The following is a 113428-nucleotide window of genomic DNA, read 5'->3' as shown; positions in this document are numbered from 1 at the left end:
CCGACCAGACACCGCGATCAAACCCGTCGTGCGCCCGAGTGGCAAGACACTGATTGACCGAGCCGCGAACTGACGTCCGAAACCTATTTATGAAGCTTGTTGGCGCATGCCGCGCAGAATGGCGTGAACGGGAGGACGTCGAGGCGCGCCTCGGAAATGTCCTCGCCGCATTGGACGCATTCGCCGTAGGTGCCCTCCTCGATACGCCGAAGAGCCGCACGGATAGCCGCGATCTCGACCTTGCCCGCGCGCCCTTCCCCCTCAAGCACCTCGTCGGTCTCGCGCTCAACCGCGAGTTCTTCCCAATCCCGCGATTGATGGCTGTCGAGTTCCTCGTCGATCTCGCGCAACTTCTCTTCCAATGCCGCAAGACGCGCCTCCAGTTGCGCCTTACGTTCCAGAACCGCAACCATTTTTGTTCTCCTATCTGCAGGTTCCCGATCTGACACGCTACGCGCCCCACCTGTTTTCGTCATTGACGCAAATCAATGCCAGCAGCCGGGAACTACGCTGGATCATGGTGCAGCGGCGCTAGCGCAACAGGTCGCACCAGCGATTGAGCGCGGCGACCGATCTTCGCCGCCAAAACGGTCTTCGCGGCCTGGCCGTTGCGACCGGCTCCGCCAGGACCCGTCCGGCGCCTTGACCCCGGAGCCAAAGAAGAGGATGGAGAGCCATGGATATTCGCCCCCTTTCCGAGACCTACGCGGTCTCGCCACAGATCACGCCGGAGGACGTGCCCGCTATTGTGGCGGCCGGGTTCCGGACCATCATCTGCAACCGGCCGGACGATGAGATTCCGCCGTTCTTGCGCGCGGAAATGGTTCGCGCGGCGGCTGAACAGGTTGACTTGACCTTCGTCGACAATCCCATCGACTCCCGAGATGTCGGCCGCGAGGCTGTTCGCCTGCAGCGCGACGCAATCGCGAATTCGGATGGGCCCGTGCTCGCCTATTGCGCGTCAGGCACCCGATCCACCGTGGTCTGGATGTTTGGCGCCGCCCGTTCGACCGCGCCGGATACGCTGATAAACGCGGCAATGCGTGCAGGTTACCCGCTAAACCACCTTCGTGAGCAATTGGAGATTGCCGCGCGCATCGAGTGAACTTTGGCGGCGTCACGCGATGTCTGCCGGAAGTCTCGACACCGTCGCTCCTTCAGCGTCCATTCAGCTTTCCGGCGGCGAGGAAAGGCTTGGCAGGTCTGGAAGATCGGGCAGATCCGGCAGGTCAGGCAGATCGGAAAGACCGGGAAGGTCGGATAGATCGGGCAACCCGCCGTCGTCGTTTGAAAGCTCCGCGACGTCAACGGCAGGTGGATTCGCCAGATTGGGTCCCTCATCACTCACCAGATCGGTGCCAGGCAGCGCGACCGTATCAAGCGCCGACACGTCCGGTTCGCCAGGCATGGAAGACATCTCCGCGAAGGGTACCGGATCGAGGCCTGCGATGTCGCCGGAGGTCTCTCCAGGCAGCGCAATTGAAGTGGCCCGACGAGTGTCACCCGCAGGCGGAGCATCTCCAAGTGACCCGATGCGGATCGCTTTATTCCCGCGGCTCTGACCAAGGCGCCCCATAGCACAGGTCCGCCCGCCCGCCGCGATTAGGCGCACGCGGTCGATACTGATTGCGGGAAGCGGGATTTCGTCACCAACCTCGAGATGTGCAACCTCATCGAAGGGAAGCTTGACGCGGTGCATTATCGCCTGAAGACGCACGCCTGCGCCCATGACAGCCTCTCCGAACTCGGTCTGCCATAGGGTATCGCGTTCCGGTCTGGCCGCACGATCCACCGGCTCGCCGACAGCACCCTGACCCTCCGCCGGCAAGGCGAGCATGAGGTTTCCCGCACGGCATCCTTGTTCCAGGTCCAGTTCCAGTCCGAAAATCCGATAGTCGACCTCGTCCAGCATCAGTCCAAGAGGCCGAATGCCTTCCAGATGGCTATGGTACCCGAACCCCGCCGCCCAGCGTGCCTCCTGCCGCCCAAGGAGCGGTGCTTCGAATTCCCGAAGCGCTGCGTCGATCAGATCCGCTGCAAGGGCCGCGTCCGTTCGGGTCACAGGGCGGGTCGGCGGCGTCCTGGGAGCAATTCCTCCCGTCATCTGCATCTCTATCACGGCAGACAGCAGCGCATGGTCGAAACACATGAGGCCCTGCGTCTCTCCCGGCCCTTCGAGCACCGCGATCAGGCCGCCTTCGGGCACCGTTTCAAGGATGTCGGGAAGTCCTCCCACCCGCTCCGACGTCGCCGTGGCAAGCACGGCCATGGATATCGAGGCTTCAGCCGCCTTGCTGAGACCGGATGCGAGCGCGCGGGCGGGCAATACGGCTTGACCGCCCGGGGCAGCGTCCCGCCCGGCGGCAGCCATGCGCCGAAGCACCGATTGCGCTTCTTGCTCGCTCATTGCGACGTCATCCCTCATCCGCGCGCGCGACCGCGGCGGAACCTTTCAGAATCAAGATGCGCCGGAGTCTCTTGGCAAACCGTTAAGGCGGGTCTGATTGCGCGCCTTATTCGGCAGCGCGTGCGGACCCCGCCCCTTCTGCCAGCGGTACACTCACCCGGAATGCCGCGCCGCCCTGCCCCGGCAGGTACTCGATCGCGCCACCAAGGCGCACCATGATTTCCCGGCAGATTGCAAGGCCAAGACCCGCGCCGCCGGCGGCGGCTTGGTCGGACAGGCGGGAGAACTTTTCGAAGATGATGTCCTGGCTCCGGTCCGGAATACCCGAGCCGTTGTCGATGAAGTCGACCACCGCCCGCCCCGCGAGTCGCCGGACGCGAATCTGAAGTTGCGGCCATTCCGCATCGCAATACTTCTTCGCGTTACCGATCAGGTTGATGAACACCTGCGTCAGTCGGTCTGCGTCCGTGACAAGATCGATTTGCTCGTCCGCCGGGTTGCGGAACACCTGCAATCCGTCTTGCGCACGTACCTCCGTCATCGCACCCGTAGCCGCAATCGCCCGGTCTATCAGCTCGTTCAAGCGCGCCGGCCCGAGCGTGAGGCTCACTTGGGCATTCTCCAGAACGCTGAGATCCAGAAGATCGTCGAGCAATCGTGTCAGGCGAATGGCTTCGTCGTGAATGATGCCAGCGTAGCGGACCGTTTCCTGCTCGCTCAGATCACCCTCGCGCAGTATCTCCGCAAATGCACGGACCGACGTCATGGGTGTGCGCAGTTCATGGCTGATCTGGCTCAGAAACGCATCTTTCTGGATGGAGATTTCGGTGAGTTTCTGGTTGGCCTCCCGCAGCTGGCGCGCGGTGCGCTCCAGTTCCTCCGACTGGGCCTCCAGCCGGTTGGAATACTCCAAAATCTGCTGCGCTTCGTCCGCGACACGAATGAGATCCTCAACCAGGACGGACGACGAACCAGCGATTTGCCCGACCATGGCGTGCGCCGTCGCACCGCCGACGCTGGCGGAGAGTTCCCTCTCCAGGCGGGCAAGAAATTCCGGGGTCGTATCGGGTAAGTACCCCGCCTTGCCCTGGGACGCGGCCTCGGACTGGAACAGGGCTTGCGCATCCGAAGCCCCAAGGATCCGCTGAGCCATCATCAACAGGTCCTCCGCCCGGGCGCTGCCCCGCGTCCAACCACGAGCGCCGAGCGTGTGTTCGAACACATTGACAACCTGCGCCCCCTGCAACCGCTCCAACGGCGTCGGGAACGACGCGATGGAGAAGCCGCAATATGCGATCGTGTTCAGCAAGATCGACCAGAACACCGTGTGAATCAGCGGGTCCATCCCGGCGATACCGAAGAGCGCTTGGGGCCGCAGCCAGGAGATCCCGAACGGCCCATGAGCCATCATGACCTCGCTCATTGGACCGGCATCGCCGAAACTCGGCAGAAACAGCGTGTAGGCCCAGATGGTGAAGCCGGTAATCAGCCCTGCCGCCGCGCCAACCCGTGTACCTCCCCGCCAGAACAACCCGCCAAGCAGTGCCGGAAGCACCTGGCTGACCCCGACAAACGAAATAAGACCGATCGAGGCAAGTGCAGCCGAGCCGCCTGAGAACCGGTAGTAAAGATAGCCAAGGGACAATACCGCTCCGATGGAAAACCGCCGCGCCAGCAAGACCACTCGCCGCACATCCCCGGCCATGGTTGCGCCGTCCTTCTGGCGCGACAGGTAAAGCGGCATGACAATATGGTTGGAGACCATGGTCGCCAACGCTAGCGCCGCCACGATAACCATCGAGGTTGCCGATGAGAACCCGCCGAGAAAGGCGAACACGGCAAGACCATGCCATTCCTCGCGGAGCGGTAACGTCAGTACGAAGAGGTCCGGATTGGCTCCCTCCGGCATGGTGGCGAGTCCGACCACGGCAATCGGCACCACGAAAAGGCTCATCAGGCAGAGATATAGCGGAAATGCCCAAGAGGCGACGCCAAGATGCGCCTCGTCGGCGTTTTCCACCACCATTACCTGGAACATCCGCGGCAGGCAGAGGATCGCGGCGGCCGAGGTGAAGATCAAACCAGCCCATCGCGCCGGCACGATCTCCCAGCCCGCGATGGGAGAAGCGTCGATCCGGGCGAGTATGTCCGCCGGTCCCCCGGCCAGCCCCCAGACGACGAACGATCCGACAGCCATGAGTGCCAGCAACTTGACCACCGCCTCTACCGCGATGGCCATAACGACGCCGTAGTGGCGTTCGTTCGTGTTGAGATTCCGCGTCCCGAAGAGAATTGTGAACAGCGCCAGGCCGCAGGCGACCCAAAGCCCGGTCGAGGCAGGATTGGACGGCGTCCAGGTCTCGGCCTCCGTTTCGGCGAACACCCCGAATGAAAGGGTAACGGACTGCAACTGAAGCGCGATATAGGGTGTGGTGCCCACAACGGCCATGACGGTCACCAGCACACCGAGTGCATTCGACTTGCCGTACCGCGAGGAGATCATGTCGGCAATCGAGGTGATCCGTTGGCTGCGTCCCACGCGCACCAGTTTCCGCAAGAGCAGCCACCAGCCCGTGAACACCAGCGTCGGGCCAAGGTAGATCGTGATGAACTCCAGCCCTGACCGCGCGGCATAGCCGACGGCACCGTAGAAGGTCCACGCGGTGCAATAGACCGACAGCGACAGGGTGTAGACCAGCGGCGAGCCTAACCAACCGCCCCCCGTTCGCCGCGTGCGCCGCTCAGCGAAATAGGCGACGGCGAACAGGAAGGCGACATAGGCAAGCGAAATGGCGACGAGCGCATTGAACGACATGGGTCAGCGCTCCTCTTGCTCGCCGGTCTCGTCCGCGCTGCGTTCAGCCCGGTCGACCTCCCTAAGCGGTTCGGAGAGCCGACGTTCCAGGTAGGCTGCCACGACGATGAGGCCGGCCCATACAAGGAACAGATAGACGACGCCGGAAGACGTTCCCTCGCCGGGCGCCCAGATCATCGGAAGGAGCATGAGGATCGCGCCGAGCAGTGGCAACAGGCGCGCCGCGTCCATCACGCGCCGGCGGCGGTAGATGTCGCGCTCGAGAAAGACCGGCTGGTGACTGCGCTCCGCCCCCCCCTGAAACGGCAAGTCCGCCCAATCGTGCCAGCGTTCGGGCGGCGGAACCGATGCGACCGGACCTGTTGATCGGTCGCCCGCGTCCCGGTCCGGCAACCGCGGCCCCGGATCGTCGCTCACCCCCCTACCCTCACACCTGTCCGAGTGCGCCGGCCTTGAGCGCATTGACGGTATCGAGGACCTCGGCATTTGCGAATGGCTTCGTCATGAAGCAGGTCACGCCGTATCGCTCCGCTAACTCGCGGTCGCGCCCTTGCCCCTTGGCAGTAAGCATCAATACCGGCAGGTCGACCGTGGCCGGTTCCGCCCGTAGCTCCTTCAGAATGTCGAAGCCTGACTTGCCCGGCAACATCACGTCGAGCACCAGAACGTCCGGCGGACCTGCCAGTACCTTGTCGACAGCTGAGGCACCATCGACATGGGTGTCCACCGCCCATCCGTCTCTCGACAGAATGAACCGGATTGCCTCAATGATGTTTGGCTCATCTTCGACGAGCAGCACGCGTTTCGACATACGGTCTCCCCCCCGCAAGCGGGTCTTCGTTGCGCGCGCCCGCTTCGCGTTCACTATTGCCGCTTACGGCGGCCAAGTCAAAACACCTGTGCCATGATCGACGGTTCGCGCCTGGCCGCGCAGTCGGAGCGCGAACAAATTCGGCAAGAAGTTCCGATTTCAAACACTTGTGCAGGTTGCGTGTCATCGGCAAGCTCGCTTGGCAATACGAGCATGGTCGCCTCAAGAACCTGTGGTCCGTCGAAGCCCGTCGGTTGACTGGGCTGGCACACCGCAAAGGCCAGAAAGCGGCGCGGGTTGCGTCCTCCCAATTCCACCCATTGACGAACCGGCGACATGGGTCGCGCCAAAGCCTGGTAGAGCGGCCACAGCGGACAGGCCGCCGAGTAGCGCGGCAGCGGGAAGCCTTCGACTGGCTTGCGAAACGTCAGCGTACCTGACCCGTCGCAGGCAACAAGTGCGATCTCCGCCCCGATCCGCTCGGCCGGCAGCGCGGCAATCCGGCGGAACACGGCGGCGAGATCGACGCCGAAACGCATCGCGAGGGCGGCCGGGTCGAAACGCTGCGCCACCGCAGCGTCGAGAAATGCCTCAAGCGGCATTCGCGCCGCATCCCTCCGGTAGTCGGTCAGGTAGGCTTCTGCCAATGCCTGAGCCGCCGAACTTCGCAACGCTTCTGTTCCGCGTACGATTTCGGCGGGTTCGGCAGGCGTGTCGCCCTCAAGATCCGGCACGAAGAATTGTGCATCCCTCAACCAGCCATCCAGCTCCTCCTGCGGTGTTGACCCGGTGAATTCGGTCGAACTCGCCTCGTCCAAGTACCGCACCAACGCCTCCGCGCTCTCGGCGAGCCGGGCGGATTCTTCAGCCATGTTTCGGTGAAACCGCTCGCGCCATTCAGGATCGATATCCCTGGTCTCCGCGAGGATGGTGGCCGTGGAGCGGATTGCTGTCACGGTGGAGATGACCTCGTGCAAGGACGCCGACAGAAATGGATCGTGGGTCATTCGATCCGACAGCACCTCGACTGAGTGCTCCAGCGCTGTCGCGCGCTGGCGTGTGTCGGCCAAGAGCCTTGCCCACCCCGGGAAACGTCCGACAAACTCTTCGAGCCGGGACAGTTCCTCCCCGGCACCCGCATGACCCACGGCAGCCTCTCTGAGAGCGTTTAGAAGTGCCGCCTCCGCCCCTTCGGTCAACGCCGACGGCTCAACACCGAGTTCTCGCGCAATATCTTGAATGAGTTTGCCGCCGATTCTTCGCCGATTGTGCTCGATCAGATTGAGATACGACGGAGAAATACCGACCGATCTTGCTAGATCGGCCTGTTTCCGGCCCATCATCGTGCGCCGCTCCCTGATACGGCTGCCTGTCAGCGAACTGCGCGCCATGAACTTTTCCCCATCTTCCCAACGGCTTTCTGCGCCGCAGTGAGAAATCTTTTACACACACCCACGATCCACTGTCTATTTATTTACAAAAAAAATCTTTTGTCAAAAGGAGTTGTTGCCAGCTTTGACAATACCCGCCGATACTGAAGGAGCCTGTGAACAGGGCGTCCGGCGCGGGAGGTAAGGCTCCGGACACATTCCATTGGGAGGAACACATGTCGAAACTCAACGTGACGCGCCGTGGCGCGCTGAAGTCTGGTGCTGCCGCTGGTGCCGGCCTGGCGCTGCCGACGATCTTCACGGCAAGCTCCGCCAACGCGTTCATGAACGAGCCGACCGGCTCCAGCGTGACACTCGGCTTCAACGTACCGCAGACAGGCCCCTACGCCGACGAAGGCGCAGATGAACTGCGCGCATACGAACTCGCGGTCGAGCACCTGAACGGCGGTGGCGACGGTGGGATGCTCAACACCTTCTCCTCGAAGGTGCTCGACGGCACCGGCATCCTCGGCAAGAAAGTCGAGTACGTGACCGGTGACACCCAGACCAAATCCGACGCCGCCCGCGCCTCCGCCAAGTCGATGATCGAAAAAGACGGCGCCATCATGATTACCGGCGGCTCGTCCTCCGGCGTGGCGATCGCAGTTCAGGGCCTCTGCCAGGAAGCCGGCGTTATCTTCATGGCGGGCCTGACCCACTCCAACGACACCACCGGCAAGGACAAGAAGGCCAACGGTTTCCGCCACTTCTTCAACGGCTACATGTCCGGGGCCGCCCTCGCTCCCGTGCTGAAGAACGCCTACGGCTCCGACCGGAAGGCCTACCACCTGACCGCCGACTACACCTGGGGCTGGACCCAGCAGGAATCCATTGCCGCCGCCACCGAGGCGCTCGGCTGGGAGACTGTCAACAATGTCCTGACCCCGCTGGCAGCGACGGACTTCTCCTCCTACATCGCACCGGTTCTGAACTCCGGCGCCGACGTGCTGGTTCTCAACCACTACGGCGGCAACATGGTCAACTCGCTCACCAACGCCGTCCAGTTCGGGCTGCGCGAAAAGCAGGTGAACGGCAAGAACTTCGAAATCGTCGTGCCCCTCTACTCCCGCCTGATGGCTAAGGGTGCAGGCGAGAACGTGAAGGGTATCTTCGGATCGACGAACTGGCACTGGTCGCTTCAGGATGAGGGGTCCCAGGCCTTCGTGAAATCGTTCGGGACGAAATACGGCTTCCCGCCGAGCCAGGCTGCGCACACCTGCTACGTGCAAACCCTGCTCTACGCGGACGCCGTCACTCGCGCCGGCTCCTTCGCGCCCTGCGATGTCGCCGCAGCCCTCGAAGGCTTCGAGTTCGACGGCCTGGGCAATGGCCCGACGCTCTACCGCGCCGAAGATCACCAGTGCTTCAAGGACGTGCTCGTGGTGAAGGGTAAGGATAACCCGACCTCGGAATTCGACCTGCTCGAAATCGTCGAGATCACCCCGGCCGCACAGGTCACCTACCCGGTCGACCATCCGATGTTCGCCGGCGGTGCGCTCGGCGAGTGCAACAACGGCTGACCTGACGTCGTACAGGACCGCCGGGAGGGAAACTCCCTATCCAGGGATCCTTGCGGGGCTTTTCATAAAGCCCTGCTCCCGGCGGGACTTTCGCCGCCTCGCCCACGGGCGGGGCGCCTTTCCAATCATTCCGCAAGGGTGGGACGATGGACGCCATTCTTCTCCAAATCCTAAACGGTCTCGACAAGGGGTCTGCCTATGCGCTGATCGCCCTCGGCCTGACCCTTATCTTCGGCACGCTTGGTGTCGTGAACTTCGCCCATGGCGCCCTCTTCATGCTCGGCGCGTTCTGCTCGGTCACGCTCAGCCGCCTGCTGACGCTTTCCTTCGAGACGATTGACGAGACGAAAACGGACTTCCTCGGCAACCCAATGAAGGTCAAGACGCCCTATGTGGAGGCTTGGTTCGGCCCAGAAACGGGCGCGGCGATCATCGACTGGGCGGTACCGCTCTCGATCCTCTTTGCCATCCCGATCATGATCTCCATCGGCTTCGCCATGGAACGCGGGCTGATCAAGCACTTCTACAAGCGCCCCCACGCAGACCAGATCCTCGTGACATTCGGACTCGCGATCGTGCTTCAGGAGATCATCAAGTATTTCTTTGGCGCCAACCCGATCCCTACGCCCGCACCCGATGTCTTCAAGGGCAGCTTCGATTTCGGCGTCCTCCTGGGCTTCGATCCCAATGTCATCATCTACCCGTACTGGCGGATGGTCTATTTCCTCTTCGCCATGATCATTATCGGCGGGGTCTTTGCCTTCCTGCAGTTCACCACCTTTGGGATGGTCGTTCGGGCGGGCATGGCCGACCGTGAAACCGTTGGCTTGCTCGGGATCGACATCGACAAGCGCTTCACGATGATGTTCGGCCTTGCGGCTGCTGTCGCCGGTCTTGCCGGCGTGATGTATGCCCCGATCAACTCGCCCAACTATCACATGGGAATGGACTTCCTTGTCTTGTCCTTCGTCGTGGTGGTCGTTGGCGGCATGGGCAGCCTGCCCGGCGCGGTACTCGCTGGCTTCCTGCTCGGCATCCTTGAGAGCTTCGCCTCCATGACCTGGGTGAAAAGCATCCTTCCCGGCATCGACCAGATCATCATCTACCTGGTCGCTATCATCATTCTGCTCACGCGTCCCCGCGGGCTCATGGGCCGCAAGGGCGTGATGGAGGACTAAACCATGCTCGGTCTCGACAAGAAAGACACGACGCTCCTGCTGGTTGTGATTGCACTGGCGATGTTCGCCCCGTTCCTGCTCAACCCCTTCCCGAGCGGCTCCGCGATGGCGCAATTCAACGCCGGCTACCCGGACCTGATGCAGCGCTTCGTGATCTTCGGCATCTTCGCCATCGGCTTCAACATTCTCTTCGGGCTGACCGGGTACCTCTCCTTCGGCCACGCCGCCTTCCTCGGTGTCGGCTCTTATTCGGCGGTTTGGATGTTCAAGCTGCTGTCGATGAACGTCGTCCCGGCAATCCTGCTGGCGATGGTCATCGCGGGCCTCTTCTCGGTCCTGATCGGCTTTGTGTCACTTCGACGCTCAGGGATTTACTTCTCGATCCTGACGCTCGCCTTCGCACAAATGTCCTTCAACCTCGCCTATTCGGTACTTACCCCGATCACCAATGGCGAGACCGGCCTGCAACTCACGCTGGACGATCCGCGCGTGCTCGGCCAGTCGGCGACCGATCAAGGCGGCATCCCGGTGACCAATTTCTTTGGCATCGAAATGCGGGCGACCCATACGCTCGATGTCGGCGCCTGGTCTTTCGACTTCAACGCCGGATACTATCTCTGCGCGATCATCATGATCTTCGCCTTCTACATTTCGTTGCGCATCTTCCGTTCCCCCTTCGGCCTCATGCTGCGCGCGGTGAAATCGAACCAGCAACGGTTGAACTACACCGGACTGAATCCCAAGCCCTACACGCTTGCGGCCTTCATCATTTCCGGCATGTATGCAGGCCTCGCAGGCGGGCTCATGGCATCGATGGACCCGCTCGCGGGCGCCGAACGCATGCAATGGACGGCCTCCGGCGAAGTGGTTCTCATGACAATCCTCGGCGGTGCCGGCACCCTGATCGGTCCGGTTCTCGGTGCCGGCTTCATCAAGTACTTCGAGAACATCTTCTCGAAAATCAACGACAACGTCCTGCACCAGTGGTTCGCGTTCCTGCCAGACGGGATGGAGGACACGCTCGTCTTTCTCGTTCACCCGTTTGTCGGCAAGGGCTGGCACCTGACGCTCGGCATCCTGTTCATGCTCGTGGTGACCTTCCTGCCCGGCGGGCTCGTAGAAGGCGGTCAGCGACTGTCGCGGCTGCTGCGCCGCGGGCGCAAGGACGAGGATGCAGGGCCAGACCCCGAGCATCACCCCAAGGAAACGCCCCATGTGGCCGAATAGGGAGACCTGACAATGGGAATTCTTGAAGTCAAAGGGGTGAACAAGCGCTTCGGCGGCCTGCAGGCCCTGGGCGACGTGAACCTCTCGGTGGCCGAAAACACCGTTCACGCCATCATCGGCCCCAACGGTGCCGGTAAATCCACCCTTCTCAACTGCCTCGTGGGCAAGCTCATCCCAGACACCGGCTCCGTCAGCTTCGACGGCAAGTCGGTGCTGGGCCGCACCCCCTTCGAGATCAACCAGATGGGCATCTCAAGGGTCTTTCAGACCCCCGAGATCTTCGGAGACCTGACCGTGTTCGAGAACATGGTCATACCTGCCTTCGCCCGGCGCGACGGGTCCTTCCGGATGCATGCGTTCGAAAGCGTGTCCAACGAGAAGGATATCTGCATCAAGGCCGAACAGATGCTGGTCGACGTGAACATGCAGGACAAGATTCACATGCACGCGGCCGCCCTCTCCCGCGGCGACAAGCGGCGGCTGGAAATGGCCATGTGCCTTCTACAGGAGCCGCGCCTGCTGCTGCTGGACGAGCCCACCGCCGGCATGGCACGGGCCGACACCAACAACACGATCGACCTGCTGAAAGAGATCAAGGATAGCCGCGACATCACGATCTGCATCATCGAGCACGACATGCACGTCGTCTTCAGCCTCGCCGACCGGATAACGGTGCTGGCCCAGGGCAGCCCGCTGGTGGAGGACGAACCCCATAACATCCGCGGCAACCCGAAGGTCCGCGAAGCCTATCTCGGCGAGGCCGCCTGATGCCCGGCACCCGTTTCTTCTGTCTGAAAATATCCCCGCCGGAGGCTCCCGCAGGCGCCACCGGCACGCCGGCCACCACCTTGCCCGGTCCTTTCAAGGGAGCCCGTAAATGAACGTCAAACCGGACTTTTCCAAGAACGCCAACCTCGCGGCAACCGCGCCCGCGTTCCTCTCCGTCTACGACATGCACGCCTACTACGGCGAGAGCTACATTATTCAGGGCATCTCCTTCAACGTCCACGAAGGTGAAATCCTGGCGCTGTTGGGCCGCAATGGCGCCGGCAAGACCACAACGCTCCGCGGCATCGCCCGCATGGACGATCCGCAAGTCACCCATGGCGAGATCTGGCTCGATCACCAGCACCTGCACACGATGAAGAGCCACCAGGCCGCAAAGGCCGGAATCGGGCTTGTGCCGGAAGACCGTTCGATCATTCCCGGGTTGACGGTCGAGGAGAATCTGCAACTTGCGCAAATCTCCGAACCCGTCGGCTGGACCATCGACCGCCTCTATGACCTCTTCCCCCGACTTGGGGAAAGGGCGAAGCAGGAGGGTGTGACGCTGTCGGGCGGAGAGCAGCAGATGCTCTCCATCGCCCGCGCACTTGCCCGGGACATCAAGGTGCTGCTGCTTGACGAACCCTACGAGGGCCTCGCCCCGGTGATCGTGGACGAGATCGAAAAGACTCTTATCCACATCAAGGAACAGGGCATCACGACCGTCATCGTAGAGCAGAACGCTGTGCGTGCCTTGGAACTGGCCGACCGCTCGGTAATCCTCGACACTGGCTCCATCGTCTTCGACGGGTCAGCAGCCGAAGTCTTGGAAAACGCCGAACTCCGTGCCGAGTATCTGGCAATCTAGCAAGAACGTCTCCGGCTGGGCGGCATCAGAACCGCCCGCCGTCTCCACTGTCGGGCCCCTCGGGGCCCATTTCTTTTTCTGACATGCGTTATTGCTGGCATCAGAGACGAGTTTGACGCCTTTGGCGCGGGCCTCGTCCCGAAATGGTCTATCTGCTTCCCGGAAAATGCCGTTAGCCCGCGCGAAACGAGCATTGTGCCCGCCTCTTGCTTGTCGACCGGCGGATCGCGAGTGATACAAGGTACCCGGTGTCCTGTCGCCAATTTCCGGAGCCAACATGCCCATGTCGTTGCGGCTGCTAGACATCAACCTCCAGAGCGTCCGGGGGATGGCACGGGAATTCATCGATGCGGCCGGGATTCCAGGGGCGTATTCACTCGACCTCATCTACATGTCCGCGGACTATCCGCGAGCTCGGCAAGTGTTCAAGGTCTCCGCAAAGAACCAGGACTACGCCCTGAAACTGGACTACGACTCCCCTCAAACCGGTCGACTGGAGAAGGATTTCAATGTCTTGTCGGAGGTTCATGGCCATTTCTCCGCCTACGAAAGGGTCGCCACTCCGAAACCGCTCTACCTTTCAGCGGACAAGCGGTTCTTCGTAACCGAACTGGTGGGGCGCCGAACGGCCAGCCACGTTATTCAGAAATCCACGAACGATGCGAGTGTCGCGCAGGTTTTTCGGAGAGCCGGACACTGGCTGCATGTCCTGCACGCCAAGTCCGCCCCGCAAACCACCGGCTTTTGGCCAAACTGGATGATTGAGGCCATCGATGTGGCGCTTGCCGAGCAGCCTGTACAGGCAGATCCAGAAGAATACGCGCCAATGATCGAAATGTTGAAGCGCGATTCCGAGGCGCTGACTGGCACCATCGATCTGAAGGTTTTCGGCCACGGGGATTTCCATGGCAGCAACCTCATTCTGGGCAATGGCGTGACCTACGGGCTGGACTTCACCGAAAGCTCCAGCAAGCTCGCGGTTTACGATATTGTGGACTTCCTGAAGGCGGATATCTTCCGGACCGTCCGCCCCCGGGATATCGACAGGAGCGGGTTGTCCAGACACAACAAGTCCATGTTTTTCAAGCTCTACCGCCATCGGGTGAATCCTGAGCTGCTCGACGTTTGCATTCGCGGTCGGCTATTGATCGACTGGCTGACAATAAGTCGGGCGCGGTACGCGGCCAGCGCATTTCAGCGGAAAAAGTTTACCCGTCTACGCGAACGCCTCCTCGCGAGCATGGCGCAGGGCTGACCGTCCCAGTCAACGCCCTTTCGTGCGCGCGCGCCCGCACGTGGGCGTATTGTCGTGCCTCTTGCGGGACAGGCCGTTCGCTACCGGGCTTTTACCCCTCGGGGCGCTGCGGATTCCGCGTTGGCCCAACGCGCGATGCGACCCGCGCGATCAACGCCGCGGTTGTGATCCGGCCCGCCGTATCCTTCACGCCCATCGACGGCTTGTTTTCGGAAGGAGATATTCGGGCAGCGTTGTCCCGCTCGTTTCGATCTAAATCCGAAGTACTTCTTGGCGATTGCGAACTACCACCTGCGTCGTCCTTTACCCTTGGTTCATGTTCTCGCGGAATGATCGGAACAGGTGGGGGTTCCTTTAGACGAGGACTCCGAAAATGATCGCCATCGGCTCACGCCCGTTGACCGAAGCGGTGGGTGGGCTGCAATCCGCCACGCCCAACGATCGGCGGATCGCCCCGATCACCAAAACCGCTCCGACCTCCCGCATGGAGGAATACGCGTCAGTTACGTCGCAAACCGTCGAAACGCAGCAACTCGGCGCTCTGGCCGTCCAGCCTGTTCCGGAGGATGGCCCATCGGAAACTGCACGCACGCAACATGAAGTGGAGCGTTCGGTTGCAATTGTATCGGCATCGGCCACTGGGGACGCAGACGGTGAATTGCCGGACACCATCGATAAGCTCCGGGCCCCCGTGCCCCCGCTGAAACAGATTGTAGAGATCCCGACCGAAACGACCGAGGAGATTCTGCGCCTCCGGGAGGAGGCGCAACTGGCGGCCGAGGAAACAGCCCAGGGCACCGGTCAAGGCGCCAACACTGCTTCGGCCGAGGTGGGCGCAAGCATCGACACCCTACGGCAAATCCAGGCAGCGGTCGCACCCACCGTGGATCTTCACCGCTGATCTCCGAACGCGGCCCACTCCCAGGATTTGACTCCCCCCCAACAAAACAGCGCCGGCCCGAGAGGCCGGCGCTGCGTTGCATCTGAAGTGCGGGATCAGTTCAGTGCCTTGTCCGTGATCTGATGCGTCCAGGCGCCTTTGGGCTCCATGGTGATCACCGGGTCGGACCCGCCACCAAGCAGGGTCTCGACGGTACGGGAGTAATCGGCCTCGTCCAGCGCACCGTTGGACCCCGCCGTAAGCTTGGCGATCTCGCCCATCATCCGCTTCTGGTGAGTCTCGGTCTGGGCACCTGTCTCGTCATTGTCGAGCACGATCATCGCCGCGTCATCGGGGTTTTCCTCTGCCCACTTCCAGCCCTTCATCGAGGCCCGCACGAAGCGCACCATCTTATCCTCGAAGGCCGGGTCGGAGAGGCTCTCTTCCAGCACATAGAGCCCGTCTTCCAGCGTTGCCACGCCCTGGTCCTCGTATTTGAACGTGATCAGTTCCTCCGGCGCCACGCCGGCATCGATCACCTGCCAATACTCGTTATAGGTCATGGTCGAGATGCAATCGGCCTGGCGCTGCAGCAGCGGGTCCACGTTGAAGCCCTGCTTGAGCACCGTTACCCCGCCTTCCGATCCATCGGTCGGAATGCCCAGCGAGGACATCCAGCTCATGAAGGGGAATTCGTTGCCGAAGAACCAAACCCCGAGCGTCCGGTCCTTGAGATCCTCGGGGCTTTCGATCCCGGTATCCTTCCAGCAGGTCAGCATCATGCCCGAGCTTTTGAAGGGCTGGGCGATATTCACGAGCGGCAGTCCCTTTTCGCGAGCGGCGAGCGCCGCCGGCATCCATTCCACGGTGACATCTGCCCCGCCGCCGGCAATGATCTGGGGCGGCGCGATATCCGGGCCACCCGGCTTGATGGTGACGTCGAGCCCCTCTTCCTCGTAGAAGCCCTGATCCGCGGCCACGTAATAACCGGCGAATTGCGCCTGCGTGACCCATTTCAGCTGCAGCGTGACCTCGTCGGCCGCCTGAGCGGTCGTGGCGAGTGCAAGTGCAGATACGGCGGCGGAAAGAAGTGTTTTCATTGGTAGTACCTCCGGGTTGGACTTTCCTGTTGGATAACTTCGGTGTTGTGCGACCTTACCGCCGCCTTCGTTGCGATGGATGCCAAAACGTGACGATGCTCTCTACAAGCGCCACGAAACCATAAAACGCCGAACCGGCAATCGCCGCGACGAGAATTTCGGCCCAGACCATATCGAGCGCGAGGCGCCCGACCTCGGTGGAGATTCGGAATCCCATGCCCTGGATCGGTGAGCCGAAGAATTCTGCGACAATCGCGCCGATCAGCGCCAGCGTGGTGGAAATCTTCAGTCCGTTGAACACGAAAGGCATCGCCGCCGGAAGTCGCAGTTTCAGCAGCGACTGCCAGTAGTTCGCCGCATAGGTCGTCATGAGGTCGCGTTGCATCCGGTCGGTGGCGCGCAGCCCCTCCACGGTATTCACGAGGATCGGGAAGAAGACCATCACCACCACGACCGCCGCCTTGGACTGCCAGTCGAAACCGAACCACATCACGAGGATCGGTGCGATACCGACGATGGGTAGCGCGGCCATGAAATTACCGACCGGCAGCAAGCCGCGGCGGAGGAAATCACTGCGGTCGACCAACAGCGCGACGAGAAACGCCGCCATGGCACCGATCACGTAGCCGCGCAATGCCCCCTTTACAAAGGTCTGCACGAAATCCTTCCACAGGGTTTCGGTGTTGGCCTGAAAAGTCTCCCATATAGCAGAGGGCGCTGGAAGGATAACCCCGGGCACGCCCAGACCCCGCGTAATCCCTTCCCAGACCACCAACAAAGAGGCTCCGAACAACGCTGGCACGACGAAACGTGTAAGGGCCTGATCGCGGCCCTCGCCATTGGCCATTGCAATGTTCAGCGCCGAGGCCGCGATAAGAAAGGCGATCGACCAGCCGAAGATGTTGCTCATTGCGCCATCCCCATCCGCCGCAGGGTTGCGCGCTGGACAGCCCCGATTGCGCCGACCAGAACGGCTGCCAGCAGTGCTGCCGCAAAGAGTGCCGCCCAGATCTGCACCGTCTGACCGTAGTAGGAGCCCGCCAGCAGCCGCGCACCGAGCCCCGCAACGGCGCCGGTGGGCATTTCACCGACGATGGCCCCAACCAGAGCCGCGGCCATCCCTATCTTCATCGAGGTGAAGAAATAGGGCATCGACGCCGGAAGCCGCAGCTTCCAGAACGTCTCGGAGCGGCTGGCGCTATAGGTGCGCAACAGGTCGAGCTGCATCGAATCCGGGCTTCGCAATCCCTTTACCATGCCAACCGTTACCGGGAAAAAGCTCAGGTATGCCGATATCAACGCCTTTGGCAGAAGCCCCGTCACACCCACCGAATTCAACACGACAATGATCATTGGCGCGATGGCGAGGATGGGAATCGTCTGGCTGGCAATCGCCCATGGCATCACCGCCATGTTCATCACCCGGCTATGCACGATCCCCACCGCCAGTCCGACGCCGGCCACCGTGCCGATGACGAAACCGAATACCGTCGCGCTCAGCGTCACCCAGGCGTGGTATATCAGGCTCCGCTTTGAAAAGGCGCGCCCCCGCAGCACCATGCCGCCGGTGGTCTTCCAAAGCTCGGCACCCACTTGATGCGGCGCCGGCAGCCGCGGCCTTTCCTGATTGAGCGTCGCGCTCGCGTGTGAGGGATTGCGGACCACAAGCCCTATGGCGCTGGCGTCCCGCCGCTCGATGGCCGATGGCGGGTTGATCACCGCGCCTGCCCGCTCGGCTTGCGTCAGCGCCTCCTTGATATTCATGGGCACGCAGGCGACGTACCACAAAGCCACAATCGCCGCGACGACGACCAGAACCGGCACGACGGCCCCGGCGACGCCCCGCAGCGCGGCACCGACACCGCTCGCCCCCGCAGGCGTCGACAAAACCGCGTCAGTCATGGGCTACCTCACTCGTCATACGCATGCCCCGCCCTCAGCCCTTCGCGCACCCGATGCGCAATGGCCAGGAACTCCGGCGTGTCCCGGATTTCCAGCGGCCGCTCACGCGGCAAGGTGCTCTCGATAACATCGGTAATCCGCCCCGGTCGCGGCGACATGACCACGATCTTGGTGGAAAGGTACACGGCCTCCGGGATCGAATGGGTGACAAAGCCGATTGTCTTCTCAGTCCGCGCCCAAAGCTCCAGAAGCTGCTCGTTCAGGTGATCCCGAACGATCTCGTCAAGTGCGCCGAAGGGCTCGTCCATCAGCAGGATCTCGGCATCGAAGGCCAGCGCCCGGGCAATCGAGGCCCGCTGCTGCATTCCGCCCGATAGCTGCCAGGGAAATTTGCCGCCGAACCCTTCGAGGTCCACCAGCTTCAATACGCGGGCCACATGCTCTTCCTGAGAGGTCTTGGAATAGCCCATGATCTCAAGTGGAAGCTTGATGTTCTTCGCAATGGTCCGCCACGGGTAAAGCCCGGCTGCCTGGAACACGTAGCCATAGGCCCGGCTCCGCCGCGCCTCGTCCGGGGTCATCCCGTTGACGGTAATCTCACCACCTGTCGGCTGCTCCAACGCCGCCACGACCCGCAGAAACGTCGTCTTGCCGCAGCCCGATGGACCGATGAAGGAGACGAAATCGCCCTTGTTGATCGTCAGGTTCACGTCGCGAAGGGCTTGAACCGGCCCGTCATTCGTCTGGAAGGTAAGGTCCAGCTTGCGGGCCTCGATGACGGGTTGATCCGCTTCCGCCACCCCGGCTCCGGGTGCTGTACGTTCCGTCGGCATACTGGTTCCGATCATGTTCCTGCCTGCTCCATGCGGGCCCTGGGAATGGCGCGCCGCGCAATCTCAGTCACGCTGTGTTCCATAGACGGGGCTCGGCAAACTCCACGCTGTTTCCACCGGGGTCCCGGACATAGATTGAGCGCGCGCCATTCGGCCAGTTGAAGTCCGCTTCGACTTCGATCTCGGCGTCCGACAACCGCTCCCGCATCCGCGAGAGATCCTCCGCCGACATGGCAAAACAAATGTGCCCGGCGCCGGTCGCCCCATGGGTCGGCACCGGCAGGCCACCCGGCGACGGTGGCAGGCGCGTCGCCTCCGCAACGAAGGCCAGCACGACACCGTCGCCGCAGCGGAAGAACACATGCCGGCCGTCGACGCGCGTGATGCGCTCCAGACCGAGCAGAGTGCCATAAAACGCCTCCGCCGCGTCCAGATCGTCGACGTAAACGGCGGATTCCAGTACACCCGATATCGCCGGACCGCCGGTCATCGACAAGCAATCCAGCGATGTAAGGACCGCGACGCGCGGCAGTGATTCCACACGGATGCAGTACCGCCATCCAAAGTCACACCCCGCTCGCCGGGATGCCCGTCCGCTCCACCGGACGCGGCGATGTCAATTCCTTCCAGGTCGACAGCGCCTTGTTGACGGAGCCGGTGGCTTCGCGGGCGACGAACTCGCCGTGGCCCTCCTGCGGCTTCACCTCGCCATCCACCACGGCCACTCGGCCACGGGTCAGCGTGTAGCGCGGCAGGCCCGTCACCTCCTTGCCCTCGAAGACGTTGTAGTCGATGGCCGATTGCTGCGTACCGGCGGAAATCGTCTTGGTCTTTTCCGGGTCCCAGACCACCAGGTCCGCATCGGCGCCGACCAGAACCGCCCCCTTCTTCGGGTAACAATTCAAGATCTTGGCGATGTTTGTTGATGTTACGGCAACAAATTCGTTCGGCGTCAGCCGCCCGGTGTTCACACCATAGGTCCAGAGCATCGGCAGCCGGTCCTCCAACCCGCCGGTCCCATTCGGGATCTTTGTGAAGTCGCCCACGCCGAACCGCTTTTGCTCGGTCGTGAAGGCGCAGTGATCCGTGGCCACAACCGAAAGCGACCCCGATTGCAGCCCCGCCCAGAGGGAATCCTGATGCTGCTTGTTGCGGAAGGGCGGCGACATCACCCGGCGCGCAGCATGGTCCCAATCCTTGTTGAAATACTCGCTTTCATCGAGCGTCAGGTGCTGGATCAGCGGCTCGCCCCAGACCCGCTTGCCCTGCATCCGTGCCCGCCGGATCGCCTCGTGGCTTTCCTCGCAGGAGGTATGCACGACATAGAGCGGCACGCCCGCCATATCGGCGATCATGATCGCCCGGTTGGTCGCCTCGCCCTCTACCTGCGGCGGCCGGGAATAGGCATGCGCCTCAGGCCCCGTGTTACCCTCGGCCAGCAGCTTCGCGGAGAGCTCCGCCACCACATCGCCGTTCTCGGCATGAACCAGCGGAATGGCCCCCAGTTCGGAACAGCGCTGGAACGAGGCATAAAGCTCGTCGTCATTGACCATCAGCGCGCCCTTGTAGGCCATGAAATGCTTGAACGTGGTGATACCGCGCTTCACCACCTCTTCCATCTCGTTGAAGACCTGTTCCCCCCACCAGGTGACGGCCATGTGGAAGGAATAGTCGCAATGGGCGCGGGTGGACTTGTTGTCCCACATCTTCAACGCATCGAGCAGCCCTTGCTGCGGGCTGGGGAGCGCGAAATCCACCACCATTGTCGTTCCGCCGGACAGTGCCGCCCGCGTGCCGCTCTCGAAATCGTCGCTTGAATAGGTGCCCATGAAGGGCATCTCCAGATGCGTATGCGGGTCGATCCCGCCGGGCATCACATAGCAGCCAGTGGCATCCAGCACCTCGTCGCCCGCCAGATTCGGCCCGATTTCGACGATCTTGCCACCGTCGACCTTGACGTCCGCCTTGTAGGTCAGGTCGGCCGTAACGATGGTTCCGTTCTTGATGACTGTGGTCATTCGTTTTCTCCCTGCCGGACGGATGGATACCCCAATACCCGCCCCTTCTTCTGTCCCGAAATATCCCGGGGGTCCGGGGGCAGCGCCCCCGGCCGCGCCGCCTACTCCACGATCTCCGCCGTCTCCAGAACCGCATGGCAGAGCACCTCCGCCCCCGCGGTCGCCCAGTCCGGCGTGATCTCTTCCGCCTCGTTGTGCGACAGCCCGTCCACGCAAGGGCACATGACCATTGTCGCCGGCGCCACCTTTGCCGCCCAGCAGGCGTCGTGTCCGGCTCCGGAGACGAGGTTCATATGGGTGTAGCCCAACCGCTCCGCCGCGGCGCGGACGTTCTCCACCAGGTCGGGCGTGAAGGTCACCGGGTCGAAGTGCCCGACCCGCTCCACCGCGCAGCCGACACCGAGCAGATCACAGATCTGCGCCGCGCGTTCCTCGATCTCGTCGCGCATCCCGTCGAGCTTCTCCTGATCGACGGTGCGGATATCGACCGTGAACACCACTTGCCCCGGCAGCACGTTGCGCGAATTGGGCGAGACATTGATCTGCCCCACCCCGCCCACGGCATTGGGCTGGGCGCGCATCGCCACCTCCTGCACCATCTCCAGAATGCGGGCCATGGCGAGCCCGGCATTCACCCGCATCGCCATGGGCGTGGAGCCGGTATGCGCCTCCTTGCCGGTGAGTGTGAATTCCAGCCACCAGAGCCCCTGGCAATGGGTGACGACGCCGATGTCCTTTCCCTCGGCCTCGAGGATCGGCCCCTGCTCGATGTGCAATTCGTAGTAGGCGTGCATCTTCCGCGTGCCGACCTCCTCGTCACCGACCCAACCGATCCGTTTCAGCTCGTTGCCGAACGTCAGCCCCTCAAGATCCTCGCGCCCATACGCATAGTCGAGCGTGTGAACACCCGCGAAGACCCCCGAGGCCAGCATCGCCGGGGCGAACCGCGCGCCCTCCTCGTTGGTCCAGTTGACCACCACGATCGGGTGCTTGGTCTTGATCGCAAGGTCGTTCATCGTTCGCACCGCCTCCAGCGCGCCGAGAACACCCAGAACGCCGTCGTACTTGCCGCCCGTGGGCTGCGTATCGAGGTGACTGCCCACGTAGACCGGCAGCGCATCCGGGTCTTCGCCCGGCCGCGTGGCAAACATGGTGCCCATCTTGTCGACACCCATCGTTAGCCCCGCCGCCTCGCACCACTTCTGGAACAGCGCGCGGCCGGTCGCATCGTCATCCGTCAACGTCTGGCGATTGTTTCCGCCCGCGATACCCGGGCCGATCTTCGCCATCTCCATGATCGAATCCCAGAGACGGGCGCCATTGATTTTTAGGTTTTCACCGGGTGCAGGCATGTGGTTTCTCTCTTCTGTTCTACGCGCCGCGGATCTCACACAAGAGACTCGCGTGTTCCCCGAAAGGGATATGGCACACAGGGCCTAGTCCAGATTGTTCAACACGGCTCTGAGCGTGCCAAACAACTGGTCGATATGCTCCTTCTCGATGATCAGCGGCGGGCTGAGCGCGATGATGTCGCCCGTCGTGCGGATCAGGCAACCCTTGTCATAGGCGTCGATGAAGGCAGAGAACGCGCGTTTCGTCGGCTCCCCGGCGATCGGTTCAAGCTCGATCGCACCGATCAGCCCCATGTTGCGGATGTCGATCACGTGTTTGCAATCGGCCATGGAATGAAGCGCGTCCTCCCAGTACGGGGCGAGATCTGCCGCCCGCTGGAAGAGACCCTCGTCGCGATAAGTCTCCAGCGTTGCAAGCCCGGCCGCCGAGGCAATCGGGTTGCCGGAATAGGTGTAGCCGTGGAACAGCTCGATCATGTGTTCCGGTCCGGTCATGAAGGCGTCGTGAATCTCCGCCGTCGCCAGGACCGCACCCATCGGAATCACGCCGTTGGTCAGACCCTTGGCCGTCGTGATGAGGTCGGGCATTACCCCGAAATGCTCTGCCGCAAAGCTGGAGCCGAGGCGGCCGAATCCGGTAATCACTTCATCGAAGATCAGAAGAATGCCGTGCTTCGTGCAGATTTCACGGAGTTTTTCCAGGTATCCCTTGGGCGGCAACAGCACGCCGGTCGAGCCCGCCATGGGCTCCACGATGACAGCGGCAATCGTCTCCGGCCCGTGAAGCGTGCAGATCCGTTCCAGCTCGTCGGCCAGATGGGCGCCATGCTCCGGTTGGCCGCGCGTCATGGCGTTTTCCGGAAGATGCGTCGCCGGCAGATGATCGACACCTGTCAACAATGTGCCAAAAAACTTCCGATTGTTGACGATTCCGCCAACGGAGATACCACCGAAATTCACCCCGTGATAACCGCGCTCCCGGCCGATCAGACGGGTACGCTGCCCTTCGCCGCGGGCCCGGTGATAGGCCAAGGCAATCTTCAGCGCCGTCTCGACCGATTCCGACCCCGAGTTGGTGAAGAAGACATGCTCAAAGGGCTCTGGTGCCATGTCCCGAACCGCGGAAGCCAGTTCGAAGACCTTTGGATGGCCCATCTGAAAGGCGGGCGCATAGTCCAACTCCGCCGCCTGCGCCTGGATCGCCTCCACGATCTTCGGCCGCTTGTGACCGGCGTTGCAGCACCAAAGGCCAGCCGTGCCATCGAGCACCTTGCGGCCGTCATCCGTGGTGTAGTGCATTCCCTCGGCGGCAACGAACATCCGCGGTGTTTGCTTGAACTGGCGATTTGCGGTGAACGGCATCCAGAACGCACTGAGATCGTTCGGTGCGGATTTGCGATCAAGCGCCATGATGTCTCCCTGCTGGCGGCCCTTCTTCCGGGGCGGCGGGCGTGAATGTTTGACCAAATGGTCAGGAACACGCTACCACGGGGCAACGAGCAGTCAAGTTCGCGGCATTCGCCGCGTCAACTCAACACGCAGCAGCCCCGGATTTACGGGCGGTTTGATGGATTTTTGAGCGTAGCATGAATCAAAGCAAGACACCGCCCCACATTCCGACTCAGGCGCGCACTCGAATCCAGCGCCGCAACCACAGCGCGATCCTGAACGCGGCGCTGGATGTGTTTTCCGCCAAGGGGTTTCGTGGCGCAACGGTGGACGAGATTGCACAGGCGGCGGGCCTCTCAAAACCCAACCTGCTCTACTACTTCCCAAGCAAGGAGGCGATCCACCTCCAGCTACTCTCGGGCCTTCTGGACGTTTGGCTCGCTCCGCTGCGCGACCTCGACCCGGAGGGCGATCCGATCCCGGAAATCCTCACCTACGTGCGCAGAAAATTGCAGATGAGCCGGGAGATGCCGCGCGAAAGCCGCATATTCGCGAACGAGATACTCCAGGGCGGCACCCATCTGGGCGATACCCTGACGACCGCGCTGAAACCGCTCGTCGACGAGAAGGCGGCGGTCGTCGCGCGCTGGCGCGATACCGGTCGTATCGCCGATGTCCATCCCTATCACCTGATATTCTCGATCTGGTCACTGACTCAGCACTATGCCGATTTCGACGTTCAGGTTCGCACGGTCCTTGGCGACGAAGGCGCCGATCCCTACCCTGAAGCGGAACGCTATCTGGAAACGCTCTTTACCCGGATGCTGACGCCGTAGAAACACCGTAAACGACGAACATGTCGCATCGCCGCCGATACTATCGTGTAGACGGAGAACGCAGCGCGCCGCCCTGCGCAGACCGTGCACGGTTGCCGGCCACCAACGGGCCGGCAACCATAATTCGAGCCAACGATGGGCTACAGGAGAAGATCATCCACCCAAATGGATCCTTCGATCGCGATCGAGAAATCGGCCAGCCCGTCTCCATCGACATCGGCACGCAGAACGCCGCCTTTGAGGCGTAGTTCGCCTTCTTCGCCTGAGAACCCCTTTCGGCCGATCCATTCAAAGTCCTGATCGCCGTCCTCGCTGGCACAAGCGTCAATTCTCCTGAGATCGATTTCGTCCCCATCGGCATCATCGAAAAACACGACATCGCGTTTCGCGCCCACCGCGGAGTGATCGACCGACTTGAACACGTAGCAATCGGCGCCGGCACCACCCTTGAGAATGTCCTTTCCCGCGCCGCCTAGCATCACGTCGTCGCCCGAACCGCCAAGCATTTTGTCCCTGCCCGCACCGCCGACAAGCTTGTCGTCGTCCGCTCCGCCAACGAGCTTGTCGGAGCCCTTGCCACCCTTCAGAAGATCATCGCCATCTCCGCCTAGGACCTTGTCGTCGCCGCCGAAAGCGAAGACTTCGTCATCCCCATCACCGGCGTCGATCTCGTCGGCTTCCTCTGTGCCGTCGATCAAATTGTCGAGTGCTTCCAGACCTTCGTCCAAGAACGTTTCCAAGGCTTCCTCAAGATCATCGAGCCAATCCCCGAGAAGGTCCGCATCCGTATCCGATAGCTCGTCGGACACTCTGTCGACCCAGTTGCCCAATCGTTCCATCAGGGAGTCTAGCCAGTTTTCGAGCCGCTCCTCGTTCTTGTCGATCCAGTCGTCCAGATCCTCGGACACACCCTCGAGCGAGGTTGGCATTGATGATGCCAGAAACGCCTTGAGTTCGTCACCGAGCGCGGCGGTGTCAACTCCGCCCACAATGATTGCCATTTACGTCTTCCTTCACTTCTCCCCCCCCACACGCTCTGGTTGAGTATAAATTGGGCTACTTTCGTGGCGATTCTCGGGCCAGAACCGGAAAATGTCCCGTTAGGTTAACCCACGTCGCGCCAGCAGATTGCGCCTTGCCGGCTAATCTGGCTCTGGGAAATCAAGCGTGGCGAGGTTCTTTTCGGAGGGGGCGATCGAGACTCGTCCTCTCGCACCCCTCCAAGAAATTAACAATATTTTAGAGATAGTTAGCGGGCACCGACTATCTCCTCGGCGGACCCGTGGACCACATTGCGCAAACGCGGTGCGACAGGCATCGCTGGCAATTTCGACTCTCTGGGCACCGAATGCCGCGCTCGTCAGACACCCGGCTTGATCCGCGTGCTGCCGAGCCTAGTACAAAGCAGGCGCGCAGCCTTCGCCGCGCGCCTGCCTGAATTTCAGCGCATTCCGCCGCCTTAACGGCCGCAGATCACTCTTCGTCGAGCTTCTCGACGGCTTCTTTCAGCGCATCCTTGTCGGCCTCGATCTCTTCGATCTGGGCCAATTCAAAGATGTAGTCCACGACCTTGTCTTCGAAGATCGGCGCGCGGAGCTGCTGCTGCATTTGCTGGTTCTGCTGCACGAATTCGAAGAACTCGCGCTCCTTGCCCGGGTACTGGCGCGCCTGGTTCATGACCGCCTGGGTCATCTCGGCGTCCGACACCTGGATCTCGTTCTTGGTTCCCAGCTCGGCCAGCAACAGGCCCAGGCGCACACGGCGCTCGGCCAGCTTGGAATGCTCCTCGGTGGTCTCGATTTCCGGATGGTCGTGGCCTTGCACGTCCGGGTTTTCCTCGTGCCAAAGTTGGTGCGCGATCTGCTTGGCTTCGGCATCCACGAGGGTCGGTGGCAGCTCGAACGATACCAGCTCGTCCAGCTTGTCCAGAAGTCCGCGCTTCATCACCGCGCGGGCAGCGCCGGCATATTCGGCTTCCAGCCGCTCGGTGATCTGGGTCTTGAGCGCATCCAGGCTTTCAGAACCGAATTGCTTGGCCAGCTCATCGTTCAGCTCAGCTGCTGCAGCGGCCTTGACCGCCTTGATCGTGCAGGTGAATTCCGCCGCCTTTCCGGCCAGGTGCTCAGCCTGGTAGTCTTCCGGGAAGGAAACTTCGACAACTTTCTCCTCGCCGACCTTCACACCGACAAGCTGCTCCTCGAAGCCCGGGATGAACTGACCCGAGCCAAGCTCCAGCGGGAAGTCCTCCGCCGCGCCGCCCTCGAAGGCCTCGCCGTCGACCCGGCCCACGAAGTCCATCGTCACCTGATCGCCGTTCTCCGCAGCTTCGCCGTCGGCCCGGTCCTCGAAGTTCTTCGCCTGTTCGGCCAGCCCCGTCAGCGCCTCTTCGACAGAGGCGTCATCTGCCTTCACCACCATCTTCTGAAGCGAGATGGACGAAAGCTCGGGCTGTTCGATCTCGGGCAGTTTCTCGTAGGACATGGAGACGACGACGTCGTCGCCTTCCTTCCAGTTCTCGCCTTCCATCTTGATCTCGGGCTGCATCGCCGGGCGGTCACCGCTCTTCTCGAGCTGCTCGCTGATCGCGCCGTCGACGGCCTCCTGCATCGCTTCGCCAAGGACGCGCTGGCCGAACTGCTTTTTCAGCAGCGCCATTGGCACCTTGCCCTTGCGGAAGCCCTTCATCTCGATCTCGGGCTGGGCCTCGGTCAGCTTCTCGTTGACCTTGGAATCCAGTTCATCCGCGGTGATGGTGATCTGATATCCGCGTTTCAGGCCTTCGTTCAGGGTCTCGGTGACCTGCATGGCTCTTCTTCCTTCCTCATATTCCCTAACACCCGCAGCGCGACACGCCTGACCGCGGGAGACACCGGCAATCCATCCGATCGCCTGCCGCGGCTCAGTTGCCCAATCGTCACGGGCGTTTCTTGCGAAACACCGTTGGTGCGGGTGAAGGGACTCGAACCCCCACGCCTTGCGGCGCCAGAACCTAAATCTGGTGCGTCTACCAGTTCCGCCACACCCGCACTTTGAAACCGGAAGCGACCGCGCGCTGTTTCCAGCACCGCAGCCGCCCGATCCAAATTCGCGCCCTTCTAGCAAGGGTGATGCGGGGATGCGAGAGGAAAAACACCCCTGCAACGGTCCGGCAAAATGTTAACATTTTTGTAGCCGCCGCCCATGCCTTGCCCTAACCTGCTCAAAAAACAATCATTCAGGCCAAGCAGACCCATGAACATACCCTTCTTCGGCGGGGCGACGGCGCGAAAACAGGCGGCGCCATTTCAGTCGAGCCCCGACCGCGCAACCGGCATTACCGGCTCCACCATGCTCTACACGCGTGACGGTGCGATCCCCGCCGAGCACCTGATGCCCGGTGACCGGATCATCAGCCGGGCAAGTGGAGCCGCCACGCTGCGCGCCATCAGCTTCGACACGTTGCACGGCCTCATGGTCCGGATCGGACCGGCCACGCTGGGCCGCGCCCGCCCGGAGACGTTCCTGCTGCTGCCGCCCGATCAGCGTATCGTATTGCGCAGCGCCACAGGCGCGCCACGGGATGGGATCTTCGCAGCGCGCGCACTGATCGATGGGAAAAACGTGAAGTGGCACGAGACGAAGACGCCCGTTCGTGTGGCTCACCTGGACTTCGGCGGGCCACAGATTGTCTATGCGGGCGGGTTGGAGCTGGAGGTCGGCGTCTGAGCCGAACCTGCGCCGCTTGCGGTGCCCGCGCCGTGACCGCATAAGATGGCGCGGAACCTACCCGAGAGCCTGCCATGGACACCGTTTCATCCCTCGACGCCGCTTTCTGGATCACGGCCGGTGCGATCCTCTGCCTGCTGATCCTGTCCGGATTCTTTTCCGGATCGGAAACGGCGCTTACCGCCGCCTCCCGCGGCCGACTCCGCTCCGCGGCGGACAAGGGCGATCGCGGCGCCGAAGCGGCGCTTGCGCTCAAGGAGGACAATGAGCGGCTAATCGGCGGTATCCTGCTGGGCAACAACCTGGTCAATATCCTCGCCACCTCGCTGGCCACCGCCGCCTTCACCCAAGCCTTCGGCGACAGCGGCGTGGCGCTCGCTACGTTGGTCATGACGCTTCTTGTTCTGATCTTTGCGGAAGTCCTGCCCAAGACCTACTCTATCAACGATCCCGAACGCGCGGCCGCCCGCAGCGCGCCGCTGATCGGGCCGGTAATAACCGTGCTCTCCCCGGCCGTGGCCGCCGTGCGCGTGATCGTGCGCGGCGTGCTCAGACTGTTCGGCATGAAGATCGACCCTGACTCCATGTTGTCCGTGCGCGAGGAGATTGTCGGTGCACTGCAGATCGGCCACTCTGAAGGCGTTGTTGAAAAAGAGGACCGCGACCGCCTCCTCGGCGCGCTCGATCTCAGCGAACGGATGGTCGAGGAGATCATGCTTCACCGCAGCCAGATCGAGATGATCGACGCCGAAGCGCCTGCGGAGGAAATCGTCAGCCAGGTGCTCGCTTCCCCCCACACCCGCCTGCCGGTCTTCCGTGGCGAGCAAGAGAATATCGTCGGGGTGGTCCACGCCAAGGACCTGCTCCGCGCACTGGAGCAGATGATGCGCGAGTCGGACTCGTTGGATCAGACTATGGCCGGCTTCGATATCATGGCGGTGGCCAAGGCCCCCTATTTCGTGCCCGAGACCACCACGCTCGACGACCAGATGCGCCAATTCCTGCGGCGGCATACGCATTTCGCGCTCGTGGTGGACGAATACGGCGCACTCGAAGGACTGATCACGCTGGAGGACATCCTCGAAGAAATCGTCGGCGAGATCACTGATGAGTTCGATGTGGATGCCGAACACCCGATCCGCCGGACGGACACCGGCGATTTTCTCGTGGATGGCGCCATGACGATCCGAGACCTCAATCGCGCGAAGGATTGGAACCTGCCTGATGAAGAGGCCAACACCATCGCTGGCCTGGTCATCCACGAGGCGCAGACCATCCCGACGCAGGGTCAGGTCTTCTCTTTCCATGGCTTCCGCTTCGAGGTGGTGGCTCGCGAACAGAACCGGCTAACGCGGTTGAAGATCCGCCCGCTGTAGCCCAACCACACAAAATCGACTGTTCGCACATTGCGCGGGCGGTCGTTGGACGCGCCCGGACATGTCCTTGCGCGAATGCCCTTTGTGACGTGGCCGTTCGGATTCAGACCTGCGCACCCGAATCCATCTTCTTCAGGAAATTCTCCGCCCCATGCAGGATCGCCTGCCGGCGTTGCGCATCCATGCGATCCCAAGTTCGGTACATTGTCGCGATCCGGGGATTGCTTGAGAAACGGGCGCGATGCCGGTTGAGAAAGTGCCAGTAGAGCAGGTTGAACGGGCAGGCATCGTCTCCGTGCTTTGCCTTCACCGAGTAGCGACAGGTGCCGCAGTAATCCGACATCCTGTCGATGTAGTTGCCGGAGGATACATAGGGTTTTGAGGCGAAAAGCCCGCCGTCGGCGAACTGGCTCATGCCAAGGGTGTTTGGCGCTTCGACCCATTCGAACGCGTCAGCATAAACAGCAAGGTACCATTCATGGAGTTGCGCCGGGTCGATCCCGGCAACCAGCCCGAAGTTCCCGGTGACCATCAGGCGTTGAATGTGGTGTGCATAGGCCTCTTCGCGAGTTTGTGCGACCGCCTCGCGGAGACAGACCATGCCGGTTTCGGCCCCCCAGTAGAGCGCGGGAAGGTCTCGCTCATGACCGAGTTCGTTGCGCTCCACGTAGCACGGACCTTCGTGGAAGTAGATGCCGCGAACGAATTCTCGCCAGCCGATGATCTGCCGGATGAACCCCTCGGCCGCGTTGAGCGGCGCATGCCCGGCCTGCCATGCGGTTTCCACACGTCGGCAGACGTCCAGCGGGTCGAGCAGGCCAACGTTGAGATAGGCCGACATCAGGGAATGGTAAAGGAATGGGCGCCCCGCGAGCATTGCATCCTGGTAGTCCCCGAAGGCCGGCAGCGCGGCGTGGATAAATTGCTCAAGGACCGCCTCGGCCTGCGCAGCGTCCGTCGCCAGGCCGAACGGGTGAAGCTGCCCGAAATTGCCACCGAACCGCGTTTCCACCAATTCGAGCACCTCGGCAACAGTGTCGTCATGCTCGAACCGCGACGGCCGGGGCAGGAACATGTCGTCGCTGGCGGGTTTCCGGTTCTCCGTGTCGAAGTTCCATTTGCCGCCGGCTGGCTTGTCGCCCTCCATCAACAACCCCGTCCGGCGCCGCATCTCGCGGTAGAAATTCTCCATCCGCAGCTGCTTGCGCCCCTCTGCCCAGCGGTCGAAATCGGCGTGGCTGGCAATGAAACGGTCGTCCTCGAGGATTTCCAGATCGAGCGGCACGGTCTCCAGCGCCTCGATCAGCCGCCATTCGCCGGGCCGGGTTGCCACGACATCAGTCGCGCCGGTCTCTGAGGCACGCCGCAGGAGTTCGCCAGGGACCGTTCCCGTGTTCTCCGGATCGTCCAGCCTGGTGTAAGCCACCTGCCAGCCGTCCTCACGAAGGCGAGCGGCGAATTTCCGCATCGCCGCAAGGATGAATGCGATTTTCTTGGGGTGATGAGGCACGTATTGCGTCTCTGCCGCGACCTCCGCCATGACGACGAGGTCCTGCGCCCTGTCTGCCTGTCGGAGCGCCGCGATGTTTTCACTCAACTGGTCGCCGAGAACGAGAACAAGCCTCACCACGGCACCTCCTCGCCTGCCCAGTCGAAGAAACGACCCGAATGCTCTGGCCCCACGCCGTCGATCACGCGCAATAGGTTCTCCGCCGCAGCTGCGGGAGCGACCTTTCGATGGCCGGGGTAGTTCTCGGTAAAGGGCGTGGCAACCGTTCCGGGATGCAGCGCGATCACAGCCGCCTCCCGGTGACTGCGCCCAATCTCGATCGCCGCAGTTCGCACGATCTGGTTGGCCGCCGCCTTTGAGGCGCGGTAGGAGTACCAGCCTCCCAATTGATTGTCGCCGATCGACCCGACGCGGGCGGTGAGAACCGCCAGGACCGAGCGCCCTTTGCGTGGCAACAACCGGGGGGCGTGACGCAGGATCATTGCCGGACCGATGGTGTTGACGGCCAGAACATGTGCCATCTGCGCCGCCGAAATCTGGCCGAGCGATTTCTCTGGCTCCGCGCCGTTCGGCGCGAGGACGCCGGATGCGACGAAAAGGAAGTCGAAGGGACCGTGTAGCGCACCCAGAACGCGGTCCACCGAGCCTTGATCGGTCACGTCCAACCCATCCACGCTGCGCGAAACCCCGGTCACGTCCACACCACGGCCTGACAACGAGGTGGTCATCGCGGCGCCAATCCCGCCCGATGCGCCTATGACAAGTGCTGTTTTCATCGCCACACCTTTGATCTCCTGCTCGTCACATAGCGCGCGGTCTCTAAAATGGAATTCGGCGGCAGTTTCATGCGTGTCTGCTCCCGAACGGGAAAGAACATGCTGTCCGGAGTCTGGATTGGCATGTACGAACACAAACCTCGGTGCGCCTCACTCCATGGCGGTCAATTGCGACGGCCGCGTCTTTGCCTCGCAGTGTGATCCGGCAGTGCATCAGCGGCGTAAACATCTCAAAGCAAGGAGGTGAGGATATGCTGCGCATGGCTCTTTTGACGCTACTCATTGGAATCGGAAGCCAGGTGAATTCGAGCCCGGTAGCGGGGACCTTCAATTCAATCGACGGCGGCACCATCTCGCTGGAGGAATGGCGAGGAGATCCTGTGCTCGTCGTGAACACGGCCTCCCGCTGTGGATTCACCCGGCAATACGACGGACTGCAGGAACTCTACGATCAATACCGTGACCGCGGCCTCAAGGTGCTTGCAGTGCCGTCGGACGACTTTCGGCAGGAACTGTCCAGTGCAGAGGCTGTGAAGGAGTTTTGCGCGGTCAATTTCGGCCTCGACCTGCCGATGACAGACATCACGCACGTGCGAGGCGCGCAGGCGCATCCGTTCTACCAGTCGGTGAAATCGAACACGGGATTTGTCCCTCGCTGGAACTTCAACAAGGTCCTCGTCAGCCCCGAGGGCGACGTGGTCAAGACGTGGGGCTCGCGAACAAAGCCGCTGTCTGCCGAGATCACGCGCCAAATCGAGGCATTGCTGAACTGATTTCACACACGTCGAGCGCAACGGGCATTTGCAATGCCCGTACTTTTTTCAAAGCTGCCGCGTCCTCCAATTAACCCAACCCGCCGAAGTGCTTGGATCGTTCGCGGGAAACGGCGCTAAACACCGACGTCGGAGGGCTTCCGACTAATGGAGCCCGAACACTTCTTGTACGCGCTAGATTTGCTTTCTTACGCTCAGCACCCGCGTATTTTTTCGACGTGTGATTGAACCCTTAGAGCTTGCTCGCGCCAAAAACGGTTTGCTCGCGAGTGACGGTCACCCGATGCGGTAGGCGAGCGCATCCGGCAACATCTCAAGTGCCCGGATCGCCCAGGAAAAGGGTGCGGGGAAGTCGGTTCGGAAGCGTTTTGATTTCATCGCCCTCACGATATGCTCAGCGGCTTGTTCCGGCGACATGAGCATTGGCATCTTGAAATTGTTCTTATCCGTCAAGCGGGTACGAATGAAGCCCGGATTGACCAACCGCACAGTGACTCCGGTCCGGCGACAGTCATACCGCATTGTCTCGGCGAGGCTCACCAACGCGGCCTTGCTCGCCCCGTAACCAATGGCAGCTGGCAAGCCGCGGTAGCCCGCGAGAGAACCCACAAGCGTGATATCGCCGGTTCCGTCCGCCATGTACCTCGGGAGAACCTCTCCAAGCACCCGCACAGCACCTTGGTAGTTCACGTCGCACATGTTCAGTGCAGCTTGCGTGTTCCAGTCTTGCGTGGGCATCGGATCGTATGCGCCGGCGTTGTAGATCACGCCGTCGACCGGTCCCGCCGCCTGCGCGGCGTCGCGCACCGAGTCTGCGTCAGTCACATCGACCTGCACCGCCCACGCGTCGGGCAGCGTGTCGGCGAGTTCCTGAAGCCGCGAGAGGCTGCGGGCCGAAAGCACGAGTTGCGCCCCTTCGCGCGCCAAAGCCGTGGCCAGAGCGCGCCCGAGACCCTCGCTCGCCCCCACAAGCCAGTAACTCTTTCCCGATATCGAACTCATTCTGCTGCCCCTAGCGCTGCGCGACTGACACGTTCCCGCCTTTCGCGTGTGAATTCCCGTGCCGGGAGACCGCGCACTTCACGTGGGCCGCACAAGGTCGACACGCCATGCTCAAGTGCGCGCGAACCTCCAGGTTCCCGTACCGTCCGGTGCGCGACGCTGAACCGGTTGGCCGAAAATGAGTGCGGCGCGTCCTCAAGGCAAAAGTCCGAACGCAGAAGACCCAATCCATTGATATGGGTGTTTGTCCGGTGCGCACGACGAACGTGAGAGAAGTGTTGGGCGGTGTTGTTGTTCATGCGCCTGATACGCACCTCACCAGCGATCGGATCGGTCTTTGCGCTCCTCCCCAAATGCGACCCACGCGCCAACACGCCTTCCCCACAACGGCGGGAATGTTTCTTGCACACTTCTGATCCGCAACCGGAAAGCGAACGTATTCAGTCCAAGAAAGAAAACGAGGACTTCATGTTAGACTGCCAATCGGCACCACGGAAACGTATCGCCATCGTCGGCGCTGGCATATCTGGCATGTCAGCGGCCTATTACCTGGGTGCCGATCACGATGTGACACTCTTCGAGTCCTCCGGACGACTCGGCGGTCATGCGCGCACGGTGATCGCCGGGCAAAATGGCGATCAGCCGGTGGATACCGGTTTCATTGTGTTCAACTACGCGACCTATCCCAACCTGACCCGTCTGTTCCGCGACCTCGACGTGCCAGTCACCAGAAGCGACATGAGCTTCGGCGCGAGCATCGACCATGGACGCATTGAATATGGCCTTGGCAACCTGCGCGGATTGCTTGCCCAGCGGCGCAACCTTGTCCGGCCACGCTTCCACGGGATGGTTCGGGATATCCTCCGGTTCGGGAAACGGGCCGAGTTGGCTGCGGATGATGACAACAAGTCCATCGGGGAACTGGTTGATGAACTCCGGCTCGGCACCTGGTTTCGAGATTACTACCTCATGCCCATGTGCGGCGCTATCTGGTCGACACCTGTCCGGGAGGTGGATCGCTTTCCGGCCCGCTCATTGGTCAGATTCTTTCGCAACCACGCCTTGCTCGCAGGCGCGGGAAAGCACCAATGGTGGACAGTTGCGGGCGGCAGCATCGAATACGTGCGCAGGCTCGAAAGGGCCATGCGAGCGAACGGCAGCACGATCCGCTTGAACGCGCGCATCGTGGGCCTGAAGCGTGACGCCTTGGGCGCAACACTCCGTGTTGCCGAAGGTCACGAGGAGCGCTTCGACGAGGTCGTACTCGCCTGCCACTCAGACCAGGCGCTGGCACTCCTCGGCCCGAACGCCACCGCATCCGAACGCGCCCTGCTCGGCGCGATACGCTACCAGACGAACACCGCCGTGCTGCACTGCGACCCGGCACAGATGCCGAAGCGGCGCGACTGCTGGTCAAGTTGGGCCTATCGGTCACAGGATGGGGCCATTGGCGTCACCTACTGGATGAACCGCCTGCAAGCGATACCCGAGCGCGATCCGCTTTTTGTCACGCTCAATCCGCCGGCGGAGATCGCAGAGCACCTGGTGTACGACCGCAAGGACTTTGCCCACCCGGTTTTCGATGGGCCGGCCTTGCAGGCACAGCGCGGCCTGCAACGCATGCAGGGTCAAAACAGAACTTGGTTTGCCGGCGCCTACAACCGCCACGGCTTCCACGAGGACGGCATCGCAAGCGCGCTTCGGGTCGTCCGCAAGATCAACCAGAAGACACAAATGGAGGGTCTCCACCATGAGACTGGCGGCGAGGGCTCTGAAGACCAAATTCCTTTCGACGTGCGAGCAGGTCACTGAGGGTCAATTGACAGTCTGCACGCCCGAAGGCGATGTCCATCGCTTCGGAAGCACGGGTGCGGAAGCCGTTATGGAAATCCGCGACTGGTCTGCCGTCGCCGCCATCGCGGCGCACGGGCAGATCGGACTTGGCGAAGCCTATGTGCAGGGATTGTGGGATACCCCCTCGGTTGAAGGATTGATCACCCTGGCGATGCGGAACCGCAAAGAACTCGGCGCCTACGATCACGCCGCCCCCCTGAACCGGCTTAGGTTTCGGCTGGTCGACACGGCCCTGCGCGCAAACTCCCGCCGCGGCGCGCGTAAGAACATCCGCGCCCACTACGATGTGGGCAACGAGTTTTATCAACTCTGGCTTGACGAGGGAATGACCTATTCCTCCGCGCTGTTCGACGATGCGCCGGCGGACCTGGAAGAAGGCCACCGCCGCAAGAACGCCCGGGCGCTGTCGCGGCTCACCGATGGAGAGAAGCTGCTGGAAATCGGGTGTGGATGGGGTGGTTTTGCCGAGCAAGCCGTCGAAACAGGTCGCCATGTCAGCGGCGTCACCATTTCACGGAACCAGCACAGCTTCGCAGAAGCCCGCCTGGACGGCCGCGCCGATATACAACTCAAGGACTATCGCGAGATCGACGGGCGATACGACAATATCGTCTCCATCGAGATGATCGAGGCGGTGGGGCAGCGATACTGGCCGGACTACTTCGGCGTCATCAAGCGCAGTCTCGCGGAGGGCGGGCGTGCGCTCGTTCAGGCGATTACCGTGCCCGACAGCTTCTTCGACACCTACCGCACATCATCTGATTTCATCCGGCACTACGTTTTTCCCGGCGGTATGTTGCTTTCCGACAGGGTCATCGCCGAACAGGCCGCCGCGGCCGGATTGGCCGTTCGCGACAGCTTCAACTTCGGCTCGGATTACGCAAGGACCTGCCGGATCTGGGCAGAGCGCCTGTCCCGGCAGAAGCGGCGGATCGACGAACTCGGCAACGGAGAACAGTTCTTCCGCAACTGGCAATACTACCTCGAGATCTGTGCCGCCTCCTTTGCCGTCGGGCACACCAACGTCGCGCAGGTCGAGTTGTCCCATGCATAGAACCATTGGCCTATTGCTTCTCCTCCTCCTGGCGCTGCCGCATCCGGCGACCGCGATCGGCTCGGTTCTGCCCGGCGCCAGCGAGCGCGGCGCGGCCGTGTACCGCTATCTCGGGTTTCCCCTCTACGAGGCGCGGCTTTTCACACGCGGCGGAGCGCCGCTCGACTGGAACCAGGATTTCGGTCTGGAACTGCGCTACATGCGCAACCTGACGCAATACGATCTTGTCGAAGGGACCATGCGTGAACTGACCCGGACCGGCGGGGCCCTGCCCGTTCGCGGTCAGTTGGAGGGGTGCTTCGTTGCAGTGCGCAAGGGTGACAGATACCTCGCCGTGACCGATGGCCCGAACCGAGTGGATTTCTGGCTGAACGGCACGCGTACCTGCACCCTTTCGCATCCGCAGATCACGTATCGGTTCATGTCGATCTTTCTCGGCGAAAACTCCCGCTCGAAGAGCTTCACGCGAAAGCTGCGCGGCGGATGAGTGCCAGGGTCCTCATAGGGTCGGCACAGGCGGTGAACCTGTATCCGAGGGTGAGCCTCTACGCGCTCATGCTCGCGTCGGCGGGCATACCGCTCTACATTCACCTGCCACGGTTTGCGTCCGTCAACCTCGGCATCGGCCTGGCGTCTATCGGCGCACTGCTGCTCTCGATACGATTGGTGGACCTGGTGCAGGATCCTCTCATCGGCTGGGCCATCGATCGCTGGCCGGGCGCACAGGTTGGGTTCGCAATGGCCGCCGCCGCAGGCCTTGCCGTCGGGTTTCCGTTGCTCTTCACGCTCGACGCCGGCCCGACGGTGATCTGGCAACTCCTTGCCGTGCTTGTACTCCTCTTTTCCGCCTACAGCCTCGGCTCCATCCTCTTGTATGGCCGAAGCGAAACGCTCGCGGGCAGCCGGGATCCGCGGCAGCTCATGACGCTTGCTGGCTGGCGAGAGGCCGGCATGCTGGCAGGTGTGGTTATCGCCGCCATGGCACCGACGCTGCTATCAGGTGCGGGTGGCGAAGCTGACAGCTACGTCGCGTTCGGGTTTCTACTTGGGATCGTTGCCTGTCTCGTCGCCGGGCTGACCTTGCCGATGTGGCGCCGCCCTGTGCGACCGGGCGCAAGCCTGTCCCTGTCCGGCCTTCGTCGCGCAGGCGCCCTTCGCCTGCTGTCCCTGGCACTGGTCAATAGCCTGCCGGTCGCAATCACCTCGACGCTATTCCTGTTCTTCGTCGAAGACCGCCTGGAACTGACGGGCATGGCCGGACCATTCCTACTGCTCTTTTTCCTCAGCGCCGGTCTAAGCGTTCCGGGCTGGGCACGATTGGCAAACCGGATCGGTGCGCGCTCCGTGCTTCTGCTGGCCATGCCGCTCGCCATTCTCGGCTTCGTCGGAGCTGGCTTCATTGGCCCGGGTAACGCGGCCGCCTTCGCGGTGATCTGCATCGCCTCGGGCGCGGCGCTCGGAGCGGACATGGTCGTGCTGCCCGCCATGTTCTCGGTTGCTCTGACACGATCTGGCCTGAACGCCTCGGCCGCTTTCGGCATATGGTCGTTTGCCGGAAAGTTGGGCCTCGCGCTCGCCGCCTTCCTTGTCCTGCCGGCGCTGGAGGCGAGCGGCTTCGCCCCGGGCACAGACAACACGCCCGACGCAATACGCGCCCTGACCATCGCATACGCAATCATTCCCTGCATCCTGAAACTCTTCGCCATGGCCTTGGTCCTGGCGTTGCCGAACGAGGAGCCCCTTTCATGACCCAGACGTTCATTTTCGCTTTGATCCTGCTCGTAGTCGTCGCCGTTCTGGCCCGCGCGATGCTTCTCAGCTTTCGCGCGCAACGGCCGCGCGACTATGCGGCAACCGCGCCGGAGTTCGATCTGAAACAGGTCCTGAACGGTCCGATCCAATCGGAAGGGCTTATCTATGGTCCGACCGGACGCATGACCAACAGTTTCGTCGCCGAGATGTACGGCGAATGGAGCGGTGACAGTGGAACCCTGACCGAGGTCTTCACCTATTCCAACGGCAACACAATGCAGCGGAAGTGGTTTCTTGAACTCCGGTCGAACAACACATTCGTGGCAAAGGCCGATGATATCGAGGGCGAGGGGCGCGGTGTGATATCCGGATCAACAGTGATGCTGCGTTACCGGATCCGGTTGCCAGAGGATGCCGGCGGTCACGTGCTCGACACAACAGACTGGATGTATCTCATGGCGGACGGGACAATCATGAACCGTTCCGAAATGCGCAAGTTCGGCATCAAGGTCGCGGAATTGATCGCAACGATGCGCCCGGCACAAGTCGACGAAAACCAAACGATTGCCGCCCAGTAGACCGGCGCGACCCGAAAGCGATTTCATGATGAGAAAGAACCTCGCACTTCTCCTTCTTTTTCTCGGTCTCGCCGCTTGTTCCGGCACACCGGGCGAAAACGATGAATTGTTGTCAGAGCGGCAATTGAACCTCGAAGAGTTCTTCGAAGGTCAGACCGTCGCCTATGGGCAGTTTCAGGACCGCTTCGGTACCGTACAGCGGCGATTCACGGTCGACATCGAGGGAACCTGGGACGGTAGCACCCTCAGGCTCGTCGAGGATTTCCTTTACGACGACGGAGAGACCGAGCAACGCATCTGGACCCTGAAAAAGACTGGGGAAGACAGTTGGGAAGGGTCCGCCCCTGGGGTGCTCGGTGTCGCAACGGGAATGGAGCGCGGCGATACCTTCAACTGGCGTTACCGGATCGACCTGCCCGTGCGTAGTGGAACGATGCGAGTCGACTTCAATGACTGGATGTGGCTGCAATCCGAGGACAGGCTTCTCAACCGGGCGTATGTATCACGTTTTGGTGTCCGGCTTGGCGAAGCGATCATCCAGTTCGAAAAACTCTGAAGCGACGCACACAGGCGCTGTGTGGTGTCGCTGTCTCTGGCGCGCGCGCATGACCCCGATCGGGCATCCGCCCGCCCGCGGCCGCCCGATCCGGTTAGACGCCAGCGACGAATGACGCCACGCCAGAGCCTCTTGCGACCGGCAATCGGCGCCCACCCGGACATGGCTTTCAGCGCTCGGCGTTAACGCCCCTTGAAAAGCCCGCCCAGCACGCCGCGCACCACCGCCTGTCCGGATTTCGTTCCGAGCTGCCGGGCGAAGCTCTTGGCAAAGGCCTCGGCCACACTGTCAGTGCGCGATGTACGCCGCACGGGTTTCGATGTGGAGCGGCCCACCCGGCTGCCGGAGTAGCGGCGCCCGGACTGGTATTCACGCTCGGCGACCGACGCCGTCTCCTCGGCGGCCTCGGCGGCTTCTGCCTCCGCCGCGGCCGCGGCCGTCCGCGCCTTAAGCATTTCGAACGCGCTCTCCCGGTCCAGCGCAGTGTCGTATTTGCCAGCCAGTGGCGATGTGGCGATAACCTGTGCCCGCGCCGCCGTATCCAGCGGCCCGAGTTGAGACGACGGCGGGCGAATGAGCGTGCGCTCGGCCATTCCCGGCATCCCCTTCTTCACCAGAAAGGAGGTCACGGCCTCGCCGGTGCCCACCTCGCGGATCGCCGTTTCAATCTCGAAGTCGGGATTATCGCGGTAGGTCTCGGCTGCCTGCTTGAGTGCCCGGCGGTCTTTCGCGGTGAACGCGCGCAGCGCGTGCTGTACCCGGTTGCCCAGCTGCCCGAGAATGTCCTCGGGCACGTCCGCCGGGTTCTGGGTGACGAAAAAGACGCCCACGCCTTTGGACCGGATCAACCGCGCCACCTGCTCCACCTTGTCCACCAGCGCCCGTGGAGCGTCGTCGAACAGCAAATGCGCCTCGTCGAAGAAGAAGACGAGCTTCGGCTTGTCCGGATCTCCAACCTCGGGAAGGGTCTCGAAAAGCTCGCTGAGCAACCACAACAGGAAGGTCGCATAGAGCCGCGGCGCGGCCATCAGCTTGTCGGCCGCCAGGATGTTCACGCGGCCGCGCCCCATGGCATCGGTCAGGAACAGGTCTCCAAGCTCCAGGGCCGGCTCGCCGAATAGCTTCTCCCCGCCCTCCGCCTCCAGTACCAGCAACCGCCGCTGGATCGCACCGACGGAAGCGGTGGATATGTTACCGTAGCGAAGGGAGAGCGCCTTGCGCTCCTCGCCGACCCAGACCAGCAGCGATTGCAGGTCCTTCAGGTCAAGGAGCGGCCAGCCCTGCTCGTCGGCCACGCGGAAGGCGATGTTGAGAATGCCCTCCTGCACCTCGCTCAGCTCCAGCAACCGCGACAACAGGAGCGGACCCATCTCCTCCACCGTGGTCCGGACCGGGTGTCCCTGCGCACCATAAAGATCCCAAAAGGTCACGGGAAACGCCGAATAGGTATAGTCGGAGAGCTTGATGGTTTCGGCCCGTTCGGTAAACGGCGCATGGGTTCCGGCGATGGCCGAACCGGCGGCGGCCAGCCCGCTCAGGTCCCCCTTCACGTCCGACAGGAAGACAGGCACGCCCATTGCGGAGAACCCCTCGGCCAGGATCTGCAAGGTCACCGTCTTGCCGGTGCCCGTTGCGCCGGCAATCAGCCCATGCCGGTTGCCATAGCGCAGCAGCATCTCCTGCGGCACGCCATAGCCCGCTCCGCCCCCGCCCACGAAAATACGATCCATCCATTCGCTCCCGTCGAAATCCCGCCCGAAGATACATTGTTGGACGCGATGCGCCAGAACGGATACCCGAGGCGCTCTGCACCATGGGGTATGCGCGCTGTCTCCGGCGTTTGCGCCGATCCTGCGGCTGCCTGAAAAACCATCACCACCCGTTTTGGCGCTCATAAGCGATCAAAATGGAAGCAGGCGGAAATTTGCCTGTTGACCGCCATTTCCAATCGCCCTAGCGTCTGCCCGTCAAGTCGGCCCGTCCGACAGGGAGTAAAAGAAAACGTGCACAAGCACGTGGGGTTCGCCCCCGAAAAAGGGTCCAGTCGGGCCCTTTTTTTGCCGACCTGCCAAAACTTCGTTTCCCCTGGACATCCCCCGCGCGTTTCAGCCGGCAAGGTCACCACTCAGAGTGCCCGGCATAGGCAAGGATCCGCGTTCGCAAGCGCAGCCAGCAACCGACCGGGGGACTTTCCCACCTGACACCCGGCTCCGTGCATGGTACATGCGGCGGCAAAACAGCGAACCGAATAATTCAACTCGAGCCGTAAAGCGATCATTCCAACATGACACTGCACCTTCCCGCCCGTTTGCCGTCTCTGGCCCTTGCCATCCTGCTGACCGCCGTACCCGCCTACGCCCAGGACACTGCAACCGATGAGACCGCCGCGCCCGCGACCGCCGACACCGCCGAAGGCGACCTCGGGCTCAACATGGGAACGCCAGTGCAGGCCGAAAACGAACTCGGCTCCACTTATATCAAGGACGTGTCCGGCGATTGGGAAATCCATTGCATCCGCACCCAGTTGGAAGCCGATCCCTGCGCCCTGCACCAAGTAATGCGCGACGATGCCGACAACCCGGTCGCGACAATCGAGCTGGTAAACCTTCCCGCTGGTCAGCCCGCCGCGGCCGGGGCGACCATCGTCACGCCGCTGGAGACGCTGCTCACCGAACAGGTCACGCTTTCGGTCGACGGCGGCGCCGGACGTAAGTACCCGTTCAACTTCTGCACCCAGCGGGGCTGCGTCGCGCGCGTGGGCTTCAGCCAGGACGATGTCGCACGATTCAAGCGCGGCAATGCCGGCCAACTGGTCATAGTCCCGCTGGTCGCACCGGACCAGCAGGTCGATCTCTCCATCTCGCTCGCCGGCTTTACGGCGGGTTTCGATCAGATCACCGAGTTGAATGCCGCCAATGAAGCCGCCATCCAGAAGGTGCAGGCGGAGGCCTCCGAGGCAGAGGGCAACGGAAACTGATGCATCTCAAGTGACTGGATATCCGCCGCCCCTATCGGGCGGCGGTTTTCTTTTGGTTTGGGATGTTCGGCAATTGATCGGGGGCACGCGCACTTCCATGCCCCTTCGCGCACGCGCGCTGAAGACGCGCGAGAGTGAGACGTTCGTCGTGTTCATACACAAGCCATCTTAGCGATCAAAACCGCCGGTCGAAACGCACACGGCGCCAGTCGTCCGACTAGTTCTGGATTGATTGCAGGTAGTAGACGAGCGACAGAATACGCCCCCGTGCCACCATTTCCGCCGTCTCGCCTCGCTGGCTGGCTGCGGAGGATTGGAAGCGCTCCCCCCAAATCGGCATCTGACTGCCATGCGCCCGAACCCCATCGCGACCATCGATCGTCATCAGGATCGCTTCGTAGGGGAAGCTGCCGTCATTTGCCTGTGAAAGCTCTGTCAGATTTGGCGTCGATATGTTCAGGAGGTCCGCAAGGGGCCCGTCACCCATGGCACTTTCGCCGTGACACCCGGCGCAAGCCACCAGATACTCCTGCTGGCCAAGCTCCGCGGCTCGTTCTTGTGCCATCAGGGCGGTTGGGGCGAGTGAAACGCAAAGGCCCGCGATTATTACAAAAAATCTCCTCATATCCAGTTCCCTCCACTAGAAGTAACGTGGGGGAATTGTCGCATCCGCGGCGGGATCTGTCGCTGAGGTAGATCAACCTACACGCGATCACACGGCGCGTACGCGCCACATCGCTGACCTTGCCACACCGATGGAATGCGAGGTTACTGAACCGGTTGCGGTCGCCGCGATTCCTGCAACGACGGCCTGCAAAATCCAGTGGCCCAACGCCCGCTATAACCTGTCGCGGTCACCGGTATCTGACAAGTCATCCAAGGTGCTGCTGCGTGTCAGCCAGCCATCCAGCATCGCCCGGTTGAGTCCATCGCGGGAGCGTCGCGGCAACCTCGGGATCGCGCCAGTTTCACACTCGGCGCAGCGCCAGAACCGCGTTGAGGCCACCGAAGGCGAAGGCGTTCGACAGCACCACATCCACCTCCGCCTCGCGCGCCACGTTGGGCACCACGTCCAGCGCGCATTCCGGGTCGGGCTCCTCGTAACCGATGGTGGGCGCGATCACGCCCTCGCTCAACGCCAGCGTGCAGGCCAGGAGTTCCACCGCACCGGTGCCGCCGATCAGGTGGCCGTGCATCGACTTGGTCGAGGAAATCATCAGGTCGTTGGCATGGTGGCCGAGCGCATCGGCAACCGCCGCGCATTCCGTTTTGTCGTTCGCGGCCGTACCCGTGCCATGCGCGTTGATGTAGCCAACCTCGTCCGGGTTCACTCGCGCATCGCGCATCGCCAGCGTCATCGTACGGGCGGCGTTTTGCTTGGAAGGCATGACGATATCGGCGGCATCCGAGGTCATTGCAAAGCCGATCACCTCGGCGAGGATCTCCGCGCCCCGCGCCTTCGCATGTTCGTATTCCTCGAAGACGAAGACCGCCGCGCCCTCGCCCTGCACCATCCCGTTGCGGTTGGCCGAGAACGGGCGGCAGGCGTCCTTGGACATCACCCGCAATCCTTCCCAGGCCTTCACGCCGCCGAAACAGAGCATGGATTCCGATCCGCCGGTGACCATCACCTCGGCCATGCCGGAGCGGATCAGTTGGAACGCTTGCCCCATGGCGTGATTGGAAGAAGCGCAGGCTGTCGCCACGGTGAAGGTCGGCCCCTTGAGGTTGAACTCCATCGAGACATGGCTCGCCGCCGCATTGTTCATCAGCTTCGGCACGACGAAGGGATGCACACGGTTCTTCCCGTCCTCGTAGACGGTCCGGTAATTCTCGTCGAGCGTGTTCATGCCACCGCCGGAATTCCCCAACACCACGCCGGAGCGCGCCGCCAGATCGCCGACGAAGGTCAGCCCTGCCTGCGCCAGCGCCTCCCGCGCCGACAGCAGCGTGAACTGCGTGAACCGGTCATAGAGGACGATCTGCTGGCGGTTGAAATGCGTCTCCGCGGCATAGCCCTTGACCTGCCCGCCGATCTGGATCGTCAGCCGCTCCACATCGCGCATCTCCAGCGGGCCGATTCCGCAGCGGCCTTCGCGCATTGCCTCCCAGGTCTCGGCGACATTCGTTCCAAGGGCATTGATCGTGCCCTGCCCGGTAATGACGACGCGCTTCACGAGGCGGTCTGCTCCGCGACGAGCCCCTCGACCGCCGAAATGATCGCGGCGACAGAGGAAATATCGAAATCGCTCTGCTCGGGTTCGTTGGCATTGAAGGGCACGGAAATGTCGAAAGCTTCCTCGATGGCGAAGATGCTCTCCACCAGGCCCAGACTGTCGATGCCGAGGTCTTCGAGCGTGGAGTCCATCTTCACGTCGGCCGGCTCCAGCACCGCCTGCTCCGCAATGATCGCAATCACCTTGTCCTTGACGTCTGCGGACATGCTGCCATCTCCCCTGCTCTCTTTGTCGGGCACATTTAGTCCTTGCCGTCTGCCTTGGAAAGAACCTTTCGCAACTCCGCGACCTCACGGAACAGGCGCGGCAGGCGGCGCAGCGCCTTGTAGCTTTCCACCTGGGCGGACATCCGCGTGGCGGGATATCCCATCATCACGCGGCCGGAGGGGACGTTGGACAGCACCTTGGTGCCCGCCGAGACCACCACGTCGGACCCAACGGTGATATTGTCGGCCAGCCCCGATTGCCCGGCCATGACGACACGGTCACCGACCACGGTGGAACCCGCTACCCCGGAATGGCCGCAGAACAGGCAATCCTCGCCCGTCACCACGTTGTGGCCGATCATCACCAGATTGTCGATCTTGGTGCCGCGGCCGATCCGGGTCGCGCGGATCGTGCCCGCGTCGATCGTCGCATTGCTGCCGACTTCCACGTCGTCACCGATCTCGACCCCGCCCAGGGAATGGATCTTCACCCAGGCGTGGCCGGTGTTCGCCACTTCGTCGCTCATCGTGCCGCGCGCCTGTTCCATGCCCGACGCCTGAGGCGTCACGAACGAAAATCCGTCGCCGCCGATCACCGCGCCGGGCTGGCAGGTGAACCGATCGCCGATCCGGATGTTGCGGCCGATCCGGACGCCAGCGTGAATCAGCGCATCCGCGCCGATCTGCGTGCCTGCCCCGATGCTCGCATGCGGAGCGATGCGGGCGCCCTGCCCAATCCGCACGTCCGCGCCGACCACGACATAAGCCCCGATAGCCGCCCCGTCCCCGATCTCCGCGGTCGGCGCGATGACCGCCGTTTCATGCACTCCTGAAGCGATCCCCGGGCCGGCGTCCAGCAATTGCGTCAGCCCGGACAGGGCATATCGCGGCCGCTCGATGAGCACCGCCGCCTCCAGCCCCATGGACCGCCAATCGGCCCCGGCCCAGAGCATCGCCGCCCGCGCCGCGCCATCGGCAAGCCGCTCGGCATAGGCCGGGGCCATGGCAATCGCCAGCGCATCGGCGGCCGCGCCGGCGGGTTCGGCAGCATGGGAGACGGTCTGTTGCAGGTTTCCCTCGGCACGGGCGCCGAGCGCCTCCGCAATCTGCTGAATGGTGAAACGCATCTGGGATGTCCTGCCCTTTGTCTGTGCGACCCTTTCGGTTGCGGCCGAGATTTAGTGCATCGCAGGGTTTCTGCGCAACCGCGGATCGGCTGCGTCACACTCGCCTGCGCGCCGCGCGCCTACACCCTCGGGCGGCCCGGCTTGCGCGGGAAAGCGGGGCATGGCAAGTGTCCCGCCAGGACGCCCATTCATGACACTGCCACCCTCTTCTCTCTGGCCGCGCATCCTGCTGGCCGCGCTGATCGGAACGCTCTCGGGTATCGTGGCCCGGGGTATCGGAATGCCGCTGCCGTGGATGCTCGGCCCGATGCTCGGCTGCGGGGTTGCAGGGCTCTCCGGCGCGCCGGTGCACGGCCCCGTAGGGCTTCGACCGGTGGTCATTCCGGTCATCGGCGTCATGCTCGGCTCCGGGTTCCACCCCGGGCTGCTCGAGCACATGGGCGCCTGGACCGGCACCCTGCTGCTCCTTCCGGCCTTCCTCGCCGCCGCCACGATCGCGAGCTACACCTTCTACCGCGCCGTCGGAAAATACGATCCGGTCAATGCCTTCTTCTGCGCCGCACCCGGCGGGCTCAACGAGATGATCATACTGGGGGGAGCCGCCGGTGGTGACGAGCGCCGCATCGCGCTTGCCCATGCACAGCGCGTCTTCCTGGTGATTTCCGCCATCGCTCTGTTCTATGCGTTTGCGCTGGATATCCGTGCCGCGCGCGGTCCGGGCGCCTGGGTATCGCTCACCGATCCCAGTCTGCGCGACTGGGCGGTTCTCGGTACCTGCGCGGTTGCTGGCGCCGCGCTTGGCAAACCGCTCCGCCTGCCTGCACCACAGCTCTTCGGGCCGGGCCTGCTCAGCGCCATCGCCCACCTGACCGAGATTGTCACCCTCCCGCCGCCCTCGCTTCTGGTCATCGTCAGCCAGATCACCATCGGCTCGATTCTCGGCTGCCGCTTCGCCGGGGTGAACGCACGGGAAATGGGCCGCGACCTGGCCGTCGGTGCCGGTGCAACCGCAGTGCTCCTTGCCGTCACGGTACTATTCGCCGCCCTTCTCGGCCCGCTTACCGGGACGCCCCTTGCCCAGGGCGTGCTCGCCTACTCCCCCGGCGGCCTGACGGAAATGTCCCTACTCGCCTTTGCCATGGATCAGGACGTTGCCTACGTATCCACCATGCATATCGTCCGGATCGTGCTGGTCGTTTTCGCCATGCCCATGGTCTTCCGCCTGATCGGCAAACGCCTTGTTGCCGCCTCTCGGCGCGACGGCACCGACGACGGCTGACTCATAAAGTTGCAGATTGGCCATGATCTCGATACATTTCGTTTCGTAACACTTTGTTGCTTCCGCAACGTCATATTTACCGTCTACATTTAAACCACTGTAAGAAACGCGGATTCGTCCGGGGGGTTGGCGGCCGCAATTATGTGAGTCTGTGTTATGAGCGATTACAAAAGTCCCAAGTCCCAGTCATTGCCGGAACGTCCGCCAGAGGCCCGTACCCGGCTCGATCCCCAGCAGGAGCAGCCCAAGCCGGTGCCCGAAGTGAGCCGCAAGCCGCGCTTCACCTTCACCGACTTCGCCAGTATCTGAGCCAGTCTCGGAGGCGGTTGCCCGAAGTTCGGACTATGCCTGTGCGTTCAGCGCAATTACGCTCTGCGCCATGGCTGACCCGATATCCTCTATCCGCAATCTCGGCCCGGCGATGGAAGCGGCCTTTGCCCGGGCCGGGATATTCTCCGCGCAGCAATTGCGCGAACTCGGCACCGACGCGGCCTACCGACGGTTGCTGCAAACGGGCACGCGGCCCCACTTCATCGGCTACTACGTGATAGAGATGGGGCTGCAGGGCCGCCCCTGGAACGATTGCAAGGGCAAGGAGAAAAGCGCGCTGCGCGCCCGCTTCGACGCCCTTGTCGCCGGCACCGCCGAGACCCACACCACCGAAATCGAGCGCATTCTCAACCGGATCGGAACCGGCGTCCGCCGCTGACGACGCGCGCCGCCAGACCGGCTCAGGGGGCCGCTTCGGGCTCCCACAACTCGACCGGATTTCCCTCGGGGTCATGTATCCGCGCAAACCTGCCAACCCCTGGCAAATCGTCCCGCTGGCTGGCCTCGATCCCCGCTTCGGCAAGCCGAGCCAGCAGGTCGTCGAGGTCGCTTACCCGGAAATTCACCATGAAGGCGCGCTCCTCGGGAAAATAGGTCGTGTCCTCGGCAAAGGGTGCAAACACCGTAACACCCTCGGTGGAAACCCACGGCGGCGTGGTCATGTCCGTGGGTGCGCGCGTGACGCCCAGGTGCGTTTCGTACCATTCCGCGAGCGCCCCGGGATCCTTCGCCCGGAAGAAAAGCCCGCCAACTCCCAGTACCTGACCCGCCATCGTCGCCTCCCTCGCACCCGGACGTGGTGTCCAATGGATCGATCATAGGGGCGCGAGCAGCCTGTACTCCACAAAAAAAGGGCCGCCCCCTGCCGGGAGCGGCCGCCGTGCATGCGGTCACCCGAGGGTGGTCAGCCGACCAGTTCGAGGCCCGAGAAGAAATAGGCGATCTCGACCGCGGCGGTTTCCGGCGCGTCGGAACCGTGCACCGAGTTTTCACCGACGGATTCCGCGAACTCGGCGCGAACCGTGCCCGGCGCGGCATCGGCGGGGTTCGTCGCACCCATCACCTCGCGGTTCTTGGAAATGGCGTCCTCGCCTTCGAGAACCTGCACCACCACCGGCTCAGAGGCCATGAAGGTGGTCAGTTCATCGAAGAACGGGCGTTCCTTGTGCACGGCATAGAAGACGCCGGCCTGGGCCTTGGTCAGGTGGATACGCTTCTGGGCGACAATGCGCAGGCCGGCATCCTCGAACTTTGCATTGATCTTGCCGGTCAGGTTCCGCTTGGTCGCGTCGGGCTTGATGATGGAGAGCGTGCGTTCGATGGCCATGGTCTTGCCTTCTCTATTGCTGGCGGCGGGCGCAGCGCCCAACCTTCAAATCCGGCGTCGCCCTAACATGGCGCCCCGGACTTGAAAAGCCATGTCCGCACTTCGCACGTCAGAGGAAGAACACGTCGTCCACGTAGAAGTCATCTCCTACACCGGCAATGACATTGAACTGCTCGACACCGCTCGCATTGAGAATGTCGAGGCGTCCCGAAGCATCCAGATCCGCCTGTGTCACGGTCACCTGACCCAGGGCGTTTCCGTTGATGTCGGAAAAGACGAGCGTCGCCTCCTCGCCGGCGTCGAGGCCGACGAAGTACATCCCACCCAGATCGAAGGCCTGGTCCTCCGCATGCTTGACGTTCATCTCATGCGTCGTGCCATCGGCGTCGGTCCAGACGCGGAACTCGTCGTCGCCGTCCCCGTCATAGTCGAAACTGGCCGCTCCTGCGTCCCGCTTCTCGAAATAGTTGGTCGCCGAGGTGAGCTGGCTGATCCAGAAACTACCGCCAGGCCCGTCCTGGTAGATGTAGATCCCCAGAAGATCGGCCACGAAGTCATCGTAAACTCCGACCATGTCCTCGAATTGGATATCGCCCTCTGGCGCGGGGTAGCTCACCTGCAGGCTGACATCGCCGTATTGCACGGCCCCGGCCCCGTCCGTCGCCTCGTACCAGAAATAGATCGACGGCGCGTCCTCGCCCACAGCGGGCACGTCGTCATATTGCCCGTTGGGGTCCCAGATCAGCGTGTCCTGCGCCGTCAGCGTCAGAATCGAGCCATCGTTCAGCAAGCCGCCACCGGTGAAATAGTTCAGGTCGACACCGTCCGGGATCAAGTCCGCGTCGTTCACGCCGTCGTTGTCGAGGTCGATCTGAACGTCAAGGATCGCGGAGATCGCAAGCCCCTCGCCATAGTCGCCGCCCTCGATGTAGTCGTTGGCCAGAACGTCAACCTCCACCGTTCCGTCGAAGGGCACGAAGGCGAAATCGCTTTCGGTGATTACGGTGCCCTCCTCGGGAGGCTGGATGAACAGCACCTGCTCCACGTTGGTCAGATAGTCGACATCGCCACTACCATCGAGCGCGTAAACCTCGAAACCGGTGACGACCTCGCGTTGCTTCTTACCCTTTCCGACGAGCTCGGTCAGGATCACGACGTCGTAGTCGATCCCTTCCTCGCCCACGTACATGACAACGTCGATGCCGCCGTCGCTTCCGCCGTCGACATAATCGGTGCCCGCACCTGTGAAGATGATGTCCGATCCGTCGCCGCCGTTGATGGTGTCGCTGCCGGCGCCGCCATAGAGCGTGTCGTCCCCCGCGCCGCCCTCGATGGTGTCGGCCCCGTCACCACCGTCGATCTCGTCGTTGCCGGCGAGGCCCCAGATCACGTCATCGCCCGGGGTCGCGCCGACCGGCTGAGTCAGAGGGGTGATGATGTCGTCTCCCCCGGTGCCGACGATCGCCCCGTCGGGCGGCGTTGAGGTGGACTTGTTGCCTCCGGCAGAACTGGGTTTCGGCATGGCGTTTCCTCACGTGCAAGGACAGGCCGCCCCGAACGCCCATCACGATTGACCTTGATCAGGCAGCGTGACACGGAACCGGCCAACATCCGCGCATTTTCTTTGAATGATGCCAATCCGGGATCAATTCCGGGGCAAGCGCCGGATTGTCGCGCGTGGCGCTTGCGACGCCACCAGCGCAGAGCCGGGGCGCTGCCCCGGACCCCGGGATATTTCCGGACAGAAGATGCAGCCTATCTGCAATGCACGCCGTTGACAGCATCGCGGGGCTGGGGCAGAGGCGGGCCATGCTCAGGCTCACCGATATCTCCTATTCCGTCGAAGGCCGGCCGCTCATCGAGAATGCGTCGGCCGTGGTTCCCACCGGGCACAAGGTGGGCGTGGTCGGGCGCAACGGCACCGGCAAGACCACGCTCTTCCGGCTGATCCGGGGCGAGTTGACGCTGGAGACCGGTTCCATCGATCTGCCGAAGGGCGCGCGGATCGGCGGGGTGGCCCAGGAAGTGCCCGGCAACGAGGTGTCGCTGCTCGATACGGTGCTTGCGGCGGACACCGAACGTGCGGCGCTGCTGGTGGAGGCCGAGACTGCGACCGATCCCGCGCGCATCGCGGAGGTGCAGACCCGTCTCACGGATATCGACGCCTGGTCGGCGGAGGCGCGGGCCGCGTCGATCCTGCGCGGCCTCGGTTTCGAACCCGAGCAACAATCCCTGCCCTGTTCCGCCTTCTCCGGCGGATGGCGGATGCGCGTGGCGCTGGCCGCGGTGCTCTTCGCACAGCCCGACCTGCTGCTGCTCGACGAGCCGACGAACTACCTCGACCTCGAGGGCGCGCTCTGGCTGGAAAACTACCTGACGCGCTATCCCCACACGGTGCTGATCGTCTCCCACGACCGGGCGTTGCTCAACCGCTCGGTGCAGGCGATCCTGCACCTGGAGGACCGCAAGCTCACGCTCTACCAGGGCCCCTACGACACCTTCGCCGAAACCCGCGCCGCCCGCATCGCCGCCGCCGAAAGCGAGCGCAAACGGCAGGAAGCGCGGCGCGCGCATCTGCAGAGTTACGTGGACCGCTTCCGCTACAAGGCGGACAAGGCCCGGCAGGCGCAATCGCGGCTCAAGGCAATCGCGCGGATGAAACCTATCGCGACGCCCCAGGAGGCGGCGCTGCGGCGTTTCACCTTTCCCGAGCCGGAAGAGCTCAGCCCGCCCATCGTGGCGACCGAAGGAGCGGCCATCGGTTATGGCGAAACCACGGTGCTCTCGCGGCTCGCGCTGCGGATCGACCAGGACGATCGTATCGCGCTTCTGGGGAAGAACGGCGAGGGGAAATCGACCCTCTCGAAGTTCCTTGCCGGCCGGCTGGACGCGCAGAAGGGCCGCATTCAACGGGCCGGCAAACTGCGCGTGGGCTATTTCGCCCAGCATCAGGTGGACGAGCTCTTCGTCGACGAGACCCCGCTGGAGCACATCCGCCGCCAGCGCCCGGATCACGCTCCGGCGAAATTGCGTGCCATGCTTGGCGGCTTCGGCATCGGCGCGGAACAGGCCGACACGGTGGTGGCAAAGCTATCGGGCGGGCAGAAGGCGCGGCTCTCGCTCATGCTTGCAACGCTCGATGCGCCGCATCTGCTGATCCTCGACGAACCGACGAACCATCTGGACATCGAAAGCCGCGAGGCGCTGGTGGAGGCGCTGACCGCCTATACCGGCGCGGTGATCCTCGTGAGCCACGACCTGCACCTGCTCACCCATGTCGCCGACCGGCTCTGGCTGGTCTCCGGCGGGCGTGTCACGCCCTACGACGACGATCTTGACGCCTACCGCCGGATGCTGCTGGAGCGTGACAGGCCCGCGCGTCCGAAGGTTGGACCGACACCGAAACGGGTCAGCCAGACGGCGCTGACAGACCTGAAGTCCGATGTGAGAAAGTGCGAACAGCGCATTGAAAAACTGTCGGAAATGCGCGAAACGCTCGCGAGCCGCCTCGCCGACCCAACGGTCTACGAGGAAGCCAACAAGGACCGGCTCGATCTCTGGCAGCAGAAATTCGCGGAGGTCGAGGCGGCGCTGGAGCGAGCCGAAGTGCTGTGGCTCGCGGCAGAGGAGCGGCTGGAGGCCGCGCGCTCCGCCCAGAACGGCTAGCGGTCGCGAGGCCGTCCGGCCGGTGCCGGTTGCAAGGGGGGTGACGGCGGGCGCAAAACGGCCTATGGCGGCCCGATGGAGCCAACCTTTTACATCAACGCCTTCGTGGCGCTCTTCGTGGTCATCGACCCGATCGGCATGGCGCCCGTGTTTCTGGCGCTGACGCAGGACCACACCGCGGCGGAGCGGCGCGCCATTGGCTGGCGGGCCATCGGGATCGCCTTTGCAATCCTCCTGGCGTTCGGGCTGCTGGGCGAGGCTCTGCTCGGCGCCATCGGCATTTCCTTCCCTGCCTTCAGGATTGCCGGGGGCATCCTGCTCTTCCTCACGGCACTCGACATGCTCTTCGAGCGCCGGACCGCCCGGCGCGACCACACGGCCGAGGAGCACGAACGCCCCGACCCGTCCGTTTTCCCCCTCGCCGTGCCGTTGATGGCCGGCCCCGGTGCGATCACCGCGATGATCCTGCTGGTCGGACAAGCGAACACCCCCTTGCAGGCAGCCGGTGTCTTTGGCGTCATGGCGCTGGTGCTGGCCGTGCTGGCCGTGCTTTTCCTGAGCGCGAATGTGCTGGAACGTCTGCTCGGCCGCACGGGCACGGTGGTGGCGACACGGCTCCTCGGCATGCTGCTGGCCGCGCTCTCGGTTCAGTTCGTCCTTGACGGGCTGCGTGGCGCGGGCCTCATGCCGGGGTGATCGGCGGGGATCTGGTGCGGGCGCTGCCTGCGCCCTACATGAACAATCATACCGCCGCTGCGCCGAAGGAGACGCCATGAGCGCCGACCAGACTGCTTCGCTGATCTATCTCGTGCTGCTGGGCAGCGTGATCGCGGGGTACTTCTTTCTGTCGCAGCGCCGCGCGCTCGGCCGGAGCCTGCGTCATGCGGGGCTCTGGGCGCTGATCTTCATTGGCGTCATCGTTGGATACGGCCTCTGGGGTGACCTGCGCGATACCGTCCTACCGCAACAGGCGGTTTTCGCCGAGGCGGGTCGGGTCGAAGTGCCGATGGCCGCGGACGGTCACTATCACATGGTGCTGCGGATCGACGGCACGCCGGTTCAGTTCGTCGTCGACACGGGCGCGTCCGACATCGTGCTGTCGCGCCAGGATGCTGAACGCGCCGGCTTGTCGGTCGACGGACTGGCCTTCGTCGGCGTGGCCAATACCGCCAACGGAACCGTCAAGACAGCGCGGGTTCGGCTTGGTGAAGTCGCCTTGGGCGAGATCACCGACCGCAACGTTCCCGCGCTCGTCAACGGCGGCGAGATGCAAGGCTCGTTGCTTGGCATGTCCTATCTCAACCGGTTTGCGCAGGTTTCCTTCGGTGGCGGAAAGATGGTGCTGACCCGATAATCCAGGCAGTCGCGTTGGGCCGCGCATGACCTGCGTCATGGCAGAGTTTCCCCTGCATTCGTATACTTGTGCCACGGAGGTCCCGGGCGGAGCTCCACTCCGCAGTGGTTGGGTCCTTCGCGACGAAGGGAGGAACCGCCATGAAACTCAAATCATTTGCACTTCCGCTTCTGGCCGCTGTCTGCCTTGCGCTTTCGGGCGTTCCCGCAGGCGCAGAACAGGATGAAAACCCCGACCGGATGGAATTCCTCTGGGCCTGCGCCAGTTGCCACGGACAGGACGGCAAGGGCGATGGTGAGGTCGGAAAGCTGCTGACCGTGCAGGTGCCCGACTTGACGCAACTCTCCGCCGCCAACGACGGCACGTTCCCGATGCTCAAGGTGATCCACATCATCGACGGGCGGTCCGGAGTGCGCGGCCACGGCACCCCGATGCCGATCTGGGGCGCCACCTATCGCAGCGAGATCGGCGGCAGCCTAGGCGACTACGGTGCCGAAACAGTGGTGCGCGGCCGCATCCTGTCGCTTGCCTACTATCTTGAGTCGATCCAGGAGTAGGTTTTTCCGAAGATAGGCCGTCCGGACACCGAGATATCGGAGGGTGTCCCGAACGGAAACGTCCGCAGGAATGCTCCTGCGGACATTCACCGTGAATTGCTCCGAGCATAGGTCGGCCTAGGACTCTCGCGTTCGACGCGAGAGCGCCGCCGCGAAACGAGAATTCGGCGCGGTTCGATGGATCGTCGCTGGGAGCCCGCAATCTGTGCCCCCCCAAATTTCCTAGGTCTTCGAGGCTGGGCAATCCCGCTTCAGTCGTTGCGAAAGCGCAGCAGACGCACGACGCCGGTCGCGATTTGCACGGCATAGATACGATACGCTCCACTGGCCGGATCGACGCTGTCGCCGTCGGCGCGTGCTTCGAGAAGAAGCCATCCGCCGCTAAAAACCCGGGGAGTCAGGGGTGGTCCGTGCTCGTTGCCATAATCGAACAGGTCGGTCAGACCGGGAAAGGCCGTGGTGGGCACGAACGCCGAAGACCGGCTTCCGTCCAATCCGAATATCTTGATCTCGCCGGGCCGGGAGAACGCACCGGTTGCAATCAGCGCGCGACTGTCTGGATCGTAGAGCAACCCTGCCGAATCGTACTCGTCCAGGCTCGTCACGACATCCCATTCACCGCTCTGAACATCGACGGAATAGAGGTAGCCTTCCGCGCCGTATGTGGTGCCGTAGATCATCTGCGAGCCGGGGTCGTACACTCCCACGGACGGCAGCAGAATGTCGGGGACATGGGGTGACACCGGAAACCACCGCGTGCCAGCCGGCTCCGTCAGGGTGAACCCACGCTCTTCGAAATCGACCGTGAAGTCACGCCCACCGGCGTTTTCATTCCAGTTTCGAATAGCCGGCGGAAGGTCGTCGGTGTCACCCAAGTGTTGCGAAAGGTAGTCGCGCGCGAGTCCGACCGTCGTCACGTCGACGCGATCGACCCGCACCGGATCTTCGTGAACCTTGTGCGCACTCTGGAGGCTGTGGATGCGCTCCGTTCCCAGCGTGTCCGCCAGTGCATCAAGCATGCGCCGGAAATCGCGCCCCCAAGGGTTGAATACGAGTGGCAGACCGGGCGTATGAACGCCAACCATCGGGATTCCAGACAGAGTAACCTCGCTGTCGTCCGGGCCAGGACCGCTCCGGACGATTTCGCTGACGATGGTCCCGGCCGTTGCCTCGATCTGCCAGTGCAATTCGCCACCATCCAGCAGCACCAGCCCAACGTCGTGCCCCGGACGGTCCACCAATACCCGCGCCACGGGCAATGCGTAGAAATCTTCCGTCTGATACCCGTTGCCGACCGCAACGACATGAATTTCGCGCTCGGCCACAACCGGATGCGCGACACCCAGGACCAGGAGTAGGATCAAACTTCGACGCAAATCGACCATCGGTGCCCACATACGGAAGGCGCGCCGGAACGCTGAAGGACTGGCATCGCCGGGTTCCGGGCGGAGTCTACCGCCACGGCACAGGCAGGTCGAGACAGGTGAGCTGCCACCACCCGGTTTCGACAAAGGCCGTTCTGTTTTGATTGGGCTTTTCTCCGGTCGGCCGATCATCCGATCATCCGACGTCGGAAAGCGGATACCCGGGCGCAAAACGCGCGGAGGGACAACCTCAACTCTCGGCCTTCATCTGCCAGCGTCCGCTTTCCTCCGACCAATACTGCGCCGACGCCCCGGCGCCAGTAAGCGCCTTCCACTGGCCGCGGGCATGCTGGACCGCAGCCTGATCGTGCCCGTCGAACAGGATGCAGACCCGCTCCAGCGCCTCCACCTCCGTCTCGGAAACCGCCGCGCCGTCGATCGCCATCAGGCAACCCGCGCCGTTCGGGCTCGACTCAGCCGTCGTCAGCAGCACCGGCTGATCCGCATCATGCGGCCCGCCTGCCAGCCCGTGCGGCAGGAAGCCTTCCTCCGGTCCGAGCCAGAGTTTCTGGTCGAGCCATTGCAGACGCCCCTCGTCCGTTCCACGCACCACCACGCGCCAGCCGCGCTGGAGCGATTTCTCCAGCAACATCGGCAGCGTGGCCTCCAGAGGATGTCGGGTCAGGTGGTAGAAGAGCGCCTGCCCCATGGGCTCATCCGGCCTCGTAGCGGTCGCGGATCAGCCGGTCGAGCGCCAGCACGCCCCAGCCCGACGCGCCCTTCGGCCCCAGAGCCGGTGCCGATGCCGGCTGCGCGACACCCGCGATGTCGAGGTGAATCCACGGCGTCCCGTCCTTCACGAAGCGCCGCAGGAACTCGGCGGCGGTGATCGAGCCACCCCAACGGGTGCCCACGTTCTTCACATCCGCCTTTTCGGATTTCAGCAGCTTGGCGTAGCTCTCGCCCAACGGCATCCGCCAGGCCCCCTCGCCTTCTGCGGCCGCCGCCTTGAGGAAGGCGTTGCAGATCCCGTCGTCATTGGAGAAAACACCGGCATTCTCATGTCCCAGCGACACGATGATTGCACCGGTCAGCGTCGCCAGGTCGATCATCCCCGCCGGCTTGAACCGCTCCTGCGCGTACCACATCACGTCGCCCAGAACGAGCCGCCCCTCGGCATCCGTGTTGATCACCTCCACCGTGTCCCCCTTCATCGAGGTCACGATGTCTCCCGGCCGCTGCGCCCGCCCGTCCGGCATGTTCTCTACCAGCCCAACGAGGCCCACGACATTGGCCTTTGCCTTGCGGGCCGCCACCGCACGCATGACGCCGGCCACCACGCCCGCGCCGCCCATGTCCATGGTCATGTCCTCCATGCCGGCCGCGGGCTTGATCGAGATCCCGCCGGTGTCGAAGACCACGCCCTTGCCCACAAGTGCCAGCGGCGGCTCCTCTCCGCCGCCATTCCACTGCAAAACAGCGACCTTGGACGGGCTTTCCGAGCCCTGGCCGACGCCCAGAAGCATGGTCATGCCCAGCTCGCGCAGCGCGTCCTCCTCCAGCACCTCGACCTCAAGGCCGAGCTCCCGCAATCCTTCCAGTTGCTCGGCAAATTCCGACGTGGTCAGCAAATTCGCCGGCAGGTTCACCAGGTCGCGGGTGAAACAGACACCATCGGCCAGCGCCCGGGCATCCGCCATGGCCGTGCCCAGCGTCTCTGGGTCGTTTACCATCATCCCCATTACACCAGCCGAGGCGCTATTCGGCTCGCCGGACTTGCAAGTCTCGAAGCGGTAGGCGCCCAGGCTCATCCCCAGCGCAATCTGCTCCGCACCCTTGCGCCCGCCCGCCAGCGCAAGCACCTCGGCCTTGCCGCGCGTCTTGCCCACGGCCGCACCCGCGCGGCGCAGGGCGCCTGCATCGGCATTCCGGTCCAGCACGACGATCTGGATCGCCTCCGCCGCCATGCCGCCCGGCCAGGCAAGCTCCGTCGCATCGCCCGGTTTCATCCCGGCGAAGGCCTCGCTCTCCACGAAACGCGCCACCGCGCCACGGCTCAGACGGTTCACGCGACGCACCGGCACATCCAGCTTTCCGTCGCTCGGCACGAAAACGGCGATACGGCCGGCGAATTCCTTCAGCGCATCGAGGTCTGTGGCGCGGATATCGACAATGGGGGCTTGGGTCATGCAAAGGTCTCCAGGAGCATTTGCCTCCTACCTAGCCGCCCCGGCCGCCGGACGCCAGCGGTCCGGCCTCATCGTCACATTCCCCAACGAAGTCCCCACCGGCGGTTCCACCAACTGGGTCCGCGCGGTACGCTGCTCTCAAGAGGAACGCCGCGCGATCGCCACCCGGCCATCGCGGCGCAGACGGGAGATCCCTGGGAGGGGCCATGCCGGAAAAGACGAAACCCTGCAGGGAGTTCACCCCGGCGGAAATCGGTGCGCTGGCGCATCTCTACCGTGGCGAGGTCTATCGCAGCACGATCTGGCGCACCCGGCTCGACACGACGACGAACTGGTCCGTGGTCTCGCTCGGCGCCGCCTTCTCGCTCAGTTTTTCCAGCCCAGAGGCAACCGCCCTGCCGATCCTGCTGGTCGGCGTTCTGATCTGGATCCTGATGGTGCTGGAATCGCGACGCTACCGCTATTTCAACGTGTGGCGGGCGCGGGCGCGCTACATGGAGGTGCATTTCTACGCCCCCATGCTGCACGACGGCGACCTGCATATGGAAGACAACTGGCAAAAGGTTCTGGCAGAGGATTACTGGCGCCCCGACTATCATGTGAGCCTTCTGACGGCGATGGGTCGGCGGATCCGCCGCAACTACCTCTGGATTCTCTCGGTGCAGATGATCGCCTATGTCGGCAAGCTCACCATTCATCCGGTACCGGCCACGTCGGTGAGCGCGGTGATCGACCGCGCCGACACTGGCCCGTTGCCCGGAGAACTGGTGATCGGTATCGGCGTGATCTACCTGTCCGCTTTCGTCATCATTGCCCAGGTCACCGGCCGCCGCGACGCCAGCCGTTCGGCCAAACGCGGCCGTGGCCGCTCCCTCGGCTGATCGAAAAGGCGAGGCAGCCGCACCTGCGGGCGGTACGCACGCGCCGCTCTTCTTGTTCCGTACGCAAACCGCGACAGTCCAATACGGACGACGCGCCAGTGTCGGCGCCGGAAAAAGCGTCGACAAGGCACCTGCCACGGTCAAGTAATGGGAGCCATGGACAAACTTTCGGTCATGAATGCCTATTGCCGCATCGTCGAACGCGGCAGCTTCGCGCGGGCTGCGGAGGATCTCGGCGTCTCGGCGGCTCTGCTCAGCCGCGAGGTCAAGCTGCTGGAGGAAAGCCTCGGTTGCACGCTGCTCACCCGCACCACGCGCGCCATGTCGCTGACCGACGCCGGGCGGCTCTACTACGAGGAAGCCCTCGGGATCCTCGATGCGGTCGGCCAAGTGGAAGAGCATATCCGCGAAGGGTCGGGACGTATCCGCGGCCATCTGAAGGTCAACGCCTCCAGCTCCTTCGGGCAGATGGTCATCGCACCGATCCTGCCCGCCTTTCTGGAAGCTTATCCTGACCTCAAGTTCACGCTGTCGATGGACGATCGCGTGGTGGACATGGTCGAAGGTGGCTTCGATGTTTCGATACGGATCCGCCCCGCGATGCCGGATTCCTCGCTGGTGGCGCGGCGGATCGGCACCATGCGCCAGAGGATCTTCGCCGCACCAGACTATCTGCAACACGCCGGCACGCCGCAGAAACCAGAGGATCTGTCCGCGCATCGCATCGTCGGCTTCCTGCTGGCCGATCACCTGACCGGGTGGTCTCTTGACGGGCCGGACGGAACAACCAGTCATCAACTCGACCCACCCATCAGGGTGGGCAACAGTCTCGTCCTGCGTGATCTCCTGATCGCGGGACAAGGGATTGGCACATTGCCGGATTTCGTTTCGGACGGTCCGGAGGCAAGGGGCGAGCTTGTCCGCGTTCTTCCCGGATACGAATTGCCTGCGCCGGAAATCTTCGCCGTCACGGCTTCCCGTCTCGGCATGGATGCTAAGGTCTCGGCCTTCCTGGAACATCTGCGGGTGGCGCTTCGACAGCCACATTCCTAACGACGCGTAAAGAATGATTTGCGCACGCGCCGGTTATTCAGACCGGCCGGTTCGACGATTTTCCCGGTATCGCAACCCGAACCGGAGAAACCTCCATGCCCCGCATTCTCGTTCTCTACTATTCCAGCTACGGCCATGTCCGCGCGCTCGCGCACGCCGAGGCGGAAGGCGCGCGCAGCGTACCAGGCGCCATCGTCGATCTCCGCCGCGTCCCCGAGACCGTGCCCGAGCCGGTACGGCAGAACGCCGGCTACGTCGCGGACGACACGCCCGAAGCGGCCCCGGCGGACCTTGCCGCCTATGACGCCATCATTTTCGGCACGCCCACCCGCTTCGGCATGATGGCCGGGCAGATGAAGCAGTTCCTCGACCAGGCCGGTGGGCTCTGGGCGAAAAACGCACTCGTGGGCAAGGTCGCTGCCGTCTTCGCCTCCACCGGGTCGCAGCATGGCGGACACGAGGCAACCCTGCTCTCCACCCAGATTCCTCTGCAGCATTTCGGCATGCTGATCGCCGGTCTGCCCTATACCTTTGGCGGCCAGACCACGCGTGACGGCATCGTCGGTGGCGCACCCTACGGCGCTGGCACCATCGCGGGCGCCGATGGCGCGCTCCAGCCAACCGAGACGGATCTTGCCGGCGCGCGCTTCCAGGGCGCGCATGTGGCCCGGCTTGCCGCCCGCCTCGCGGCGGCGGAACCGGCGCGGGAGGTCGCGTGATGACCCGGCCCCTGACCGTCGACTTCTTCCATGATGTCGTCTGCTGCTGGTGTTTCAACATCTCCTCGCGGCTGCGGACACTGGCTGCGGAAGTCGATCTCGACATCCGCCACCGTACCTTTGTCCTGCAGGCCAGCCCGGCGGAGATGGCCGAACGCTGGGGCAGTGCGGCGGAGGCGCGCACAACGATCCTCGGGCATTGGTCGGCCTGCCGAGAGGTCAGCGACCGGCCGGAGCTGGTCGACATCGCGGCAATGGCCCGCGCGCCGTTCGACTATCCGCACGGCATGACCGCCGCGCGCGCCTGCAAGGCCGCCGAGCGCATCGGCGGCCAGGCGGCGCATTGGGACATGTTCGACCGCCTCCAGCACGCCCATCTCGCCCTGGCGCGCAACGTCGCGGACCCGCAGGTGCTCGCCGAAGCGGCGCGCGACATCGGGCTTGAGCCTGGCGCCTATGCCCGCGCCTTCGCCGACCCCGCCACCGCCCGCGCGGTGGAAGCGGACCGCCAACACGCCCGCCGCCTGCAGGTGCGCGCCATCCCCGCGCTGGTCGTGCGGGAAACCGGCACGCGCCTCGTAAACGGCCCCGTCCATGACCTGCGCGCACAGCTTCGCTCTGCTGCACGCCTGCTTCCGCAAATGTGAAAGGCCCCCCGATGCTCTCCAGGTTGTTCCGCCCGTCCGAACCCCGTCATCGCCGTCGCGTGCAGCGCATACCACGCGACCTCTCTCCGCATCAGATGCGCGACATCGGCCTCGCCCCATGGCCCGAACGGGCGCCCGCATTCCCGCGCCACCTCTGGTGAGCCCCCGAACAGACACGAACAGGACACCACCATATGACCCGCCCAACCGACATTCTCCTCACCGCGCTTGCCCCCGCGATCTGGGGAAGCACCTACCTTGTCACCACCGAAGCCCTGCCGGCCGGCTATCCCGTCTCGCTTGCCGTTCTGCGCGCGCTCCCGGCGGGGCTGCTCCTGCTCGCCCTCACCCGCTGCCTGCCGCCACGGGCATGGCTGGGCCGCGTCTTCGTGCTCGGCGCGCTGAACTTCGCCCTCTTCTGGACGCTGCTCTTCGTTGCCGCCTACCGGCTGCCCGGCGGCGTCGCGGCGACCCTCGGCGCACTTCAGGCGCTGATGGTCATCGGGCTGGCGCGCGGCGTGCTTGGAACGCCGGTCCGCGCGCTGGCGGTTCTGGCAGCCCTCGCCGGTGTTTCCGGCGTCGCCCTGCTGCTTCTCGGCCCCGATACCGCCCTCGATCCCATCGGCGTCGCCGCGGGGCTCGGCGGGGCGGCATCGATGGCAGCCGGCACCGTGTTCAGCCGCAAGTGGCAACCGCCGGTACCGGCGCTGAGCTTCACCGCCTGGCAACTGACCGCCGGAGGGCTCCTGCTCCTGCCGTTCGCGCTCCTGCTCGAGCCGCCACTGCCGCCGCTCACCGCAACCAATCTCGCCGGTCTCGCCTGGCTCGGGCTCATTGGTGCGGCGCTGACCTACTGGCTGTGGTTCCGGGGCGTCGCCCGGATCGAGCCCGGGGCCGTCTCGATGCTCGGCATGATGAGCCCGGTCACCGCCGTCGCCCTCGGCTGGCTCTGGCTGGACCAGGCGCTGAGCCCGATGCAGGCGGTCGGTGCCGTGATCGTACTGGGGTCGGTCTGGGTCGGGCAGGTCGCCAACCGACCGCGCCCCGCCCGCTCAACAGAAAACAGGAAAAGTCTTCAGATCAATGGATTACACCATGCCGCGGTCCCGATACGGGCAATGCTCCGCCACCGCCTTGCGGATCATGAGTGAGCCGCGAACCCCGATTGCGCCACGTCAATTGGCCGATGGTGCGTGAAGCGGGTCGCCGCACGCGCCAGAACCGCGCCGCCGCCGCCGGATTTTCGCCGCTCTCAACGCTCCCGGCATCAGAAAAAAGCCGGCCGCCAGCCCCGTCAAATTCGCGAACCTCTCTTTAATCGCCCCGGTCCATCCGCTACATGGGAACATACTTAAAAGAACAGAGGCTAGGACCAGATGACCAGGAAGAGTCAGGAAGCAGATGTCGCCTTCATCGAAGCGCTGGCGGAACTGCTGCGGGCCAACGAACTTACCGAGTTGGAGGTCAAGCGCGAATACGGCGAGGGGGACAGCCTGAACGTGCGGGTCTCCCGGCAGTTGGCCGCGGCCGCGCCGGTTGCCGCAGCGCCCGCGCCAGTGGCCGCCGCTCCGGCCCCCGTCCCTGCGACGCCCGTCGAAGCGGCACCCGCACCGATCGAGGATCCGGCGCAATTGCCCGGCGCGGTGACATCGCCCATGGTCGGCACCATCTACATGGCGCCGGAGCCCGGCGCAGCCGCGTTCGTGCAAGTCGGCGATCAGGTCTCCGAAGGTCAGACGATCCTCATCGTCGAAGCCATGAAGACGATGAACCAGATCCCCGCGCCACGTGCCGGCACGGTGAAACGCATCCTCGTTGAAAACGGCGCACCCGTGGAATTCGGCGCCCCCCTGATGATCATCGAATGATGTTCGAGAAGATCCTGATTGCCAATCGCGGCGAGATCGCCCTGCGCGTGATCCGCGCCTGCCGCGAAATGGGCATCCGTTCCGTCGCAGTCCATTCCACCGCCGACAGCGACGCCATGCACGTGCGCCTTGCCGACGAAAGCGTCTGCATCGGCCCGCCCCCGTCCGCACAGAGCTACCTGTCGTTCCCCTCGATCATTTCGGCCTGCGAGATCACCGGCGCGGAGGCGATCCACCCGGGCTACGGGTTCCTGTCCGAAAACGCGGCCTTCGTGCAGATCGTCGAGGATCACGACCTGACCTTCATCGGTCCCACCGCCGAGCACATTCGCATCATGGGCGACAAGATCACCGCCAAGGAAACGATGCGGAACCTCGGCGTGCCCTGCGTGCCGGGCTCCGACGGCGGCGTGCCGGATTACGAGACCGCCGTGAAGGTCTGCGAGGAGATCGGGTACCCCGTCATCATCAAGGCAACCGCCGGCGGCGGCGGGCGCGGCATGAAGCTCGCCAAGTCGCCGCAAGAGCTTGAAACGGCCTTCCGCACTGCGCGGGCAGAGGGCAAGGCCGCCTTCGGAAATGACGAGGTCTATATCGAGAAGTATCTCGGCAAGCCGCGTCATATCGAAATTCAGGTCTTCGGCGACGGCAAGGGCAATGCCGTGCATCTGGGCGAGCGCGACTGCTCGCTTCAGCGGCGCCACCAGAAGGTCCTGGAAGAAGCGCCCGGTCCGATTATCGACGACGCGACCCGCGCGCGGATCGGCAAGATCTGTGCCGATGCCGTGGCCCGGATCAACTACATCGGCGCCGGGACAATCGAATTCCTCTACGAGGACGGCGAATTCTATTTCATCGAGATGAACACGCGCCTGCAGGTGGAACATCCCGTCACCGAAGCCATCTTCGGCGTCGACCTCGTGCGGGAGCAGATTCGCGTCGCCCAGGGCCTGCCGCTGTCCTTCGCCCAGGAAGATCTCGACGTGAACGGCCACGCGATCGAAGTTCGGATCAACGCAGAAAAACTGCCGAACTTCACCCCCTGTCCCGGATCCGTCGGCATGTACCACGCGCCGGGCGGCCTCGGCGTGCGGATGGATTCAGCGCTCTACGGGGGCTATTCCATTCCGCCGCACTACGACAGCCTGATCGGCAAGCTGATCGTCCACGGGCGCGACCGTACCGAGGCGCTCTCGCGGCTGGGCCGGGCGTTGAACGAGATCGTGATCGAGGGCATCGACACCACCTTGCCGCTCTTCGACGCGCTGCTGTCCGAACCGGACATCCTGGAAGGGAAGTACGACATCCACTGGCTCGAAAAGTGGCTCGCCGCTCAGGCGGCGTGACGGGTCTTCGGACACAGATGACAGGGCGCGGGCCGGGCAGATGGAGCTGACGCCCGAGTCGCTCCTGCGCGCCTACGCCGCCGGCGTATTTCCCATGGCCGAGAGTCGCGAGACCACCGAGGTCTACTGGGTCGAGCCAAAGATGCGCGGCATCATACCGCTGGAGCGGTTCCGCATCTCCCGCTCCCTGCGCCGCCGCATTCGCAGCGGCGTGTTTTCCGTTTCCGCCGACCGCGACTTCGCCGGCGTCCTCACCGGCTGCGCCGACAGGCCGGAGACCTGGATCAACCAGACGATCTTCGACCTGTACCTCCAGCTACATTACATGGGCTTCGGGCATTCGCTGGAGGTTTGGGAGGGCAACGACCTCGTCGGCGGGGTTTACGGTGTCACGCTCGGCGGCGCGTTCTTCGGCGAAAGCATGTTTTCCCGCCGCACCGACGCCTCCAAGGTGGCGCTGGCCTACCTGGTGGATCGCCTCCGCCAAGGCGGGTTCCTGTTGTTCGATACGCAGTTCATTACGCCACACCTGGCCAGCCTCGGAGCTCTGGAAATACCCCAGTCCGCGTACCGCGCGCGTCTGTCGGAGGCGTTGCACGTTCAGGCGGATTTCAACGCACCGGGCGCGCTTCCCGCGCCTCACTCGTTGTTGCAGCGAAGCAGCCAGACGTCGTAGCGCGGGTGATCGAGGCCGTTCAACGCCGGTGAAGAGGCAATCATCCAGCCGGAGAAGGCAGGCCCTTCCATCGAATCGTCGCGGATCTCGAGCCAGCCGAACGCGTCCGAGTTTGGGTTCTGCGCCGGGTAGCGGCATTCGCCCATGGTGATCTTCAGCCGCCCGTAGAGCTGTGTCTGGCCACGACCGATCCGGATGTCGACGGTATCGCCGGATATCTTGTCCAACAGCCGCAGAACGCCGCCATTGGCGGAACTCGTGGCCTGCTGGGCCATCGCGGCAGGCGCTACCGCGAGCAACAGCAGGACGAGCCAGCGCATTAGCCGTCCTCTGAGGCCGAGGAAACGAACTTCGCCAGCAGCCCAAGCAGGCTCAGGGCGCCTTGCGTATCCTCGATCTCCGCGCCCGGTTCGAGGTTGAACGGAGAGCCGCCCGGCACCAGTTCCACGAAATTGCCGCCCAGCAGCCCCTCCGACGAAATCGCGATGGAGCTGTCTTCGGGCACTTCGAGATCCCCGGTCAGGTTGAGCGTCACATCGGCACGAAACGTCTGCCGGTTGAGGTCCAGCCCGGTCACCGTTCCGACCTTCACGCCTGCCAGGCGCACGTCGCTGCCGACCGAGATTCCCTCCACGGAGCGGAAGCTCGCCGTCAGGTCGTATCCATCGCCGGTCGCGGTCGAGGCGCCTCCGCCCTGCGCGGCATAGACGAAGAACCCGATCGCGACAGCCAGCGTCGCGGCGCCGGCAATGACCTCTCCGGGGCTTTCAGACATAGGTTCCTCCGCGCACCGCTGACCGTCTCAGTCCATGCGGGCATCCATTGCCGGTTACGCTCATTCCGGCGACCAGGCCTCGTAGTCGCGGCGCTCCACCGGTTCGGCGCGACGCAGCGAACCGTCAGGTTTGTAGGACAGTTCCGGCGACCAGGTCACATTCTCCTGATGCGGCTTTTCCCAGGGCTTGCGCGGCAGCGGCTTGTCGCTTGGCGGTTCGTCGTAGATCCGGTGCAACCAGCCGTGCCACTCCGGCGGCACGCGGCTCGCTTCGATCTCGCCATCGTAGATCACCCAGCGTTTGCTGTCGTCGCTGTTGCGGTAATAGACATTGCCTTCGGCATCCTCGCCCACCTTCTCGCCGTGGCGCGACGTGAACAGCTGTGTGCCATAGGTCTGCCCGTCCCACCAGGTAACCGCGCGCAGAATCGAATTGAGGATGCCCATTGCGTGCCTCCAAACCTCTTGCTCCCCCGTCATGGCGCAGCCGCCCGGCGAGGTCCAGACCCAAATGGACGCGGTCTGGACCATGAGATGCCGCCCGACCGAAGGATTGCAGCGATCCCCACAAGATTCTCGCCGGTCTCAGGCCCAGCGCCCCTGCCCGGCTCGACACACTCACCGCCCCGGACGCGTTCCGTGACCAATCCGGCGCCCGCGCCGGCGGATGTCGCGATGCACCTCCTCGCGCGTTAGCCATTCGGCAGTGCGGCCGTCACCTCGATCTCGATCTTCATCTCCGGTTCTTGAAGGCCGGCAACGATCATGGTGGCCGCCGGTCGCGCCGTCCCGAACGCGGCCCGCGTGGCAGGCCAACACCCCGGCCAGTCGGCCTTGTCGGGCAGGATGTAGCGAACCCGAACCACGTCGTCGAGGCTGGCGCCAACCTCCGCCAGTGCCGTGCCGATCGTGGCGAGCGCATTGGCGCATTGCTCTTCGACCGTCGCAGGCATGGTCATGGTGGAATAGTCGTAACCGGTGGTCCCGGCGACGAAGACCCAGCCGTTGCAGACCACGGCGCGGGAGTAGCCGATCTGCGACTCGAAGGGGGAACCGGAGGAGATATGTGTGCGGGTCATCGGGGATCTCTAAGCCTGTGTGCGGTCTGAAATCATGGAACGGCCGGCTGTGCGCAAATCAGTCTCATGGTGCCCTCAGGGAAGCGTGATCGCCAGCGTCGCACTGATGGTGAAGAACGACAGGAGCGTCATGACGAACATCGCCAGCGCGGCGTTCTGTTCCTCGCCGAAGCGCTGAGCCAGGATGGGATAGATCGCCATTACCGGCGTGGAAGCCATGATGATCGCCGCCGCGGAGAGCTGCACGTCCCCGACGCCGAACCCGATCGCCGACAGCACGGCGAGCGCCAGACCAACCGCCAGCGGGTGCAACAGGAGTTTTCCGACCACCACCGACAGGATCGAGGCATTGAGGCTGCGCAGGGGCAAAGACGCGAGCGTGCCACCGATCACGGCGAGAGACAGCGCGGCACTGGCGGATGCCAGGATATCAACCGGCCGCTCGATCACCATCGGCAGGCGGATGCCGGAGACCGACACCGAGACGCCGAGCGCCAGGGAGATCACGATGGGGTTGCGCACCAGCCGCCATGCGATCTGCGCCGCCAGACGAGCGCGGCCCCGCCCGGCGCCATGCGCACGTTCCGCCATCGCGAGGACAAGCGGAATCATGACGAGGTTATCGACGATCATGTTCATCGCGAGGGCCGCTGACGCGACCTCGGGCAGGGCCATCAGCAACACCGGGTAACCGACGAAGCCGCTGTTGGCACAGGACATGCCCATCGCCCGAAACGTGCTGGCCTGCGATGTTTCGCCCGCCACTCTCCGCGACCAGAGGTAGCCAAACACGAAGACGGCAAGCGATCCGATGAGAACGCTCCCGAGGTAGCCGCCATTTGCGAGTTCCGCAATCGGACGGGAAGAAACCGCGCGGAAGATCAGCGCCGGCAGCGCGAGATTGACGACGAACTTCCCCAGCGTGCCCATTTCCGCGGACGAAAAGACGCCGAACCGGACCGACAGGTACCCTGCCCCGATGACAACGAAAATCACGCTCGTGATGGACAGGATGTCAAGCATGTCCCGTACCGGCGCTGGCGTGGATCACATGTGCGCCAAAATACAGGCGAAGCGCGCGAACTTTGGCGCGCGCCACGCAGCGGGACGTCACTCTCAACGCTTCCCCGGCCTCAGCTAGCCGACGCGCTGTCCTTGTTTTCGGCATAGACCAGCATCGGCTGCGCCTCGGAGGTCACGGCCTCCTCGTTGACGACCACCTCTTCGACGCCTTCCAGCCCCGGCAGGTCGAACATCGTGTCGAGCAGGATGTCCTCCATGATCGACCGCAGGCCACGGGCCCCGGTCTTGCGCTCGATGGCGCGGCGGGCAATGGCGCGGAGCGCATCGTCGGTGAAGGCCAGTTCGGTGTCTTCCAGCTCGAAAAGCCGCTGGTATTGCTTGACGATGGCGTTCTTCGGCTGGGTGAGGATCGTCACAAGTGCGTCCTCGTCCAGGTTCTCCAGCGTCGCGATCACCGGCAGGCGGCCGACGAATTCCGGGATCAGGCCGAATTTCAGAAGGTCTTCCGGTTCAAGCTGCTGGAACAGCTCGCCCACGTCCTGATTGCCCTCGTCCTTCACATCGGCGCCGAAACCGATGGCCGAGCCCTTGCCACGCTGGGCGATGATCTTGTCGAGCCCCGCAAAGGCGCCACCGCAGATGAAGAGAATGTTCGTCGTGTCCACCTGCAGGAACTCCTGCTGCGGATGCTTGCGCCCGCCCTGCGGCGGCACGGAGGCGACGGTGCCTTCCATGATCTTCAGCAGTGCCTGCTGCACGCCCTCGCCCGAGACGTCACGGGTGATCGAGGGGTTGTCGGACTTGCGGGTGATCTTGTCGACCTCGTCGATGTAGACGATGCCGCGCTGCGCCCGCTCGACGTTGTATTCGCTGGCCTGCAGAAGCTTGAGGATGATGTTTTCCACATCCTCACCCACGTAACCGGCCTCGGTCAGCGTGGTCGCGTCGGCCATGGTGAACGGTACGTCGAGAATGCGCGCCAGAGTCTGCGCGAGATAGGTCTTGCCGCAGCCCGTGGGGCCGATCAGCAGGATATTCGACTTCTGCAACTCGATATCGGCGGATTTCCCGGCGTGGTTGAGGCGCTTGTAGTGGTTGTGCACGGCCACCGACAAAACCCGCTTCGCACGCCCCTGGCCGATCACGTAATCGTCCAGAACCTCGCAGATTTCCGCCGGCGTGGGCACGCCATCGGATGCCTTGAGCCCGGAGGACTTGGTCTCCTCGCGGATGATGTCCATGCAAAGCTCGACGCATTCATCGCAGATGAACACTGTCGGGCCTGCGATCAGCTTGCGCACCTCGTGCTGACTCTTGCCGCAGAAGGAGCAGTAGAGCGTGTTCTTGCTGTCGCCACCAGATGAGTTCGCCATGCCAATCCTCTAGGGCCTGTCGCCCGTTGTCCCAACCGCCCCTGCGGTCCCTCTTGGGTAAAGTTCCACTTTCCTCGTCCCGCAAAGACTATGGCACGCCCAACCGGTGCACAATGCCCAAATGTGGGCGGGCGGCACGGCGCCACTGGCCGGCCACACCGCCCAACCGGCGCGACTCAGCCCTCCGCCGTCTCTTCCGGCGTCTTCCGGCTCTCGACGATCTCGTCGATCAGGCCCCATTCCTTCGCCTCCTCGGGCGACATGAAATTGTCGCGCTCCAGCGCCGCCTCGACCTTCTTCAGCGTCTGCCCGGTATGCTTCACATAGATCTGGTTAAGGCGGTCTTTCAGCTTCTGGGTTTCCTGGGCGTGGATCATGATATCCGTCGCCTGGCCCTGGTAGCCGCCCGAGGGCTGGTGCACCATGATCCGGCTGTTGGGCAGCGAGAAACGCATGCCCGCTTCACCTGCGGTCAGCAGCAGCGAGCCCATGGACGCCGCCTGCCCCACGACGAGCGTCGACACCTTGGGCTTGATGTATTGCATCGTGTCATAGATCGACAGGCCCGAGGTCACGACACCGCCGGGGCTGTTGATATACATCGAGATTTCCTTGGACGGGTTCTCGGCCTCCAGATGCAGGAGCTGCGCGACGATGAGCTGGCTCATGCCGTCGTGCACCGGGCCATTCACGAAGATGATGCGCTCTTTCAGCAGGCGCGAGAAGATGTCGTAGGCCCGTTCGCCGCGGCTGGTCTGTTCGACGACCATCGGGACGAGGTTCATGTAGGTCTCGGTGGGATCTTTCATGGGAATCTGCCTCGGTGGGGGGCGGTCGCTCGCGCAAACGCCGCTGCGGTTTTCTCCCAGAGTCTTAGTATCGGCCAAGGGGGGCTGCAAGGGCAGGTCCGAACCATGGTTTCCCGCAGGAGTCCCGATGCCCATTTGACTCGCACGCCAAACGGGACTTACCCTACGGAACCCGGATCACGTTCCAGATCGCTCGATCGGACCGGCCGGTGCCGTCCCGGTTTCCACACGTTCCCGACACCGCACGGAGCTTCCAGTTCCAGACACACGGAGTGCAAAATGCCCGAGACCCTGCCAAATGTCCGCAAGTCCATCCGCGTCCCGATCTCCGCATCCGAAGCCTTTGATCGGTTCACGCGCGATATGCCGGAATGGTGGCCGCTGCGATCGCATTCCATGTCGGCCTCCGAAGGCAAGCAACCGCGCGGCGTCACGCTGCAGCCGCATACCGGCGGACGGATTCGCGAGATCCGGCATGATGGCGATGTCGCGGAATGGGCGACCATCACAATCTGGGAGCCGGGACGGCGGCTGGCCCTGGACTGGTACGTCGGCCGGCGCCGCGCGGAAGCGACACAGATCGACGTGTCCTTCTCCGATACCGGTGACGGCGGAAGTCGCGTCGACCTCACGCACCGCGGCTTCGAACGCCTGGGGGTCGCCGGCGAAGCCGCCGCGTCGAATTACGACGAAGGGTGGGACTTCGTGCTCGGAGAAGCCTTTCTTCTGGCATGCGACACGCGCTGAGCCGCGAGATTTCTGCTACGATCATCGCGACGAAGACATGTCGGCACGGATTTCGTGCGGGAGGTAGCAGGGAGATGGCATGCAAGTACTTCATCTGAGCGAAGACGAGGCAGGGATCTCGTATTTCACCGATCGGGCCATCGCGATGTCCGCGAGCGACTTCGCGCCGCCCGCACCGCCAATGCCGGTATCGGAGGCCGAACCGGCGAGCGCGCTGCTCTATCTCGTTCTGCCAGCCGGCTGGCGCGGGCAGCAGCACCCGTCTCCCAAGCGCCAGGTCGCTTTCTGCCTGGCCGGGCGCATGCGCGTGGAGGCGGGCAGCGGCGAGGTCCGGGAGATCGGCCCGGGCGGCATCTGGCAGATGGAAGACATCTCGGGAACGGGCCATGTGTCCTCGGTGATCGGAAGCGAAAACGTGGAACTGGCAATCGTCCAGCTGTAGCGTCGCGGCGGCCCGCTCCGCATCGGTGGCCGGCCGGGACAGGTCCGGTAGATCTCCCGCCCGTCGTCGCTGCATCACAGATGCACCTCCTCCCGTTGGGCCGGGCCGCGCGCATGCGCGCGGCTGCGCCCGAAGGGCGCCCCGCCCAAACGGCTTCCGACCCCGCAAGGGGGAGGATGCCGGCGGGAGCCCTCCCGTCCGGAGCTGCGTTCGGCGGCGCCTGCCGGGAAAACCCGCACTTGGCCGCCTTGCCATGCCCGGACCTCTCACATACCTGTGAGCACAGGAGGTGCGGTCATGTCCCTGCAAGCCGATCCCTCGCCGCGACCGACCTACCAGACCGAGGCCCTGACCAAGACCTACGGGGAGGGGGAAGCGGCCGTGCATGCCCTGCGCGGGGTCGATCTCGTTGTCCCGGGCGGGGAACTGATCGTCCTGCTCGGCGCCTCCGGGTCGGGCAAATCCACCCTGCTCAATATCCTCGGCGGGCTCGACCGTGCCAGCACCGGCCGCGCCCGGTTCCGCGACGCCGACCTCACCGACATGACCGACAGCGAGCTGACCCGCTACAGGCGCGATCACGTCGGTTTCGTCTTCCAGTTCTACAATCTGATGCCCTCGCTCACCGCCGAGGAAAATGTCGAGCTCGTCACCGAGATCGCCCGCAACCCGATGGACCCGGCCGAGGCCCTGCACCTCGTCGGCCTCGGCGAACGGCGGCACCATTTCCCGGCCCAGATGTCCGGCGGCGAACAACAGCGGGTCGCCATTGCCCGCGCCGTCGCCAAGCAACCCGACGTGCTGTTCTGCGACGAACCCACCGGTGCGCTCGACAGCACCACCGGCCGCGCCGTTCTCAGGGTGCTGAACGACGTGAACCGGACGCTCGGCACCACCGTCCTCATGGTCACCCACGCGGCGGCGACGGCGGCGATGGCACACCGGGTCATTCACTTCGCCGATGGCGCGATACGCTCGGTCGAACGGAATGACACGCGGCTCTCGCCCGAGGAAATCGCATGGTAGGCGTCCTCTCCCCGCTCGACCGCAAGCTCCTGCGCGACCTGTGGCGCATCAAGGGCCAGGCAATCGCGATTGCGGCGGTGATCGCCCTCGGCGTGCTCATGCTGGTGATGATGACCGGTCTCGTGAACACGCTGGAAGAGACCAAGCAGGCCTATTACGACCGCTACCGCCTCGCCGAGGTCTTCGCGCCGGTGGAACGTGCGCCGGACCGTTTCCTGGAACGTCTTGCGGAGATCCCGGGCGTGGCAGCCGTCGAAGGGCGGGTAAACGGCTCCGCCCTGATCGACATCGCGGGCGAGGTCGTCCCGGTCCGGGCCCAGGCCGTCTCCCTGCCCGACCACGGGCCGGCGCGGCTCAACGACATCTACCTCGCCGAGGGGCGGCTGCCCGCCCCCGAACGCGGCGAGGAAATCCTGCTGCTGAAGGGCTTCGCCAACGCCCGCGGGCTCGGCCCGGGCGACCGGTTGTCGGCGACGATGAACGGCGCGCGGCACACGTTCCGCGTCACCGGCCTCGCGCAAAGCCCGGAGTTCCTCTATACAACGGCGCCCGGCGAAATCGTGCCCGACGACGCCCGCTTCGCGGTCATCTGGATGAGCCGGTCGTCGCTGGAAGCTGCCTACGACCTGCAGGGTGCCTTCAACGAGGCGCTGATCGGCCTCGAACGCGGCGCGGATGTCCACACGGTTCTGGATGCGGTCGACCGCGTGCTCGACCCGCAGGGCGGGCTCGGCGCCTATGCACTCAAGGACCTTCCGTCCAACTTCTTCATCACCGAGGAAATCGAGGGCGGCCGGAAGAACGCCGTCGCGGTGCCGCCGATCTTCCTCGGAGTCTCCGCCTTCCTGCTCTATATCGTCGTCAACCGCATCGTGCAGGCCGAACGCGAGGAAATCGGCCTGCTCAAGGCCTTCGGCTACAGCGACTGGGAGGTCTCCGCACACTACCTGAAACTGATGCTGAGCATCGCCGTGGTCGGGGCCATCTCCGGCTCGCTCGGCGGCATCGCCGCCGGGCGCGCGATGGCGGGGGTCTACCAGGACTATTACAAGTTTCCGTTTCTCGTCTTTCAGCTCGATCCCAAGAGTTTCGTCATTGGCTTCGTCACCTCCGTGCTGGCGGCCTGCGCGGGCGGTTTCGGCGTTCTGCGCGGGGTGTTCCGGCTGGCGCCCGCCGTGGCAATGCGCCCCCCCGCCCCCGCCGATTACAGCGCCACCGGCCGGCTCGGCCGCCTCTGGACCCGGATGCTCGACCAGCCGGGGCGGATGGTGCTGCGCCGGTTGCAACGGCAACCGGGCCGGATGGCCGGCGGCGCTGTCGGCATCGCCACCGGCATGGCACTGTCGGTGGGCATGATCGGCGTGCAGGCGGGCTTCTCCGAGTCCATCGACCTGGGCTTCACGGTGCTGGACCGCTCCGACGCCCAGGTCTCGTTCACCCATGCGATGTCCGACAAGGTCGCCTACGAGCTCGGCCGCCTGCCCGGCATCCAGGAGGTGGAGCCGGTGCGCAACGTCTCCGTCGAACTGCGCCATAACCGCTACACCCACCGCGGCGCGATCAACGGCATGATCGCCGCCCCGCGGCTGAGCCGCGCCGTGGACGACAAGCAACGCCCGCTGACCCTGCCGCCGGAGGGCATCGTCCTGTCGACGACGCTGGCGCGGGTGCTGCACGCCCAGCCCGGCGATGTGGTGACCGCGGAGGTCCACGAAGGCCGGCGGCCGGAGCTCCGCATCCCGGTGGTGGCTGTCGCCGACAGCCTGCTGGGCGCCCCTGCCTATATGAACCTCGATGCGCTGAACGCTGCGCTCAAGGAGCCGGGCCGCATCTCCGGCGCCTTCCTGAGGATTGACAGCGCCGTGCAGGACGACGTTCTCACGGCGGTCAAGAACATGCCGGGCGTCGCCGGTGTGGCGCTGAAATCCGACGTGCGCAACTCGATCCAGTCGATGATGGACAGCGGCATGGGCGCGATGCGCTTCATCATGCTGGGGATCGCGGGCATCGTCACCTTCGGCATCGTCTACAATTCCGCCCGCATCGCCTTTGCCGAACGCGTGCACGATCTGGCGAGCCTGCGCGTGATCGGCTTTTCGCGCGGAGAAGCGGCATTCGTTCTGCTCGGCGAGCTGGGGCTCGTGACGCTGGCCGCCCTGCCACTGGGCGCGGCCATGGGATACGGCATGGCCGCCGCGGTCTCGGCGGCCTTCTCCACCGAGGTCTATTCGATCCCGCTGATGTTCGATGCCCGGTCGGTCGGCTCGGCGGCGCTGGCGGTGCTGGCCAGCGCCGCCTTTTCCGGCTGGCTGGTGAAACGGGATCTCGACCGCGTGGAGCTTGTGACCGCGCTGAAGACGAGGGAGTGAGGGAGAAATGGCAGGCAAGAAACGCGCACGCAGGTTGCTCACCGTGGCGCTGCTGGCACTGGTCGCCGGGGCGATCACCTTCGCCTTCTGGCCGCGGGCGATGCTGGTGGATATCGGCGACGTCACCCGCGGCCCCATGGTGGTGACCATCGACGAGGAAGCCCGCACGCGGGTGCACGACCCCTATGTCGTCTCCACACCCGTCACCGGCCGGTTGCTCCGCGTCGCGGTGGAACCCGGAGACGAGGTCATCCGCGGCACCACGGTCGTCGCCCACATGCTGCCGACGAACCCCTCGGCGCTGGATATCCGCACCCGCGAACAGGCCCGCGCCGCGGTCACTGCCGCCGAAGCGGCCCTCAGGGTGGCACGCGCGGACCTCAACAAGGCAATCGCCGACGACGACCTCGCGCAATCCGACCTGGAGCGCGCCAAGCAGCTGGCCAGCACCGGCACCCTTGCGAGGGCCGCGCTGGAGCGGGCCGAGGGGACGGCACGCGCCGCGCAGGCCGCCCTCGACACGGCACAGGCGGCGATCTCCATGCGCGAGGCCGAGGTGGAGAACGCCCGTGCGCAGCTCATCGGGTTCGACGATCACGGGCTTGCGACCGCGCTGCAGATCAACACCGAGAAGGCGACGCCGCTCTTTGCACCCGCGACCGGCCGGATCCTGCAGGTGATGCAGAAAAGCGAGACGACCCTGCCCGTCGGCACGCCGATCATGGAAATCGGCAATATCGAGGACGATCTCGAAGTGGTGGTCGAGCTTCTCTCCACCGATGCCGTGCAGGTCGAGGTGGGCGACCGGGTCATTGTCGACAAGTGGGGCGGGCCGCAGCCGCTGTCCGGTGAGGTGGTGCGGGTCGATCCCTGGGGCTTCACGAAATACTCCGCGCTCGGCGTCGAAGAGCAGCGCGTGAATGCCCGCATCGAACTGACCGACCCGCCGGAGGCCCGCGCCGCCCTCGGTCACGGCTTCCGCGTCGAGGTCCGCATCGTGACATGGGAGAAACCCGATGCAACCATCGTCCCGGCCAGCGCCCTCTTCCGCACCAACGGCGGGGTCTCGGTCTTTGCCGTTAAGGACGGCCGCGCCGTCCTGCGCGAGGTGGCCGTCGAACGGTCGAACGGGCTGGAAGCCTCCGTTGCCGGCGGGCTGGAGCCGGGCGAACGTATCATCCTCTACCCCGCACCGGGGCTGGCAGAGGGCACCAAGGTCGCCCAACGCCCGACCAACTGACCAGCCGTTCACCGCAGGCGCACATTTGCCTGTGCCGTTTGACTTGTGCACCGGACCCCGTGGCTCTCTCGCACGGCGCTGGCCCGCCGCTAGCCCTTCTGCCCAAGGATAAGGGCAAAGGCTTCCGCCCAGATGGCGGCGAGGTCTTCGGCAGGCCTGCCGATGGCCTTCCGCGTCACGCAAGAGCCCTCCAGCAGCGGCAGAAGGATCAGCACGGCGCGCTCGGCCTGCAACGCGTCCGCGCCGGCCCCTTCCAGGAAGGACCGGTAGAACGCGGCGAGACGCACGTAATAGGCGTCAAGCGCAGCCCGGATGTCGGCCGAATGGGTCGCGGCGGCCCAGATTTCCTTGAAAATGACCGAATAGCGGTCGAAATCCGGATGCGTCAGGACCTCGCGGAACAGGCTGTGCAGCGTCTCGGTCAGGTCAGCCGACCCGTCGGCCGCGCGCCGGTTCAGATTGGCCTCGTAGGGCTCAAGGAAGCGCAGCAGCAGCGCCAGCAGCAGGTCTTCGCGTGTCGAGAAATGATATTGCAGGTTGCCCAGGCTGATCCCCGCGCGGGACGCCACCTTGCGCATCGTCAGCTCGGCATTGCCGATTTCCAGAAGCAGCGCTTCCGTTGCATCGAGGATCAATGTCTTGCGGTCCTGCGAGGCCATGCGCACACCCCGGCGTTCTGTCGTTTTCCGGATGCACATATCCCCCTTGACGCATAAGGTCAATTGACCTAACTCAGCACGAATTGGGTCAAGTGACCTAGGGAGCGCCGAAATGAAAGCCGTTCACACCACCAAGCGTGCGCTGTCGCTCGTCGAGAGGCAGAAGGCACCGGTACGCGGCACAGGCCAGGTCAAGGTGCGGGTCCAGCACGCCTCGGTGAACCCCACCGATCTCGACATCGTCAACGGCGGTTTCGACCTCTACTTCCGGCTCTACGGCGCGAAGTCACCGGAACGCACCGGGCTGGAGTTCTCGGGACTCGTCGTGGAGGGCAGCGCGCGGTTCCCGGACGGCGCCCACGTGTTCGGATACACGCACCTCATCAAAGGCCCGAAAACCCACCAGCAGGTGATCAGTGTGCCGGAGGGCTGGGTCGCGGCGATCCCCGAGGGCATGAGCTTCGCCGAAGCCGCCGCCTTTCCGCTCGCCGCGCAGACAAGCCTTGTGGCATTGCGCGATGTTGCGCGGCTCAGGCCGGGCCAGACGGTTCTCATCATCGGCGGCAGCGGCGGGCTTGGGGTCTTTGCCATCCAGATTGCGCGCAACTTCGGTGCCAGCGTCACCGGGCTTGCCGGGCCCGCCGGGCAGCGCGTCATGACGGCGCTCGGGGCCGAGAGGGTCTTCGACTACCGCGAGACGCCGCTCTCCGACATCGCCGGCCCCTTCGACGCGGCACTCGATCTCTCGGCGCGATATCGTTTCCGCGATGTCCGGCATCTCCTGGCGCCGCGGGGCGTCTTCGTGCCGGCGGACCCGGTGAAGAATGCTCGTTCCATCGCGGCGAATCCCATCCGCGCACAGAAGACCGGGAAACTCTATGTGGACCGGGGCAACAGCGCCCTGCTTACGGAGCTTGCCCGCCAGGCCGCAACCGGTGCGCTGGAAACGGGCCACGTCCGGGAATTCCCGCTCGAAGAGTATCGCGCCGCCTTCGAAACCCTGAAAACGCCCGGACGGATCGGGCGAACCGTTCTGCGGATGCAGTGACCAAAGGAGAACGCCCATGCATTTCCTCGTCCATCCCTACATTGCCCTCACACTCGCCATTCTTTTCGAGGTGACGGGCACCGCCTTCCTCCAGAGATCGGAGCAATTCACCGAAGTCCTGCCGACCGGGCTCATGGTCGTCTTCTACGGGGCCTCGTTCTATTTCCTGACGCTCGCGCTCAAGGCCATCCCCCTCGGCATCGCCTATGCGATGTGGGCGGGCCTCGGCATCGTGCTGGTCGCGTTGCTCGGCTTCGTCGTCTTCGGACAGAAGCTTGACCTTGCCGGAGTGGCCGGCGTCGGGCTCATCGTCACCGGGGTTGTTGTGCTCAACACGCTGTCGGACACGGCGGCGCACTGACGCAATGTGCCACCCAAACCCCTCGTCCAAACCAATACTTCACGCACAGGTAGACCCATGATCGAAGCCCTCCGCACGCCCGACGCAAGGTTCGAGAACCTGCCGGACTACGATTTCGCCCCGCATTACATTGACGACCTGCCCGGCTACGAGGGCCTGCGCGGCCACTACCTCGACGAGGGTCCGCGTGACGCCGGGGAGGTCTTTCTCTGCCTGCACGGCGAGCCCACCTGGAGCTACCTCTATCGCAAGATGGTCCCGATCTTTGCCGGGGCCGGCGTGCGGGTCATCGCACCCGACTGGCTCGGATTCGGTCGTTCCGACAAGCCGGCCGACGATGCGACCTATCACTTCGAATTCCACCGCAACTACATGCTGGCCCTGATCGAGCGGCTCGATCTGCACAACGTCACGCTGGTTTGCCAGGATTGGGGCGGATTGCTTGGCCTGACCCTGCCGATGGACATGCCGGCACGCTTCAAGCGCCTGCTCATCATGAACACCGCGCTCATGGCCGGACCGGCCAACAACCCCGCCTTCGATGAATGGAAGGCCACGATCACCGCGGACCCGGACGTGCCGCTCGCGGCGATCATGCAGAAATACGCCCCCGAACTCACCGCGGCCGAAGCCGAAGCCTATGCAGCGCCCTTCCCGGATCAGCGGTACAAGGCCGGCGTGCGCCGCTTTCCGCAGATGGTCGCCACAACGATGGACGCCCCGGGCGTCGCCATCTCGCAGAAAGCCGGCAAGTTCTGGTCCGAGGCGTGGGAGGGCGAAAGCTTCATGGCGATCGGCATGCAGGACGAGATGCTCGGCCCGAACGTCATGCGCTACATGCAGACGGTGATCCGTGGCTGTCCCGACCCGATGGAGGTCCCCCAGGCAGGGCATTTCGTGCAGGAACACGGCGTCGAGGTCGCCGAACGTGCGCTGGACGCCTTCGGGTTCGCGCGGGAACAGGCGAAGACCTGACCGAAGCAACCTGCGTGGGAAGAGCGCCGCCCCGGATCATTGGCGTCGCTCCCGGCCCGCAGCCGCGATGCGGGCGCAACTCGGGGGACACTTGCGCCCGCCCCTCCCCTGCGCAAAGCGATGCGTTCCGTCTCGGCAGGCTGGCAGCCGCCCGGTGCGCCCATGGGCCAGGCGCCGAACACATCCGCCGGACCTTGCATTCGGCAGGCGTTCCGCGGGATACGGCAGCCCGAAGCCCCGCCTCGGGCGGACCAGTGAAAGCCGATTGTCCCCAATGCCTCAGACTGACCATCTCAAGACGGATTGTTCGAAATGCGCGGCTCTGTGCTGTGTCGTGTTGGCCTTCGACAAGGGCAAGGATTTCGCGTTTGACAAGAACCCGGGCGAACCCTGCCGGAACCTCTCGGGACACGATTGCACAATCCACGACAGGCTGAAGCAGGCGGGCTTCCCGGGCTGCGTTGCCTACGATTGCCTCGGCGCCGGAAACCGTGTCGTTCAGGAGGTCTTTGCAGGTCAGTCCTGGCAGACGGACCCGCGCCTGTTGCGCCTGATGATGGAGGCTTTCTCGGGCATGCGCGAGGTCCACAAGCGCATCGACCTGCTGCGCGCCGCCGAAACCCTGCCGTTGGAGCCGCGCGACGAGCAGACACGCCGTGACTTCCTAGCGCGCCTCGAGCAGCACCGGTGGAGTGGACCTGAACTCAATGACTTCGAGGTGGGTCTGGCGTTGGAGATCGACCTCTTCTTCCACGGGATCAGGACGTCCCTGCCCGCCTCCTTCTTGGCCGAGCGGTAAGACAGCGGGCAGCGCCGCCCGCGACTGGCCGAACGCGTGCCCCCAGGTCGCCCTATCCCCGCACAACGAAGACCGATTGCTTGGCATGCCGCACCACGCGCGCGGCATTGGGGCCGAGCAGGTAATCCTCCAGCTCCGGCTTGTGGGAGCCGAGCACGATCACATCCGCCCCGATCCGCTCCGCCGTCTTCAGGATGTTGTCGTAGACATGCCCCTTGATCACCGTCAGGTCGTAGTCGATGTCGTCCGGCACCTCGGCCTTCGCCCAGGCCTCGAACTTCCGGCGCTCATCCTCCACCATCTTCTTCGTCTGGTCGGCGCTGAAATAGGAGCCGACGATGGACATGCCGAAATCGGGGATGACGTTGATGATATGCAGTCCGGCATTGTGGTCCTTCGCCAGCCGAAAGGCCACCTCGGCCACCCTGTGTGCGCCGGCGCCGTCGTTGAGGTCGATGGCAACCAGAATCGAGCTGTACATCTCGGGTCTCCTCAGAAGGCCGGCTGGGTGGCGCGGCGGCGCTGGATCAGGACGATGCCGGCCAGCAGGATGAATGCGGGGATGAAGAAGAGTTCCTTCGGCATGCGGTCCCGCTCGATCTGCATGTGGTCGATCACGACCGGGCTGTCGCCGTAGAAATCGTACTGGTTCGCCAGTTCCTCGAAGAAGGGCGTGCCGAAGAACGGCTCCTCCATCACCAGCGTATCCCCCTCCGGCAGAAGCGCGAGTCCCTGCGCGGCAAGCGCCGCCTCGGTATCGCCCGCAACCGCCGGGATGACGATGGTTGTGGCGCGTGGCTCGCCGGTGTCGTAATCCGGCCCGTCGATGATCAGTCGCACCGACTGCCCGTCATCGAGCTCCGCGGCAGCGGCAAGCGCCGCCTCGCCGCTGACATCCATGAACGGTTCCTCCAGCTTGTCGAGGAAAAATCCCGGCCGGAACAGCATGAAGGCGATCAGCAGCAACACCGCCGTTTCCCACAGCCGCGACTTGGCGAAGAAATACCCCTGCGTGGCCGCCGCGAACAGCAGCATCGCCACCAGCGAGACGCAGAACACCATGATCGCCTTGAAGAACCCAACGTCGATCAGCAGCAGGTCGGTGTTGAAGATGAACAGGAACGGCAGGAGCGCCGTGCGGATGTCGTACATGAAGCCCTGAACACCCGTCATGATCGGATCGCCCCGGCTGATGGCCGCCGCCGCATAGGCCGCAAGCCCCACCGGTGGCGTATCGTCGGCGAGGATGCCGAAGTAGAAGACGAACATGTGCACCGCGATCAGCGGCACCACCAGCCCCGCCTGTGCGCCAACGGTGACGATGACCGGCGCCATGAGCGAGGAGACCACGATGTAATTCGCCGTGGTGGGCAGACCCATGCCGAGGATCAGCGACAGCACCGCAACCAGGAACAGCAGCACCATCAGGTTTCCGCCGGAGATCACCTCGATCACCTGGCCGATCACCTGGTGCGCCCCGGTCAGGCTGATCGTACCCACGATAATACCGGCCGCGCCGGTGGCCACGCCGATGCCGATCATGTTGCGCGCGCCCGCGATCAGGCCTTGGATGAAATCACCGAACCCTTCGACCAACTCCCCGCCGAAGCCCTCGCCGCGGAACATCGCCTTGAGCGGACGGTGTGTGAGCGCGATGAAGACCATCGCGATTGTCGCCCAGAAGGCGGAGAGCGCCGGTGACAACCGGTCGAGCGTCGACGACGACACCATGAGGTTCCAGACCAGCACGAAGATCGGCAGCGCGAAATAGGCGCCGCCCACCAGTGTCGGCGTCAGCCGCGGCGCGACCGGCGCCTTTTCGGGGTCGTCGACCTCGATATCGGGATACCTGGAGGCCACCCAGACGAGTGCCACGTAGGCCAGCCCGAGCAACGCGACACTCATGTAGAGCGACCCGTCCCCCATCACCGGCTCCAGCACGCCGCGCAGCAGCGCGACGACGAAGGTGATCGCCGCAAGGCACAGGAAGCCGGTCAGCATGAGCAGAACGATCAGGATCACCCCGATCTTTCGCCCCTGTTTCTCAAGCCCTTGCAGGCCCATCTTCAGGCTTTCCAGATGGACGATGTACAAGAGCGCAATGTAGGAGATCACCGCCGGCAGGAAGGCGTGCTTGACCACGTCGATGTAGGGGATGTTGACGTATTCCACCATCAGGAAGGCCGCCGCCCCCATGACGGGCGGGGTAAGCTGGCCATTGGTGGAGGAGGCCACCTCGACGGCACCGGCCTTCTCGGCCGGAAAGCCGATGCGCTTCATCAGCGGGATGGTGAAGGTGCCGGTGGTCACGGTGTTGGCGATGGAGGAGCCGGAGATCATGCCCGTCATCATCGAGGAGAGCACGGAGGCCTTCGCCGGTCCGCCGCGCAGCGCGCCCAGGAGCGCGATGGCGACCTTGATGAACCAGTTGCCGCCGCCCGCGCGGTCGAGGAGCGCGCCGAAGAGCACGAAGAGGAAGATCATCGTGGTGGAGACGCCGAGCGCCACGCCGAAGACGCCTTCGGTCTGCATCCAGTAGTGTCCCAGCGCCTTGGAGAGCGAGGAACCGCCGTAATTGGTCAGGTCCCGCACCCATTCGGAATAGCCGCCGAAGAAGGTGAAGAGGATGAAGGCCGAGGCGATCACGACGAGCGGAAGACCCAGCGAGCGATAGACCGCGATCAGCAGAACCACCAGGCCGATGGCGGAGATCATGATGTCCGAGGGCGACCAGAGGCCCGGCCGGTCGGCGATCTCGAGCCGGAAAACGATGAGATAGAGGGTCGAGATCAGCCCCAGCGCGACGAGAATCCAGTCGTACCACGGGATGCGATCCGTCGGCGCGCCCTTGAAGAGCGGGAAGGCAAGCGTCGCCAGGGTGAGCGCGAAGGCCAGGTGAATGAACCGCGCCTGCGTCACGAGATGCGCGAAGAAGCTGATGCCGGTACTTTGCGCCAGCACGCCGGGCAGCTTGGAGGCGATGTAGAGCTGAAACAGCGACCAGACGATACAGATGCCGATGAAGAGCCGCGCTTGCCATCCCCCGGGGTTTCGGGCGCCGGTATCGGCTTCGGCAACGATATCGTGGGCGGCGCTGGCGTGTCCGGCCTGGTCTGTCATCCTGGTCCCCGCTGAAAAAGTGTTTTTCTTTTATTGTTGGCGGGCGTCGTTCAAACGGCGCCCGCCGTGGTCGTTGTGGTCAGGTTGCCGCTGCCGCGGTCACTCGATCAGGCCGAGTTCCATGTACGCCTTCTCTGCGCCCGGATGCAGCGGGGCGCTGAGACCGTCCTTGACCATTTCCTCGGCCTTGAGGTTGGCGAAGGCCGGATGCAGGCCGCGGAAGGCGTCGAGGTTTTCCATCACCGCCTTGGCAACCACATAGGCCACGTCATCCGAGATCGCGCTCGAGCTTACGAAGGTCGCGCCGACACCGAAGGTCGTCGTGTCGTCGGGGTTGCCGGCATACATGCCGCCCGGAATGGTCGCGACGCGGTAGTAGGAATTCTCGCTTACCAGCGAGTCGATCGGGTCGCCGACCACGTCCACGAGCTTCACGTCGCAGGTGGTGGTCGCTTCCTTGATCGCCGCGGCCGGGTGGCCGATGGTGTAGATCATCGCGTCGATATTGCCGTCGCAGATCTCCTTGGCCATCTCCGAGCCCTTGAACTCGGTTGCGAGGGCCAGATCGTCCATGCCGATCCCGAAGGCCTCCATCACGACTTCCATCGTGGCGCGCTGGCCGGAGCCGGGGTTGCCGACGTTCACCCGCTTGCCCGCGATATCCTCGAACTTCTCGATGCCGCTGTCCGCGCGGACCAGAAGCGTGAAGGGCTCGGGATGGACCGAGAACATGGCGCGCAGTTCCGGGAAGGCCGCGCCTTCGAACTTCGATGTGCCGTTGAGCGCGTGGAACTGCCAGTCGGACTGGGCCACGCCGAACTCGAGCTCGCCGCTCTTGATCGTGTTGATGTTGTAGACCGACCCGCCGGTGGACTCCACGGCGCAGCGAATCCCATGCTCCTTGCGGTCCTTGTTCACCAGACGGCAGATCGCGCCGCCGGTCGGATAGTACACCCCGGTCACACCGCCGGTGCCGATGGAGATGAATTCCTCGGCAAAGGCCGAAGCTCCGGCAAATGCGGTGGTGGCGGCAACCAGTGCGCCCACGAGATGTTCTCTCATATCAATAACTCCCTGCGTTTGATGCCCGCGATGGGCACGGTGGCGCGAGACTGAAACAAACGATTGAAAAAGGTCAAGCCGAGCGCTCAAATGTTTCGCGGAGCTGCCGTTGGGTAAGTTTTTTGGAAGGAATGACACCGGGTGAGTGACGAACACGAGGAGACGCTGGACAGGTTGCGGCAACGGCTCGGGACGGTGGCCTCCGATGCTTCGCCGCAGGTTGCCGCGCTTGCGCGTTGGGCCATGGATCATCCGCAGGAGCTTGCGTTTCACTCCGTGCGCGGCCTGGCAAACCGCGCGACGGTCAACGCAAATACGGTGGTGCGCCTCGCCCAAGCCCTTGGTTTCAAGGGCTTCGAACAGTGTCGCGCGGTGTTTCAGGCAGCGTTGCGAGACTCCGTGCCGAGCTACGGGCGCCGTGCCGCGAACCTGCGCACCAACGGCGCGGACAACCTCACAACCCGGATTCGCGATTCTGCCGTCGCCAACACGCAGGCGCTGTATTCAGACGACATGATCGCACGGATGGACCGCGCGGTAACGCTGCTGCTGGCGGCCCGCGCGATTCACTGCATCGGCGTGCGCAGCTGTTTTCCGGTTGCCCAATATTTGACCTATACCGGGCGAATGGCCTTCGAAACATTCGTTCCGCCGCAGGCCGATCCCGGCGGCGTGCTCGATTCGATAGTGGATTGCGGGCCGCAGGACGTCGTGATCCTCGTGACCTATTCCCACTATTCCTCCGAAGTGCTGCGGGCACATGCGGTCGCCCTGCGCACACGGGCCCGGCTTATCGCTCTCACCGACAGTCACGCTGCGCCCGTGGCCAAGGGCGCGGAGATCACCTTCTGCCTGCCGATGGACGGCCCCCAACCGCTGCCCAGCCTCGGGATGTACTTCCTGCTCGCCGAAACGCTTGTGGCTGAAATGACCGCCCGGTCAGATGGCGCCAGCGACCGAATCGCCCAGCGCGAGTCGCGGCGTCTGGCCGGCGGCGCCTACCGCGGGGCCGAGTGAGCCGGGAGAAAGCCTCCTGTGACATACCAAATACCACACTCCAGGCCGGATTCTGCCCTAAACTCCGCCAAGGCTGTTTGCTTTTCGGCGACAGATACATACAACTTGGCCGGAAGGGAGGCCGCGCGAACCGCAGGCGGCATCCCTCAGGATCGGGCGAAAGCCGGCCATGAACGGGGGAGAGCGGTGAGGAGAACGACGTGATCGAGCAAAGCGAAGTGACGCTCGCCCTGATCGCTGCCCTGCCCTTTATCGGCGCATTGTTTCCCGGATTGATGATCCGGGCCGGTCGGAACGCCTGTGCGCTATCGGCGGGATGGGCCACGCTGGCGGCACTGATCCTGCTGATCATCGATTCCACCGCCGTGTGGCGCGGCGAGGTCGTCGTCTACCGGATCGACTGGATGCCGCTGCTCGGTCTCAACGCCAATTTCATGCTCGACGGGCTCGGGCTGCTCTTCGCCACGATGATCCTCGGGATCGGTTTGCTGATCATCCTCTACGCGCGCTTCTACCTCTCGCGCGAAGACCCGATGGGGCAGTTCTACACATATCTGATGCTCTTCCAGGGCGCGATGCTCGGCATCGTTCTGTCCGACAACATATTGATGTTGGTCATCTTCTGGGAGCTGACGTCGCTCTCCTCCTTCCTGTTGATCGGGTACTGGAAACACACCGCCGCCGGTCGCCAGGGCGCGCGGATGGCGCTCGCCACGACCGGACTCGGGGGGCTGGCACTAATCGGGGGCATGCTGCTGCTCGGCGAGGCAGCAGGCAGCTACGACATCTCGGAAATCCTGACGCGGAAGGATGCCGTGCAGGCCTCGCCGCTCTATGTACCGGCGCTGCTCCTGATCCTGCTCGGCGCCTTCACCAAATCGGCGCAATTCCCGTTCCATTTCTGGCTGCCACGCGCCATGGCCGCGCCAACGCCGGTCTCGGCCTACCTGCATTCCGCGACCATGGTGAAGGCCGGGCTCTTCCTGATGGCGCGCCTCTGGCCGGTGCTCTCCGGCACCGAGTGGTGGTTCTACCTTGTCGCGACGACCGGCCTTCTGACCATGGTCATCGGCGCCAAGATCGCCATCTACCAGGACGACCTGAAAGGGCTTCTCGCCTATTCCACGGTCAGCCACCTCGGCCTCATCACCATGCTCCTCGGTTTCGGCACCACGGCCGCCACGACGGCGGCGATGTTCCACATCATCAACCACACGGTCTTCAAGGCCGCGCTCTTCATGACCGCCGGAATCGTGGACCACGAAGCGCACACCCGTTCCATCAAACGGTTGGGCGGGCTGCGCACGCTCATGCCGATCACCGCGACATTGGCAATCATTACCGCCTTGTCGATGGCGGGGATTCCATTGCTGAACGGCTTCCTGTCCAAGGAACTGATGCTGGAAGAAGCCGCGCATACCGATTGGCGCGGCAACCCGTGGATCGTGCCGGTTCTCGCCACCATCGGCGCGGGTCTCTCGGCCGCCTATTCCTTCCGCTACATCGCCCATGTCTTCCTCGGGCCAGTGCGCGACGATTACCCGTCAAAACCGCATGACCCGCCGTTCGGCATGTGGGCGGCCCCCGCCTTCCTGTCGGTGCTCGTGATCGTGATCGGCATATTCCCGCAAGCGACCGTCGGGGACTTCCTGAACGTTGTGGCGGATTCCGCCACCGGGCAGCACCTGCACCTGCACAAGCTGAAGATCTGGCACGGCGTCACCCCGGCCCTGATCATGAGCATGATCGCCACCGTCATCGGTCTGCTGATCGTCGTCGCCTTCGCGCCGCTTGACCGGTTGTGGCATGCCACGCCGAAACCCGACGCGAAGCCGATCTTCGAGGCGATCATTTGCGGCCTGCACGCCGCTTGCGGCAAGGTTTCCAACGCCATGCACGACGGGCGGTTGACCCGCTACCTCGCCATATTCGCCGCCGTCACGGTCGCCGGCGGCCTCTATGCCTACAGCTACGGCAGCCACACACCCGGCACGCGCGCCATGCTGACGCCCACGATGGTGGATTACATCGGCACGATCCTCGTTGCCGCCTCCACCATCGCGATCATGACCTACCACCGGTCTCGCCTGCTGGTGCTGGTGCTGATCGGCATCAACGGGCTGATCGTCTCCGTCATATTCGTCCGCCTCTCCGCGCCCGACCTCGCGATGACGCAGGTGACGGTCGAAGTCGTGACGCTCATCCTCATGCTCCTGGCCCTGCACTTCCTGCCCAAGCACACCCCGCGGGAATCGAGCCCTCTGCGTGTCGGGCGCGACATGCTTATCGCCGGCTCTGCCGGCGTTGCCGTCGCCGCGCTGGCATGGGCGCTGATGACCCGCGACGTGGATTCCATCTCCGGGTACTTCCTCGCCAATTCCAAACCCGAAGGCGGCGGCACCAACGTGGTGAACGTCATCCTGGTGGATTTCCGCGGCTACGACACCTTCGGCGAGATCATCGTGCTCGGCATCGCCGCGCTGCTGATCTACGCGCTGGAAGAGGCGCTGATGGAAGGCCGGGCTTCCCGCAAGCTCGCCAACTGGGTCCACGACATGCGCTACTCGAAGGACCGTCACCCGCTGATGATGGTGATCGCAACGCGCCTGATGATGCCGATCTCGCTCATGGTCGGGGTCTACATCTTCCTGCGCGGCCACAACGATCCCGGCGGCGGCTTCATTGCCGGCCTCGTCGTCGCCATCGCGCTGCTGATGCAATACATGGCCTCCGGCTTCTCCTGGGCCTCCGAACGCATCCGCATCCCCTATCACGGGCTGATCGGCTGGGGCGTGCTGATCGCCGGGCTCACCGGGATCGGCGCCTGGTTCAACAACCTGCCCTTCCTGACCAGCGCCTTCGGCTACGTCCACTTCCCGCCGATCGAGGAATTCGAACTGGCCACCGCCATGGGCTTCGACCTCGGCGTCTTCCTGACCGTGGTGGGCGCGGTGATGCTGGCGCTCTACTCGCTCAGCCGCTCGGCGCGGCGCACCGGCGAATCCGTGAATGTCTCGCCAATGGACTACGACCCCTCCGCCATAGAGCCGCCGGAAGAGGAGACGCGCTGAGATGGAAGCCCTTCTCGCCATCATCATCGGATTGCAAACGGCCGGCGGGCTCTACCTGGTCATGCGCCGCCGCACCTTCTCCGTCGTCATCGGCACCGCGCTGCTGACCTACGCGGTCAACCTCTTCCTCTTCGCCAGCGGACGGCTCTCCATCGGCATGCCCCCGATCTATTCCAAATACGCCATCGGCTATACCGATCCGCTGCCGCAGGCGCTGGTGCTGACAGCCATCGTGATTTCCTTCGGCATGACGGCGGTCGCGGTCCTGATCGCCCTCGGCGCCTTCCTGGAATCCGACACCGACCACGTGGACCTGCGCCGCCGCCCCGAAAACCTCGACACCGATCCCGATGAAATCCCGTGGGAGAAGGACCAGAAAGAACCGGGCCTCGAGGCTCCCAAGGGAGATTTCGGATGACCCACTGGATCGTCGCCCCGGTCGTGATGCCCGCCATGGTGGCCGCGGTCATGGCCATGGCCATGCGCCACGACATCGTGTTGCAGCGGGTCTTCTCGGTGGTCGTCACGGTGGCGCTGATCGCCATCTCCGGCGGTCTCTTCCTGCAAGCGCTCGACGGCACCATCCAGGTCTACCGCCTGGGCGACTGGCCGGCGCCCTTCGGCATCGTGCTGGTGCTCGACAGGCTGTCGGCGACCATGCTGGTGCTCACCTCGCTGCTTGCGCTCGGGGTCGTGCTCTACGCCATGGGCAGCGACTGGGACAGGCGCGGGTGGCACTTCCATGCCCTCTTCGCGTTCCAGCTCATGGGCGTGAATGGCGCCTTCCTCACCGGCGACGCCTTCAACCTCTTCGTCTTCTTCGAGGTGCTGCTCATCGCCTCCTACGGCCTCATGATCCACGCCGGCGGCGGCATGCGCCTGCGCGCCGGCCTGCAATATGTGGTGATGAACCTCGCCGGCTCCACGCTCTTCCTCTTTGCCATGGGCACGCTCTACGCCGTGACCGGCACGCTCAACATGGCCGACATGGCGGTGCGCGTGCGCGACATCGACCCCGGCGATCAGGCGTTGCTGCTGGTGGGCGGGATGCTCCTGCTCATCGTCTTCGGGATCAAGGCGGCGGCCTTTCCGGTGCAATTCTGGCTGCCCGGCACCTACCGCAACGCGCCGATGCCCGTGGCCGCGCTCTTCGCCATCCTGACCAAGGTCGGCGCCTATGCGATCCTGCGCTTCTACACGCTGATCTTCGGGCCCGATGCGGATGTCGTCGGCCAGTTCTTCGCCGACCTGATGCTGCCGGTGGCGCTTGTCACGCTCCTCGTGGGGTCGGTGGGCGTGCTCGGCGCCAAGCAGCTCCCGCGCCAGGCGGCCTTCGCCGTTCTGGCCTCCATGGGCACGCTGCTCGTTGCCATCTCGCTTCACACGCCGCAGGCCACCACCGCGGCGCTCTTTTACCTCGTCCACTCCACCCTTGCCGCCGCCGCGCTCTTCCTGGTGGTCGATCTCGTGCTGGACTCGCAGGGGCCGACGATCCGCGCGCCGGGCGGTTTCGTCGCGACCCTCTTCTTCACCGCGACCATCGCCGTTGCCGGCATGCCGCCGCTCACCGGGTTCATCGGCAAACTGCTGGTGCTCGATGCCAGCCGCAACCTGCCCTGGATGCCGCTTATCTGGACCACGATCCTGGCAACCTCCCTGATGCTGATCGTCGGGTTCACGATCCGCGGCAGCCGCTATTTCTGGAAACCGCTGGACCCCGATTTCGCCAACCCCGAGAACCTCGATCCCGACGGGACGCCGATCCCGGCCCACCCGCTGAAACCGCTCGCCCTCACCGGCGCAGCGATCCCGCTGGCCTTCCTCGCGCTCATGACGCTGTCGGCCGGTCCGGTCATGCAGGCGATGGAGGACACCGCACGCCAGCTTTGGGACACCGATCGCTATATCGAGGCCGTCCTCGGGCCGCAGGAGGAGGGCTGAAACCATGCTGGGCGCCATCCTGAGACGCGTCTTTCCGCACCCGCAACTCACCGCCTTCCTGGTGATGATCTGGCTGCTGCTGGTCAACACGATCACGCCGGGCAATCTCCTGCTCGGCGTCATTCTCGGCATCCTGATCCCCGGCGTCACGCAGCCTTTCTGGCCCGACCGGCCGCGCGTGCGCCGCCCGCTGCGGGCCATTGAGTACATCCTGATCGTGCTGTGGGACATCTGCGTCGCCAACGTCGCGGTGGCACGGATCATCCTGTTCAAGAGCAATGCCGACACGCAAAGCCGCTGGATCGTGGTGCCCATCGAACTCCGCTCGCCGGAGGCCATCACCATCCTTGCCGGCACCATCACCATGACGCCCGGCACCGTCACGGCGATGCTGTCGGCGGACGCGGGGCACCTGCTCGTCCACTGCCTGGACACCGACGACCCCGACGCGGTCCGCGATGAGATCAAGGATCGCTACGAACGGCGCCTGAAGGAGATTTTCGAATGATCACCTACGCGCTCTATTTCGCCGTGGCCTGCTTCTCCATCGGCCTGCTGCTGAACCTCTGGCGTATCCGTTTCGCCCCCGGCGTGGTCGACCGTATCCTTGCGCTCGACACGATGGTGGTGAACGCCATCGCGCTGCTGAACGTCTACGGAATCCTCACGGGCACCGCCGTCTATTTCGAAGTGTCGTTGCTCATCGCCATGTTCGGTTTCGTCTCCACCGTCGCCTATTGCCGCTTCATCCTGCGCGGCAACATCATCGAGTAAGGCCCATGGAACTCATCGCGGAAATCGTCATCTCGCTCATGCTGGTCATCGGTGGCCTGTTCGGCCTTCTTGGCTCCTGGGGGCTGGTGAAGCTCGACGACACGATGCGCCGGCTGCATGCCCCAACGAAGGCCACGACCCTCGGCGTCGGTGGGGTACTCATCGCGTCCATGATCTATTTCGCGGTCTTCCTGGATCGGATCTCGCTGCACGAGTTGCTGATCACCGCCTTCCTGCTCATCACCGCACCGATCACCGCGAACTTCGTCGCCAAGGCGCATATGCACCGCGACGTGAAGGAGCGCGACCTCCCGAAAACCGGCGGAGAATACGGCTGGGCCGGGTACGACGAGATCGGCGACAGCGAGCAGCCCATCGACACCAAGTGACATCGGAGCCAGCGCGCCCCTTCCGCTACGACGCTCGGCGGTTCTGAGCGGTTTTAACTCGACACCGCAGGCAATCGGTTGCGCCAGACGAACTGCCGAAGCGCAAAACGTGAGCGAACCGAGCGGATGCCGGGGATGCGTGTCAGCTTGTCCTGCAGGAACCTTTCGAAGGCGTGGAGGTCCTCGACGACAACGCGAAGCAGGAAATCCTGGCTTCCGGTCATCAGGAAGCCCTGCACGACCTCCTCGAATTCGAGCACCCGCCGTTCGAAGAGCGCCAGCCCCTCGGAGTCCTGCCGCTCCAGTTCCACGGATACGAACGCCGTGATCGGGAAGCCGGCCCGCTCATTGTCGATCACGGCGGCATAGCGGGCGATCACGCCGGTTTCTTCGAGTCGCGCAATACGCTTGCGACAGGGCGTCGGCGACAAACCGACCTGCTCGGCGAGTTCCACGATCGGAACCCGGCCATTCTTCATCAGGGCGTCGAGGATGCGTCGGTCAATTGCATCGATAGGCATATCCGCTTCAGTCCTTCGATTTGGTAGTCAATATCTCTAAACTTTTTCCACCCTCGGGGCAATTTTGGAATCTATCGCTACGCTGTCTCTCCTACCATTGAGTCACCCATGCACCCGGAGGCAGCCATGCAGGACGCGACGCGGCCCAGACTCACCATTCCCGAACCCGCATTCCGCCCGGGGGATACGCCCGACTACTCCGACGTGAAAATCCCCAAGGCGGGCGACGTGACCTTGCCGCCGCTCGACGTGGAGCCGCGCCTTCTGCGCAACCACGCCTTCTCGATCATCCGGATCCTGCGCCGCGACGGCGAGGCCGTCGGTCCCTGGGCCAAGCTTCTGACCGACGAAGACCTCGTGGCCGGCCTCAAGCAGATGATGACCCTGCGCAAGCTCGACGCCCGCATGATCGCCGCGCAACGGCAGGGGAAAACGTCGTTCTACGTGCCGCAACTGGGAGAGGAAGCCGTGACCATCGCCTTCCAGCGGGCGCTGAGCGACGGCGACATGAACTTCCCGACCTACCGCAACGCCGGGCTGCTGGTCGCGCAGGATTACCCGCTCGAAACCATGATGAACCAGATCTTCTCCAACGAGAAGGACCCGCTCGCCGGGCGCCAGATGCCGGTGCTCTATTCCGCCAAGGACTACGGCTTCTTCACCGTGTCGGGCAATCTCGGCACGCAATTCGTTCAGGCCGTTGGCTGGGCGATGGCGGCAGCCATCGACGGCTCGGACGCCGTCGCCGCGGGCTGGATCGGCGATGGCTCCACCGCGGAAAGCGATTTCCACTCCGCCATGGTCTTCGCCTCCACCTACAAGCCGCCTGTCATCCTCAATATCGTCAACAACCAGTGGGCAATCTCCACCTTCCAGGGCATCGCCAAGGGCGATTCCGGCACCTTCGCCGCCCGCGCGCTCGGCTTCGGCATGGCCGCATTGCGGGTGGACGGAAACGACTTCCTCGCCGTCCACGCGGTCGCGAAATGGGCCGTCCGGCGGGCGCGCGAAGGGCTCGGCCCCACGGTCATCGAACATGTCACTTACCGCGCCGGCGGCCATTCGACCTCCGACAACCCCGAAGCCTACCGGCCCAAGGCGGAATCCGACGCCTGGCCGCTTGGCGACCCGATCGAGCGGCTGAAGCTGCACCTCATCGGCCGCGGGCTCTGGTCCGAGGAGCGCCACGCCCAGGCCGAGGCGGAAATCCACGATACCGTCGTGGCAGCCCAGAAGGCGGCGGAGAAGAACGGCACCCTGCATTCCGGCCCGTCGCCCCGGCGGCGCGGCATCTTCGACGGGCTCTACGCGGAAATCCCCCTGCACCTCGACCGGCAGCGCAAGGCGGCGGAGAAATGGCTATGACCGAGATGTCCATGGTGGAAGCGATCCGCGACGCGCTCGACGTGATGATGACCCGCGACAGCCGTGTCATCGTCTACGGCGAGGACGTCGGCTATTTCGGCGGCGTCTTCCGCTGCACGCAGGGCTTGCAGCAGAAACACGGGCGGACGCGCTGCTTCGACGCGCCGATCTCCGAAAGCGGCATCGTCGGCACGGCGATCGGCATGGCCGCCTACGGCCTGCGCCCCTGCGTCGAGATCCAGTTCGCCGATTACATGTACCCCGCCTATGACCAGATCACCCAGGAGGCGAGCCGCATCCGCTACCGCTCCAACGGCGATTTCACCTGCCCGCTGGTGATCCGCATGCCGACGGGCGGCGGCATCTTCGGCGGCGAGACCCACAGCCAGAGCCCCGAGGCGCTGTTCACCCATGTGTCCGGCCTCAAAACCGTGCTTCCCTCAACGCCCTACGACGCCAAGGGCATGCTCATCGCCGCGCTGGAAGACCCCGACCCGGTGATCTTCCTCGAACCCAAGCGCCTCTACCACGGCCCCTTCGACGGCCACCACGAACGCGAGGTGGTCTCCTGGAAGGGTCATCCGCTCGGCGAGGTGCCGCAGGGGCACTATACCGTCCCGCTCGGAAAGGCCGCCGTCCGGCGCGAAGGGGAGGCGCTCACCGTGCTCTGCTACGGCACGATGGTGCACGTCGCCCTCGCCGCCGCCGAGGAACAGCAGGTCGACGCGGAGATCATCGACCTGCGCAGTCTCCTGCCGCTCGACCTGGAGACAATCGAAGCCTCCGTGCGCAAGACCGGCCGCTGCGTGATCGCCCACGAGGCGACCCTGACCAGCGGCTTCGGCGCCGAACTCGCGGCGCGCGTGCAGGACACCTGCTTCTGGCACCTCGAAGCCCCCATCCGCCGCGTCGCCGGATGGGACGTCCCCTACCCGCATGCGCAGGAATGGTTCTACTTCCCGGGGCCGAAGCGGATCGGGCGCGCGATGCGCGAGACGGTGGAGGTCTGACATGGCGGAACAGGTCATCAAGCTGCCGGATATCGGCGAAGGCATCGCCGAGGCCGAAATCTCCGAATGGGCGGTCGCGATCGGCGAATGGATCAACGAGGACGACATCATCGGCGTCGTGCTCACCGACAAGGCCGCCGTGGAAATCCCGTCCAGTGCCTCGGGCAAGGTGGTCTGGCGTGCGGGCGAGCCCGGCGACATGCTGCCAATCGGCGCGCCGCTGGTGAAGATCGAGACGGCGGCGCAAGACGACGCCGCCCATCCCGACCCGGCGCCGGAGGAAGCTACTCCCAGCGCGGAAGACACCCTCGCCGAGGCAGACCAGGAGGCCACCGGGCGCTCCGAACCGCCGGAGCCGGCACCCGGCACACCGGCTGCTGCGAAGGGCAAGGCGCGCGCCGCGCCGGCGGTGCGCAAACGTGCCGCCGATCTCGGGATCGACCTCTCCCGCCTCTCGGGCACCGGCCCGGAGGGACGCGTGATCCACGCCGATCTCGACCGCGAACTTGCCGGGGCAGGCACAGGCATTGCCACGCCCGCACGCGACGGCGACGACGGCATCCACGAGACGAAGATCATCGGCCTGCGCCGCAAGATCGCCGAGCAGATGTCCATCGCCCATGCGCGTATCCCGCAGATCACCATCGTCGAGGAAATCGACGTAACCGAACTGGAGCGCCTGCGCTCGCAGATGAACGCGGACCGTGCGGAGACGTCGCCGAAACTCACCCTGCTGCCCTTCCTCATCCGGGGCGTTGTCGCAGCGCGCACCGTCGCCCCGCAGGTCAACGCCCGCTTCGACGACGAGGCAGGCACCCTGTCGCGATACGACGCGGTGCATTTCGGAATCGCGACGCAGACAGAGAGCGGGCTTGTCGTCCCCGTGCTCCGGCATGCCGACGCACGCACCGTCCCGCAGCTGGCGTCGGAAATCGTCAGTCTCGCCGCGGGCGCGCGGGCGGGAACGCTTTCGCGCGAGGAACTTGCCGGCAGCACGATCACCGTTACCTCGCTCGGGCCGCTCGGCGCTATCGCGACGACGCCCATCATCAACCACCCCGAGGTGGCCATCGTGGGCGTCAACCGCAAGCAGGTCCGCCCGCAGTGGGACGGACGCAGCTTCGTTCCCCGCGAGATGATGAACCTCTCCGCCAGCTTCGATCACCGCATCGTCGATGGCTGGGACGCCGCCACCTTCATTGCCCGCCTGAAGGTCCTTCTGGAAACCCCGGCGCTGCTCTTTGCCTGAGCATCGCCCTCAACGAGACGGAGCATTGAATGCACATCGAGGAAATCGCCACCCGAACCCATGAGCAGGTACTTTTCTGCGACGATCCGGACTCCGGGCTGAAGGCGTTCATCGCGGTGCACGACACGACGCTGGGGCCAGGTCTGGGCGGGTGCCGCATGTGGCACTACGACAATGCGCAGCAGGCACTCGCCGACGCCATGCGCCTCTCCGCCGGCATGACCGCCAAGGCAGCCCTCGCCAGCCTGCCTTTCGGCGGCGCCAAGGGCGTCATCATGGGCGACTCGCGAACGGAAAAGACGCCGCAAAAGCTGCGCGCATTCGGCCGGTTCGTCGAGGCCCTGAACGGGGCCTATACGACCGGCGAAGATGTCGGCATGTCGCCGCGCGACATGGCAGTCGTGGCGGAGGAAACAACGCATGTCACGGGGCTGGATTCTGGCCGCTACGCCAGCGGAGACCCGTCGCCGGTTACCGCCGAGGTGGTCTATCGCTGCATGAAGCTCGCCGCCGCGCAACGCTTCGGCACGCCCGATCTCGGCGGCCGGCGTGTCGCCGTACAGGGGCTGGGCCACGTCGGCATGGCGCTCACCGCGCGCCTTCGGGCCGAAAAGGCCGAAATCCTGGCGGCGGATGTAAACCCCGCCGCAACGGATCGCGCCGCGACCGAATTCGGCGCCACGATCCTGTCCCCGGAGGAGATCGCCACGGCGGACGCCGACATCTTCGCACCCTGCGCCCTTGGCGGCGTCCTCGACAGCGAAACGGCCGCCGCGCTGCGCGCACGCATCGTCTGTGGCGCGGCCAACAACCAGCTCGCCGCCCCGCAGATCGCGGAGGCACTCTTCGCGCGTGGCGTGCTGTATTGCCCGGACTACGTGGTGAACTCCGGCGGTTTGATCAGCGTGGCCAGCGAGGTTCTCAGGATCGACGACGAGACCTGGATCGACGGCAGAATCGCGGCGGCGCTTGACGTGTTTCGGGATCTCCTGACACGCGCCGCCACCGAGCATCTTGCCCCGCTCACGGTGGCCGAACGCATGGTGGCGTCGATTCTCGCGGAGGCGAACCGGCAGTCCGCCCGCCAGGCCGCCGAGCAATGAAGGCGCGCGGGGTGGCGGCGGAGTTTCCATCGCGGATACCCAAGGCCTCCCTCCCGGCGCGAAAAGGGTGTCGCCTGTCCGTACAGGCATGGTCCCGCAGCTGCGCTCGCCCGGTTCCAGTCGGAATCAGCGGCGCCCACTCCTTAAGGAACGGTAAATCCGCGCCCGTAACCCATTGAAATCTATCGTGCGGCCTCCTGTCTCATCGTGGGACACCCGGCCAACCGGTCTCACGCACGGGTCCGGTTGTGGTGCAGCGCCGCGACCGCACAGGAAGCGAGCCGGGCCATGTCGTCGTCCGACCGCGAGTTCAGGATGATCGGCACCTTCGCCCCCAGCACCAGCCCCGCCCCCTCGGCGTGGGAGATGTAGGCGAGCTGCTTGGCCAGCATATTTCCCGCGTCCAGGTTCGGCACCACCAGCACCTCCGCCCGCCCCGCAACCTCGGAGGTGATCCCCTTGGTCCGGGCCGCACCGAGGTCCACCGCGTTGTCCATCGCCAGCGGCCCGTCGACGAGCCCGCCCGTGATCTGCCCGCGGTCCGCCATCTTCGCCAGCAGCGCCGCATCGACCGACGACGGGATGTCCGGATTCACCGTCTCCACCGCCGAAAGCACGCCCACCTTGGGCGTCTCGATGCCAATGGAAATCGCCACGTCGATGCCGTTCTGAACGATGTCCACCTTGGTCTTCAGGTCCGGCTCAATGTTGATCGCGGCATCGGTCACCAGGAGCGGGTGCGGCACCCCCGGCACGTCCATCACAAAGACATGGGTGAACCGGCGACCGGCCCGCAACCCGCGCTCCTTGCGCAGGGCAGCCCGCAACAAGTCGTCGGTATGCAAGTGCCCCTTCATTATCGCCCCCGCCCGGCCGTCCGCCACGAGGTCCACCCCGCACATCGCCGCCGCCGCATGGTCGGGTTCCTCGATGATCTCGATACCGTCGAGCCCCCGCCCGATCTCGGCCGCGGCCGCCGCGATCTTGTCCGGCGCCCCGATCAGGATCGGCGTGATGATGCTCTCTTCCATCGCAAGCAGGGCCCCGCCAAGGGAGTTGGGCTCCTCCGGCACCACAACGGCCGTGACGAGCGGATCGAGCGGCCCGGCCTGCGCAATGATCCGATCGAAATGGCGATGCCGCTGCACGAGAAGGCCGGGTATCTCCAGCGCGTCGAACGTGAGCTTGCGAACCGGCGCCGTCACTTCTGCCTCGCCTGACACGATCAACCTGTCATCACCGGATCTGCGCACTTCGGTCGCAAGCCGAACGCCATTGCCGGCCAGCTTCTCGACCACCTTCACCGTCACGACAAGCTCGTCGCCCGCCTCGGCGCGGTCCGAAAACGAAAAGGTCTGGCTGCGATAGAGTGTCCCCGCCCCCGGCAGCAGGTTGCCCAGGACCGCCGAAACAAGCGAACCGACCCAAAGCGACGGCGCAACCGCCTCGGGGCTCCCGTCGCCGTCGCCATCGTACTTGGCCAGATGCATCGGGTTGTGGTTGCCGGAGGCCGTCGCGAAGATCAGGAAGTCCTCTTCCCGCGCGATCCGTGTAAGGCTGGCCGTGTCACCGACCTTCAATTCGTCATAGGTCCGGTTTTCCATATGTGTCTGATCTGTCATCTGCGCTGCCCCCGGCGGAAGAATAAAAACGCTGCCCCCGCCCCACCTTGCCGCAATGCCATGACACAAGACGGTGACGCGGGCGACGATATCGCGATGCGATACCAATACCGCACTTTCCAATCTGCGGTGACCCGGCGTTGTCGCTTCTGCGAAATTTCCGTGACGCGCACGTCACGGTCACCTCCGGCGGTGCCGGCGCTTTGCCGCTTGCGCCCGCCGGCAAATCCGCGATTGTGGTCATGATCGACCGGAGGAAATACGACCATGAGCAATTGCGTCTTCGTCCAGATCCGCTGCGCACCAGGCACGACCTATCAGGTCGCCGATGCGATTGCCCTACGAGAGATCCACTCGGAACTCTATTCCACCTCCGGCGAATACGACCTCATGCTCAAACTCTACATTCCCGAGGGCGAGGACGTGGGTCATTTCATCAACGAAAATGTCGCCAGCGTGAAGAACGTTCAACGCACGCTGACGACAATGACGTTCCGCGCCTTCTGACCGGCAAGCGCGCCAACAATATCTTCTTCTGTCGCGAAATATCCCCGCCGGAGGCACCGCGCCAACGGCGCGGCCCCCTTCAGAGCGCGCCCGGCAGAATTGCCGAGCGCGTTGGCGCTGTGCCCGTTGATCAGAATGGGCTGTCGGGGAAATAGAACCTATCCGCGTTCTCCTGCGTGATCAGAACCGAACCGATGACGAATTTCCCCGAAACCGGGGCGTTGGAGACGTAGTTCAACGCCGTGATCTCGATGGCGGTCGCCGACATGGATGGCGGATACGTCACGTTGGCCTTCACGTATTCATCGCCGTCGGCCACGCGCTTGACCATCTCCTTCATGCCGGCCCCGCCGAGCACCCACATCTCCTCCATGCGTCCGGCTTCCTTGATCGCCGCCAGAACGCCGATCGCCATGTCGTCGTCCGATGCCCAGACGGCATCGATCTCCGGGTATTTCGACAGGAAGTCCTGCATCACGGTGAAGGCGTCATCGCGGTTCCAGTTGCCGTGCTCCATGCCGAGGATCTCGATACCCGACCCCTCGATAGCCGCCTGGAAGCCCTCGACCCGTTCGTTGTCGATCGTGGTCGGGATGCCGCGCAGCACGACGATCTTGCCGCCATCGGGCATCATCTCGGCAAAGAACGCACCGGAGACGCGGCCAAAGCCCGGGTTGTCGCCGGCAACATAGAGGTCCTCGATCCCGTCTTCCGACAGGCCCCGGTCAATCACGGTTACCCAGGCGCCGGAGTCCTTCACCCGCTTGACGGGTGCTGTCAGAGGCTCCGATTCGAAGGGCAAAACGACCAACGCATCGATGTTTCGCGTGGCCATCATGTCTTCTATGTCGTTCACCTGCTTGGCCGGGTCGGAGGCCGTGGCCAGCACGAAATCGAGCTCCTCATAGGTCGCTTCCAGCCGCTCGATGGCTTCCTTGGCGTGGAAGTTCATCCCGCCCGCCCAACCATGGGTCGCCGCCGGAATAGATACGCCGATCACCGTCGTTTCCTGCGCGAAGGCCCCGCCCGCGCCCAGGACCATCGCCACGGCTGTCCCCGCGAACATGTGCTTCATCTTCATTGTCTTCCTCCCATTATTGCCCCGCCATGGGGCGCTCCTCCCGTCAGCGGGATGATTTTCTGGCGCGCTGAAGAACAACGGCCAGAATGATGATCACGCCCTGGATCGCCCCATTGAGATAGGGGCTCACCAGGTCCGTGAGATTGAGAATGTTGTCGATCAGCCCGAGGATCAGCACGCCGACCACCGTGCCCCAGACCCGGCCGAAGCCGCCCGAAAGAAGCGTGCCGCCGATGATCACCGCGGCAATCGTCTCCAGCTCCCACAAGAGACCGGTGGAGTTGGATGCGGACCCGAGCCGCGGCACGTAGAGCACCGAGGCCAGCCCCACCAGCACGCCGAGCACGATATACGTCGTCATCCGTACGCGTTTGACGTGGACGGCCGAATATCGGGCGACCTGCTCGTTGGAGCCGATGGCGGCGCAGTGCCGGCCGTAGGCCGTATGGCGCATGGCGATCTCACCGAGAATTGCCACCACGGCAAAGATGATGATCGGCCAGCGAATGCCGAACAGCCCGCCATAATAGACCGGCTCGTAGAGCGATCCGAGCGAGAAGTTCAGCGAGATCGTTCCCCCGTCCGCCATCCATGTGACCAGACTGCGGAAGATCACCATCGAGCCCAGCGTCACAATAAAGGCTTCGATTCCCATGCGGGTGATCAGGAATCCATTGACCGCGCCGGCCACCGCTCCAAGCGCCAGCCCCGCTCCCATGCCGATGAGGATCACGCCCCAGGTCGTTCCGAGGCTCGGGATCAGCGCGTTCATCACCATGATCATGATCCCGGCAATGAACGCCGTCATGGATCCCACCGACAGGTCAAGCCCGCCGGCCGTGATGACGAAGGTCATGCCAACCGCCATGATCCCGATGAACGCCGAGCGCGAGAGCACATTGGTGATGTTGCGCCCCGCGAGGAAATCCGGGTTCAGCAGCGTGCCGATGACGACCAGCACGACCAGCGCCAGGATAGGCCCGAGCGCCTGCACGTCGAAGCGGAATCCGCCCTTTTTCGGGACCGTCCCCGTGGTGTCAGCCATGCCCGTTGTCCTTCCTGTCCAGCCCCATCGCGAGGCGCACGATCGCATCTTCGTTCACCTCGGTGCCCGTCACCTCGCCGGCAATCCGCCCGCGCCGCATCACGACCACACGATCGCAAAGGCCGATCACCTCCGTCATTTCGGAAGAAACCACGATCACTGAATGCCCGGCTTCGGCGAGCTGGTGAATGAACCCGTAGAATTGCTGCTTGGTGCCCACGTCGATGCCACGGGTGGGCTCGTCGATGATGACGATCTGCGGCTCTGCCAACATGATCTTTGCCAGCAGGAGTTTTTGCTGGTTTCCGCCCGACAGGTTGCCGACCAACACCTCGCGGTCTGGCGCGCGAATGTCGAACTCGCCGATTGCCCTATCCAGCGCGGCCTCTTCCGCGCGCTTGTCGATGAGAATTTGGGAGAAATTCTTCAGCGCCAGCAATGTCAGGTTGCGCCGCATGTCCTGTGTCAGGATCAGCCCGTGCTCCTTGCGGTCTTCCGGCAGGTAGACGAGCCCGGCCGCCATTGCCGCTTCCACGGAGTGCAATCGGATGGGCCGTCCGTTGATCGCCACCGCTCCGGTTGCCTGTCGCAGACCGACCAACCCCTCCATCAACTCCGTTCGACCGGACCCCACGAGCCCGGCGAACCCCAGGATTTCGCCGCGATTGAGCGCGAAAGTTGCCTCCTTGACCACCTCTCCGACGCTGAAACCGGACACTTCGAGAACGGGCTCCGCCCCGTCGGACGGGCGCTTGGGCGGATACATGTCCGAAAGCTCGCGACCAACCATTGCCTCGGCCATCTGGTCCACGCTCATCTCTCCGCGTACCGCGGTCCGCACCAGCCGCCCGTCGCGCATGATGTTCACCTTGTCGGCAATCGCGGCCACTTCGTCGAGCTTGTGGGACGTGTAGAGGATCGCCGTACCCTCTGCCTTGAGCCGCTCGATCTGACGGAAGAGCACTTCCGTTTCCCGCGTGGTCAGTGCCGCGGTCGGCTCGTCCATGATCAGCACTCGCGCCTTTCGGCTGAGCGCCTTGGCGATCTCCACCATCTGCTTTTCCGGCACGGATATTCCGGAGACCTGCGCGCGCGGATCGAGTGGCGTTTCCAGCCGACCCAGCAGGTCGCTGGTCTGTGCACGCATGGCGGCATGGTCGAGCCGCCAGCCGCGTTTCAACTCGTGGCCAAGAAAGATGTTCTGCTCGACCGACAGAAGCTGCGCGAGGTTGAACTCCTGATGGATCAGGGTCACACCCCGGCCTTCCGCGTCGCGCGACCGCGCGAAGACGACCGGTGCACCGTCGAGTTCGACCGAACCGCCGGAGGGCGCGAGGTAGCCTGACATGATCTTCATCGTGGTGGACTTGCCGGCGCCGTTCTCTCCGATCAGCGCATGCACCTCGCCGGGATAAAGCGCGATGGATATGTCATGCAGCACCTGAACGGGTCCAAAGGACCGCTGGACGCCGCGCAGCGCCAACACCGCCCCTGCGGACGCATCTGCCTGCATCTGTGCCGCCATCGCGCTCATCCGGGCCTCACGCAAGCTTGACCCAGGCCGCGTTGCGCGCCGAGGAGCGCACGCAGGCATCGACGAAGGCAACGCCGGCGAGGCCATCTTCCACGGTGGGGAAGACGACTTCTGCCGGGCAGGCCTCGCCCGCCATCTTCGCCCGGATCGCGCGGGCAGCCTCGGCGTAGATATTCGCGAATCCCTCCAGGTAGCCCTCGGGGTGGCCGCCAGGCGTGCGGGAGACACGGCCGGCAACGTCGCGCGCGCCGGCACCGGCCCGGGTGAGCAGACGTTTGGGCTCCCCGAACGGTGTGAACCAGAGGTAGTTCGGATCCTCCTGCGCCCATTCCAGCCCGCCTTTCTCGCCGTAGACGCGCAGGCGCAGGGCGTTCTCGTTGCCGGGCGCGACCTGGGAACACCAGAGCATGCCGCGCGCCCCACCCCGGTATCGCAGCAATATATGGCCATTGTCGTCCACCCGACGCCCGGGCACGAAGCTCTGCAGGTCGGCGGCGAGCGCCTCGAGTTCCAACCCGGAGACGAAGTTCGCGAGGTTGAACGCATGTGTGCCAATGTCGCCTGTCGAGCCCCCTGCCCCGGAACGCGCCGGATCGGTGCGCCATTCCGATTGCTTGTTGGTGCCGGTTTGCTCGACGGCTTCGGTGAGCCAATCTTGCGGGTATTCCACCTGCACCACGCGGATCGCGCCCAACTCGCCGTTCGCCACCATCTCGCGGGCCTGCCGCACCATCGGGTAGCCCGTGTAATTATGCGTCAGCACGAAGAGCGCGTCGCTCTCTGCTGCGACCTTCGCCAGTTTGCGCGCATCCGGCAGCGTGGCTGTCAGCGGCTTGTCGCAGATCACATGGATCCCGCGCCGCAAGAACTCCCGCGCTACGGGGTAGTGCATGTGGTTGGGCGTAACGATGGCGACGGCATCTATCCCATCCTTGATCCGGTTTTCGCGGATCGCCATTTCGCGAAAGTCGCCGTAGATGCGGCTCGGCGCGAGGCCAAGCGCCTCGCCGCTTTCACGCGCTTTCTCGGGTGTCGAGGAAAGCGCCCCGGCAACCAGTTCATACTCACCGTCTATCCGAGCGGCGATCCGGTGGACCGCGCCGATGAAGGCATCCTTGCCGCCGCCGACCATGCCCAGCTTGATGCGATCGCCCATGTCAGCCTCCGATCCCCAGCATTGCCCGGTTGGCCGCCTCATCTGTCCCGCCGGCGGCGAAATCGTCGAAAGCGTGCGGCGTCACGCGAATGATGTGATCACGCACAAAGGCCGCCCCCTCGCGCGCGCCGTCCTCTGGGTGCTTCAGGGCGCACTCCCATTCGACGACCGCCCAGCCGTCGAAGTCGTTGGCGGCCATCTTCGAGAACACGGCGCGGAAATCGACTTGCCCGTCACCGAGCGAGCGGAATCGCCCAGCCCGGTCGACCCAGGGCTGGTAGCCTGAATAGACACCCTGCCGCCCGGTCGGATTGAACTCGGCATCCTTGACGTGGAACATCCCGATCCGTTCGGCGTAGATGTCGATATTGTCTAGGTAATCAAGGCATTGCAGTACGTAGTGTGAGGGGTCGTAGAGCATCATGGCCCGCGCATGGTTGCCAGTGCGCTCCAGGAACATCTCGTACGTGACACCGTCGTGGAGATCCTCGCCCGGATGGATCTCGTAACAGACGTTCACGCCACAGTCCTCGGCATGATCGAGGATCGGCACCCAGCGACGCGCCAATTCGTCGAAGGCGGTTTCCACCAGCCCGGCGGGCCGTTGCGGCCAAGGATAGACGAACGGCCATGCCAGTGCACCGGAGAAGGTTGCATGCGCCGTGATGCCAAGGTTCTTAGACGCCGTGAGCGCTTTCTTCACCTGATCCACGGCCCATTCCTGCCGCGCCTTGGGATTGTCGCGGACCGACGCGTCGGCGAATCCGTCGAAGGCAGCGTCATAAGCCGGATGAACCGCCACGAGCTGCCCTTGCAGGTGAGTCGAAAGCTCCGTCACCTGCACACCGTTGGCCTCGGCCACACCCCGGAACTCGTCGCAGTAATCCTTGCTCTCGGCGGCCTTGTCGAGGTCGATCAGCCGTGCGTCCCAGCTTGGCACCTGAACACCAACGTAGCCGCAATCGGCAGCCCATTTCGTGATTCTGTCCCAAGAATTGAACGGCGCCTCGTCGCCGGCGAACTGCGCCAGAAACAGGGCGGGCCCCTTGATCGTCTTCATCGCTCAACCTCCTTGGCCGGCGAAACAGACTGCATTCGCGCAGCCCTCCCCGGCAGATGCGAATCCCTGATGTAATCCATTACATCGGCATAATACGGGCGATGTAATCGTTTACAAGGGGGTTGAGGCTGCTATCTTGCCCATTAGAACATGCTTGGCCGGAAGTAGCCGCCAGGCAGGAGATGCGGAGAAGATGACAGGTCGCCCTCCAAGCATACGCGATGTCGCCGAAGTCGCCGGCGTCTCCACCGCCACCGTCAGCAGAACGCTGTCTAACCCCGATGTTGTCAGCGAGAAGACCCGCGAATCCGTGTTCCACGCCATCCAGGAAACGGGCTACAGGCTGAACGTCACCGCGCGGAACCTGCGCCGCCAGGAGAGCGGCGGGATCGCGGTGCTGGTGCCAAACCTGTCCAACCCGTTCTTTGCTCGGATCCTGTCCGGCATTGCCGAGATCATGTCCGAAGCCGGTTACAATGTGCTGATTACCGACACCTCGCCAATGTCGCACGACGAGCATCGCTTTCCGGAATATTTCCGGCTCAACCAGACGGACGGGCTGATCATCCTCGACGGGATGCTAAACCGCGAGTTGCTGCTGAACAGGGGCGCGCCCGACGCCCGCGCACCAATGGTATTTGCCTGCGAGTGGATCGACGAAATCCGGCGACCCACCGTGACAATCGACAACCGGGCAGCTTCGGAGATGGCGGTACGCCACCTGGTGCGGCTCGGCCATCGGAAGATCGGCCATGTCGGCGGCCCCCCAGACAACGTGCTGACCACATCGCGCCGAGACGGCACTCGCGAAGCCCTCCGCGCCGCAGGACTTCCGGTTCGGGCGGATTGGTTCTACGACGGCGATTTCTCGCTGGATTCGGGCGCGGCCGCAGCGCGTTCGTGGCTGGCATCGAAGGACCGGCCAACAGGCATTCACCTTGCAAGCGACGAAATGGCCATGGGCTTCATTGGCGAGTTGCATCGCGCACAGGTGTCGGTTCCTCAGGACGTGTCGGTTGTCGGTTTCGACGACCTGGAGATCGCGCCGCATTTCGTGCCACCGCTTACGACGATCCACCAGCCCAGAATTGAAATCGGCCGCGCCGCCGCGAAAATGCTACTTGAGAGAATGCGCACGCCGCCGCAGGATCGCACGCGCAGGCCAGCGCCACGTGTCGTTCTACCGGTCGAGCTGGTCGAGCGACTGAGCACGGCTCCGCCGCCGTAGGAATGAGCGCATCTAGGGAGGAAGACCATGTCTGTATTGCGCAATGCGCTGGTTTTCGCGCTGGCGGCCACTCCGGTCGTGAGTGCCGAACTCCCGCAACCCGTTACCGACGACATGTATGCACCTGTCACCCCGGCCATGGTAGAGGTCGGCCGGCTGCTATTCTGGGATCCGGTCCTGAGCGGCAACCGGAACATTTCCTGTGCCACCTGTCACCACCCGCGCTTCGGCACCTCCGACGGCGTGTCGCTGTCGCTTGGAGAAGGTGCGACGGGCATCGGCCCGGAACGGCGGCCGGATCCCGAGAACATGCCCGAGCAGCGGATCCCTCGAAATGCGCCAGCGCTGTTCAACCTCGGCGCCAAGGAGTTCACGACGCTGTTCCACGATGGCCGCATCCAGGCGGACCCGGCGCAACCCAACGGGCTGCGCACGCCGCTCGACCAGGAGATGGTGCAGGGGTTTTCGGGCGTGCTTTCGGCGCAGACCATGTTCCCGGTCCTGAGCCAGGACGAGATGGCTGGGCACTACGGCGAGAACGAGGTCTCGAAAGCAGTACGTTCGGGGCGACTGACCGGCGCGGGCGGTGCCTGGGACCTGATCGCGGCGCGGGTTCGCGATATCCCGGAGTATCAAGCGATGTTCGAAGCCGCGCTGCCCGAAGTCGCGGCCGGACGGCCCGTCGCCTTTACCGACATATCGAACGCCATCGCGGAGTTCATTACATTCGAGTGGCGTGCCGACGACAGCCCCTTTGACCGCCATCTGCGGGGAGAGGCGCCACTCGACAGCGCGGCGCAACGCGGGATGACACTTTTCTATGGCGAGGCAGGATGCGCCGAGTGCCACGCGGGGCCATTCCTGACAGACCACGGCTTTCACGCCATGGGCGTTCCGCAGTTCGGACCGGGAAAGGCGGAGCGCTTCGAGCGTCACGCGAAGGACGAAGGGCGTTTCAGGGTGACCGGCCATCCGGAGGATCTCTACGCCTTCCTCACGCCGAGCCTTCGAAACGTGGCGGCGACCGCGCCCTACGGGCACACCGGCTCGCATCGCGATCTCGCCGGATTTGTCGCCTACCACGTCGACCCGCGGGCCGGCCTCGCCGAATTCGACCGTGCCGAGCCCATATTGCACACCTTCGACGGCAAGCCGATCTGGACCACGCTTGAAGATTCTACCGAGAAGGACCGGATCGGAGCGGCCGTCGCAACACAGCCCCGGCACCTTGCGGACAAGGATATCGCAGCTATCGTCGCGTTCCTGGAATCCCTGACGGATCAAGCCAGCCTGGACGGCCGCCTCGGCATTCCGGACGCCCTTCCCAGCGGATTGCCGGTGGAGCGCTGACATCACGACGCCTGCCGGACCCCCCTACCCGGCAGCGCCTACGATGTTCGTTTCTGCGTTCGGGAAATGCGCCGCTCCAATGTGGAAACGTTGTCACGAGCGGCGAAACGAACCTTCGCATCGAAGCGAACGACCACAGGTCGCACGCCGGCCGATCCCAAGCGTATCACGGAGGCGCCTCCGCCGCTCGGACGAGCCGCGCCCACAGCGTCCGGCGAAAGGCGAAAGGCAAAGCGCGATTGGACTGCGAGTCGCGCAAAGATGCATAAGAATCGGCCCCCATGCAGGGAGGCTTGAATTGCCACGCCCGACGGGAGGATTCGCTTTTTGCGCCAACGACGGAAACTCCCCCGAGCCGGCCCACATACCTCAATCCTGAGGGTCGATGTCCAGTTCGGCATCGCCGCGCCGCCAGACCTGAATGCTCTGATTGACCGGCACAGTCACCCAGCCGCTCGTCGCACCATCGGGCCAGATCACCCGCAGATCTACGTGAGCGGCATCGCCGAGGCCAAAATGTTCCGGCACCGACCGTCCGCTTACGTGATAGCCTCCAACGGTCACTTCCCGCGCCGCAACGCGCCCGTCAGGCAGACGAACCTCCAGCCAGCTTCCGACACCATACCCGTTCGCACCCTGTTGACGCGGAGCAATCGTCAACCACGCGCCTGTGCCTTCGGTCACGTTACGGTAGAGCTCCATCGGCGCACGGCGGTTAACGACCGCAAGGTCCTGACGACCATCGCCGTCAAAGTCTGCAAGCACGGCGCCACGCGATCGATCGGTTGTCGCAACACCGGCCTCAACAGAGGCTTCCGAAAACGTGCCATCAGCCTGGCGGATGAGAAGGTTGTTGGGATCGTTGATCGCATTGGTCGGCATCTGGTCAACGTTGCCTTTGGCGATGAAGAGATCGTCCCGACCGTCGTTGTCGACGTCGCCAAACTGCGCGGTCCAGCCGGTCGAGGGACGGCCGTCATCGCCCAGATGAGGACGCTGCGCGAAGGTGCCGATTTCGTAGGGTGCGAGCCTGTAACCAGACCTTCCATCCGAGAGCAACGTGAGTTGATCCGCCATCGAGGTCAGCACGAGGTCCGGCCGACCGTCGTCGTTCAGGTCGCGGCTGGCGATACCCATGCCCCAGATGGAGATATCCTCCCACCCGTCCTCCGCCCCCAGCAGTCGCGGCCTGTCGCCCATCCGCCACATCTGCTCTGATCCGCCGCGGACGTAATAATGCCGGTCGTTGGAGACCCGCAGATCCCGCGCGCCGGTACGGGTCCAATCCGAAAACAGCATCGAAAGCGCACAGAATCCCGGCTCCAGCAATTCGGGCGCACGGAACGCGGCACCGTCCGGACGGTGCAATTCGTTGACATCGCAGGCCTCGAAGGGACCGTCAGGGTCGGTGCGGTCCACGTAATTTCCCACCGCAAGCGTGGGCAGGTCGTTGCCTGTCTCCCAGGTCGCCGAAAACGCCGTGGACCACCTGTCCCCGGCTTCGAACCCAAACTCCGACGTCGCATCCGAGAACCGGCAGTCGCCCTCTCCGCGCAGGAGTACGTTCGGCCCGACGCGAAGTACGGCCAGGTCGAGAATACCGTCATTGTCGACATCGAGCGGATAGGCGCCGGTTACGCCTGTCAGTTCGGGTAGATCTGTGCCGAGATCGAACGCGAGCGCCTCCCCCCGACCCGCCGTCCGATTGACAAAGAGCCGGGCCGGGCCGGCACCCCCGGCCGCGTACATCTCCGGAAAACCGTCGCCGTTGCAGTCGAACGTGGCGAGCCCGCCACCCACGAAATGCTCCCAACCGCCCGAATACACGTGCGCCACCGGCAGTGCGGCGCGGGCGTCCTCGAACCTCACGTCGGCGGCATGCGCCCCTGAAGACACCCACGCGAGAACCGGCAGAAGCCAACGCGCCACTCTCATGCCACGACCTCGGCAGCACAGCGTGCCTCGGTTTGAGCCGCAAGCGCCAGCGTCGCGGCCCCGCGCGCCCATACGAGATCGCCCCAGGCATTGATTTCGATCCGCGGCAATTCCCGCGATTGAGTCAGCGACATGGCGAGCGCTTCCCGCATCACATCCTCCGCATAAAGATAGTCGTACTTCATCCTTGCCCCTGACAGAACCACGAGCGACGGATCGAACAGGTTTATCACGTTGGACAGCCCTGCGGCGAGGAAACGCCCGGCGCGCCGGAAGATCGTGCGGGCGGCCTCGTTGCCCGCCTTCGCCTGATCGTAGAGGCTCTCCAGCATGACCTGGGCCGAGCCGGTCTCGCTGCGATGCAGGTCCAGCGCGATCGAGGCCTCCCGGACGAGCGCATAGTCGGACACATAGGCCTCCAGGCAACCGCGCTGACCGCAACGGCACAAAGCGCCATCGAGCTGAACTTTGGTGTGACCGATCTCCATGCCAACGGAGTGTGCGCCACGATAAAGCCGGTGATCCATCACCAGCCCCATCCCGACACCATATTCGAGCGTCAGCACCACGAAATCGGACAGCGCCCGCCCCGCTCCGTACCACAATTCAGCCAGTGTCAGCAGGTTCGCGTCGTTGTCGACGACCACCGGAAGACCCATGCGTTCCGACATCAGCACCGCGACCGGCAGGTTGTTTCCGCGAATGATCGGCGACCAAAGGGCAACGCCGCGCTGCGAATCGACCATGCCAGGCAATCCCATTCCGACCGCTGAGATCTCCGCGCGCGCCATTCCGGCGTCACGCAGAATCTGCGTCAGCAAGGCATCTGCTTCATCGACAAGCAGATCGAGATCGGTGCGCAGGCTTGTGCGACCGAGACTGGTCTCCGCCACCGGCCGCCCGGCGAAATCGACAATGATCGCCGTGTGCACCATGTCGGAGAGCTTGATCCCCGCGACATATCCCGCCTCCGCGCGCACCTGAAGCGCGACGGGCGGCCGGCCACGGCTACTCGGATCGCGTGGCGCTTCCACTTCCTTCAGCAATCCTCCGACCAGGAGATCCGCCACCAGGGTCGATACGCTGGCGGGACTGACATTGAGCCGCTTCGCGACGTCGATTCGCGAGATCTGCCCCTGTGACCGCACGCATTCGAACACCTGCTGGCGCAATGGAATCGATACGAGATCACGTTGCGAGACGATTGGTCCGCACCCCTCCGGCGGGAGGGTCCGGTCCTGAACAACCTGGGTTTCTTCCGGAATCATTCTTTCACCGCCCGGATTAATTTTGTTTCTGCGTCGCAGAAATTTCGCACATCCATGCAAATCGAGCACAGTCTTCGCCTCAAAACCAATCACACCCCCCTGCTTTTGTCGATTTTTATTTTGACAAATGAAATAAATATGGCGATTGTCGGGACAAGGGCACCGTTCGGTTGCCCCCGCCCATAACGCAGGGCTGAAAACTCGGGAGGATTTCATGCGTAACCTTTTCATTGCAGCGGCCGCCTTGACGACCGCCTTCACCACCACTGCGCTGGCTCAGGACCTGACGGTGGGCGTGAGCTGGTCGAACTTCCAGGAAGAGCGCTGGAAGACGGACGAGGCCGCCATGGTCGCGGCGCTGGAGGCCGGCGGCGCGAAGTACGTTTCGGCCGACGCGCAATCGTCGTCGTCCAAGCAGCTCTCCGATGTGGAAGCACTGATGGCGCAAGGCGTCGACGCGCTGATCGTACTCGCACAGGACACCGAAGCCGTGATCCCGGCCGTGCAGATGGCGGCCGACGAGGGCATTCCGGTTATCGCCTATGACCGTCTGATCGAAGACCCGCGCGCCTTCTACCTGACCTTCGACAACGTCGAAGTCGGGCGCATGCAGGCCCGTGCCGTCTTTGAAGCCCAGCCCACGGGCAACTACGTGATGATCAAGGGCTCGCCCACCGATCCGAACGCGGACTTCCTCCGTGGCGGCCAGCAGGAAATCCTGCAGGCGGCGATCGACGCGGGCGATATCACCATCGTCGGCGAGGCCTACACGGACGGCTGGCTGCCGGCCAACGCGCAGCGCAACATGGAGCAGATCCTCACCTCCGTCGACAACAAGGTCGACGCGGTCGTCGCCTCCAATGACGGCACCGCAGGCGGCGCCGTGGCAGCGCTGACGGCTCAGGGAATGGACGGCATTCCGGTGTCCGGCCAGGACGGTGACCATGCCGCTCTGAACCGGGTGGCCAAGGGAACGCAGACCGTATCGGTGTGGAAAGACGCACGCGACCTTGGCAAGGCAGCCGGCGAGATTGCCGTGGCGCTGGCCGGCGGATCCTCCATGGCTGACGTCGATGGCGCGATCGAATGGACGTCCCCCTCCGGAACGACGATGACGGCGAAGTTCCTCGAGCCGGTTCCTGTGACCGCTGCGAACCTGACCGCCGTTACCGACGCTGGCTGGATCTCCGTGGAAGCCCTCTGCCAGGGCGTGGAAGGCGGACCGGCCCCCTGTAACTGAGGTCGTTCTCACCCCGAACAACAACAAATGCTCCTGCCGGTCACACCGGCGGGAGCACACAGAACGCGCATCCCGGAGAGCGCCAAATGGCTGACAGCACGGAATCCCGCGACCTGCCGACAAAAACCCGCCGGAACATCCTGGACACAATGGAAATCGACACCCGACTGCTCGGCATGATCGGGGCATTCGTGGTGATTTGCATCGTCTTCGATATCTGGACGGGCGGCCGGTTCCTGACCCCCCGCAACCTATTCAACCTGACGATTCAGACCGTCTCGGTCGCCATCATGGCCACGGGCATGGTGTTCGTTATCGTAACCCGACACATCGATCTGAGCGTCGGCGCATTGCTGGCGACTTGTTCCGCCTTCATGGCGATGACACAGACAGTCGCTCTGCCACAATGGCTCGGCCTCGAACTCGGGTCGCCACTCATCGCACCGATTGCAATTCTGGTGGGCATGGTCGTCGGCATCGCAATCGGCGCCTTCCACGGATGGCTGATCGGGTACCTGACAATTCCCGCCTTTATCGTCACCCTCGGCGGCCTCTTTGTCTGGCGAAACGTGGCCTGGCACCTGTCGCGAGGGCAAACCATCGGGCCGCTCGACGGGAACTTCGTCGCGCTTGGTGGCATCGACGGCACCCTGGGCGAGTCCGCAAGCTGGATTCTCGGCCTGATCGCAGTCGCCGTGACCATTCTGCTGCTGGTCAACGCGCGCCGGAACAAGCTCCGTCATGACTTCCCCGTGAAACCCATCTGGGCAGAACTGGTGATCGGCGGTATCGCGGTCGTGGCAATCCTGGGATTCGTCTGGATTTTGAATTCCTACGAGATACCCACCCGACGCCTACAGCGCATCTTCGAGGCCCGCGGGGAAACCATGCCCGAAGGCTACACCGCAGGTTACGGCGTGCCCTACTCCGTGCTGCTGTTGATCGCCGTGGCCGTGATCATGACAGTCGTCGCGCAACGTACGCGCCTCGGTCGGTACATATTTGCGACCGGCGGCAACCCGGAGGCAACCGAGCTGGCCGGCATCAACATCCGGCTCCTCACGGTGAAGGTCTTCGCCATCGTCGGATTCCTCTGCGCGCTTTCGGCCGTCGTCGCCTCGGCGCGTCTCAACTTCCACTCCAACGATATCGGCACGTTGGACGAATTGCGCGTCATCGCCGCAGCCGTCATCGGGGGCACGGCGCTCTCCGGCGGCATCGGGACGATCTACGGCGCCATCCTCGGCGCGTTGATCATGCAGTCCCTGCAATCGGGCATGGCGATGGTCGGTGTCGAAGCACCCTATCAGAACATCGTCGTCGGCATCGTGCTCGTGCTCGCCGTCTACGTCGACATTCTTTACCGCAAGCGGACGGGAGACTGACCCATGCCACTTGATGCAACGGACCGCGGCACCCCTCTTGTCGAGATGCGCGACATGCGCAAGTCCTTCGGCGGCATTCACGCCGTGGATGGGGTCACGCTAAACCTCTACCCCGGCGAGGTTGTCGGCGTTCTCGGCCACAACGGCGCCGGCAAGTCGGTGCTGATGAAAATGCTCTCCGGCGCGCTTCCGCGCGACGGCGGGCAGATATTCGTCAATGGCGAGGAAGCCCATATCCACAACCCTCGGGATGCGCGGAACTACCGGATCGAGACGATCTATCAGTACCTCGCACTGGCCGATAACCTGGACGCCGCGTCGAACCTGTTCCTCGGCCGCGAGCTT

General features: G+C 64.0%; 110 protein-coding genes and 1 tRNA gene (1 of these 111 cut by a window edge). 60 read left to right on the top strand and 51 right to left on the bottom strand.

Annotation, left to right across the window (positions count from 1 at the left end; genetic code table 11):
• Positions 1 to 83 precede the first annotated feature (83 nt).
• Positions 84 to 413, bottom strand: coding sequence for a TraR/DksA family transcriptional regulator (locus ARC39_RS07020; protein WP_068112158.1), 330 nt, complete (start codon positions 411 to 413; stop codon positions 84 to 86).
• Positions 414 to 676: 263 nt separating this feature from the next.
• Between ARC39_RS07020 and ARC39_RS07015 the strand changes: the two genes are divergently transcribed.
• Positions 677 to 1105 (top strand): protein tyrosine phosphatase family protein, encoded by a 429-nt coding sequence (locus ARC39_RS07015; RefSeq protein ID WP_068112154.1) that lies wholly within the window; start codon positions 677 to 679, stop codon positions 1103 to 1105.
• Positions 1106 to 1168: 63 nt separating this feature from the next.
• Here ARC39_RS07015 and ARC39_RS07010 read toward each other — a convergent pair whose 3' ends face one another.
• From ARC39_RS07010 to ARC39_RS06990, 5 genes are all read right to left on the bottom strand, one after another.
• Complete coding sequence (locus ARC39_RS07010; RefSeq protein ID WP_068112152.1) at positions 1169 to 2407, bottom strand: FliM/FliN family flagellar motor switch protein; 1239 nt, start codon at positions 2405 to 2407, stop codon at positions 1169 to 1171.
• Positions 2408 to 2513: 106 nt separating this feature from the next.
• Positions 2514 to 5222 (bottom strand): ATP-binding protein, encoded by a 2709-nt coding sequence (locus ARC39_RS07005; protein WP_068112149.1) that lies wholly within the window; start codon positions 5220 to 5222, stop codon positions 2514 to 2516.
• 3 nt (positions 5223 to 5225) lie between these two features.
• Entirely contained in the window at positions 5226 to 5639 is a 414-nt protein-coding gene (locus ARC39_RS26465) for a hypothetical protein (RefSeq protein WP_368085970.1), read from the bottom strand.
• A 10-nt stretch (positions 5640 to 5649) separates the two neighbouring features.
• On the bottom strand, positions 5650 to 6033 hold the full coding sequence (locus tag ARC39_RS06995; RefSeq protein ID WP_068112146.1) for a response regulator transcription factor: 384 nt from the start codon (positions 6031 to 6033) through the stop codon (positions 5650 to 5652).
• A gap of 77 nt (positions 6034 to 6110) precedes the next feature.
• Positions 6111 to 7424 carry a helix-turn-helix transcriptional regulator gene (locus ARC39_RS06990; RefSeq protein WP_068112143.1) on the bottom strand — a complete coding sequence of 438 codons (1314 nt, stop codon included), beginning with the start codon at positions 7422 to 7424 and terminating at the stop codon, positions 6111 to 6113.
• 215 nt (positions 7425 to 7639) lie between these two features.
• Here ARC39_RS06990 and ARC39_RS06985 point away from each other — a divergent pair, with 215 nt between their 5' ends.
• From ARC39_RS06985 to ARC39_RS06955, 7 genes are all read left to right on the top strand, one after another.
• The gene (locus tag ARC39_RS06985) at positions 7640 to 8983 is read left to right on the top strand and encodes a substrate-binding protein (RefSeq protein ID WP_068112140.1); all 1344 of its coding nucleotides are present in this window, start codon (positions 7640 to 7642) and stop codon (positions 8981 to 8983) included.
• Between the two features lie 146 nt (positions 8984 to 9129).
• Positions 9130 to 10161 (top strand): branched-chain amino acid ABC transporter permease, encoded by a 1032-nt coding sequence (locus ARC39_RS06980; protein WP_068112139.1) that lies wholly within the window; start codon positions 9130 to 9132, stop codon positions 10159 to 10161.
• A 3-nt stretch (positions 10162 to 10164) separates the two neighbouring features.
• Entirely contained in the window at positions 10165 to 11388 is a 1224-nt protein-coding gene (locus ARC39_RS06975) for a branched-chain amino acid ABC transporter permease (protein ID WP_068112135.1), read from the top strand.
• Positions 11389 to 11400: 12 nt separating this feature from the next.
• Positions 11401 to 12156, top strand: coding sequence for an ABC transporter ATP-binding protein (locus ARC39_RS06970; RefSeq protein ID WP_068112132.1), 756 nt, complete (start codon positions 11401 to 11403; stop codon positions 12154 to 12156).
• Positions 12157 to 12265: 109 nt separating this feature from the next.
• Positions 12266 to 13021: an ABC transporter ATP-binding protein gene (locus ARC39_RS06965; RefSeq protein WP_068112127.1), complete on the top strand. Its 756-nt coding sequence runs from the start codon at positions 12266 to 12268 to the stop codon at positions 13019 to 13021.
• A 277-nt stretch (positions 13022 to 13298) separates the two neighbouring features.
• Positions 13299 to 14276 (top strand): phosphotransferase, encoded by a 978-nt coding sequence (locus tag ARC39_RS06960; RefSeq protein WP_068112124.1) that lies wholly within the window; start codon positions 13299 to 13301, stop codon positions 14274 to 14276.
• 373 nt (positions 14277 to 14649) lie between these two features.
• Positions 14650 to 15177, top strand: a complete 528-nt coding sequence (locus ARC39_RS06955) for a hypothetical protein (protein WP_068112122.1) — start codon at positions 14650 to 14652, stop codon at positions 15175 to 15177.
• A 95-nt stretch (positions 15178 to 15272) separates the two neighbouring features.
• Here the strand turns inward: ARC39_RS06955 and ARC39_RS06950 are convergent, their stop codons facing one another.
• The 8 genes from ARC39_RS06950 to aptA form a co-directional block, all read right to left on the bottom strand.
• Positions 15273 to 16256 (bottom strand): ABC transporter substrate-binding protein, encoded by a 984-nt coding sequence (locus tag ARC39_RS06950; RefSeq protein ID WP_068112120.1) that lies wholly within the window; start codon positions 16254 to 16256, stop codon positions 15273 to 15275.
• Between the two features lie 55 nt (positions 16257 to 16311).
• Positions 16312 to 17103: an ABC transporter permease gene (locus tag ARC39_RS06945; RefSeq protein WP_236545161.1), complete on the bottom strand. Its 792-nt coding sequence runs from the start codon at positions 17101 to 17103 to the stop codon at positions 16312 to 16314.
• A 59-nt stretch (positions 17104 to 17162) separates the two neighbouring features.
• Positions 17163 to 18158 carry an ABC transporter permease gene (locus ARC39_RS06940; protein ID WP_078059124.1) on the bottom strand — a complete coding sequence of 332 codons (996 nt, stop codon included), beginning with the start codon at positions 18156 to 18158 and terminating at the stop codon, positions 17163 to 17165.
• An 8-nt stretch (positions 18159 to 18166) separates the two neighbouring features.
• Positions 18167 to 18991, bottom strand: a complete 825-nt coding sequence (locus ARC39_RS06935; RefSeq protein WP_068113197.1) for an ABC transporter ATP-binding protein — start codon at positions 18989 to 18991, stop codon at positions 18167 to 18169.
• 67 nt (positions 18992 to 19058) lie between these two features.
• Positions 19059 to 19481 (bottom strand): VOC family protein, encoded by a 423-nt coding sequence (locus tag ARC39_RS06930; RefSeq protein WP_068112114.1) that lies wholly within the window; start codon positions 19479 to 19481, stop codon positions 19059 to 19061.
• 76 nt (positions 19482 to 19557) lie between these two features.
• Positions 19558 to 21009, bottom strand: coding sequence for a dihydropyrimidinase (hydA, locus tag ARC39_RS06925; protein ID WP_068112102.1), 1452 nt, complete (start codon positions 21007 to 21009; stop codon positions 19558 to 19560).
• 101 nt (positions 21010 to 21110) lie between these two features.
• The gene (locus ARC39_RS06920) at positions 21111 to 22361 is read right to left on the bottom strand and encodes a Zn-dependent hydrolase (protein WP_068112100.1); all 1251 of its coding nucleotides are present in this window, start codon (positions 22359 to 22361) and stop codon (positions 21111 to 21113) included.
• Positions 22362 to 22445: 84 nt separating this feature from the next.
• Positions 22446 to 23771 carry an omega-aminotransferase AptA gene (aptA, locus tag ARC39_RS06915; RefSeq protein ID WP_078059123.1) on the bottom strand — a complete coding sequence of 442 codons (1326 nt, stop codon included), beginning with the start codon at positions 23769 to 23771 and terminating at the stop codon, positions 22446 to 22448.
• Positions 23772 to 23947: 176 nt separating this feature from the next.
• Here aptA and ARC39_RS06910 point away from each other — a divergent pair, with 176 nt between their 5' ends.
• Positions 23948 to 24586: a TetR family transcriptional regulator C-terminal domain-containing protein gene (locus ARC39_RS06910; protein ID WP_149866343.1), complete on the top strand. Its 639-nt coding sequence runs from the start codon at positions 23948 to 23950 to the stop codon at positions 24584 to 24586.
• A 140-nt stretch (positions 24587 to 24726) separates the two neighbouring features.
• Here ARC39_RS06910 and ARC39_RS06905 read toward each other — a convergent pair whose 3' ends face one another.
• From ARC39_RS06905 to ARC39_RS06895, 3 genes are all read right to left on the bottom strand, one after another.
• On the bottom strand, positions 24727 to 25587 hold the full coding sequence (locus ARC39_RS06905) for a calcium-binding protein (RefSeq protein WP_068112097.1): 861 nt from the start codon (positions 25585 to 25587) through the stop codon (positions 24727 to 24729).
• A 472-nt stretch (positions 25588 to 26059) separates the two neighbouring features.
• The gene (tig, locus tag ARC39_RS06900) at positions 26060 to 27391 is read right to left on the bottom strand and encodes a trigger factor (protein ID WP_068112094.1); all 1332 of its coding nucleotides are present in this window, start codon (positions 27389 to 27391) and stop codon (positions 26060 to 26062) included.
• A 136-nt stretch (positions 27392 to 27527) separates the two neighbouring features.
• Positions 27528 to 27612 (bottom strand) — tRNA-Leu (locus ARC39_RS06895).
• A 205-nt stretch (positions 27613 to 27817) separates the two neighbouring features.
• On the opposite strand from ARC39_RS06895, the gene ARC39_RS06890 reads away from it, so the two are divergent.
• Together ARC39_RS06890 and ARC39_RS06885 are read left to right on the top strand one after the other, a co-directional pair.
• Positions 27818 to 28291 carry a Hint domain-containing protein gene (locus ARC39_RS06890; RefSeq protein WP_068112090.1) on the top strand — a complete coding sequence of 158 codons (474 nt, stop codon included), beginning with the start codon at positions 27818 to 27820 and terminating at the stop codon, positions 28289 to 28291.
• A 74-nt stretch (positions 28292 to 28365) separates the two neighbouring features.
• Positions 28366 to 29667, top strand: coding sequence for an HlyC/CorC family transporter (locus tag ARC39_RS06885; RefSeq protein ID WP_068112087.1), 1302 nt, complete (start codon positions 28366 to 28368; stop codon positions 29665 to 29667).
• A gap of 103 nt (positions 29668 to 29770) precedes the next feature.
• On the opposite strand, the gene ARC39_RS06880 is transcribed toward ARC39_RS06885, so the two are convergent.
• Positions 29771 to 31297 carry a cryptochrome/photolyase family protein gene (locus tag ARC39_RS06880; protein ID WP_068112084.1) on the bottom strand — a complete coding sequence of 509 codons (1527 nt, stop codon included), beginning with the start codon at positions 31295 to 31297 and terminating at the stop codon, positions 29771 to 29773.
• Positions 31291 to 31953 carry an SDR family NAD(P)-dependent oxidoreductase gene (locus ARC39_RS06875; protein ID WP_068112081.1) on the bottom strand — a complete coding sequence of 221 codons (663 nt, stop codon included), beginning with the start codon at positions 31951 to 31953 and terminating at the stop codon, positions 31291 to 31293. Before ARC39_RS06875 ends, ARC39_RS06880 begins: the two co-directional genes overlap by 7 nt.
• A gap of 251 nt (positions 31954 to 32204) precedes the next feature.
• Here ARC39_RS06875 and ARC39_RS06870 point away from each other — a divergent pair, with 251 nt between their 5' ends.
• Entirely contained in the window at positions 32205 to 32726 is a 522-nt protein-coding gene (locus tag ARC39_RS06870; RefSeq protein ID WP_068112078.1) for a glutathione peroxidase, read from the top strand.
• 276 nt (positions 32727 to 33002) lie between these two features.
• Here the strand turns inward: ARC39_RS06870 and ARC39_RS06865 are convergent, their stop codons facing one another.
• On the bottom strand, positions 33003 to 33728 hold the full coding sequence (locus tag ARC39_RS06865; RefSeq protein ID WP_068112074.1) for an SDR family NAD(P)-dependent oxidoreductase: 726 nt from the start codon (positions 33726 to 33728) through the stop codon (positions 33003 to 33005).
• A gap of 468 nt (positions 33729 to 34196) precedes the next feature.
• Between ARC39_RS06865 and ARC39_RS06860 the strand changes: the two genes are divergently transcribed.
• Genes ARC39_RS06860 through ARC39_RS06835 form a run of 6 tightly spaced genes read left to right on the top strand, consistent with a single transcriptional unit; the run spans position 34197 to position 39522 of the window.
• Positions 34197 to 35540, top strand: coding sequence for an NAD(P)/FAD-dependent oxidoreductase (locus ARC39_RS06860; RefSeq protein WP_068113189.1), 1344 nt, complete (start codon positions 34197 to 34199; stop codon positions 35538 to 35540).
• Positions 35479 to 36636: an SAM-dependent methyltransferase gene (locus tag ARC39_RS06855; protein ID WP_068112072.1), complete on the top strand. Its 1158-nt coding sequence runs from the start codon at positions 35479 to 35481 to the stop codon at positions 36634 to 36636. The genes ARC39_RS06860 and ARC39_RS06855 overlap by 62 nt, the downstream gene beginning before the upstream one ends.
• Positions 36629 to 37123 carry a hypothetical protein gene (locus tag ARC39_RS06850; protein ID WP_068112069.1) on the top strand — a complete coding sequence of 165 codons (495 nt, stop codon included), beginning with the start codon at positions 36629 to 36631 and terminating at the stop codon, positions 37121 to 37123. Before ARC39_RS06855 ends, ARC39_RS06850 begins: the two co-directional genes overlap by 8 nt.
• On the top strand, positions 37120 to 38385 hold the full coding sequence (locus ARC39_RS06845) for an MFS transporter (protein ID WP_068112066.1): 1266 nt from the start codon (positions 37120 to 37122) through the stop codon (positions 38383 to 38385). Before ARC39_RS06850 ends, ARC39_RS06845 begins: the two co-directional genes overlap by 4 nt.
• The gene (locus ARC39_RS06840; protein WP_068112064.1) at positions 38382 to 38966 is read left to right on the top strand and encodes a DUF3833 domain-containing protein; all 585 of its coding nucleotides are present in this window, start codon (positions 38382 to 38384) and stop codon (positions 38964 to 38966) included. Before ARC39_RS06845 ends, ARC39_RS06840 begins: the two co-directional genes overlap by 4 nt.
• Before the next feature lie 25 nt (positions 38967 to 38991).
• The gene (locus tag ARC39_RS06835; RefSeq protein WP_068112062.1) at positions 38992 to 39522 is read left to right on the top strand and encodes a DUF3833 domain-containing protein; all 531 of its coding nucleotides are present in this window, start codon (positions 38992 to 38994) and stop codon (positions 39520 to 39522) included.
• A 182-nt stretch (positions 39523 to 39704) separates the two neighbouring features.
• Here the strand turns inward: ARC39_RS06835 and ARC39_RS06830 are convergent, their stop codons facing one another.
• Positions 39705 to 41252 (bottom strand): helicase HerA-like domain-containing protein, encoded by a 1548-nt coding sequence (locus ARC39_RS06830; RefSeq protein ID WP_068112060.1) that lies wholly within the window; start codon positions 41250 to 41252, stop codon positions 39705 to 39707.
• 554 nt (positions 41253 to 41806) lie between these two features.
• On the opposite strand from ARC39_RS06830, the gene ARC39_RS06825 reads away from it, so the two are divergent.
• On the top strand, positions 41807 to 42499 hold the full coding sequence (locus ARC39_RS06825) for an invasion associated locus B family protein (protein WP_078059121.1): 693 nt from the start codon (positions 41807 to 41809) through the stop codon (positions 42497 to 42499).
• Positions 42500 to 42716: 217 nt separating this feature from the next.
• Here ARC39_RS06825 and ARC39_RS06820 read toward each other — a convergent pair whose 3' ends face one another.
• From ARC39_RS06820 to ARC39_RS06805, 4 genes are all read right to left on the bottom strand, one after another.
• Positions 42717 to 43124, bottom strand: coding sequence for a c-type cytochrome (locus ARC39_RS06820; protein WP_068112058.1), 408 nt, complete (start codon positions 43122 to 43124; stop codon positions 42717 to 42719).
• Positions 43125 to 43467: 343 nt separating this feature from the next.
• The gene (locus ARC39_RS06815) at positions 43468 to 44676 is read right to left on the bottom strand and encodes a beta-ketoacyl-[acyl-carrier-protein] synthase family protein (RefSeq protein ID WP_068112055.1); all 1209 of its coding nucleotides are present in this window, start codon (positions 44674 to 44676) and stop codon (positions 43468 to 43470) included.
• Positions 44673 to 44942 carry an acyl carrier protein gene (locus ARC39_RS06810; protein ID WP_068112052.1) on the bottom strand — a complete coding sequence of 90 codons (270 nt, stop codon included), beginning with the start codon at positions 44940 to 44942 and terminating at the stop codon, positions 44673 to 44675. The genes ARC39_RS06815 and ARC39_RS06810 overlap by 4 nt, the downstream gene beginning before the upstream one ends.
• Before the next feature lie 35 nt (positions 44943 to 44977).
• Positions 44978 to 46069 carry a UDP-3-O-(3-hydroxymyristoyl)glucosamine N-acyltransferase gene (locus ARC39_RS06805; RefSeq protein WP_068112050.1) on the bottom strand — a complete coding sequence of 364 codons (1092 nt, stop codon included), beginning with the start codon at positions 46067 to 46069 and terminating at the stop codon, positions 44978 to 44980.
• A 190-nt stretch (positions 46070 to 46259) separates the two neighbouring features.
• Between ARC39_RS06805 and ARC39_RS06800 the strand changes: the two genes are divergently transcribed.
• The 3 genes from ARC39_RS06800 (at position 46260) to ARC39_RS06795 (ending at position 48057) form a co-directional block, all read left to right on the top strand.
• On the top strand, positions 46260 to 47348 hold the full coding sequence (locus tag ARC39_RS06800; protein ID WP_068112048.1) for an AbrB family transcriptional regulator: 1089 nt from the start codon (positions 46260 to 46262) through the stop codon (positions 47346 to 47348).
• Between the two features lie 156 nt (positions 47349 to 47504).
• Entirely contained in the window at positions 47505 to 47657 is a 153-nt protein-coding gene (locus ARC39_RS25815) for a hypothetical protein (RefSeq protein WP_161470939.1), read from the top strand.
• Between the two features lie 70 nt (positions 47658 to 47727).
• Positions 47728 to 48057 (top strand): TfoX/Sxy family protein, encoded by a 330-nt coding sequence (locus tag ARC39_RS06795; RefSeq protein ID WP_068112045.1) that lies wholly within the window; start codon positions 47728 to 47730, stop codon positions 48055 to 48057.
• Between the two features lie 22 nt (positions 48058 to 48079).
• Here the strand turns inward: ARC39_RS06795 and ARC39_RS06790 are convergent, their stop codons facing one another.
• From ARC39_RS06790 to ARC39_RS26380, 3 genes are all read right to left on the bottom strand, one after another.
• A complete protein-coding gene (locus ARC39_RS06790; protein WP_068112043.1) occupies positions 48080 to 48451 on the bottom strand; it encodes a VOC family protein in 372 nt (123 codons plus the stop codon).
• 131 nt (positions 48452 to 48582) lie between these two features.
• A complete protein-coding gene (ndk, locus tag ARC39_RS06785; RefSeq protein ID WP_068112039.1) occupies positions 48583 to 49005 on the bottom strand; it encodes a nucleoside-diphosphate kinase in 423 nt (140 codons plus the stop codon).
• A gap of 109 nt (positions 49006 to 49114) precedes the next feature.
• Entirely contained in the window at positions 49115 to 50527 is a 1413-nt protein-coding gene (locus ARC39_RS26380; protein WP_068112037.1) for a calcium-binding protein, read from the bottom strand.
• A gap of 287 nt (positions 50528 to 50814) precedes the next feature.
• On the opposite strand from ARC39_RS26380, the gene ARC39_RS06775 reads away from it, so the two are divergent.
• The 4 genes from ARC39_RS06775 to ARC39_RS06760 all read left to right on the top strand — a co-directional run bounded on the left by ARC39_RS06775 (position 50815) and on the right by ARC39_RS06760 (position 54582).
• Positions 50815 to 52671 (top strand): ABC-F family ATP-binding cassette domain-containing protein, encoded by a 1857-nt coding sequence (locus ARC39_RS06775; protein ID WP_068113184.1) that lies wholly within the window; start codon positions 50815 to 50817, stop codon positions 52669 to 52671.
• A gap of 75 nt (positions 52672 to 52746) precedes the next feature.
• Entirely contained in the window at positions 52747 to 53367 is a 621-nt protein-coding gene (locus ARC39_RS06770) for a MarC family protein (RefSeq protein WP_068112032.1), read from the top strand.
• A 76-nt stretch (positions 53368 to 53443) separates the two neighbouring features.
• Entirely contained in the window at positions 53444 to 54025 is a 582-nt protein-coding gene (locus tag ARC39_RS06765; protein WP_068112029.1) for a retropepsin-like aspartic protease family protein, read from the top strand.
• A gap of 140 nt (positions 54026 to 54165) precedes the next feature.
• On the top strand, positions 54166 to 54582 hold the full coding sequence (locus ARC39_RS06760) for a c-type cytochrome (RefSeq protein WP_068112026.1): 417 nt from the start codon (positions 54166 to 54168) through the stop codon (positions 54580 to 54582).
• A 251-nt stretch (positions 54583 to 54833) separates the two neighbouring features.
• Here ARC39_RS06760 and ARC39_RS06755 read toward each other — a convergent pair whose 3' ends face one another.
• The 3 genes from ARC39_RS06755 to ARC39_RS06745 all read right to left on the bottom strand — a co-directional run bounded on the left by ARC39_RS06755 (position 54834) and on the right by ARC39_RS06745 (position 58135).
• Positions 54834 to 55946 (bottom strand): hypothetical protein, encoded by a 1113-nt coding sequence (locus ARC39_RS06755; RefSeq protein ID WP_236545142.1) that lies wholly within the window; start codon positions 55944 to 55946, stop codon positions 54834 to 54836.
• A 250-nt stretch (positions 55947 to 56196) separates the two neighbouring features.
• Positions 56197 to 56655 carry a DNA polymerase III subunit chi gene (locus ARC39_RS06750; protein ID WP_068112021.1) on the bottom strand — a complete coding sequence of 153 codons (459 nt, stop codon included), beginning with the start codon at positions 56653 to 56655 and terminating at the stop codon, positions 56197 to 56199.
• A 4-nt stretch (positions 56656 to 56659) separates the two neighbouring features.
• Complete coding sequence (locus tag ARC39_RS06745; protein WP_068112018.1) at positions 56660 to 58135, bottom strand: leucyl aminopeptidase; 1476 nt, start codon at positions 58133 to 58135, stop codon at positions 56660 to 56662.
• Positions 58136 to 58341: 206 nt separating this feature from the next.
• Here ARC39_RS06745 and ARC39_RS06740 point away from each other — a divergent pair, with 206 nt between their 5' ends.
• From ARC39_RS06740 to aat, 8 genes are all read left to right on the top strand, one after another.
• A complete protein-coding gene (locus ARC39_RS06740; protein ID WP_068112013.1) occupies positions 58342 to 59016 on the top strand; it encodes a DUF2270 domain-containing protein in 675 nt (224 codons plus the stop codon).
• A gap of 156 nt (positions 59017 to 59172) precedes the next feature.
• Positions 59173 to 60069: a LysR family transcriptional regulator gene (locus ARC39_RS06735; RefSeq protein WP_068113182.1), complete on the top strand. Its 897-nt coding sequence runs from the start codon at positions 59173 to 59175 to the stop codon at positions 60067 to 60069.
• A 95-nt stretch (positions 60070 to 60164) separates the two neighbouring features.
• Entirely contained in the window at positions 60165 to 60788 is a 624-nt protein-coding gene (gene wrbA / locus ARC39_RS06730) for an NAD(P)H:quinone oxidoreductase (RefSeq protein ID WP_068112010.1), read from the top strand.
• Positions 60788 to 61435: a DsbA family oxidoreductase gene (locus ARC39_RS06725; protein ID WP_068112008.1), complete on the top strand. Its 648-nt coding sequence runs from the start codon at positions 60788 to 60790 to the stop codon at positions 61433 to 61435. The genes wrbA and ARC39_RS06725 overlap by 1 nt, the downstream gene beginning before the upstream one ends.
• Positions 61436 to 61629: 194 nt before the next feature.
• Positions 61630 to 62586: an EamA family transporter gene (locus tag ARC39_RS06720; RefSeq protein ID WP_078059120.1), complete on the top strand. Its 957-nt coding sequence runs from the start codon at positions 61630 to 61632 to the stop codon at positions 62584 to 62586.
• A gap of 225 nt (positions 62587 to 62811) precedes the next feature.
• Positions 62812 to 63303, top strand: a complete 492-nt coding sequence (gene accB / locus ARC39_RS06715) for an acetyl-CoA carboxylase biotin carboxyl carrier protein (RefSeq protein WP_068112005.1) — start codon at positions 62812 to 62814, stop codon at positions 63301 to 63303.
• A complete protein-coding gene (gene accC, locus ARC39_RS06710; RefSeq protein ID WP_068113178.1) occupies positions 63303 to 64649 on the top strand; it encodes an acetyl-CoA carboxylase biotin carboxylase subunit in 1347 nt (448 codons plus the stop codon). Before accB ends, accC begins: the two co-directional genes overlap by 1 nt.
• Before the next feature lie 40 nt (positions 64650 to 64689).
• Complete coding sequence (gene aat, locus ARC39_RS06705; protein WP_068112001.1) at positions 64690 to 65325, top strand: leucyl/phenylalanyl-tRNA--protein transferase; 636 nt, start codon at positions 64690 to 64692, stop codon at positions 65323 to 65325.
• Here the strand turns inward: aat and ARC39_RS06700 are convergent.
• The 7 genes from ARC39_RS06700 to ARC39_RS06670 all read right to left on the bottom strand — a co-directional run bounded on the left by ARC39_RS06700 (position 65289) and on the right by ARC39_RS06670 (position 70384).
• Positions 65289 to 65645, bottom strand: a complete 357-nt coding sequence (locus ARC39_RS06700; protein WP_068111999.1) for a DUF2155 domain-containing protein — start codon at positions 65643 to 65645, stop codon at positions 65289 to 65291. The two genes, aat and ARC39_RS06700, sit on opposite strands and share 37 nt — an antisense overlap.
• On the bottom strand, positions 65645 to 66100 hold the full coding sequence (mlaD, locus tag ARC39_RS06695) for an outer membrane lipid asymmetry maintenance protein MlaD (protein WP_068111996.1): 456 nt from the start codon (positions 66098 to 66100) through the stop codon (positions 65645 to 65647). Before mlaD ends, ARC39_RS06700 begins: the two co-directional genes overlap by 1 nt.
• A 60-nt stretch (positions 66101 to 66160) precedes the next feature.
• The gene (locus tag ARC39_RS06690) at positions 66161 to 66547 is read right to left on the bottom strand and encodes an NADH:ubiquinone oxidoreductase subunit NDUFA12 (RefSeq protein ID WP_068111994.1); all 387 of its coding nucleotides are present in this window, start codon (positions 66545 to 66547) and stop codon (positions 66161 to 66163) included.
• Between the two features lie 245 nt (positions 66548 to 66792).
• Positions 66793 to 67179, bottom strand: coding sequence for a RidA family protein (locus ARC39_RS06685; RefSeq protein WP_068111991.1), 387 nt, complete (start codon positions 67177 to 67179; stop codon positions 66793 to 66795).
• 75 nt (positions 67180 to 67254) lie between these two features.
• Complete coding sequence (locus tag ARC39_RS06680; RefSeq protein ID WP_068111987.1) at positions 67255 to 68202, bottom strand: AEC family transporter; 948 nt, start codon at positions 68200 to 68202, stop codon at positions 67255 to 67257.
• 110 nt (positions 68203 to 68312) lie between these two features.
• Positions 68313 to 69575 carry an ATP-dependent Clp protease ATP-binding subunit ClpX gene (gene clpX, locus ARC39_RS06675; protein ID WP_068111985.1) on the bottom strand — a complete coding sequence of 421 codons (1263 nt, stop codon included), beginning with the start codon at positions 69573 to 69575 and terminating at the stop codon, positions 68313 to 68315.
• A gap of 176 nt (positions 69576 to 69751) precedes the next feature.
• Positions 69752 to 70384 carry an ATP-dependent Clp protease proteolytic subunit gene (locus ARC39_RS06670; RefSeq protein ID WP_068111982.1) on the bottom strand — a complete coding sequence of 211 codons (633 nt, stop codon included), beginning with the start codon at positions 70382 to 70384 and terminating at the stop codon, positions 69752 to 69754.
• 279 nt (positions 70385 to 70663) lie between these two features.
• Between ARC39_RS06670 and ARC39_RS06665 the strand changes: the two genes are divergently transcribed.
• The 5 genes from ARC39_RS06665 (at position 70664) to ARC39_RS06645 (ending at position 76208) form a co-directional block, all read left to right on the top strand.
• Positions 70664 to 71131, top strand: coding sequence for an SRPBCC family protein (locus ARC39_RS06665; RefSeq protein ID WP_068111980.1), 468 nt, complete (start codon positions 70664 to 70666; stop codon positions 71129 to 71131).
• Between the two features lie 79 nt (positions 71132 to 71210).
• Entirely contained in the window at positions 71211 to 71573 is a 363-nt protein-coding gene (locus ARC39_RS06660; protein ID WP_068111977.1) for a cupin domain-containing protein, read from the top strand.
• Between the two features lie 297 nt (positions 71574 to 71870).
• On the top strand, positions 71871 to 72599 hold the full coding sequence (locus ARC39_RS06655; protein WP_068111975.1) for an ABC transporter ATP-binding protein: 729 nt from the start codon (positions 71871 to 71873) through the stop codon (positions 72597 to 72599).
• A 77-nt stretch (positions 72600 to 72676) separates the two neighbouring features.
• Positions 72677 to 74968, top strand: coding sequence for an ABC transporter permease (locus tag ARC39_RS06650; RefSeq protein WP_236545141.1), 2292 nt, complete (start codon positions 72677 to 72679; stop codon positions 74966 to 74968).
• Between the two features lie 7 nt (positions 74969 to 74975).
• Positions 74976 to 76208 carry an efflux RND transporter periplasmic adaptor subunit gene (locus ARC39_RS06645; RefSeq protein WP_068111969.1) on the top strand — a complete coding sequence of 411 codons (1233 nt, stop codon included), beginning with the start codon at positions 74976 to 74978 and terminating at the stop codon, positions 76206 to 76208.
• Positions 76209 to 76297: 89 nt separating this feature from the next.
• Here the strand turns inward: ARC39_RS06645 and ARC39_RS06640 are convergent, their stop codons facing one another.
• The gene (locus ARC39_RS06640; protein WP_068111966.1) at positions 76298 to 76867 is read right to left on the bottom strand and encodes a TetR/AcrR family transcriptional regulator; all 570 of its coding nucleotides are present in this window, start codon (positions 76865 to 76867) and stop codon (positions 76298 to 76300) included.
• A 112-nt stretch (positions 76868 to 76979) separates the two neighbouring features.
• Here ARC39_RS06640 and ARC39_RS06635 point away from each other — a divergent pair, with 112 nt between their 5' ends.
• The 4 genes from ARC39_RS06635 to ARC39_RS06620 all read left to right on the top strand — a co-directional run bounded on the left by ARC39_RS06635 (position 76980) and on the right by ARC39_RS06620 (position 80050).
• A complete protein-coding gene (locus ARC39_RS06635) occupies positions 76980 to 77915 on the top strand; it encodes a zinc-binding dehydrogenase (protein WP_068111964.1) in 936 nt (311 codons plus the stop codon).
• A 16-nt stretch (positions 77916 to 77931) separates the two neighbouring features.
• Positions 77932 to 78276, top strand: coding sequence for a DMT family transporter (locus tag ARC39_RS06630; RefSeq protein WP_068111962.1), 345 nt, complete (start codon positions 77932 to 77934; stop codon positions 78274 to 78276).
• 57 nt (positions 78277 to 78333) lie between these two features.
• Positions 78334 to 79251: a haloalkane dehalogenase gene (locus ARC39_RS06625; RefSeq protein ID WP_068111959.1), complete on the top strand. Its 918-nt coding sequence runs from the start codon at positions 78334 to 78336 to the stop codon at positions 79249 to 79251.
• 274 nt (positions 79252 to 79525) lie between these two features.
• Positions 79526 to 80050 (top strand): hypothetical protein, encoded by a 525-nt coding sequence (locus ARC39_RS06620; protein ID WP_068111955.1) that lies wholly within the window; start codon positions 79526 to 79528, stop codon positions 80048 to 80050.
• Positions 80051 to 80102: 52 nt separating this feature from the next.
• Here ARC39_RS06620 and ARC39_RS06615 read toward each other — a convergent pair whose 3' ends face one another.
• From ARC39_RS06615 to ARC39_RS06605, 3 genes are all read right to left on the bottom strand, one after another.
• Entirely contained in the window at positions 80103 to 80531 is a 429-nt protein-coding gene (locus ARC39_RS06615) for a universal stress protein (protein ID WP_068111953.1), read from the bottom strand.
• Positions 80532 to 80542: 11 nt separating this feature from the next.
• On the bottom strand, positions 80543 to 83170 hold the full coding sequence (locus ARC39_RS06610) for a TRAP transporter permease (RefSeq protein WP_068111950.1): 2628 nt from the start codon (positions 83168 to 83170) through the stop codon (positions 80543 to 80545).
• 99 nt (positions 83171 to 83269) lie between these two features.
• Positions 83270 to 84232, bottom strand: a complete 963-nt coding sequence (locus ARC39_RS06605; protein WP_068111948.1) for a TAXI family TRAP transporter solute-binding subunit — start codon at positions 84230 to 84232, stop codon at positions 83270 to 83272.
• 141 nt (positions 84233 to 84373) lie between these two features.
• On the opposite strand from ARC39_RS06605, the gene ARC39_RS06600 reads away from it, so the two are divergent.
• The 7 genes from ARC39_RS06600 (at position 84374) to ARC39_RS06570 (ending at position 91424) form a co-directional block, all read left to right on the top strand.
• Entirely contained in the window at positions 84374 to 85249 is an 876-nt protein-coding gene (locus ARC39_RS06600; RefSeq protein ID WP_068111945.1) for a MurR/RpiR family transcriptional regulator, read from the top strand.
• Between the two features lie 218 nt (positions 85250 to 85467).
• Positions 85468 to 88320, top strand: a complete 2853-nt coding sequence (locus ARC39_RS06595) for a monovalent cation/H+ antiporter subunit A (RefSeq protein ID WP_068113175.1) — start codon at positions 85468 to 85470, stop codon at positions 88318 to 88320.
• 1 nt (position 88321) lies between these two features.
• The gene (locus ARC39_RS06590) at positions 88322 to 88738 is read left to right on the top strand and encodes a Na+/H+ antiporter subunit C (RefSeq protein ID WP_068111942.1); all 417 of its coding nucleotides are present in this window, start codon (positions 88322 to 88324) and stop codon (positions 88736 to 88738) included.
• Positions 88735 to 90261, top strand: a complete 1527-nt coding sequence (locus ARC39_RS06585; RefSeq protein WP_068111941.1) for a monovalent cation/H+ antiporter subunit D — start codon at positions 88735 to 88737, stop codon at positions 90259 to 90261. Before ARC39_RS06590 ends, ARC39_RS06585 begins: the two co-directional genes overlap by 4 nt.
• 16 nt (positions 90262 to 90277) lie before the next feature.
• The gene (locus ARC39_RS06580; protein WP_068113173.1) at positions 90278 to 90769 is read left to right on the top strand and encodes a Na+/H+ antiporter subunit E; all 492 of its coding nucleotides are present in this window, start codon (positions 90278 to 90280) and stop codon (positions 90767 to 90769) included.
• A complete protein-coding gene (locus tag ARC39_RS06575) occupies positions 90766 to 91035 on the top strand; it encodes a K+/H+ antiporter subunit F (protein WP_068111939.1) in 270 nt (89 codons plus the stop codon). The genes ARC39_RS06580 and ARC39_RS06575 overlap by 4 nt, the downstream gene beginning before the upstream one ends.
• A 5-nt stretch (positions 91036 to 91040) precedes the next feature.
• Positions 91041 to 91424, top strand: coding sequence for a Na+/H+ antiporter subunit G (locus ARC39_RS06570; RefSeq protein ID WP_068111936.1), 384 nt, complete (start codon positions 91041 to 91043; stop codon positions 91422 to 91424).
• A gap of 53 nt (positions 91425 to 91477) precedes the next feature.
• On the opposite strand, the gene ARC39_RS06565 is transcribed toward ARC39_RS06570, so the two are convergent.
• The gene (locus tag ARC39_RS06565; RefSeq protein ID WP_078059151.1) at positions 91478 to 91939 is read right to left on the bottom strand and encodes an Lrp/AsnC family transcriptional regulator; all 462 of its coding nucleotides are present in this window, start codon (positions 91937 to 91939) and stop codon (positions 91478 to 91480) included.
• Positions 91940 to 92071: 132 nt separating this feature from the next.
• Here ARC39_RS06565 and ARC39_RS06560 point away from each other — a divergent pair, with 132 nt between their 5' ends.
• Genes ARC39_RS06560 through ARC39_RS06545 form a run of 4 tightly spaced genes read left to right on the top strand, consistent with a single transcriptional unit; the run spans position 92072 to position 96672 of the window.
• Positions 92072 to 93310 (top strand): thiamine pyrophosphate-dependent enzyme, encoded by a 1239-nt coding sequence (locus ARC39_RS06560; protein ID WP_068111930.1) that lies wholly within the window; start codon positions 92072 to 92074, stop codon positions 93308 to 93310.
• Positions 93307 to 94320: an alpha-ketoacid dehydrogenase subunit beta gene (locus tag ARC39_RS06555; RefSeq protein WP_068111927.1), complete on the top strand. Its 1014-nt coding sequence runs from the start codon at positions 93307 to 93309 to the stop codon at positions 94318 to 94320. The genes ARC39_RS06560 and ARC39_RS06555 overlap by 4 nt, the downstream gene beginning before the upstream one ends.
• A gap of 1 nt (position 94321) precedes the next feature.
• Entirely contained in the window at positions 94322 to 95569 is a 1248-nt protein-coding gene (locus ARC39_RS06550) for a dihydrolipoamide acetyltransferase family protein (RefSeq protein ID WP_068111924.1), read from the top strand.
• A gap of 29 nt (positions 95570 to 95598) precedes the next feature.
• Complete coding sequence (locus ARC39_RS06545; protein WP_068111921.1) at positions 95599 to 96672, top strand: Glu/Leu/Phe/Val dehydrogenase dimerization domain-containing protein; 1074 nt, start codon at positions 95599 to 95601, stop codon at positions 96670 to 96672.
• 230 nt (positions 96673 to 96902) lie between these two features.
• Here the strand turns inward: ARC39_RS06545 and ARC39_RS06540 are convergent, their stop codons facing one another.
• Positions 96903 to 98294: a bifunctional enoyl-CoA hydratase/phosphate acetyltransferase gene (locus ARC39_RS06540; RefSeq protein ID WP_068111917.1), complete on the bottom strand. Its 1392-nt coding sequence runs from the start codon at positions 98292 to 98294 to the stop codon at positions 96903 to 96905.
• A 267-nt stretch (positions 98295 to 98561) separates the two neighbouring features.
• Between ARC39_RS06540 and ARC39_RS06535 the strand changes: the two genes are divergently transcribed.
• Positions 98562 to 98801 (top strand): Lrp/AsnC ligand binding domain-containing protein, encoded by a 240-nt coding sequence (locus ARC39_RS06535; protein ID WP_068111914.1) that lies wholly within the window; start codon positions 98562 to 98564, stop codon positions 98799 to 98801.
• Between the two features lie 130 nt (positions 98802 to 98931).
• Here the strand turns inward: ARC39_RS06535 and ARC39_RS06530 are convergent, their stop codons facing one another.
• The 5 genes from ARC39_RS06530 to ARC39_RS06510 are packed head-to-tail and all read right to left on the bottom strand — an operon-like array spanning position 98932 to position 104677.
• Complete coding sequence (locus ARC39_RS06530) at positions 98932 to 99882, bottom strand: ABC transporter substrate-binding protein (protein ID WP_068111909.1); 951 nt, start codon at positions 99880 to 99882, stop codon at positions 98932 to 98934.
• Positions 99883 to 99925: 43 nt separating this feature from the next.
• Complete coding sequence (locus ARC39_RS06525) at positions 99926 to 100927, bottom strand: ABC transporter permease (protein ID WP_068111907.1); 1002 nt, start codon at positions 100925 to 100927, stop codon at positions 99926 to 99928.
• On the bottom strand, positions 100920 to 102461 hold the full coding sequence (locus ARC39_RS06520) for a sugar ABC transporter ATP-binding protein (RefSeq protein WP_236545140.1): 1542 nt from the start codon (positions 102459 to 102461) through the stop codon (positions 100920 to 100922). Before ARC39_RS06520 ends, ARC39_RS06525 begins: the two co-directional genes overlap by 8 nt.
• Positions 102462 to 102468: 7 nt before the next feature.
• Entirely contained in the window at positions 102469 to 103617 is a 1149-nt protein-coding gene (locus ARC39_RS06515; protein ID WP_068111903.1) for a Gfo/Idh/MocA family protein, read from the bottom strand.
• A 1-nt stretch (position 103618) separates the two neighbouring features.
• Positions 103619 to 104677: a sugar phosphate isomerase/epimerase family protein gene (locus ARC39_RS06510; RefSeq protein ID WP_068111899.1), complete on the bottom strand. Its 1059-nt coding sequence runs from the start codon at positions 104675 to 104677 to the stop codon at positions 103619 to 103621.
• 193 nt (positions 104678 to 104870) lie between these two features.
• On the opposite strand from ARC39_RS06510, the gene ARC39_RS06505 reads away from it, so the two are divergent.
• Together ARC39_RS06505 and ARC39_RS06500 are read left to right on the top strand one after the other, a co-directional pair.
• Positions 104871 to 105905: a LacI family DNA-binding transcriptional regulator gene (locus tag ARC39_RS06505; RefSeq protein WP_068111895.1), complete on the top strand. Its 1035-nt coding sequence runs from the start codon at positions 104871 to 104873 to the stop codon at positions 105903 to 105905.
• A 27-nt stretch (positions 105906 to 105932) separates the two neighbouring features.
• Complete coding sequence (locus tag ARC39_RS06500) at positions 105933 to 107255, top strand: cytochrome-c peroxidase (RefSeq protein ID WP_068111892.1); 1323 nt, start codon at positions 105933 to 105935, stop codon at positions 107253 to 107255.
• A gap of 369 nt (positions 107256 to 107624) precedes the next feature.
• On the opposite strand, the gene ARC39_RS06495 is transcribed toward ARC39_RS06500, so the two are convergent.
• Together ARC39_RS06495 and ARC39_RS06490 are read right to left on the bottom strand one after the other, a co-directional pair.
• Entirely contained in the window at positions 107625 to 109190 is a 1566-nt protein-coding gene (locus ARC39_RS06495) for a CRTAC1 family protein (protein ID WP_068111889.1), read from the bottom strand.
• A complete protein-coding gene (locus ARC39_RS06490) occupies positions 109187 to 110458 on the bottom strand; it encodes an ROK family protein (protein ID WP_068111886.1) in 1272 nt (423 codons plus the stop codon). The genes ARC39_RS06495 and ARC39_RS06490 overlap by 4 nt, the downstream gene beginning before the upstream one ends.
• Before the next feature lie 214 nt (positions 110459 to 110672).
• On the opposite strand from ARC39_RS06490, the gene xylF reads away from it, so the two are divergent.
• The 3 genes from xylF to ARC39_RS06475 form a co-directional block, all read left to right on the top strand.
• Positions 110673 to 111698, top strand: coding sequence for a D-xylose ABC transporter substrate-binding protein (xylF, locus tag ARC39_RS06485; RefSeq protein ID WP_068111883.1), 1026 nt, complete (start codon positions 110673 to 110675; stop codon positions 111696 to 111698).
• 86 nt (positions 111699 to 111784) lie between these two features.
• The gene (locus tag ARC39_RS06480; RefSeq protein WP_068111880.1) at positions 111785 to 113083 is read left to right on the top strand and encodes a sugar ABC transporter permease; all 1299 of its coding nucleotides are present in this window, start codon (positions 111785 to 111787) and stop codon (positions 113081 to 113083) included.
• Between the two features lie 3 nt (positions 113084 to 113086).
• On the top strand, positions 113087 to 113428 hold the 5' portion of the coding sequence (locus tag ARC39_RS06475; protein ID WP_068111876.1) for an ATP-binding cassette domain-containing protein. Its footprint extends 432 nt past the window's final position; 342 of the gene's 774 nt are visible here — the first part of the coding sequence; the start codon lies at positions 113087 to 113089; its stop codon lies beyond the right edge, outside the window.

The organism is Tropicimonas marinistellae (genome assembly GCF_001509585.1).
Classification (GTDB): domain Bacteria; phylum Pseudomonadota; class Alphaproteobacteria; order Rhodobacterales; family Rhodobacteraceae; genus Tropicimonas; species Tropicimonas marinistellae.
The sequence above is the reverse complement of the archived record's forward strand: the minus strand, read 5'-3'. Positions and strand labels throughout refer to the sequence as shown.

Coding starts and splice junctions, on each gene's coding strand:
- aptA (WP_078059123.1), bottom strand. CDS start 23,771: ATGGCGCTTGATCGCAAATCCGCACCGAACGATCTCAGTGCGTTCTGG.
- ARC39_RS06505 (WP_068111895.1), top strand. CDS start 104,871: ATGACAGGTCGCCCTCCAAGCATACGCGATGTCGCCGAAGTCGCCGGC.
- ARC39_RS06825 (WP_078059121.1), top strand. CDS start 41,807: ATGACACTGCACCTTCCCGCCCGTTTGCCGTCTCTGGCCCTTGCCATC.
- ARC39_RS06945 (WP_236545161.1), bottom strand. CDS start 17,103: ATGGCCAATGGCGAGGGCCGCGATCAGGCCCTTACACGTTTCGTCGTG.
- ARC39_RS06950 (WP_068112120.1), bottom strand. CDS start 16,256: ATGAAAACACTTCTTTCCGCCGCCGTATCTGCACTTGCACTCGCCACG.
- ARC39_RS25815 (WP_161470939.1), top strand. CDS start 47,505: ATGAGCGATTACAAAAGTCCCAAGTCCCAGTCATTGCCGGAACGTCCG.
- ARC39_RS06975 (WP_068112135.1), top strand. CDS start 10,165: ATGCTCGGTCTCGACAAGAAAGACACGACGCTCCTGCTGGTTGTGATT.
- ARC39_RS06510 (WP_068111899.1), bottom strand. CDS start 104,677: ATGAAGACGATCAAGGGGCCCGCCCTGTTTCTGGCGCAGTTCGCCGGC.
- ARC39_RS07005 (WP_068112149.1), bottom strand. CDS start 5,222: ATGTCGTTCAATGCGCTCGTCGCCATTTCGCTTGCCTATGTCGCCTTC.
- tig (WP_068112094.1), bottom strand. CDS start 27,391: ATGCAGGTCACCGAGACCCTGAACGAAGGCCTGAAACGCGGATATCAG.
- ARC39_RS06840 (WP_068112064.1), top strand. CDS start 38,382: ATGACCCAGACGTTCATTTTCGCTTTGATCCTGCTCGTAGTCGTCGCC.
- ARC39_RS06545 (WP_068111921.1), top strand. CDS start 95,599: ATGCACATCGAGGAAATCGCCACCCGAACCCATGAGCAGGTACTTTTC.
- mlaD (WP_068111996.1), bottom strand. CDS start 66,100: ATGTCTGAAAGCCCCGGAGAGGTCATTGCCGGCGCCGCGACGCTGGCT.
- xylF (WP_068111883.1), top strand. CDS start 110,673: ATGCGTAACCTTTTCATTGCAGCGGCCGCCTTGACGACCGCCTTCACC.
- ARC39_RS06615 (WP_068111953.1), bottom strand. CDS start 80,531: ATGTACAGCTCGATTCTGGTTGCCATCGACCTCAACGACGGCGCCGGC.
- ARC39_RS06640 (WP_068111966.1), bottom strand. CDS start 76,867: ATGGCCTCGCAGGACCGCAAGACATTGATCCTCGATGCAACGGAAGCG.
- ARC39_RS06740 (WP_068112013.1), top strand. CDS start 58,342: ATGCCGGAAAAGACGAAACCCTGCAGGGAGTTCACCCCGGCGGAAATC.
- ARC39_RS06970 (WP_068112132.1), top strand. CDS start 11,401: ATGGGAATTCTTGAAGTCAAAGGGGTGAACAAGCGCTTCGGCGGCCTG.
- ndk (WP_068112039.1), bottom strand. CDS start 49,005: ATGGCCATCGAACGCACGCTCTCCATCATCAAGCCCGACGCGACCAAG.
- ARC39_RS06480 (WP_068111880.1), top strand. CDS start 111,785: ATGGCTGACAGCACGGAATCCCGCGACCTGCCGACAAAAACCCGCCGG.
- ARC39_RS06750 (WP_068112021.1), bottom strand. CDS start 56,655: ATGGGGCAGGCGCTCTTCTACCACCTGACCCGACATCCTCTGGAGGCC.
- ARC39_RS06500 (WP_068111892.1), top strand. CDS start 105,933: ATGTCTGTATTGCGCAATGCGCTGGTTTTCGCGCTGGCGGCCACTCCG.
- ARC39_RS06995 (WP_068112146.1), bottom strand. CDS start 6,033: ATGTCGAAACGCGTGCTGCTCGTCGAAGATGAGCCAAACATCATTGAG.
- ARC39_RS06535 (WP_068111914.1), top strand. CDS start 98,562: ATGAGCAATTGCGTCTTCGTCCAGATCCGCTGCGCACCAGGCACGACC.
- ARC39_RS06930 (WP_068112114.1), bottom strand. CDS start 19,481: ATGACCGGCGGTCCGGCGATATCGGGTGTACTGGAATCCGCCGTTTAC.
- accB (WP_068112005.1), top strand. CDS start 62,812: ATGACCAGGAAGAGTCAGGAAGCAGATGTCGCCTTCATCGAAGCGCTG.
- ARC39_RS07015 (WP_068112154.1), top strand. CDS start 677: ATGGATATTCGCCCCCTTTCCGAGACCTACGCGGTCTCGCCACAGATC.
- ARC39_RS07020 (WP_068112158.1), bottom strand. CDS start 413: ATGGTTGCGGTTCTGGAACGTAAGGCGCAACTGGAGGCGCGTCTTGCG.
- aat (WP_068112001.1), top strand. CDS start 64,690: ATGGAGCTGACGCCCGAGTCGCTCCTGCGCGCCTACGCCGCCGGCGTA.
- hydA (WP_068112102.1), bottom strand. CDS start 21,009: ATGACCACAGTCATCAAGAACGGAACCATCGTTACGGCCGACCTGACC.
- ARC39_RS06865 (WP_068112074.1), bottom strand. CDS start 33,728: ATGAGTTCGATATCGGGAAAGAGTTACTGGCTTGTGGGGGCGAGCGAG.
- ARC39_RS06935 (WP_068113197.1), bottom strand. CDS start 18,991: ATGCCGACGGAACGTACAGCACCCGGAGCCGGGGTGGCGGAAGCGGAT.
- ARC39_RS06555 (WP_068111927.1), top strand. CDS start 93,307: ATGACCGAGATGTCCATGGTGGAAGCGATCCGCGACGCGCTCGACGTG.
- ARC39_RS06870 (WP_068112078.1), top strand. CDS start 32,205: ATGCTGCGCATGGCTCTTTTGACGCTACTCATTGGAATCGGAAGCCAG.
- ARC39_RS06550 (WP_068111924.1), top strand. CDS start 94,322: ATGGCGGAACAGGTCATCAAGCTGCCGGATATCGGCGAAGGCATCGCC.
- ARC39_RS06490 (WP_068111886.1), bottom strand. CDS start 110,458: ATGATTCCGGAAGAAACCCAGGTTGTTCAGGACCGGACCCTCCCGCCG.
- ARC39_RS06685 (WP_068111991.1), bottom strand. CDS start 67,179: ATGACCCGCACACATATCTCCTCCGGTTCCCCCTTCGAGTCGCAGATC.
- accC (WP_068113178.1), top strand. CDS start 63,303: ATGTTCGAGAAGATCCTGATTGCCAATCGCGGCGAGATCGCCCTGCGC.
- ARC39_RS06665 (WP_068111980.1), top strand. CDS start 70,664: ATGCCCGAGACCCTGCCAAATGTCCGCAAGTCCATCCGCGTCCCGATC.
- ARC39_RS06810 (WP_068112052.1), bottom strand. CDS start 44,942: ATGTCCGCAGACGTCAAGGACAAGGTGATTGCGATCATTGCGGAGCAG.
- ARC39_RS06645 (WP_068111969.1), top strand. CDS start 74,976: ATGGCAGGCAAGAAACGCGCACGCAGGTTGCTCACCGTGGCGCTGCTG.
- ARC39_RS06700 (WP_068111999.1), bottom strand. CDS start 65,645: ATGCGCTGGCTCGTCCTGCTGTTGCTCGCGGTAGCGCCTGCCGCGATG.
- ARC39_RS06885 (WP_068112087.1), top strand. CDS start 28,366: ATGGACACCGTTTCATCCCTCGACGCCGCTTTCTGGATCACGGCCGGT.
- ARC39_RS06820 (WP_068112058.1), bottom strand. CDS start 43,124: ATGAGGAGATTTTTTGTAATAATCGCGGGCCTTTGCGTTTCACTCGCC.
- ARC39_RS06745 (WP_068112018.1), bottom strand. CDS start 58,135: ATGACCCAAGCCCCCATTGTCGATATCCGCGCCACAGACCTCGATGCG.
- ARC39_RS26380 (WP_068112037.1), bottom strand. CDS start 50,527: ATGCCGAAACCCAGTTCTGCCGGAGGCAACAAGTCCACCTCAACGCCG.
- ARC39_RS06530 (WP_068111909.1), bottom strand. CDS start 99,882: ATGAAGATGAAGCACATGTTCGCGGGGACAGCCGTGGCGATGGTCCTG.
- ARC39_RS06920 (WP_068112100.1), bottom strand. CDS start 22,361: ATGCCTGCACCCGGTGAAAACCTAAAAATCAATGGCGCCCGTCTCTGG.
- ARC39_RS06690 (WP_068111994.1), bottom strand. CDS start 66,547: ATGGGCATCCTCAATTCGATTCTGCGCGCGGTTACCTGGTGGGACGGG.
- ARC39_RS06635 (WP_068111964.1), top strand. CDS start 76,980: ATGAAAGCCGTTCACACCACCAAGCGTGCGCTGTCGCTCGTCGAGAGG.
- ARC39_RS06560 (WP_068111930.1), top strand. CDS start 92,072: ATGCAGGACGCGACGCGGCCCAGACTCACCATTCCCGAACCCGCATTC.
- ARC39_RS06670 (WP_068111982.1), bottom strand. CDS start 70,384: ATGAAAGATCCCACCGAGACCTACATGAACCTCGTCCCGATGGTCGTC.
- ARC39_RS06855 (WP_068112072.1), top strand. CDS start 35,479: ATGAGACTGGCGGCGAGGGCTCTGAAGACCAAATTCCTTTCGACGTGC.
- ARC39_RS06590 (WP_068111942.1), top strand. CDS start 88,322: ATGGAAGCCCTTCTCGCCATCATCATCGGATTGCAAACGGCCGGCGGG.
- ARC39_RS06495 (WP_068111889.1), bottom strand. CDS start 109,190: ATGAGAGTGGCGCGTTGGCTTCTGCCGGTTCTCGCGTGGGTGTCTTCA.
- ARC39_RS06905 (WP_068112097.1), bottom strand. CDS start 25,587: ATGGCAATCATTGTGGGCGGAGTTGACACCGCCGCGCTCGGTGACGAA.
- ARC39_RS06725 (WP_068112008.1), top strand. CDS start 60,788: ATGACCCGGCCCCTGACCGTCGACTTCTTCCATGATGTCGTCTGCTGC.
- ARC39_RS06835 (WP_068112062.1), top strand. CDS start 38,992: ATGATGAGAAAGAACCTCGCACTTCTCCTTCTTTTTCTCGGTCTCGCC.
- ARC39_RS06795 (WP_068112045.1), top strand. CDS start 47,728: ATGGCTGACCCGATATCCTCTATCCGCAATCTCGGCCCGGCGATGGAA.
- ARC39_RS06765 (WP_068112029.1), top strand. CDS start 53,444: ATGAGCGCCGACCAGACTGCTTCGCTGATCTATCTCGTGCTGCTGGGC.
- ARC39_RS06990 (WP_068112143.1), bottom strand. CDS start 7,424: ATGGCGCGCAGTTCGCTGACAGGCAGCCGTATCAGGGAGCGGCGCACG.
- ARC39_RS06655 (WP_068111975.1), top strand. CDS start 71,871: ATGTCCCTGCAAGCCGATCCCTCGCCGCGACCGACCTACCAGACCGAG.
- ARC39_RS06585 (WP_068111941.1), top strand. CDS start 88,735: ATGACCCACTGGATCGTCGCCCCGGTCGTGATGCCCGCCATGGTGGCC.
- ARC39_RS06790 (WP_068112043.1), bottom strand. CDS start 48,451: ATGGCGGGTCAGGTACTGGGAGTTGGCGGGCTTTTCTTCCGGGCGAAG.
- ARC39_RS06625 (WP_068111959.1), top strand. CDS start 78,334: ATGATCGAAGCCCTCCGCACGCCCGACGCAAGGTTCGAGAACCTGCCG.
- ARC39_RS06660 (WP_068111977.1), top strand. CDS start 71,211: ATGCAAGTACTTCATCTGAGCGAAGACGAGGCAGGGATCTCGTATTTC.
- ARC39_RS06980 (WP_068112139.1), top strand. CDS start 9,130: ATGGACGCCATTCTTCTCCAAATCCTAAACGGTCTCGACAAGGGGTCT.
- ARC39_RS07010 (WP_068112152.1), bottom strand. CDS start 2,407: ATGAGCGAGCAAGAAGCGCAATCGGTGCTTCGGCGCATGGCTGCCGCC.
- ARC39_RS06605 (WP_068111948.1), bottom strand. CDS start 84,232: ATGAGAGAACATCTCGTGGGCGCACTGGTTGCCGCCACCACCGCATTT.
- ARC39_RS06630 (WP_068111962.1), top strand. CDS start 77,932: ATGCATTTCCTCGTCCATCCCTACATTGCCCTCACACTCGCCATTCTT.
- ARC39_RS06985 (WP_068112140.1), top strand. CDS start 7,640: ATGTCGAAACTCAACGTGACGCGCCGTGGCGCGCTGAAGTCTGGTGCT.
- ARC39_RS06735 (WP_068113182.1), top strand. CDS start 59,173: ATGGACAAACTTTCGGTCATGAATGCCTATTGCCGCATCGTCGAACGC.
- wrbA (WP_068112010.1), top strand. CDS start 60,165: ATGCCCCGCATTCTCGTTCTCTACTATTCCAGCTACGGCCATGTCCGC.
- ARC39_RS06830 (WP_068112060.1), bottom strand. CDS start 41,252: ATGGATCGTATTTTCGTGGGCGGGGGCGGAGCGGGCTATGGCGTGCCG.
- ARC39_RS06800 (WP_068112048.1), top strand. CDS start 46,260: ATGACACTGCCACCCTCTTCTCTCTGGCCGCGCATCCTGCTGGCCGCG.
- ARC39_RS06955 (WP_068112122.1), top strand. CDS start 14,650: ATGATCGCCATCGGCTCACGCCCGTTGACCGAAGCGGTGGGTGGGCTG.
- ARC39_RS06770 (WP_068112032.1), top strand. CDS start 52,747: ATGGAGCCAACCTTTTACATCAACGCCTTCGTGGCGCTCTTCGTGGTC.
- ARC39_RS06890 (WP_068112090.1), top strand. CDS start 27,818: ATGAACATACCCTTCTTCGGCGGGGCGACGGCGCGAAAACAGGCGGCG.
- ARC39_RS06540 (WP_068111917.1), bottom strand. CDS start 98,294: ATGACAGATCAGACACATATGGAAAACCGGACCTATGACGAATTGAAG.
- ARC39_RS06875 (WP_068112081.1), bottom strand. CDS start 31,953: ATGAAAACAGCACTTGTCATAGGCGCATCGGGCGGGATTGGCGCCGCG.
- ARC39_RS06680 (WP_068111987.1), bottom strand. CDS start 68,202: ATGCTTGACATCCTGTCCATCACGAGCGTGATTTTCGTTGTCATCGGG.
- ARC39_RS06515 (WP_068111903.1), bottom strand. CDS start 103,617: ATGGGCGATCGCATCAAGCTGGGCATGGTCGGCGGCGGCAAGGATGCC.
- ARC39_RS06805 (WP_068112050.1), bottom strand. CDS start 46,069: ATGCGTTTCACCATTCAGCAGATTGCGGAGGCGCTCGGCGCCCGTGCC.
- ARC39_RS06720 (WP_078059120.1), top strand. CDS start 61,630: ATGACCCGCCCAACCGACATTCTCCTCACCGCGCTTGCCCCCGCGATC.
- ARC39_RS06845 (WP_068112066.1), top strand. CDS start 37,120: ATGAGTGCCAGGGTCCTCATAGGGTCGGCACAGGCGGTGAACCTGTAT.
- ARC39_RS06575 (WP_068111939.1), top strand. CDS start 90,766: ATGATCACCTACGCGCTCTATTTCGCCGTGGCCTGCTTCTCCATCGGC.
- ARC39_RS06910 (WP_149866343.1), top strand. CDS start 23,948: ATGAATCAAAGCAAGACACCGCCCCACATTCCGACTCAGGCGCGCACT.
- clpX (WP_068111985.1), bottom strand. CDS start 69,575: ATGGCGAACTCATCTGGTGGCGACAGCAAGAACACGCTCTACTGCTCC.
- ARC39_RS06775 (WP_068113184.1), top strand. CDS start 50,815: ATGCTCAGGCTCACCGATATCTCCTATTCCGTCGAAGGCCGGCCGCTC.
- ARC39_RS06620 (WP_068111955.1), top strand. CDS start 79,526: ATGCCTCAGACTGACCATCTCAAGACGGATTGTTCGAAATGCGCGGCT.
- ARC39_RS06760 (WP_068112026.1), top strand. CDS start 54,166: ATGAAACTCAAATCATTTGCACTTCCGCTTCTGGCCGCTGTCTGCCTT.
- ARC39_RS06940 (WP_078059124.1), bottom strand. CDS start 18,158: ATGACTGACGCGGTTTTGTCGACGCCTGCGGGGGCGAGCGGTGTCGGT.
- ARC39_RS06570 (WP_068111936.1), top strand. CDS start 91,041: ATGGAACTCATCGCGGAAATCGTCATCTCGCTCATGCTGGTCATCGGT.
- ARC39_RS06960 (WP_068112124.1), top strand. CDS start 13,299: ATGCCCATGTCGTTGCGGCTGCTAGACATCAACCTCCAGAGCGTCCGG.
- ARC39_RS06525 (WP_068111907.1), bottom strand. CDS start 100,927: ATGGCTGACACCACGGGGACGGTCCCGAAAAAGGGCGGATTCCGCTTC.
- ARC39_RS06965 (WP_068112127.1), top strand. CDS start 12,266: ATGAACGTCAAACCGGACTTTTCCAAGAACGCCAACCTCGCGGCAACC.
- ARC39_RS06610 (WP_068111950.1), bottom strand. CDS start 83,170: ATGACAGACCAGGCCGGACACGCCAGCGCCGCCCACGATATCGTTGCC.
- ARC39_RS06860 (WP_068113189.1), top strand. CDS start 34,197: ATGTTAGACTGCCAATCGGCACCACGGAAACGTATCGCCATCGTCGGC.
- ARC39_RS06850 (WP_068112069.1), top strand. CDS start 36,629: ATGCATAGAACCATTGGCCTATTGCTTCTCCTCCTCCTGGCGCTGCCG.
- ARC39_RS06520 (WP_236545140.1), bottom strand. CDS start 102,461: ATGAGCGCGATGGCGGCACAGATGCAGGCAGATGCGTCCGCAGGGGCG.